The organism is Pseudobutyrivibrio sp. LB2011, assembly GCF_000701765.1.
Taxonomy (GTDB): Bacteria; Bacillota; Clostridia; order Lachnospirales; family Lachnospiraceae; genus Pseudobutyrivibrio; species Pseudobutyrivibrio ruminis.
Genome location: NZ_JNJS01000001.1, coordinates 230,687 through 346,029 on the forward strand (window position 1 = coordinate 230,687; position 115,343 = coordinate 346,029).

The 115,343-nt window shown below is 39.2% G+C and carries 94 protein-coding genes, 1 other RNA gene, 2 pseudogenes and 1 other annotated feature (2 of these 98 running past the window's edge); of the genes and pseudogenes, 87 read left to right on the forward strand and 10 right to left on the reverse strand.

What is annotated here, in order from left to right; all coding sequences use genetic code 11:
- Positions 1-485 carry the 5' portion of a shikimate dehydrogenase gene (locus tag T375_RS01010; RefSeq protein ID WP_044933910.1) on the reverse strand. The gene continues 391 nt to the left of window position 1, outside the view, so the window shows 485 of its 876 coding nt (coding positions 1-485); its start codon is at positions 483-485; the stop codon falls past the left edge of the window.
- 213 nt (positions 486-698) lie between these two features.
- On the opposite strand from T375_RS01010, the gene T375_RS01015 reads away from it, so the two are divergent.
- The 3 genes from T375_RS01015 (at position 699) to T375_RS01025 (ending at position 4,630) form a co-directional block, all read left to right on the forward strand.
- Positions 699-1,583, forward strand: a complete 885-nt coding sequence (locus T375_RS01015) for a LysR family transcriptional regulator (protein ID WP_044933912.1) — start codon at positions 699-701, stop codon at positions 1,581-1,583.
- Positions 1,584-1,719: 136 nt separating this feature from the next.
- Positions 1,720-3,720 (forward strand): oxidoreductase, encoded by a 2,001-nt coding sequence (locus T375_RS01020; protein ID WP_044933913.1) that lies wholly within the window; start codon positions 1,720-1,722, stop codon positions 3,718-3,720.
- Between the two features lie 124 nt (positions 3,721-3,844).
- A complete protein-coding gene (locus T375_RS01025) occupies positions 3,845-4,630 on the forward strand; it encodes a shikimate kinase (RefSeq protein ID WP_044933915.1) in 786 nt (261 codons plus the stop codon).
- 15 nt (positions 4,631-4,645) lie between these two features.
- Here the strand turns inward: T375_RS01025 and T375_RS01030 are convergent, their stop codons facing one another.
- Positions 4,646-5,455 (reverse strand): histidinol-phosphatase HisJ family protein, encoded by an 810-nt coding sequence (locus T375_RS01030; RefSeq protein ID WP_044933917.1) that lies wholly within the window; start codon positions 5,453-5,455, stop codon positions 4,646-4,648.
- A 225-nt stretch (positions 5,456-5,680) separates the two neighbouring features.
- Between T375_RS01030 and gap the strand changes: the two genes are divergently transcribed.
- From gap to gdhA, 15 genes are all read left to right on the forward strand, one after another.
- Positions 5,681-6,697, forward strand: coding sequence for a type I glyceraldehyde-3-phosphate dehydrogenase (gap, locus tag T375_RS01035; protein WP_015549339.1), 1,017 nt, complete (start codon positions 5,681-5,683; stop codon positions 6,695-6,697).
- An 81-nt stretch (positions 6,698-6,778) separates the two neighbouring features.
- The gene (locus T375_RS01040) at positions 6,779-8,002 is read left to right on the forward strand and encodes a phosphoglycerate kinase (protein ID WP_044933920.1); all 1,224 of its coding nucleotides are present in this window, start codon (positions 6,779-6,781) and stop codon (positions 8,000-8,002) included.
- Positions 8,003-8,019: 17 nt separating this feature from the next.
- A complete protein-coding gene (tpiA, locus tag T375_RS01045; RefSeq protein ID WP_044933922.1) occupies positions 8,020-8,766 on the forward strand; it encodes a triose-phosphate isomerase in 747 nt (248 codons plus the stop codon).
- Between the two features lie 166 nt (positions 8,767-8,932).
- Complete coding sequence (locus T375_RS01050; protein ID WP_044933924.1) at positions 8,933-10,162, forward strand: SEL1-like repeat protein; 1,230 nt, start codon at positions 8,933-8,935, stop codon at positions 10,160-10,162.
- Positions 10,149-11,528, forward strand: a complete 1,380-nt coding sequence (locus tag T375_RS01055) for a CapA family protein (RefSeq protein ID WP_049960230.1) — start codon at positions 10,149-10,151, stop codon at positions 11,526-11,528. Before T375_RS01050 ends, T375_RS01055 begins: the two co-directional genes overlap by 14 nt.
- 42 nt (positions 11,529-11,570) lie before the next feature.
- Positions 11,571-13,115: a 2,3-bisphosphoglycerate-independent phosphoglycerate mutase gene (gpmI, locus tag T375_RS01060; RefSeq protein WP_044933925.1), complete on the forward strand. Its 1,545-nt coding sequence runs from the start codon at positions 11,571-11,573 to the stop codon at positions 13,113-13,115.
- Between the two features lie 70 nt (positions 13,116-13,185).
- Positions 13,186-14,052: a phosphoribosylaminoimidazolesuccinocarboxamide synthase gene (locus T375_RS01065; protein ID WP_044933927.1), complete on the forward strand. Its 867-nt coding sequence runs from the start codon at positions 13,186-13,188 to the stop codon at positions 14,050-14,052.
- Between the two features lie 37 nt (positions 14,053-14,089).
- Entirely contained in the window at positions 14,090-15,535 is a 1,446-nt protein-coding gene (gene purF, locus T375_RS01070) for an amidophosphoribosyltransferase (protein ID WP_044933929.1), read from the forward strand.
- Between the two features lie 46 nt (positions 15,536-15,581).
- Positions 15,582-17,033 carry an adenylosuccinate lyase gene (gene purB, locus T375_RS01075; RefSeq protein WP_044933931.1) on the forward strand — a complete coding sequence of 484 codons (1,452 nt, stop codon included), beginning with the start codon at positions 15,582-15,584 and terminating at the stop codon, positions 17,031-17,033.
- A gap of 130 nt (positions 17,034-17,163) precedes the next feature.
- Positions 17,164-18,165, forward strand: coding sequence for an ABC transporter ATP-binding protein (locus T375_RS01080; RefSeq protein WP_044933933.1), 1,002 nt, complete (start codon positions 17,164-17,166; stop codon positions 18,163-18,165).
- Position 18,166: 1 nt separating this feature from the next.
- Positions 18,167-19,033 carry an ABC transporter permease gene (locus T375_RS01085; RefSeq protein ID WP_044933935.1) on the forward strand — a complete coding sequence of 289 codons (867 nt, stop codon included), beginning with the start codon at positions 18,167-18,169 and terminating at the stop codon, positions 19,031-19,033.
- Positions 19,033-20,499, forward strand: coding sequence for a GldG family protein (locus T375_RS01090; RefSeq protein WP_081821924.1), 1,467 nt, complete (start codon positions 19,033-19,035; stop codon positions 20,497-20,499). The genes T375_RS01085 and T375_RS01090 overlap by 1 nt, the downstream gene beginning before the upstream one ends.
- 13 nt (positions 20,500-20,512) lie before the next feature.
- The gene (locus T375_RS01095; protein ID WP_044933938.1) at positions 20,513-21,967 is read left to right on the forward strand and encodes a DUF4340 domain-containing protein; all 1,455 of its coding nucleotides are present in this window, start codon (positions 20,513-20,515) and stop codon (positions 21,965-21,967) included.
- 92 nt (positions 21,968-22,059) lie between these two features.
- Positions 22,060-23,160 (forward strand): AI-2E family transporter, encoded by a 1,101-nt coding sequence (locus T375_RS01100; RefSeq protein WP_197019831.1) that lies wholly within the window; start codon positions 22,060-22,062, stop codon positions 23,158-23,160.
- 122 nt (positions 23,161-23,282) lie between these two features.
- Positions 23,283-24,644, forward strand: coding sequence for an NADP-specific glutamate dehydrogenase (gene gdhA / locus T375_RS01105; RefSeq protein WP_044933939.1), 1,362 nt, complete (start codon positions 23,283-23,285; stop codon positions 24,642-24,644).
- 55 nt (positions 24,645-24,699) lie between these two features.
- On the opposite strand, the gene T375_RS01110 is transcribed toward gdhA, so the two are convergent.
- A complete protein-coding gene (locus T375_RS01110) occupies positions 24,700-26,073 on the reverse strand; it encodes a citrate/2-methylcitrate synthase (RefSeq protein ID WP_044933941.1) in 1,374 nt (457 codons plus the stop codon).
- A 314-nt stretch (positions 26,074-26,387) separates the two neighbouring features.
- Here T375_RS01110 and pckA point away from each other — a divergent pair, with 314 nt between their 5' ends.
- The 3 genes from pckA to T375_RS01130 all read left to right on the forward strand — a co-directional run bounded on the left by pckA (position 26,388) and on the right by T375_RS01130 (position 29,941).
- Positions 26,388-28,001, forward strand: coding sequence for a phosphoenolpyruvate carboxykinase (ATP) (gene pckA, locus T375_RS01115; RefSeq protein WP_044933943.1), 1,614 nt, complete (start codon positions 26,388-26,390; stop codon positions 27,999-28,001).
- 136 nt (positions 28,002-28,137) lie between these two features.
- Positions 28,138-28,320: non-coding RNA, 6S RNA (gene ssrS / locus T375_RS13395), on the forward strand.
- 766 nt (positions 28,321-29,086) lie between these two features.
- Positions 29,087-29,941 (forward strand): YihY/virulence factor BrkB family protein, encoded by an 855-nt coding sequence (locus T375_RS01130; protein ID WP_044933949.1) that lies wholly within the window; start codon positions 29,087-29,089, stop codon positions 29,939-29,941.
- A gap of 35 nt (positions 29,942-29,976) precedes the next feature.
- Here the strand turns inward: T375_RS01130 and T375_RS01135 are convergent, their stop codons facing one another.
- Positions 29,977-31,785: a methyl-accepting chemotaxis protein gene (locus tag T375_RS01135; RefSeq protein WP_044933950.1), complete on the reverse strand. Its 1,809-nt coding sequence runs from the start codon at positions 31,783-31,785 to the stop codon at positions 29,977-29,979.
- Positions 31,786-31,970: 185 nt separating this feature from the next.
- Between T375_RS01135 and queA the strand changes: the two genes are divergently transcribed.
- The 36 genes and pseudogenes from queA (at position 31,971) to T375_RS01315 (ending at position 73,719) form a co-directional block, all read left to right on the forward strand.
- Positions 31,971-33,008, forward strand: coding sequence for a tRNA preQ1(34) S-adenosylmethionine ribosyltransferase-isomerase QueA (gene queA, locus T375_RS01145; protein WP_044933954.1), 1,038 nt, complete (start codon positions 31,971-31,973; stop codon positions 33,006-33,008).
- Positions 33,009-33,104: 96 nt separating this feature from the next.
- Positions 33,105-34,160 (forward strand): phenylalanine--tRNA ligase subunit alpha, encoded by a 1,056-nt coding sequence (gene pheS, locus T375_RS01150; protein WP_049960231.1) that lies wholly within the window; start codon positions 33,105-33,107, stop codon positions 34,158-34,160.
- Between the two features lie 15 nt (positions 34,161-34,175).
- The gene (gene pheT / locus T375_RS01155; RefSeq protein ID WP_044933956.1) at positions 34,176-36,536 is read left to right on the forward strand and encodes a phenylalanine--tRNA ligase subunit beta; all 2,361 of its coding nucleotides are present in this window, start codon (positions 34,176-34,178) and stop codon (positions 36,534-36,536) included.
- Positions 36,537-36,566: 30 nt separating this feature from the next.
- Positions 36,567-36,914, forward strand: a complete 348-nt coding sequence (locus T375_RS01160) for a PilZ domain-containing protein (RefSeq protein WP_044933957.1) — start codon at positions 36,567-36,569, stop codon at positions 36,912-36,914.
- A 21-nt stretch (positions 36,915-36,935) separates the two neighbouring features.
- The gene (gene lgt, locus T375_RS01165; protein ID WP_044933959.1) at positions 36,936-37,817 is read left to right on the forward strand and encodes a prolipoprotein diacylglyceryl transferase; all 882 of its coding nucleotides are present in this window, start codon (positions 36,936-36,938) and stop codon (positions 37,815-37,817) included.
- A 244-nt stretch (positions 37,818-38,061) separates the two neighbouring features.
- Positions 38,062-38,493: a division/cell wall cluster transcriptional repressor MraZ gene (gene mraZ / locus T375_RS01170; RefSeq protein ID WP_044933961.1), complete on the forward strand. Its 432-nt coding sequence runs from the start codon at positions 38,062-38,064 to the stop codon at positions 38,491-38,493.
- Positions 38,494-38,500: 7 nt separating this feature from the next.
- The gene (gene rsmH / locus T375_RS01175) at positions 38,501-39,442 is read left to right on the forward strand and encodes a 16S rRNA (cytosine(1402)-N(4))-methyltransferase RsmH (protein ID WP_044933963.1); all 942 of its coding nucleotides are present in this window, start codon (positions 38,501-38,503) and stop codon (positions 39,440-39,442) included.
- Between the two features lie 64 nt (positions 39,443-39,506).
- Positions 39,507-40,004, forward strand: coding sequence for a hypothetical protein (locus tag T375_RS01180; protein ID WP_044933965.1), 498 nt, complete (start codon positions 39,507-39,509; stop codon positions 40,002-40,004).
- Between the two features lie 15 nt (positions 40,005-40,019).
- The gene (locus tag T375_RS01185; RefSeq protein ID WP_044933967.1) at positions 40,020-42,053 is read left to right on the forward strand and encodes a peptidoglycan D,D-transpeptidase FtsI family protein; all 2,034 of its coding nucleotides are present in this window, start codon (positions 40,020-40,022) and stop codon (positions 42,051-42,053) included.
- Between the two features lie 42 nt (positions 42,054-42,095).
- A complete protein-coding gene (gene mraY / locus T375_RS01190; protein WP_044933969.1) occupies positions 42,096-43,043 on the forward strand; it encodes a phospho-N-acetylmuramoyl-pentapeptide-transferase in 948 nt (315 codons plus the stop codon).
- An 18-nt stretch (positions 43,044-43,061) separates the two neighbouring features.
- A complete protein-coding gene (locus T375_RS01195) occupies positions 43,062-44,219 on the forward strand; it encodes an FtsW/RodA/SpoVE family cell cycle protein (RefSeq protein WP_044933971.1) in 1,158 nt (385 codons plus the stop codon).
- 136 nt (positions 44,220-44,355) lie between these two features.
- Positions 44,356-44,970: a cell division protein FtsQ/DivIB gene (locus tag T375_RS01200; RefSeq protein ID WP_155952391.1), complete on the forward strand. Its 615-nt coding sequence runs from the start codon at positions 44,356-44,358 to the stop codon at positions 44,968-44,970.
- A 139-nt stretch (positions 44,971-45,109) separates the two neighbouring features.
- Positions 45,110-46,345: a cell division protein FtsZ gene (gene ftsZ / locus T375_RS01205; protein WP_044934923.1), complete on the forward strand. Its 1,236-nt coding sequence runs from the start codon at positions 45,110-45,112 to the stop codon at positions 46,343-46,345.
- Positions 46,346-46,559: 214 nt separating this feature from the next.
- Positions 46,560-46,898, forward strand: a complete 339-nt coding sequence (locus T375_RS01210) for a PadR family transcriptional regulator (RefSeq protein ID WP_044933975.1) — start codon at positions 46,560-46,562, stop codon at positions 46,896-46,898.
- Between the two features lie 10 nt (positions 46,899-46,908).
- Positions 46,909-47,874 (forward strand): permease prefix domain 1-containing protein, encoded by a 966-nt coding sequence (locus T375_RS01215; protein ID WP_044933977.1) that lies wholly within the window; start codon positions 46,909-46,911, stop codon positions 47,872-47,874.
- A gap of 3 nt (positions 47,875-47,877) precedes the next feature.
- Positions 47,878-48,633 (forward strand): DUF4097 family beta strand repeat-containing protein, encoded by a 756-nt coding sequence (locus tag T375_RS01220; RefSeq protein WP_044933978.1) that lies wholly within the window; start codon positions 47,878-47,880, stop codon positions 48,631-48,633.
- A gap of 51 nt (positions 48,634-48,684) precedes the next feature.
- Positions 48,685-48,928: a binding site (T-box leader), on the forward strand.
- Between the two features lie 174 nt (positions 48,929-49,102).
- On the forward strand, positions 49,103-50,170 hold the full coding sequence (gene trpD, locus T375_RS01225) for an anthranilate phosphoribosyltransferase (RefSeq protein WP_044933980.1): 1,068 nt from the start codon (positions 49,103-49,105) through the stop codon (positions 50,168-50,170).
- Positions 50,136-50,930 (forward strand): indole-3-glycerol phosphate synthase TrpC, encoded by a 795-nt coding sequence (gene trpC / locus T375_RS01230; protein ID WP_044933982.1) that lies wholly within the window; start codon positions 50,136-50,138, stop codon positions 50,928-50,930. Before trpD ends, trpC begins: the two co-directional genes overlap by 35 nt.
- Positions 50,917-51,486: pseudogene (locus tag T375_RS13890) on the forward strand (phosphoribosylanthranilate isomerase); the annotation flags it as partial. The gene trpC and the pseudogene T375_RS13890, both read left to right, overlap by 14 nt.
- On the forward strand, positions 51,481-52,710 hold the full coding sequence (gene trpB, locus T375_RS01235) for a tryptophan synthase subunit beta (protein WP_044934926.1): 1,230 nt from the start codon (positions 51,481-51,483) through the stop codon (positions 52,708-52,710). The pseudogene T375_RS13890 and the gene trpB, both read left to right, overlap by 6 nt.
- Complete coding sequence (trpA, locus tag T375_RS01240) at positions 52,703-53,479, forward strand: tryptophan synthase subunit alpha (protein ID WP_044933984.1); 777 nt, start codon at positions 52,703-52,705, stop codon at positions 53,477-53,479. Before trpB ends, trpA begins: the two co-directional genes overlap by 8 nt.
- A complete protein-coding gene (gene trpE, locus T375_RS01245; protein WP_044933986.1) occupies positions 53,469-54,965 on the forward strand; it encodes an anthranilate synthase component I in 1,497 nt (498 codons plus the stop codon). The genes trpA and trpE overlap by 11 nt, the downstream gene beginning before the upstream one ends.
- Positions 54,962-55,525, forward strand: coding sequence for an anthranilate synthase component II (locus tag T375_RS01250; RefSeq protein ID WP_044933987.1), 564 nt, complete (start codon positions 54,962-54,964; stop codon positions 55,523-55,525). Before trpE ends, T375_RS01250 begins: the two co-directional genes overlap by 4 nt.
- A gap of 99 nt (positions 55,526-55,624) precedes the next feature.
- Positions 55,625-56,191 carry a biotin transporter BioY gene (locus T375_RS01255; protein ID WP_044933989.1) on the forward strand — a complete coding sequence of 189 codons (567 nt, stop codon included), beginning with the start codon at positions 55,625-55,627 and terminating at the stop codon, positions 56,189-56,191.
- Positions 56,192-56,382: 191 nt separating this feature from the next.
- Positions 56,383-57,183 (forward strand): transporter substrate-binding domain-containing protein, encoded by an 801-nt coding sequence (locus T375_RS01260; RefSeq protein WP_044933991.1) that lies wholly within the window; start codon positions 56,383-56,385, stop codon positions 57,181-57,183.
- A 72-nt stretch (positions 57,184-57,255) separates the two neighbouring features.
- Positions 57,256-57,927: an amino acid ABC transporter permease gene (locus T375_RS01265; protein ID WP_033153923.1), complete on the forward strand. Its 672-nt coding sequence runs from the start codon at positions 57,256-57,258 to the stop codon at positions 57,925-57,927.
- A complete protein-coding gene (locus T375_RS01270) occupies positions 57,917-58,657 on the forward strand; it encodes an amino acid ABC transporter ATP-binding protein (RefSeq protein ID WP_044933993.1) in 741 nt (246 codons plus the stop codon). The genes T375_RS01265 and T375_RS01270 overlap by 11 nt, the downstream gene beginning before the upstream one ends.
- 9 nt (positions 58,658-58,666) lie before the next feature.
- Positions 58,667-59,263, forward strand: coding sequence for a cytidylate kinase-like family protein (locus T375_RS01275; protein ID WP_044933995.1), 597 nt, complete (start codon positions 58,667-58,669; stop codon positions 59,261-59,263).
- Positions 59,260-60,258: an asparaginase gene (locus T375_RS01280; protein WP_044933997.1), complete on the forward strand. Its 999-nt coding sequence runs from the start codon at positions 59,260-59,262 to the stop codon at positions 60,256-60,258. The genes T375_RS01275 and T375_RS01280 overlap by 4 nt, the downstream gene beginning before the upstream one ends.
- Before the next feature lie 11 nt (positions 60,259-60,269).
- The gene (sdaAB, locus tag T375_RS01285; protein ID WP_044933999.1) at positions 60,270-60,929 is read left to right on the forward strand and encodes an L-serine ammonia-lyase, iron-sulfur-dependent subunit beta; all 660 of its coding nucleotides are present in this window, start codon (positions 60,270-60,272) and stop codon (positions 60,927-60,929) included.
- A 10-nt stretch (positions 60,930-60,939) separates the two neighbouring features.
- A complete protein-coding gene (gene sdaAA, locus T375_RS01290) occupies positions 60,940-61,806 on the forward strand; it encodes an L-serine ammonia-lyase, iron-sulfur-dependent, subunit alpha (RefSeq protein WP_044934001.1) in 867 nt (288 codons plus the stop codon).
- A 148-nt stretch (positions 61,807-61,954) separates the two neighbouring features.
- Positions 61,955-66,481: a glutamate synthase large subunit gene (gene gltB, locus T375_RS01295; RefSeq protein ID WP_044934003.1), complete on the forward strand. Its 4,527-nt coding sequence runs from the start codon at positions 61,955-61,957 to the stop codon at positions 66,479-66,481.
- A gap of 9 nt (positions 66,482-66,490) precedes the next feature.
- Positions 66,491-67,987 (forward strand): glutamate synthase subunit beta, encoded by a 1,497-nt coding sequence (locus tag T375_RS01300; protein WP_044934005.1) that lies wholly within the window; start codon positions 66,491-66,493, stop codon positions 67,985-67,987.
- 195 nt (positions 67,988-68,182) lie between these two features.
- A complete protein-coding gene (gene asnB / locus T375_RS01305) occupies positions 68,183-69,769 on the forward strand; it encodes an asparagine synthase B (protein ID WP_044934007.1) in 1,587 nt (528 codons plus the stop codon).
- A gap of 14 nt (positions 69,770-69,783) precedes the next feature.
- On the forward strand, positions 69,784-71,877 hold the full coding sequence (locus T375_RS01310) for a glutamine synthetase III family protein (protein WP_044934009.1): 2,094 nt from the start codon (positions 69,784-69,786) through the stop codon (positions 71,875-71,877).
- Between the two features lie 96 nt (positions 71,878-71,973).
- Positions 71,974-73,719, forward strand: a complete 1,746-nt coding sequence (locus tag T375_RS01315) for an ammonium transporter (protein WP_155952393.1) — start codon at positions 71,974-71,976, stop codon at positions 73,717-73,719.
- A 46-nt stretch (positions 73,720-73,765) separates the two neighbouring features.
- Here the strand turns inward: T375_RS01315 and T375_RS01320 are convergent, their stop codons facing one another.
- Positions 73,766-74,989 carry an argininosuccinate synthase gene (locus T375_RS01320; protein ID WP_044934013.1) on the reverse strand — a complete coding sequence of 408 codons (1,224 nt, stop codon included), beginning with the start codon at positions 74,987-74,989 and terminating at the stop codon, positions 73,766-73,768.
- A gap of 262 nt (positions 74,990-75,251) precedes the next feature.
- Between T375_RS01320 and argC the strand changes: the two genes are divergently transcribed.
- The 11 genes from argC to T375_RS01375 all read left to right on the forward strand — a co-directional run bounded on the left by argC (position 75,252) and on the right by T375_RS01375 (position 88,989).
- Positions 75,252-76,304 (forward strand): N-acetyl-gamma-glutamyl-phosphate reductase, encoded by a 1,053-nt coding sequence (argC, locus tag T375_RS01325; RefSeq protein WP_044934016.1) that lies wholly within the window; start codon positions 75,252-75,254, stop codon positions 76,302-76,304.
- A gap of 18 nt (positions 76,305-76,322) precedes the next feature.
- The gene (locus T375_RS01330; protein ID WP_242839250.1) at positions 76,323-76,823 is read left to right on the forward strand and encodes a GNAT family N-acetyltransferase; all 501 of its coding nucleotides are present in this window, start codon (positions 76,323-76,325) and stop codon (positions 76,821-76,823) included.
- Positions 76,824-76,835: 12 nt separating this feature from the next.
- The gene (argJ, locus tag T375_RS01335; protein WP_044934018.1) at positions 76,836-78,059 is read left to right on the forward strand and encodes a bifunctional glutamate N-acetyltransferase/amino-acid acetyltransferase ArgJ; all 1,224 of its coding nucleotides are present in this window, start codon (positions 76,836-76,838) and stop codon (positions 78,057-78,059) included.
- A gap of 21 nt (positions 78,060-78,080) precedes the next feature.
- Positions 78,081-78,977: an acetylglutamate kinase gene (argB, locus tag T375_RS01340; protein ID WP_033153932.1), complete on the forward strand. Its 897-nt coding sequence runs from the start codon at positions 78,081-78,083 to the stop codon at positions 78,975-78,977.
- Positions 78,970-80,169, forward strand: a complete 1,200-nt coding sequence (locus tag T375_RS01345) for an aspartate aminotransferase family protein (protein ID WP_044934020.1) — start codon at positions 78,970-78,972, stop codon at positions 80,167-80,169. The genes argB and T375_RS01345 overlap by 8 nt, the downstream gene beginning before the upstream one ends.
- A gap of 82 nt (positions 80,170-80,251) precedes the next feature.
- Complete coding sequence (locus tag T375_RS01350; RefSeq protein WP_044934022.1) at positions 80,252-82,039, forward strand: sensor histidine kinase; 1,788 nt, start codon at positions 80,252-80,254, stop codon at positions 82,037-82,039.
- 1 nt (position 82,040) lies between these two features.
- The gene (locus T375_RS01355; protein WP_044934024.1) at positions 82,041-83,627 is read left to right on the forward strand and encodes a response regulator; all 1,587 of its coding nucleotides are present in this window, start codon (positions 82,041-82,043) and stop codon (positions 83,625-83,627) included.
- A 111-nt stretch (positions 83,628-83,738) separates the two neighbouring features.
- Positions 83,739-85,043: an ABC transporter substrate-binding protein gene (locus T375_RS01360; protein ID WP_044934026.1), complete on the forward strand. Its 1,305-nt coding sequence runs from the start codon at positions 83,739-83,741 to the stop codon at positions 85,041-85,043.
- Between the two features lie 81 nt (positions 85,044-85,124).
- Entirely contained in the window at positions 85,125-86,015 is an 891-nt protein-coding gene (locus T375_RS01365; RefSeq protein WP_049960232.1) for a carbohydrate ABC transporter permease, read from the forward strand.
- Positions 86,015-86,878, forward strand: coding sequence for a carbohydrate ABC transporter permease (locus T375_RS01370; protein ID WP_044934028.1), 864 nt, complete (start codon positions 86,015-86,017; stop codon positions 86,876-86,878). The genes T375_RS01365 and T375_RS01370 overlap by 1 nt, the downstream gene beginning before the upstream one ends.
- 2 nt (positions 86,879-86,880) lie before the next feature.
- The gene (locus tag T375_RS01375) at positions 86,881-88,989 is read left to right on the forward strand and encodes a glycoside hydrolase family 36 protein (protein WP_044934030.1); all 2,109 of its coding nucleotides are present in this window, start codon (positions 86,881-86,883) and stop codon (positions 88,987-88,989) included.
- Position 88,990: 1 nt separating this feature from the next.
- Here T375_RS01375 and T375_RS13035 read toward each other — a convergent pair whose 3' ends face one another.
- Positions 88,991-89,503, reverse strand: a complete 513-nt coding sequence (locus T375_RS13035; protein WP_049960233.1) for a SprT-like domain-containing protein — start codon at positions 89,501-89,503, stop codon at positions 88,991-88,993.
- Positions 89,504-89,721: 218 nt separating this feature from the next.
- Between T375_RS13035 and T375_RS01385 the strand changes: the two are divergent.
- The 12 genes and pseudogenes from T375_RS01385 to holA form a co-directional block, all read left to right on the forward strand.
- Positions 89,722-90,279, forward strand: a pseudogene (locus T375_RS01385) (DNA/RNA non-specific endonuclease); the annotation flags it as partial.
- Positions 90,280-90,402: 123 nt separating this feature from the next.
- A complete protein-coding gene (locus T375_RS01390; RefSeq protein WP_044934033.1) occupies positions 90,403-90,975 on the forward strand; it encodes a ComEA family DNA-binding protein in 573 nt (190 codons plus the stop codon).
- A 21-nt stretch (positions 90,976-90,996) separates the two neighbouring features.
- Positions 90,997-91,695, forward strand: coding sequence for a response regulator transcription factor (locus T375_RS01395; RefSeq protein WP_033153935.1), 699 nt, complete (start codon positions 90,997-90,999; stop codon positions 91,693-91,695).
- A 12-nt stretch (positions 91,696-91,707) separates the two neighbouring features.
- On the forward strand, positions 91,708-93,144 hold the full coding sequence (locus T375_RS01400) for a sensor histidine kinase (RefSeq protein ID WP_044934035.1): 1,437 nt from the start codon (positions 91,708-91,710) through the stop codon (positions 93,142-93,144).
- Positions 93,144-94,133, forward strand: coding sequence for a GerMN domain-containing protein (locus T375_RS01405; RefSeq protein WP_049960234.1), 990 nt, complete (start codon positions 93,144-93,146; stop codon positions 94,131-94,133). The genes T375_RS01400 and T375_RS01405 overlap by 1 nt, the downstream gene beginning before the upstream one ends.
- Before the next feature lie 19 nt (positions 94,134-94,152).
- Entirely contained in the window at positions 94,153-96,477 is a 2,325-nt protein-coding gene (locus T375_RS01410) for a DNA internalization-related competence protein ComEC/Rec2 (protein ID WP_044934037.1), read from the forward strand.
- 291 nt (positions 96,478-96,768) lie between these two features.
- Positions 96,769-97,560 carry a hypothetical protein gene (locus T375_RS01415; protein ID WP_044934038.1) on the forward strand — a complete coding sequence of 264 codons (792 nt, stop codon included), beginning with the start codon at positions 96,769-96,771 and terminating at the stop codon, positions 97,558-97,560.
- 410 nt (positions 97,561-97,970) lie between these two features.
- Positions 97,971-98,441 (forward strand): NUDIX hydrolase, encoded by a 471-nt coding sequence (locus tag T375_RS01420; protein WP_044934041.1) that lies wholly within the window; start codon positions 97,971-97,973, stop codon positions 98,439-98,441.
- Between the two features lie 116 nt (positions 98,442-98,557).
- A complete protein-coding gene (locus T375_RS01425) occupies positions 98,558-98,833 on the forward strand; it encodes a hypothetical protein (protein WP_044934043.1) in 276 nt (91 codons plus the stop codon).
- Between the two features lie 362 nt (positions 98,834-99,195).
- Positions 99,196-100,965 (forward strand): threonine--tRNA ligase, encoded by a 1,770-nt coding sequence (gene thrS, locus T375_RS01430; RefSeq protein WP_044934045.1) that lies wholly within the window; start codon positions 99,196-99,198, stop codon positions 100,963-100,965.
- A 51-nt stretch (positions 100,966-101,016) separates the two neighbouring features.
- Entirely contained in the window at positions 101,017-101,928 is a 912-nt protein-coding gene (locus T375_RS01435; RefSeq protein WP_044934046.1) for a radical SAM protein, read from the forward strand.
- A gap of 68 nt (positions 101,929-101,996) precedes the next feature.
- A complete protein-coding gene (holA, locus tag T375_RS01440) occupies positions 101,997-102,977 on the forward strand; it encodes a DNA polymerase III subunit delta (RefSeq protein ID WP_044934048.1) in 981 nt (326 codons plus the stop codon).
- 38 nt (positions 102,978-103,015) lie between these two features.
- Here the strand turns inward: holA and T375_RS01445 are convergent, their stop codons facing one another.
- Positions 103,016-104,785, reverse strand: a complete 1,770-nt coding sequence (locus tag T375_RS01445) for a sensor domain-containing diguanylate cyclase (RefSeq protein WP_044934050.1) — start codon at positions 104,783-104,785, stop codon at positions 103,016-103,018.
- Between the two features lie 159 nt (positions 104,786-104,944).
- Here T375_RS01445 and T375_RS01450 point away from each other — a divergent pair, with 159 nt between their 5' ends.
- Positions 104,945-105,760, forward strand: coding sequence for a PilZ domain-containing protein (locus T375_RS01450; protein WP_044934052.1), 816 nt, complete (start codon positions 104,945-104,947; stop codon positions 105,758-105,760).
- 63 nt (positions 105,761-105,823) lie between these two features.
- On the opposite strand, the gene rpsT is transcribed toward T375_RS01450, so the two are convergent.
- The 3 genes from rpsT to lepA all read right to left on the reverse strand — a co-directional run bounded on the left by rpsT (position 105,824) and on the right by lepA (position 109,255).
- Positions 105,824-106,087 carry a 30S ribosomal protein S20 gene (gene rpsT / locus T375_RS01455; protein WP_044934054.1) on the reverse strand — a complete coding sequence of 88 codons (264 nt, stop codon included), beginning with the start codon at positions 106,085-106,087 and terminating at the stop codon, positions 105,824-105,826.
- 158 nt (positions 106,088-106,245) lie between these two features.
- Positions 106,246-107,448 carry a radical SAM family heme chaperone HemW gene (gene hemW, locus T375_RS01460; RefSeq protein ID WP_044934055.1) on the reverse strand — a complete coding sequence of 401 codons (1,203 nt, stop codon included), beginning with the start codon at positions 107,446-107,448 and terminating at the stop codon, positions 106,246-106,248.
- Position 107,449: 1 nt separating this feature from the next.
- The gene (gene lepA, locus T375_RS01465; RefSeq protein ID WP_044934057.1) at positions 107,450-109,255 is read right to left on the reverse strand and encodes a translation elongation factor 4; all 1,806 of its coding nucleotides are present in this window, start codon (positions 109,253-109,255) and stop codon (positions 107,450-107,452) included.
- Positions 109,256-109,503: 248 nt separating this feature from the next.
- Here lepA and hrcA point away from each other — a divergent pair, with 248 nt between their 5' ends.
- The 6 genes in view from hrcA to T375_RS01495 are tightly spaced (at most 58 nt apart) and all read left to right on the forward strand, a layout consistent with a single transcriptional unit that may run on beyond the window.
- Complete coding sequence (hrcA, locus tag T375_RS01470; protein WP_044934060.1) at positions 109,504-110,559, forward strand: heat-inducible transcriptional repressor HrcA; 1,056 nt, start codon at positions 109,504-109,506, stop codon at positions 110,557-110,559.
- A 45-nt stretch (positions 110,560-110,604) separates the two neighbouring features.
- Positions 110,605-111,210, forward strand: coding sequence for a nucleotide exchange factor GrpE (gene grpE / locus T375_RS01475; protein WP_044934935.1), 606 nt, complete (start codon positions 110,605-110,607; stop codon positions 111,208-111,210).
- Between the two features lie 22 nt (positions 111,211-111,232).
- Positions 111,233-113,125, forward strand: coding sequence for a molecular chaperone DnaK (dnaK, locus tag T375_RS01480; protein ID WP_044934063.1), 1,893 nt, complete (start codon positions 111,233-111,235; stop codon positions 113,123-113,125).
- A gap of 58 nt (positions 113,126-113,183) precedes the next feature.
- Positions 113,184-114,353, forward strand: coding sequence for a molecular chaperone DnaJ (dnaJ, locus tag T375_RS01485; protein WP_044934066.1), 1,170 nt, complete (start codon positions 113,184-113,186; stop codon positions 114,351-114,353).
- 10 nt (positions 114,354-114,363) lie between these two features.
- Positions 114,364-115,305, forward strand: a complete 942-nt coding sequence (locus T375_RS01490) for a DUF1848 domain-containing protein (RefSeq protein ID WP_044934068.1) — start codon at positions 114,364-114,366, stop codon at positions 115,303-115,305.
- 17 nt (positions 115,306-115,322) lie between these two features.
- Positions 115,323-115,343 carry the 5' end (the start) of a sulfite exporter TauE/SafE family protein gene (locus T375_RS01495; RefSeq protein WP_044934069.1) on the forward strand. It continues 705 nt past the right edge of the window, so the window shows 21 of its 726 coding nt (coding positions 1-21); the start codon lies at positions 115,323-115,325; the stop codon falls past the right edge of the window.

The following is a 115,343-nucleotide window of genomic DNA, read 5'->3' on the forward strand; positions in this document are numbered from 1 at the left end:
AAAGCATCCTTTACGTTGAAGATAGACATTTCTTTAACGCCATCAAGTGCAGCCTGAATCTGGATAGCAGTACCAGCACCGCCGCAACCAACGATTGTCATTTTCTTTCCGATAACATCGATATCGTAGTCCTTAAGTGACTGCATGTAACCGATACCGTCTGTGATGTGACCTGTAAGAACACCGTTCTCATTTACGATTGTGTTTACAGCTCCGCAAAGCTCAGCAGCAGGAGATAACTTATCAAGATACTTACCTACTACAGTCTTGTTAGGCATAGAAACGTTTGAGCCTACAAGCTTAAGTGCTCTGATACCTTTTACAGCATCCTCGAGTGTGCTATTATCTACCTCAAATGCGAGATAAGCATAATCGAGACCAAGATATGCAAATGCTTCATTGTGCATAGCTGGTGAGCTTGAGTGTCTGATTGGATAAGCCATAAGTCCGATAAGCTCTGTGTGTCCTGTAATTCTTTCTGCCATAATTTTAATTCCTCCATAAATTCTTTAAGATTTTGCATGCCCTTTGTTAAAATCTTAACAGTCTTTATACATATATTTTAATGTGTATTACTGTATAATTCCAATACTTCTATTGCATATTATTAATAGCTTTTAGCTATCAATTGTGGTAAAATTGATAATAAGTAATGAAAATACAACAATTATATTGTGCAAAACAGAGAGAGGAGAACTATGACTCTAAATCAAATGATGTATTTTTATGAGGCCGCTAGATTACAGCATTTCAATCAGGCTGCAGAAAAGCTTCATATATCAGAACCATCCCTTAGCCGCTCAATAAATGCCCTTGAATCAGAGCTGGGAGTAGTCTTATTTGAAAGAACTGGACGCAACGTAGTTTTGACCAAAACAGGAGATATTTTTTATGAGCACGTTGATAGAATTCTAAATGAAATCAATTTGGCTGATCGAAAAATGCATCAATTGACAGGTTCAGGAGGGCATATTGATTTAGCATATGTGGCTCCACTTGCTGGTTCGTTTATTCCGAATGTTTGTAGAGCTTTCCTATTAGAAGATAAAAATAGCGAAGTAACATTCAATTTCCATCAGGATATCACTTCTAAAAATATAGAAGGTTTAAAGTCAGGTAACTACGATATTATATTTGGTTCCTTTGTGAAGGATGAGCCAAATATCAAGTTTATTCCTATATTACAACAGGAACTGGTGGTTATTATTCCTAAGGGACATCCATTGGAAGAAAACGATACCTTAGATGCATCAATTTTTGAAAAATACCCTGTTTTGGGATACACACGCAAATCAGGCTTAGGTCGTTTGACCAGGGACTTCTTTTTGCAGAACAAGGTTGAGCCTAACTTTATCTGTGAATCACCTGATGAAAATGGTATAGCAGCTCTTGTTGCAGCCAACTTTGGAATTGCATTGGTTGCTGATGTAGACAGCATTCACAGAGATGACGTTATAATAAAGAAGCTTTCCACAGAATATAGTCTTTCACACACTGTTTATATGGCATACATGAAGGGGCGATATCAGATGCCTGCCGTAAAACGTATGATTGACTTCATATTGGTACATTCTATGCACTAATTAATTACAAAAAATGAATTGGATTTTGATATTAAAGCGGGATTATACTTTTCTTATAAAAAAGGAAAGCATGCCCGCTTTTCATCTTGACAGCTCTTATCACGTAAATTTTGTTTGTAAATAGGAGCATTCTATAATGAGAAATAAGTATCCACACATTTTTGAACCACTTACAATTCGTCGTATGACACTTAAGAATCGTATCATGATGACACCAATGGGAACTAACTACGGTGATCAGAATGGTGAGATGACATTTGTTCATATTGATTACTATGAGCAGAGAGCTAAGGGTGGTACAGGATTATTAATGGTTGAAAATGCTAGTGTCTTTTCACCACAGGGTTCTAATGGTACAACCCAGCTTCGAATTGATCATGACAATTTCATTCCACGTTTATATTACTTTACAGAGAGAATGCATAAGCATGGCGCTTGTGTAGGTATTCAGATTAACCACGCTGGTGCATCAGCTGTTTCTGCTCGTACAGGAGAGCAGCCAGTTTCTGCATCAGATATTCCATCAAAGGCAGGCGGAGAGATTCCACGTCCACTTGAGAAGGAAGAAATCTACAATATTGTAAAGAAGTATGGTGAGGCAGCAAAGCGTGCACAGACAGCCGGTTTTGACTGTGTTGAAATCCATGCTGGTCACTCATATCTTTTGAGCCAGTTCCTTTCACCTACAACTAACAAGCGTACAGATGAGTTTGGCGGATCACCAGAGAATCGCGCTAGATTTACAAAGCTTGTTGTAGAAGAAGTAAGAAAGCAGGTAGGACCATTTTTCCCAATTTTTGTCCGTATTAGTGCTGATGAGTTTGTTGAGGGAGGAAACACACTAGAGGACGCAATTGAGTATTTACAGTACTTCCAGGAAGAAGTAGACGTATTTGACGTTTCTGCTGGTCTTAATAGTTCTATTCAGTTCCAGATTGATGCAAACTATCTTCCAGATGGATGGCGTTCATACATGGCAAAGGCTGTTAAGGAAAAATATGGCAAGCCATGTGTAACAATGGGAAATATTCGTGATCCTAAGGTCGCTGAGGAAATTCTTGAAAGAGGAGATGCTGATATCATCGGTATGGGCCGTGGTCTTATTGCAGATCCTAACTGGGTAAATAAGGTAGAGTTCAACCGTGAGGATGAGCTTCGTAAGTGTATTTCATGTAACGTAGGTTGTGCAGGCCACAGAATTGGTCTTAACCTTCCAATTCGTTGTACAGTAAACCCAGCTGTTAACGCTAATGACGAATACTACAAGAGAAAGGTTAACAAGCCTTGCAACGTTGTAGTTATCGGTGGTGGTACAGCAGGTCTTGAAGCTGCTTGTACAGCTGCAGAGGTTGGATGTACAACATTCCTTCTTGAGAAGAAGGCAGAGCTTGGCGGTCTTTCTGTTCAGATTTCAAAGATTCCTGACAAGAAGAGACTTGCTGATTTCCCTAAGTACATGATTAACCGTGCTAGCAAATTAAGAAATCTCTTCATATTTAAGAACAACAATACTACAGTTGATCAGATTAAGAGCTTGAACCCTGATATCATCGTAAATGCTACAGGTTCAAACCCTACATTACCACCTATCAAGGGATTATTAGACCTTGTTGATAAGGATGATTCAAATGTAGCTACTGTTATTAAGATGATTGAGCGTCTTGACACATATCCAGAGGATATGAAGGGCAAGAAGGTTGCTGTTGTTGGTGGCGGTGCCGTAGGTCTTGATGTTATGGAGTACTTCACAGAAAAAGGTGCTGAAGTTACTATCATCGAGATGTTACCTATTATTGGTAACGGACTTGATCCAATCACAAAGTGCGATACAGCTGCAAAGATGGCTAAGTATAATGTTCGTCAGATGACAAATACAGCACTTCAGGAAGTATGCAACGACAAGTTTATCGTTAAGAATCCAGAAGGCGAAATCGAAAATATTGACTTTGATTTAGGATTCATCTGCCTTGGTATGCGCTCTAACACACCTATCATCGATGAGTTAAATACTGCATTTGAAGACACAAATGTTGAGATTTACAATATTGGTGATTCTAAGCGTGCTCGTCGTATTATCGAAGGTACAGAAGAGGGTCGTGATATTATCAAGGTTCTTGAGAGACATGATTTTCTTTAAGATTTAACTTCCTTGTTAATTTAATCTAAAATTTATTTATCAGACAGAAGGAAAAAGTTGTTTCTTTCTGTCTGATTTTTTAGTATGATACTATTCAAAACAAGGTATCAAAGGGGAATAAGACATGGAACAGCTCAAAATGTTAAGAGAGCATCTTGCTCAGAACGACGAAATTATTCTTAATGCACTGCTTATGAGAAATGCCATTGTTGAGGAAATTATGGCATACAAAGAAGAGAATGGTTTGCAGATTTTACAGCCAGAACAGGATGAAAAAAGAGACCGCTGGTTAGACAAGAGCTTGGAAGGGAAACGTCACGGCAAGGAAGTAAAGGACATTTATAGTTCGATAGTTAAAAATGCCAAGCGTATTCAAGCTAGACATTTGTTTAATTACAATATTGTACTAATCGGATTTATGGGAGCAGGTAAAACTACAATCTCTGATTATTTGAGCACATGCTTTGCCATGGAAGTGGTAGAGATGGATCAGGTTATTTCTGATAGAGAGGGCATGTCTATTTCTGATATTTTTGAGGTATATGGAGAAGAGCACTTCAGAAATGCCGAGACAAACCTATTGAAGGAAATGCAGTCAAAGCGTAATGTTGTAATTTCATGTGGTGGTGGTACACCAATGCGTGATGTAAACGTCCAGGAGATGAAGAAGAATGGACGTGTTGTTCTTTTAACCGCAAAGCCAGAGACAATACTTGAAAGAGTAAAGGATAGTCATGATAGACCTCTTATTGAAAATAATAAGAGCGTTGAATTTATTGAAGAATTAATGCTTAAAAGAAGAGAGAAATATGTTGCTGCAGCTGATATCATAATTGAAACTGATGGTAAGTCAGAGTTGGAAATTTGCGAGGAACTTGTTAATTCTCTTTTAAAATTAGATAACGATTAAGAAAAAGCCTGAGGCCTATCTCAATGGATAAGCTTCAGGCTTTCTGTTTTTAAATACATAATATTCATGGAAGCCACAATCATTTAATAAGTCAGGTAGCTTATCAAAATCTGCAGCAACATCCTCGGGAGTATGTGCGTCGGCACCTAGTGTAATCATTTTACCGCCCAATTCTTTGTATCTTTTGATAATAGATGGAGCGGGATTAGGAGCACCCATTCCTTTTCTGAATGCGGCAGTGTTTACCTCCAATGCCTTATCTAACTTTATAATTTGCTGAAGGATGGCATCAATGATTTCTGCATATGGTTGATGTGTGTTGTGCTTTGTCTCTGGGTTTCGTGCATATCTAAATGCGTAATCCAAATGACCAACTGTATCAAAATTCGTAAATGCGGTAATGTTCTCAAGAATAGATTCGTAATAGCGGTTTAGCAAAGCGCTTTCTGTATCACGTTCCCAAAAGCTGTCGAAGTATGGGTCCCATTTATCCACAAGGTGAGTACTTCCAATTATGAAGTCATATGGATGAGCATTAACAGCTTCATTGCATTTATCAACAACATGTGGCTGAATGCCAACCTCTAGTCCATTCAATATGGTGAATTTATCAGTTGATTCCTGCTTGGCAAGTTTGTGCAGGGTAGGATAGTAGTTCTCTAAATCTAAATCGAAGAATCCAAACTGCTTAGGATAGTCGATATCCAAATGGTCTGTGAAAGTAATACCTAGCAGGCCTTTTGCTTTTGCAGAGTTTATCATATCAATAGGAGACGCGTCGGAGTCTCCTGAAAAATTACAGTGCATGTGATTGTCCCAAAACATTGTTGTAGCCTCCTTTGTATAAGTAACTAAATATTAATTGATGATACTGGAAGGCGCAAGAAATATTGTTTGAAAATACAAATAATATAAGTACATTGAGAAAATTTTAACAATATTTCAATTTGGGGTTGAATTATAGATTGATGTTGTATAAAATAAAGTGCATACGGGGCTCTTTGAGAGCTTCAAAGAAAATTTTAAAAGAATCTTTAGGAGGATTTAAAAATGGCAGTAAGAGTAGCAATCAACGGTTTTGGCCGTATCGGACGTCTTGCATTCCGTCAGATGTTCGGAGCAGAAGGTTACGAAGTAGTAGCAATCAACGACTTAACTAGCCCAAAGATGTTAGCACATCTTTTAAAGTATGATTCATCACAGGGAAAGTATGAGCATGCAGATGAGGTTTCTTGCACAGATGATTCAATCATCGTTTGCGGTAAGGAAATCAAGATCTATGCATTCCCAGATGCAAACAATTGCCCATGGGGTGACCTTAAGGTTGACGTAGTTCTTGAGTGCTCAGGATTCTACACATCAAAGGAAAAGGCACAGGCTCATATCAATGCAGGTGCTAGAAAGGTTGTTATCTCTGCACCAGCAGGAAACGATCTTCCTACAATCGTTTACAATACAAACCATGAGACACTTAAGGCTTCTGATACAATCATTTCAGCAGCTTCATGTACAACAAACTGCTTAGCACCAATGGCTGACGCACTTAACAAGTACGCTCCAATCCAGTCTGGTATCATGGTAACAATCCACGCTTACACAGGTGATCAGATGACACTTGATGGCCCACAGAGAAAGGGTGATCTTCGTCGTTCACGTGCAGCAGCAGTTAACATCGTTCCTAACTCAACAGGTGCAGCAAAGGCTATCGGTCTTGTTATCCCAGAGCTTAACGGAAAGCTTATCGGATCTGCTCAGCGTGTTCCTACACCAACAGGTTCTACAACAATCCTTACAGCAGTTGTAAACAAGAAGGACGTTACAGTTGAGGGTATCAACGCAGCTATGAAGGCAGCAGCTAACGAGTCATTCGGTTACAACGAGGATGAAATCGTTTCTTCAGATATCGTAGGTATGAGATTTGGTTCTCTCTTCGATGCTACACAGACAATGGTTTCTAAGGTTTCTGATGATCAGTACGAGGTACAGGTTGTTTCTTGGTATGATAACGAGAACAGCTACACATCACAGATGGTTCGTACAATCAAGTACTTCTCAGAGTTAGCTTAATTCGTTTTTACGAAATACGACTTTTAAGGGTCCGGTCCTATTGGACCGAGCCCTTTTTTATTTTATATGGAGGATAAAATTATGGCATTAAATAAGAAGACAGTAGATGACATTAATGTTAAGGGTCGTCGAGTACTTGTTCGTTGCGATTTCAACGTACCTCTTAAGGCAGGCGAAATCACAGATGATACACGTATCAAGGCAGCTCTTCCTACAATCAACAAGCTTATTGCTGATGGTGGAAAGGTTATTCTTTGCTCACACCTTGGAAAGGTAAAGAATGGTCCTAACGAGGGCGAGTCACTTGCTCCAGTTGCAAAGCGTCTTTCAGAGAAGCTTGGTAAGGAAGTAACATTCGTTTCTGATTACAACGTAACAGGCGAAGCTGCTACAAAGGCAGTTGAGGCTATGAAGGAAGGGGATGTAGTTCTTCTTCAGAATACTCGTTTCCGTGGCGAGGAAGAGACAAAGAACGGTGAGGCATTCTCTAAGGAACTTGCTGATCTTGCAGATGATTATGTATGCGATGCTTTCGGTTCATCACACAGAGCTCACGCTTCTGTAGCTGGTGTTACAAAGTTCATCACAGCTAAGGGTGGTTCAAACGTAGTTGGATACCTTATGCAGAAGGAAATCGACTTCCTTGGCAACGCTGTTGAGAATCCTGTACGTCCATTCGTAGCAATTCTTGGTGGTGCAAAGGTAGCTGATAAGCTTAACGTTATCAACAACCTTCTTGAGAAGTGTGACACACTTATCATCGGTGGTGGTATGTCTTACACATTCCAGAAGGCTATGGGTTACGAAATCGGTAAGTCACTTTGCGACGATACAAAGCTTGATTACTGTAAGGAAATGCTTGAGAAGGCTAAGAGCATGGGTAAGGAAATTCTCCTTCCACTTGATGCTGTTACAATCGCAGGCTTCCCAGATCCAATCGACGCTCCAGTAGAGTGCGAGACATATGATACAGAGAACATGCCAGCTGACAGAGAGGGTTGCGATATCGGACCTAAGACAGTTGCTCTTTTCTCTGAGAAGGTTAAGACAGCTAAGACAGTTCTTTGGAACGGACCAATGGGTCTTTTCGAGAACCCAGCACTTGCTGTAGGTACAGAAGCAGTTGCTAAGGCACTTGCTGAGACAGATGCTACAACAATCATCGGTGGTGGTGATTCAGCTGCAGCTGTTAACCAGATGGGATTCGCTGACAAGATGAGCCACATCTCTACAGGTGGTGGAGCATCACTTGAGTTCCTTGAGGGTAAGGAGCTTCCAGGCGTTTACGCAGCAGATGACAAATAAGAAAAGAGGAAAATAAAATGGCAAGAAGAAGAATTATTGCCGGCAACTGGAAGATGAACATGACACCTTCTGAGGCTGTAAAGCTTGTTGCTGAGCTTAAGGATTTAGTAAAGAACGATGATGTAGACGTAGTATATTGCGTACCTGCAATCGATATCGTTCCTGTAGTAGAGGCTGTAAAGGGCACAAACGTAAACGTTGGTGCTGAGAACTTCTACATCGAGGATAAGGGTGCTTTCACAGGCGAAATTTCAGCTCCTATGCTTGTAGATGCTGGTGTTAAGTACGTTATCATGGGTCACTCTGAGAGACGTGACATCTTTGGTGAGAATGATATTCTTATCAACGCTAAGGTTAAGAAGGCATTTGCTGCTGGTCTTACACCAATCCTTTGCTGTGGTGAGTCACTTGCACTTCGCAAGGCTGGCACATACAAGGAGTGGATCGAGCGTCAGATTACTTGGGATCTTTCTGGCGTTACAGCTGACCAGGTAAAGAACCTTGTTATCGCTTACGAGCCAATCTGGGCTATCGGTACAGGTGAGACAGCTACAGCTGATCAGGCAGAAGAAGTTTGTGCATTCATTCGTGAGCTTATTGCTAAGCTTTATGATGATGCTACAGCAGAGGCTGTTCGTATTCAGTACGGCGGATCTATGAATGCTTCTAACGCAGCTGAGCTTCTTAGCAAGCCAAACATTGATGGTGGTCTTATCGGCGGTGCTTCACTTAAGCCAGACTTCGGTAAAATCGTTAATGCTTAATAAAATTGGGTTTTAGGAAAGACTTTGTTGAAATTGTCAATTATAAGTAGTAAAAACTCCTAAAGTTTTACATGCGCACCAGTTTCTGGTGCGCTATTTTTGTTTTAAATAAGTTCATTTTATGATATAATTTGCGCTGATGGACGTTTTGTCCTTGGAGGAATTTATGAAACGAAAATTTCGTTTATATTTTATGTTAGGCCTTTGCTCACTTTCACTTATTGCCTGTGGCAAGAAAGAGGAAGAGGAAGTAGAGGATACAGTAGATACTACTGAACAGGTCGCATTTGACGACGTTGAAGTTGAGGATTATACAGTTCTTTCATATAGTGAGCTTGAAGTTCTTGCATATGAGGACGACACTGACGCACAGGTTATGCTTGGTCGTATGCTAGAGTACGGCACAGAGGATGTTAAGCAGGATTTTGCTGAGGCGATTTCCTGGTATCAAATGGCATCTGATTCAGGAAATGTTGACGGTACATGTGCACTTGGTTATTTCTATTTAACAGGCACAGGTGTTGAGCAGGATTTAGAAAAAGCAGATGAGCTTTTTGATGCTGCCATTGAGGGTGGCTCAGATAATGCTTACGTTGGCAAAGCCAGAGTTATAATGGCATCGTTACCAGAAGCATTTTTCGCTGATGAATCTGATGAGGATATGGATATCACTGACACAGAAGAATCAGAAGAAGTAGAAATATCCACAGAAGACGAAGAAAAAGCAGAAGAAGCTTACGATTACATATACAAGGCACAGATTGCCGGAGATATAGATGGTACATACTATCTAGGTTATGCATATGAGCATGGTATTGGCATTGCTCAGGATTACAAAAAGGCTTTTGATTACTATTCAAGGGTTACCAAATCAGAAAGCACAGATTTAGCAGATCAATATGCTATCAATCTTGCGAATACAGCAGTTGGTCTTCTTTACGTAGAAGGCAATGGAGTAGAAGCAGATACAGAAAAGGCTATCGAGTATTTTACAGCTGCTTCTGACAACGGCTACGCTAAGGCTAGCTATTACCTAGGCCAGATTTATGAAAATGGCTTAGATGTAGATAGAGATTATGAAAAAGCGATGGAATATTATCTTATCGCAGCAGATGCAGACTACGCACCAGCACTTAACCAGATTGGTTACATGTATTACAATGGATTTGGTGTAGATGTAGATTTTGCATCGGCAGTTTATTACCAAAAGCTTGCAGCATTGCAGGGTTATGCAATTGCTCAGGTTAATTTAGGTTTTCTTTATGAAAACGGGTACGGGGTTGAGAGGAATTTGGAAACAGCTTTGTCGTATTATGAAATGGCGGCTGATTCGGGTTATGAAGGCGCTATGGAGGCTGTTGTCCGAGTAAAGGCACAGATTAATGAAGAAATGTAACTTTTGCATAGCGATAGTTACGGTTGTTATCTCTTTACTAACAGGATGCGGACACAAAACAATTGAGGTTGATACCGTAAATCTTGAAGCTAGCGAGCCGGAAATCATTGAAATTGCGGATTTAACGGACGCGTGGGATACGATTTTAAACAATAGTACAATTGAGTTTATAGGAGGTCATCCTATAGACGAGTCTTTTCTCGCGATGATTACATCTGAATATGGTGAGGATGTAATAGAGGAAATTGCAAGTTATGCAAATTTCCAAACGCCAGAAATTTGGTATCAACTTACTGGCAAGAGTATTCATGTACTTTGGTACGAGTACTGTATGGATACAGGCTTGCAGAGTTATTCCTATGACAAAACATACGTAATAGATAAGCCAGTCTATGGAGACATAGTTCTTGATTTTACCGGCGATTTGTCATTTGCAGAAGGAATAGCCACAACAGAGTTTATGGACAGCCAAATTAATGGAATAGAAGATTGCTTTTCGGCAGATTTGTTAGAAGAAATGCGAGAAGCTGATATTCTTCTTGTTAATAATGAGTTTGCCTATACAAACAGAGGGAATCCTCTTGCTGGAAAGGCATATACATTTAAAGCAGATCCAAGTCGAGTTGCTTTGCTCGAAGAGCTTGGAGTTGACGCAGTTAGTGTGGCCAACAATCATGTCTATGACTATGATGAAATTGGATTTTTAGATACATTAAATACCCTAAATTTACAAGGCATTCCTTATGTAGGGGCAGGAGTCAATCTTGAGGAAGCCAAAAAGCCGATATACTTTATTGTCGGTGGCAGAAAGATAGCCATTGTGGCAGCTACTCAAATAGAAAGAACTCTTAATTACACAAAGGAAGCTACAGGCGTTACGCCAGGTGTTATGAAATGCTTGCACCCGGAAGCTTTTTGTGAAACTATATCAGAGGCAAAAGCAAATGCAGATTTTGTTATTGTTTTTCCTCATTGGGGTACAGAAGGCACTGCCAATTATGGCGGTGATCAGATGGCACTTGCTCGAGCATTTGTTGAGGCTGGTGCAGATGTAATAATAGGAGGGCATACACATTGCCTTCAAACAATTGAGTATATGGATGATGTGCCTATCTACTACAGCTTGGGTAACTATTGGTTCTCTACAACCAGCAACATGCCAACATCATACGATACAGGATTAGCACAGATTCGTATAAAACAAGATGGAAGCGTAGATTCATACTTTATTCCATGTAATTTTAACGCAGGAGTTACAAGCCTGCTTGGTTCAGAAGATATGGCTTACAGCAATATCATAGATGGTCTGAATTCCTTATCATCATCAGCAAAGATTGATAAGGACGGACGTATTAGTAAAAAATAAATAGTTTTTTCTGGCGTTTGCCAGATATAAGGAGGATTTACTATGAGTAAGAAACCTGTAGTACTTATGGTTCTCGACGGATATGGTCTTAATGACAATCCAAAGGGAAATGCCATTGCAATGGCAAAGACACCTGTTATGGACAAACTTATGGCTGAATGTCCATTCGTAGCAGGTCAAGCATCTGGAATGTTTGTTGGACTTCCAGACGGACAGATGGGTAACTCAGAAGTTGGACATATGAACATCGGCGCAGGCCGCATTATTTACCAGGATTTAACACGTATTACAAAAGCTATCAATGATGGCGAGTTCTTCGAGAACAAGGTTTTACTTGAAGCTATCGACAATGCTAAAAAGACTGGCGGAGACATTCACCTTTGGGGTCTTCTTTCAGACGGTGGTGTACATAGCCACATCGAGCACCTTTACGGTATGCTTGAGATGTGCAAGAAGAACGGCCTTACAAATGTATTCGTTCACGCATTCCTTGATGGACGTGATACTCCACCTGCTTCTGGTAAGGATTTCTTAGCAGCACTTCAGTCAAAGATGGACGAAATCGGAGTTGGTAAGATTGCATCACTTTCTGGCCGTTACTACGCAATGGACCGTGATAACAACTGGGATCGTGTTGAGAAGGCTTACAATTCACTTGTTAAGGGTGAAGGAGTTCAGGCCACTTCAGTACCTGATGCTATGCAGGCATCTTACGATGATGGTGTAACTGATGAGTTCGTTCTTCCTACAGTTATCACAGATGCTGATGGAAAGCCTCTTTCAGTTGTTAAGAATGGCGATTCAGTTGTATTCTTTAACTTCCGTCCAGACCGTGCTCGTGAAATTACTAGAGCATTCTGTGATGACAAGTTCACAGGCTTCGATAGAGAGTTCTTAAATCTCTATTATGCTTGCTTCAAGGATTACGATGAGACAATCCCTAACAAGCACATTGCTTTCGAAAAGGAGAGCATTTCAAATACATTCGGTGAGTTCTTAGCTAACAATGGTTTAAAGCAGCTTAGACTTGCTGAGACAGAAAAATACGCACACGTTACATTCTTCTTCAACGGTGGTGTTGAGGAGCCTAACAAGGACGAGGAAAGAATCCTTGTAAACTCTCCAAAGGATGTAGCTACATATGACCTTAAGCCTGAAATGTCGGCACCAGAGGTTGGAGCAAAGCTTGTAGATGCTATTAAGTCTAACAAGTACGATGTTATCGTTATCAACTTTGCTAACCCAGACATGGTTGGTCATACTGGCGTCATAGAGGCAGCTGTTGCAGCTGTAGAGCGTGTTGACTCACTTGTAGGTGAAGCCGTAGAGGCAGTTAAGGAGATGGATGGAGCATTATTCATCTGTGCTGACCACGGTAATGCAGAAAAGATGATTGATTATGAGACAGGAGAGCCACACACAGCTCACACAACAAATCCTGTTCCATTTATCTTAGTTAACTACGATAGTGACTATACACTCCGCGAGGGCGGTGCTCTTTGTGATATCGCTCCTACACTTATCGAGATCATGGGTCTTGAGCAGCCAAAGGAGATGACTGGAAAGTCACTTTTAGTTAGAAAGTAGTCATTAGCCCCCTCAGGGGGGGGCGACATGATTATAAATAAAATAGAATAAAAAGAGAGAGGATTTGATTATGAAACCAATTAAAGAAGGAAAAGTAAGAGAAGTATACGATAATGGCGATAGCATTATTATGGTAGCAACAGATCGTATATCTGCATTCGATGTAATTCTCAAAAACAAAATTGTCAACAAGGGTGCAGTGCTTACACAGATGTCTAAGTTCTGGTTTGAACTTACAAAAGACATTGTTCCAAATCACATGCTTTCAACTGATGTAAAAGACATGCCAGAGTTCTTCCAGAACGATGAGTACAAGGGCAAGTCAATGATGTGCAAGAAGCTTACAATGCTTCCAATCGAGTGCATCGTACGTGGTTACATCACAGGCTCTGGATGGGCCAGCTACAAAGAGAACGGTACTGTTTGTGGCATTAAACTTCCAGAAGGGTTAAAGGAATCAGATAAACTTCCTGAACCTATCTATACTCCTTCTACTAAAGCTGAAATTGGTGATCATGATGAAAATATCTCTTTCGAGCGTTCCATTGAAGTTCTTGAAAAGGAATTCCCTGGTCATGGCTTAGAATACGCAACTGCACTTCGTGATAACACAATCGCTCTTTATAAGAAGTGTGCAGATTATTCACTTACTAAGGGCATTATTATTGCTGATACAAAGTTTGAGTTCGGTCTTGATGAGGATGGTAACATTGTTTTAGCAGATGAGATGCTTACTCCAGATAGCTCACGTTTCTGGCCACTTGAGGGTTATGAAGCAGGACATGGACAGCCATCATTTGATAAGCAGTTCGTACGTGATTGGCTTAAGGCTAATCCAGATTCAGATTACCTTCTTCCACAGGATGTTATCGATAAGACAATCGACAAATATCTTGAAGCTTACAAGCTATTAACTGGCAAAGCACTTGAAGTGTAAAATACCTTATAGCGTAGATTATGTATTAGGAGATTTTATGACAGATTTGAAAGTAAAGGACATGCCATGGGACGATTTGCACGAGGAGTGCGGCGTCTTTGCCATGTACGATTTTGACGGTGGAGATGTTGCCTCCTCGATTTATTATGGCCTTTTTGCCTTACAGCACAGAGGACAGGAGAGTTGTGGTATTGCAGTATCTGACACTAATGGTCCAAAACGCAATTTTGCCCTTCACAAAGATATGGGATTAGTAAATGAAGTATTCAATCAGGAAATACTTGAGGGCATGCACGGAGATATTGGTGTAGGACATACTCGTTATTCTACAGCAGGCTCTTCTACAAGAGAGAACGCACAACCACTTGTTTTATCTTATATAAAGGGTATTCTTGGAATGGCCCACAATGGTAACCTAATCAATGCAGAGGAGCTTAGAGATGAGCTTTCTATGACAGGTGCCATTTTCCAAACAACAATCGATTCAGAAACAATCGCATATCTTATTGCAAGAGAGCGTTTAAAAAGTGCAACAGTTGAGGAAGCAGTTGCGAGAGCTTGTGACAAAATCAAAGGAGCATATTCACTTGTTGTTATGTCACCTAGAAAGCTTATTGCTGCCCGTGATCCTCAGGGATTCAGACCACTTTGCATTGGAAAACGTGATAATGCATATGTAATTGCATCAGAGACATGTGCTCTTGATACAATCGGTGCTGAATACATCAGAGATGTAGAGCCAGGAGAAATCGTAACTATTTCACCTGAGTTTGGTATCAAATCTGATAAGAGCAGATGTATCGATAAGAGCAAGCATGGTAGATGCATTTTCGAATATATCTATTTTGCCAGACCAGATAGTATTATTGATGGGCAGTCTGTATATGATGCTCGTATCAGAGCTGGTCGATTCTTGGCACAGGATTCACCAGTTGAAGCTGACCTTGTAGTTGGTGTTCCAGAATCTGGAAATGCAGCGGCACAGGGATATTCATTAGAATCAGGTATTCCATACGGAACAGCATTTATCAAGAACAGCTATGTAGGACGTACTTTCATCAAGCCTAAGCAGGCAAGCAGACAGTCCTCGGTACAGGTAAAACTAAATGCACTTAAAGAAGTAGTTAAGGGTAAACGAATTATCATGATTGATGATTCAATTGTACGAGGTACTACATCAGATCGTATTGTAAAGATGCTTCGTGATGCTGGGGCTACAGAAGTACATGTTCGTATTTCGTCGCCACCATTTTTGTGGCCTTGCTACTTTGGTACTGATGTGCCATGTCGCGAGCAGCTTATTGCCTACAATCATTCAGTAGATGAAATAAAGGATATCATCGGAGCCGATTCACTTGCTTACCTTGATTTCAATCGTCTTCCACAGATGGTAGACGGCTTGGAAATTTGCCATGGTTGCTTCGATGGTACCTACCCTATGGAGCCACCAACTGAAGATATTCGTGGGGATTATGAAAAGTAACTTCCCGATTGATATTCGGATAGATTACACGATATAAGGAGAGAATATGAGTACAGATAGATATACAAGCCCACTTTCTGAGCGATATGCAAGCAAGGAGATGCAGTACATCTTTTCACAGGATAAGAAGTTTTCAACCTGGAGAAGACTTTGGATTGCCCTTGCAGAAACTGAGATGGAGTTAGGTCTTTCACAGGATGGAAAGCCAGTTATCACTCAGGATATGATTGATGAGATGAAGCAGCACATTGAGGATATCAACTATGATGTTGCAAAGGCTCGTGAGAAAGAAGTTAGACATGATGTAATGAGTCATGTATATGCATACGGACAGCAGTGTCCAAAGGCGGCAGGTATTATTCACCTTGGCGCTACAAGCTGCTATGTTGGTGACAACACAGATATCATTATTATGAGAGATGCTTTACAGCTTATTCGTACAAAGCTTGTGAATGTTATTGCTGAGCTTGCAGCATTCGCTGACAAGTATAAGGCACAGCCTACACTTGCATTTACACATTTTCAGCCTGCACAGCCAACAACAGTTGGTAAGCGTGCAACACTTTGGCTTAATGAGTTTGTAATGGATCTTGAGGATCTTGATTATGTACTTTCTACTCTTAAGCTTCTTGGCTCAAAGGGTACAACTGGTACACAGGCTAGTTTCCTTGAGCTTTTCAACGGAGACAACGAGACAATCGACAAGATTGATCCAATGATAGCTGAGAAGATGGGATTCAAGGCATGCTATCCAGTTTCAGGTCAGACATATTCTAGAAAGGTAGATACTAGAGTTTGCAATATCTTAGCAGGTATAGCAGCTTCTGCTCACAAGATGTCAAACGATATTCGTTTGCTTCAGCATCTTAAGGAAGTAGAGGAGCCATTTGAGAAGAGTCAGATTGGTTCTTCAGCTATGGCTTACAAGCGCAACCCAATGCGTTCAGAGCGTATTGCATCACTTTCTCGTTATGTTATGATTGATGCACTTAACCCAGCGATTACATCAGCTACTCAGTGGTTTGAGCGTACACTTGATGATTCAGCAAACAAGCGTCTGTCAATTGCTGAGGGCTTCCTTGCAACAGATGGTGTTCTTGATCTTTGCTTGAACGTAGTAGATGGTCTTGTTGTATATGACAAGGTTATTACAAAGCGCCTTATGTCTGAGCTTCCATTCATGGCTACAGAAAACATAATGATGGATGCGGTTAAGCTTGGTGGAAATAGACAGGAGCTTCACGAGAAGATTCGTACACTTTCTATGGAGGCAGGCAAGAACGTTAAGGTAGAGGGTAAGGACAATAACCTTCTTGAACTAATTGCTGCTGACGATGAATTCCCAATGGGACTTGAGGAGCTTGAGGCTACTATGGAGCCTGCAAGATACGTAGGACGTAGCCCACGTCAGGTTGAGGTTTACCTTCGTGATGTTATCAATCCTATTCTTGAGGCTAACAAAGAAGTACTTGGTGTAAAAGCTGAGATTAACGTATAAACGATATGATTATTAGAGCTCACAGAAATGTGGGCTCTTTTTTTTCACTTACATTTCACATAGATGTCAGATAGACGTAATATTCATGTTCTACAGTACTATAGACTAAAAATAAAGGAGAATATGCGAAATGATAACTGTAGAACATCTATCGAAACGCTATGGTGATGTACTTGCCGTAGATGATTTGTCATTTACCATCGAAGATGGTCATATTTATGGTTTCCTTGGACCAAACGGTGCAGGTAAATCTACTACACTAAATATTATAACTGGCTGTCTCGCTGCAACCAGTGGTGATATAAAAATTGACGGACATGATATTTATGAGGAGGAGAAGGAGGCAAAAAAGCTTATCGGCTATCTTCCTGAAATTCCACCTCTTTATGTAGAACAGACTCCAAGAGAATATCTAAAGTTTGTAGCAGAGGCAAAGGGGATTACTAAGGCAGATTTGGAGTCAGAAATAGACAGAGTAATACAAGAAACTCATATCGAAGAGATGCAAAACAGACTTATAAAGCATCTATCTAAAGGATATAGACAAAGAGTCGGTATAGCCCAGGCACTCCTTGGAAATCCTTCTGTAATTATTCTAGATGAGCCAACTGTTGGCCTTGATCCAATGCAGATTATTGAGATAAGGGACCTTATATCAGAGCTGGGAAAGAAGCATACAGTTATTCTAAGTTCGCATATTCTTTCTGAGATACAGGCAATATGTGAGAAGGTACTTATTATCTACAAGGGAAAGCTTGTTGTATTTGACGACATAGCAAATCTCGGTAAGTCATTATCATCAGAAAACGAGATTGAGATTATGACAGAAGCTACAGAAGAAAAGGTATCAGAGGTGATTAATCACATTGATGCTATCTCTAGCTTTGAGTATGTTGAGGATTTTGAAAAGTATCATTGTTACAAACTTTCTACAGCAATGGAGAATCCATACGAGGTATGTGAGCTTGTATTTAGAGCTTTTGTTGCCAATTCAGTTCCTCTTGTAAAGCTTAATCCAGTTCAGACATCACTTGAGGACATCTTTATTGAACTGACTTCTTCTGAACAGGAGAGTGAGTTAGAAGAGATGGATTCGGAATACGAAGAATATGAAGAAGAGGAGGAAGAGTAAGATGGTGGCAGTATTAAAGCACGAATTGTCATTGTATTATCACAGCCTTACAGGCTATGTTTTTGGCGCCTTCCTACTTGCCTTTACAGGAATAGGAGCCCTTATATACAACATCAATGCATCGGTAGCAAATTTTGAGTATGTATTAAGTTTTATTCAAATTGTATTTATCATCATTGTTCCAATACTTACTATGAGGATAATAGCAGATGAGAAGAAGCAGAAAACAGACCAGCTTCTATATTCATTGCCTATTAGCACAACAGAAATTGTGGCAGGTAAGTTTATGGCACTTCTTGTAGTTTTTGTAGTGCCTATGATTTTTATCTGCGCCTATCCATTAATTTTTTCTATGTATGGAGAGGTATATTTGCCAACAAGCTACGGCACAATATTTGCTTTTATATTCTTAGGCCTTGCCCTTATCAGCATAGGAATGTTTATATCGTCTTTGACAGAGTCCCAGGGAATGGCTGCAGGTATCTGTGTTGTTGTTATGCTCTTTAATTATTACTGCACAACACTTGCTGATGCAGTATCATCATCTGCTGTTGGTTCCGTATTTACGATAGTAGTAATAATGATAATCCTCGGACTAATAATCAGATATATGACAAAGTCCGATGTGATGGGATATGGTTTCTCATTTATAACATGCTTAGTTGCAATCATTCTTTTCTTTGCAAAGCCAGAGTTACTTGAGGACCTGCTTCCTAAGGTAATGAATCAAATCTCATTATTTGAAAGATTTACTATGTTTTACAATGGCGTGTTCGATTTGACTGCAATAGTTTATTACATAAGTATCATAGCCTTCTTCTTGTTCTTATGTGTGCAATCATTAGAGAAGAGGAGGTATAACGGATAATGAAGATTAAGAAACCTGATTTTAAAAAGTTTATAGATAAAAATAAACAGCAATTAAATACTAAGTCTGCCAAAATCGGTGGTTACAGTTTTGTTATTTCCGTTATAGTTCTTGCTATTGTAATTGCTATAAATGTGTTTATGTCATTACTACCAGCCACAGTTACTCAGTTTGATATATCAGCCGCACAGCTATATTCCCTTACATCTTCAAGTAAGGCGGTAGTTGGTAATTTGGAGGACGACGTTACTATCTACTGGATATGTCAGTCTGGCCAGGAGTCGACAGTTATAGAAAAGCTTTTGGATGTTTATGATTCCCTTTCAGATAAGCTGACAGTAGAAAAGAAAGACCCAGATACTTATCCAACATTTGCGTCTAACTATACATCAGAAACTGTTACAAATAACTCTTTGATTGTAGTTTCAGGAGATAAGAGTAGATATATAAGCTATGAATCAATGTATGAGGTAGACAGTAGCTCTTACTACACAACAGGTTCTGTTTCACAGTCATTTGACGGTGAAAGCTTGATTACAACAGCAATTGATTATGTTGTATCTGATGAGCTTCCACAGGTATATGTCCTTACAGGACACGGCGAGGCCGATATGTCTACAACAATGGAATCTGCTCTTGAAAGTGGCAATATGGAGACAACAGAGTTCTCATTACTTAATGAGGATGAAATACCAGAGGATGCTGATGTAATCTTAATCAACTCCCCTTCAAGCGATTTATCTGAAGAAGAGGTAACAATCCTTGAGGAATATATTGATAATGGTGGTCATATTGTAGTGCTTTCTGGTACACAGCAGGAGAGTGAGCTTACAAACTTTGAGACCTTGTTAGCTTATGTAGGTGTATCTATGACAGATGGTATTGTCATCGATACAAACAGAGATAACTATGCATTTGATTATCCATATTTCCTTCTTCCAACAATTGAGTCTTCTGATATTACAGATGCGCTCATAGAGGAGAACAGCAATGTTATTATGCCAATTGCAGCAGGATTAACTATTGAGAACACAGCAGGTGCATATACAGTAACATCACTTCTTGATACATCTTCTTCAGCTTATTCAAAGGCTGCAGGTTACGACATCAGCACATATGAGAAGGAAGATGGAGATGTTGATGGACCATTCTCACTTGCAATTGCAGCAGAAAACAGCAATGATGGTTCACTTGTATGGATTGCTTCTGACTACTTGTTAGAGGACCAGTACAACTCTTATTCATCAGGTGCAAATGAGGACTTCTTCATGAACGCTATGTCATGGAAGATGACTGATACAGAATCACTTTCTATCAGATCAAAGTCACTTGATTACAACTATTTGACAATCAGTGCTTCAGCAGCAACACTTCTTAAGGTAATTATGATTGGTGTATTACCAGTAGGATATTTACTTTATGGAATTGATGAAGTTGTAAGACGAAGAAAGGTTAGCCTGGAATAGGGAGGATTATCAAATGAAAAGAGGAAAAACACTGCTGATTCTATGCGCCATTCTTGTTATTGCAATTGTGGCCATCATAGTTGAAAAGGCAGTAAAGCAACATATCGACACCGTAAATACGATTGATGAAGAAGTATTTACAATTAATGAGGATGATCTGACACAGGTAGCGATAGAGTACAACGATGACAGTGTGACACTTGTTCAAAATGATTCTCAGTGGCAGATTTCAGATGATACAGATTTTCCTGTAGACCAGGATTACGTAGCTGATATGCTTTCTTATTTTGAATCGGTACATGCAAGCTTTATTATTGATGATGTAGAGAATTACGCTCAGTATGGACTTGATAGTCCTGAGGCTACTATCACATTTACTACAGCAGATGGAGATAGCGTTATCACATTCGGTGATTTCTCTACAATCGATGAAAAGAGATATATCTGCGTTGATAAAAAGAGCGTATATCTGATAGATGATGATATCCTTCAATATGTATCTGCTAGTCAGGACGATTTCCTTGATAGAGATGAAATCAACGACTACTCACAGATAACATCAGTTGTTGTATCAGGTGATGGTGAAGCAAATGTTGTATATGACCCTGATGGCGATTACACATATACAGATGATTATGATTTCTATTATGTTGATGGAAAGACCTATAGTCCTGTATCAGAGTCAAAGGTGACATCATTTGTAGAGAAGCTTTCATCTATGGATTTAACAGAGTATGAAACTTACAAGGCAACTGAGGATGACTTGGCAGAATATGGACTTGATAATCCAACACTTACAGTAACAATCACTGGTGAGATTCCTGCAGATGATTCTGAGGAAGATTCTGATGATGCAGCAGTAGAGTCACAGACTCAGACAATTTATTTTGCAAAGGCAGATGATGCTGATACAGCATATCTTTACTTTGATGGTTCAACTATCGTATATGCCATAACAGCTGACGATTATGATGATATAGCAGATGTTAGCTATTCAACACTTCGTCCATCAGAAGTTGTTTCTATCGATTGGACAAATGTAGCACAGCTCTCAGTAGATATTGATGATGAAGCCTACATTGTAAATGTTGAGTATGACGAGGACGATGGAAATACTTATACAGTTGATGATGAGACAGTAGATTTTGTTACAGCAACATCTCTTATCGATAGTTTATCTTTGACAGAAGTTGGAGATGATTACAGTAAGGGAACAGAAGAGTTGGCATTTGCTATCACTCTTAACGATGAAGATGCTACTGTGGTCAATGTGGTTCTTTATCAGTATGATGGTGATTCATGTGTGGTTGCTGTGGATGGCAAGACTGTTGGTCTTTGCAGCAGGACATCAATGTCTTCACTTCGTGAGGAAATCACAAGCTCTATTTTAAATAAGGGCAAGGAAGTGGAAGAGACAGAAGAGGATTCTACAACAGATGATGAATTAACAACAGATTATAATTATTAAAATTATGTAAAGAAAATGGTTTTCAGATGATTCTGGAAACCATTTTTTGTATACTGATTTTAAAAGTTATAGTTTACATAAGGAGGAAGTATATGCTGAAAAAGTTCTGGTCATCACTGGATAAGAAGTATGCAAAGATATGCTTATATGCAAGTGTAACTGTTATAGTAACACTGATTGTGGTATGTCTTTTGTACTGGACAACAGGCTTTTGGTCTAGGTTATGGACCATATTTACGGCAGTGTTAAAGCCTTTGGTTGTGGGTGGAATAATAAGCTTTCTGCTTTCACCAATTGTGGATAGAATCGAAGGATTATTTAGCAGAAGAAAAAGCCACAAGTGGGATAGACCGCTGGCTATTCTACTAAGCTTTATCATTGTACTTGCTGTTATTGCGTTTATTTTGGTGATTCTTATTCTTACCATTTACAAGAACATTTCAGCTATTAACTTTGAATCTCTCTTATCAATAGCAGATTTAGTTCAGAGTGATGTACAAAGCTTGATATCAACCATAGAGGAGCAGCTTAAAAATATAGGCATTTCTATGAATCAGCTTGGTGGATATGTGACAGGCTTTTTAAGTGGCGTGAAAAATGTAATTACAACCTTGTTCTTTGGTTGCATTTTCTCTGTTTATTTCATGATTGATGGGGCGAGAATCAATAGATACTGGAAGAGAGCATTTAGAATTATCACAAGCAAAAAAGAAGAAGAGCGCTTCGAAAGATTTTGGAGTGATGCAGATAGAATCTTTTCAGGATATCTTAGAGGCCAGTTTATTGATGCATTGTTGGTTTCAGTAATCACTGGAGTTGTATTTTTAATCCTTGGTATTCCAGACGCATTATTAATAGCGATACTGGTGGGCATTGGAAATCTTATTCCTTATGTGGGACCAATTGTGGGGTATGCATCTCTTTTATTGATATGCGTGCCACAACAGGCATTTACAGAGCTAATTTCGGGAATAATAGCACTTGTTGTAATTATGATTATAGATGGCAATGTGATTAATCCTCGCCTGCTTAGCTCCAATATTAAAATCCATCCGCTGCTTGTGGTTGCCGCATTAATAGGTGGAAGTGCTTTGGGAGGATTTGTTGGAATGCTTGTTGCAGTACCAGTTGCAGCACTTTTAAAACTAGAATTTGACCGGTTTTTAGCTGACAAAGAAAAAGACTCCATTTAAGTAGAAATTTATAAAAACTTTATTGCATTAAAGTGCTGAATGCAGTAAAATCTTTTCTAGATTGTGTCGGGTGGCAAGAGTCGGCATTTTCTGAACGACATATTCTGAAAGGAGATTTTGTAATGAATTTTAAGAGTAGTTATTTACAGCGTGTCTATGACGGACTTGAGTCTAGAAACGCAGAGCAGAAGGAATTCCTTCAGGCAGTTAGCGAGGTTTTAGAGTCTTTAGAGCCAGTTGTAGCTGCAAATCCAAAGCTTGAGGAGCTTGGCGTTATTGAGCGTATCGTTGAGCCAGAGCGTATTATCCAGTTCAGAGTATCTTGGGTTGATGATCAGGGCAAGGTTCAGGTAAACCGTGGATACAGAGTTCAGTTTAATTCAGCCATCGGACCATACAAGGGAGGTCTTAGACTTCACCCTTCAGTAAACTTATCAGTTATTAAGTTCTTAGGCTTCGAGCAGATTTTCAAGAACTCACTTACAACACTTCCAATCGGTGGTGGTAAAGGTGGTTCTGACTTCGATCCTAAGGGCAAGTCAGATATGGAAATCATGAGATTCTGTCAGTCATTCATGACAGAGCTTGCAAAGCACATCGGTGCTGATACAGACGTTCCAGCTGGTGATATCGGTGTAGGTGCTCGTGAAATCGGTTATATGTATGGTCAGTACAAGAGACTTCGTAACGAGTTCACAGGTGTTCTTACAGGTAAGGGCCTTTCTTACGGCGGTTCACTTGCTCGTACACAGGCAACAGGTTACGGTGTATGCTACTTCACACAGGAGATGCTTAAGTCTACAAAGGGTGAGTCATTCGAGGGCAAGACAGTAGCTGTTTCAGGTGCTGGTAACGTTGCTATCTACGCTATCGAAAAGGCATATCAGCTTGGCGCTAAGCCAGTTACATGTTCAGATTCTACAGGTTGGATTTATGATCCAGAGGGAATCGACCTTGACCTTCTTAAGGAAATCAAGGAAGTTAAGAGAGCACGTCTTTCTGAGTACGCTGCAGCTAGACCATCAGCTGAGTACCACGAGAAGAAGAACGGCGAGCACGGTGTATGGCAGTACAAGGTAGACATCGCTCTTCCATGTGCTACACAGAACGAGCTTAACGAAGAAGATGCAAAGATGCTTATCGCTAACGGCGTTACAGCAGTTTCAGAAGGTGCTAACATGCCTTCAACTCCAGAAGCTGTTGCAGCATTCCAGGCAGCTGGTGTTCTCTTTGGACCAGCTAAGGCTGCAAACGCAGGTGGTGTTGCTACATCAGCTCTTGAGATGTCACAGAACTCTGAGAGACTTCACTGGACATTCGAAGAAGTTGATTCTAAGCTTAAGGGAATCATGGAAGGAATCTTCCACGCATGTGATGATGCTTCTAAGAAGTACGGCATGGAAGGCAACTTCGTTGCTGGCGCAAACATCGCAGGCTTCGAAAAGGTTGCAGATGCTATGATGGCACAGGGTATCGCCTACTAAAATATAACTTAAATCAAAACTAAAATGGCTAGCCTCGTAAGAGGCTAGCCATTTTTTAATCTACTTTGCGATCTTCGATTGGAATGTATTTTTTGTGTGGGCATACTGTCATGTATGCAGGACGCATGATTTTGCCCTTGTGGCAAACTTCTTCCATGCGGTGAGCACTCCAACCAGCGATACGAGCAATGGCGAAAATAGGAGTGAAGAGCTCTCCTGGAATGCCAAGCATCTGATAAACGAAGCCTGAGTAGAAATCCACGTTTGGTGAAACACCTTTGTAAATCTTGCGCTCCTCGGCGATTATCTTTGGAGCAAGACGAGCGACTGTTTCGTAGAGGTTGTATTCCTTTTCCATGCCTTTTTCAACGGCAAGCTTTTCTACGAAAGAGTGGAAGGTGATGGCACGAGGATCAGATACTGAGTAAATAGCATGACCCATACCATAGATAAGACCGGCGTTGTCAAAGGCTTCACCGTGAAGTAAGGCACGCAAGTATGTGCTAACTTCTTCTTCGTCTTCCCAATTATTAAGATGAGCTTTCATATCTTCAAACATGCGGACAACTTTGATGTTGGCACCACCATGCTTTGGTCCCTTAAGAGAACCTAATGCAGCTGCAATAGCAGCGTATGTGTCTGTACCAGATGATGATACCAAGTGAGTGGTGAATGTAGAGTTGTTACCACCACCGTGCTCCATATGAAGAATAAGAGCAACATCAAGAAGTTTTGCCTCAAGTGGAGTGAACTTGCTATCAGGTCTCAGACAATGAAGAATATTCTCTGCAGTAGAGTATTCTGGCTTTGGCTGATGAATGATTAATGATGCGTCGTTGTAGTAATAGTCGTAGGCAGCATAGCTGTATACTGATAACAATGGGAAGCTGGCAATTAACTGCAAACATTGTCTAAGAACGTTTGGTTCAGATGTATCGTCTGCCTTCTCATCATTTGAATATAAAGCAAGTACTGATCTTGCAAGTGAGTTCATCATATCTTTAGATGGGCTCTTCATAATCATATCTCTAACGAAGTTTGGTGGAAGAGAGCGATAGCTTGCAAGAAGAGCTTTGAATTCTTCTAATTGTTCTTTGGTTGGGAGAGTGCCAAACAATAATAGGTATGTGCACTCTTCGAATCCGAAGTGCTGCTCTAATGGAAGATTTTTAACTAAATCTTGAACATTGTAGCCTCTATAAAAAAGCTGACCATCACAAGGAACTTCTTTTCCGTCTACAAATTTCTTTGAGTTAACCTCAGATATTTCTGTAATACCTACAAGTACACCTTTACCATTAAGATCACGAAGACCTCTTTTGACATCGTAGGTCGTATATAAATCAGGATCTATATATGAGGATTTTTTCGAAAGCTCCGCAAGCTTTTCAAGCTCTGGAGTAATCTCGCTGAAATTATCAATTGCCATAAACATTTTCCTCCTTGTTTTTATCGGGTTCAGTTTCACACTTTAGTTTACTAAACTGTCTTTTATAACTCAAGGTTTATTGTGACATTTTTTTCAACAAGATTTCAAGAAAATATGGGCATATTTAAGAAAAAATTAATACATGGCAATCTGCTAAAAAATATCTCAGAAAATTGTATAGATTTGAAAACAATTTTTGCTCAAAAAGATTGACTTTATTTTAACGAAAATTTAAAATGATAATCAGCGAAAATTAGTTTTTATCCCAATAAAGGGAGGCTAATTAAATAAATTAGAAAAGTGAGGTAAGACAGATGGCTAATGTTGATTTGACAAAGTATGGTATCACAGGGGCAACAGAAGTTGTTTATAACCCTTCATACGAGCAGTTGTTTGAAGACGAGACAAAATCAGATCTTACAGGCTATGAAGTAGGTAAGGTTACAGAGCTTGGCGCTGTAAATGTTATGACAGGTATTTATACAGGTCGTTCACCTAAAGACAAATTTATCGTAATGGATGAGACATCAAAGGATACAGTATGGTGGACAACTCCAGAATATCCTAACGACAACCACCCAGCTTCAGAGGAAGCATGGAAGGCATGTAAGGAACTTGCAGTTAAGGAACTTTCTAATAAGAAACTCTACGTTGTAGATGGTTTCTGCGGAGCTAACAAGGACACACGTCTTGCAGTTAGATTTATTATGGAAGTTGCTTGGCAGGCACACTTTGTAAAGAACATGTTCATCCGTCCTACAGAGGAAGAGCTTGCAAACTTTGAGCCAGATTTCATCGTTTACAATGCATCAAAGGCTAAGGTTGAGAACTTCAAGGAGCTTGGACTTAACTCTGAGACAGCAGTTCTTTTCAACGTAACAAGCAAAGAGCAGGTTATTCTTAATACATGGTATGGTGGAGAGATGAAGAAGGGTCTCTTCTCTATGCAGAACTACTTCCTTCCACTTAAGGGCATGGCTTCAATGCACTGCTCAGCTAACACAGATATGGATGGAAAGCACACAGCTATTTTCTTTGGTCTTTCTGGTACAGGTAAGACTACACTTTCTACAGATCCAAAGCGTCTCCTTATTGGTGATGATGAGCACGGTTGGGATGACAACGGTGTATTCAACCTTGAGGGTGGATGCTATGCAAAGGTTATCGGACTTGACAAAGAGTCTGAGCCAGATATCTACAACGCAATCAAGAGAAATGCTCTTCTTGAGAACGTTACAGTTGCTGATGATGGCAAGATTGATTTTGATGACAAGAGCGTTACAGAGAACACTCGTGTATCTTACCCAATCGAGTTCATCGACAAGATTGCACAGAAGGTAAACAAGGTTTCTTCTGGTCCAGATGCTGACAATGTTATCTTCCTTTCAGCAGATGCATTCGGAGTACTTCCTCCAGTATCTATTCTTACACCAGAGCAGACTAAGTATTACTTCCTTTCAGGATTTACAGCTAAGCTTGCTGGTACAGAGCGTGGTATCACAGAGCCAACACCTACATTCTCAGCTTGCTTCGGACAGGCATTCCTTGAGTTACATCCTACAAAGTACGCTGAGGAGCTTGTTAAGAAGATGGAGAAGTCTGGTGCAAAGGCTTACCTTGTTAATACAGGTTGGAACGGAACAGGCAAGAGAATCTCTATCAAAGATACAAGAGGTATCATCGATGCAATCCTTTCTGGCGATGTTCTTAAGGCACCTACAAAGAAGATTCCATTCTTTGATTTCGAGGTACCAACAGAGCTTCCAGGAGTTGATTCAGCAATCCTTGATCCTAGAGATACATATGCAAATGCTTCTGAGTGGGAAGAGAAGGCTAAGGACTTAGCTGCACGTTTCCAGAAGAACTTCAAGAAGTATGAGACAAACGAAGCTGGTAAGGCACTTGTTTCTGCAGGTCCACAGTTATAGAATATAATCTATATTTAACAAACAAAGGTCCAGAGTTAAAAAACACTCTGGACCTGTTTTTGTGAAAAATCAGTTCTTTATTTTATCACAAATCTGTTGTAATATAATTGCAGGTAGTAAATATACCGACTTTATTTCTAACCTGGGATGTACGATTTAACTTATCCTTTTTGAACCTACATTTACTTTAAACGGAATGCCTATATTTCTAATTGGCTGTCAGGCCTTCATTGCGCAGAGGAAGACAAAAGATTAGTTGCGGCGACCCACCTAGCTAGAGCTAGGAGTCAATTGATAGGCCCGGCACTCTGGGTTAGATTGTTTAGAATTTAAAACACCTTGTGTATCACAAGGTGTTTTTTATTTTGTATTTAAGCTACTCCCTGTCATCAATGAGATTGAATGCAGCTCCCTGACCCCTCGCAGCCGTAGCCCCCTGGCTCCCCCTGGGACATCGCATGAATATTATGTTTTTCTAAGGCGCAAGATTCGCATACTATAATCGCAGGTGTCTTTTGCAGGTCTGTACATTTTCTGAATCTGTATTTCTATGGACGGACACACAATTCTTGGTTAAGATATGGATTTTCCAAAACTATGGATACCTTTGGGCGATTTTGGAATGAGTTTAGTAGAACAGAAAGAGATATTTGATATGGATAAGCAGCTGCCGCTAGGACGGCGGCAGCAGTGGTCACTTGAAACAGGACGTTGAATGTGCCACGGTGATTATCCATACAAATATCTCTTTTTAAGTTCTACTTAGCGAATGTAATATGAGCCCAAGGTACCATAGCTTTGGAAATCCATATTATTATTTTTTTTAGTGTCCGTCCTAGCTTATACAGATTCAGAAAAAATTCATCCCGCAACAAGACACCTGCAGTATGCTCACCTTTTGCGCCAAGAAAAACTATAATATTCGCGAAATCGTCCCAGGGGGGGAGCCAGGGGGCCACGGCCTGCGAGGGGGTCAGGGAGCTGGAGTCATTGTGTGGAAATGACAGGGAGTAGTTTAAATACATATTAAACTCTTTTAAAAGGAGCGCGGGTTTGGTAAAATTTGGGATTAAGAGGAGATTTTTATGTGGACATTTTTAGGTTATGGAAAAACATATTTAGATAAATGCGGAAGGGATAATATCGGTGCCTATGCGGCGCAGACGGCGTATTTTATGATTATGTCGGCTATTCCTTTTATGATGCTTTTGGTATGGATTGCAGGTTATGTGCCTTCGATAAATGAGTACATGAATGAGCTTATTTTTGATGTGCTTCCAGAAACATTTCTGCCATATATGGAAAGGGTTATCAGGCTTGTTACACAGGCGTCAGTTGGTGCTATTTCTATTTCTGCGGTGATGGCAATCTGGTCATCAGGAAAAGCCTTTCAGAATCTTATGGTAGGCCTTAATCAGGTGAACAAAATAGAAGAGACTAGAAATTGGTTCGGAAGAAGATTAAGAGCTATTTTTTATACTCTTGTTTTGTTGTTTGTTATTGTTGTAATCATGCTTATGCTTGTATTTACACAAAAGCTTCAGTACTATGCTAAAAACTATTATGGTTTCCTTGCATATGTAGTTGGTATTCGTCCGTTATTCAGAGGGATATTTGTATTTATCTTTTTGGTTATCGTATTTACGTTTTTATTTACTGTGTTACCAAATAAAAACCTTACTTTCTTTAGTCAGCTGCCAGGAGGTATCATTTGTGCCGCTAGTTGGTATGTATTCAGTATGTTGCTTGCTATATGGGTTAAGATATTTAATAACTTCTCTATGTATGGCGCCTTTGCAACTATGATGATGTTTATGTTTTGGCTGTATTTTTGTATGTATTTCATGCTGATGGCGGCGGAAGCAAATGTATTTTTTAAAGAAGCATTTGGACTGGCGTGGGATAATTTTAAAAGAAAAATAAAAGAAGGATCTTTATAAAAGAAGGACAGTGATTAATCACTGTCCCTTTCTTTTTATTCGTCCATTTGGAATTGATTTACAATGTTTGTTAAAGCGTCGATAGCCTGCTTTGTGTCGCCGACCTTGTCGTTTACATCCACTGTACCATTTACAATATTAGTTGTTTTCTCTGCAATATCGTATACGCCGTTTGCAGATTCGTTTACAGTAGCATTGATGTGCTCGATTGTTTCTGATATGTGAGCAATAGAACCTGTAAGCTGTTCAACGCCTTCACTGATTGAGCTCATGCTAGAGTGGAATACTTCTGCGTCAGCGTAGTACTGTTCGGATACCTTACTGAATCCTTCGTAATCAACCAATACGTTTTCCTCAAGGAAAGTGGTGGTTTCTTCGAGGCAGTTTGACATGTCTGCTACAGCATTATTTACAGCAGATACAATGTTATCGATGTTTGACACAGCATCGCTGGTTTGATTTGCAAGATTTCCGATTTCTGTAGCTACAACAGAGAAACCGCGTCCTGCATCACCGGCACGGGCAGCTTCAATGGAAGCGTTAAGTGCTAGAAGAGAAGTCTGAGACGAAATCTGCATGATTGTGCTTGTAAGCTCGTTTATCTTTTCTACAGCCTTTGCATTTTCCATAGCTGTGTTAGTTTGCTGTCTAACATTGTTGTAAGTTTCTTTTGTCTTGTTTGAAGCTTGAATTGTGGAAGCTTGTAACTGCTGGGCTCTAGACATAATATCCTGAGAAAGGTTAGCGCCGTACTGAGCCATAGAATCAATGCTTGCAGCTTCATCTTTAATAGTAATTACATTCTGATTAATTTCATCTGTAGCAGCAGAAGTTTCTTCCATAGATGCTGCGATTTCCTGTGTAGTAGCAGAGTTGTCGGAGCACATTGTGTTAACATTATTGGCTGTTGATGTGAGTCCGTCTACATTATCGTTGATGCGACTTTCTGTATCAGTGATGTTTACAACCATATCTCTAAGGGAATTGCGCATAAGGCTAACTGAACGGGTGATTTCACCTATTTCGTCCTTTCGTTTCATAAGCACATCGGCATTACCTGTCTTTCTGAAATCAAGATGGGCTGTATGGTCGATAATGTCAGTAATAGTTGCAAGTGGGCTAAGCATTGTTCTAATAAGGATAAAGAACAATACTGCAGACGCAATAATTACAATAATAAGTAGTAATGACATAGCAGAAATAAGCTTGTTAACTGGAGCCATAATTAAATCATAGTCACCAGTTACAACAACAATATTTCCTGCGGCAGTAAAAGCGTAGCCTGCATAATGTTTAGTTCCTTCATAATTATATTTGAGAGAACCACTTCCAATTTCTTCTGTTGTCTCACCGGCCTGAATTCGCGCTACTAAATCATCGATTGCTGTGTTATCTACTGGATTACCAATCTTATCTAAGGTTGGGTGGTATAGCATTAAGCCTTCATTGGATACATAGTAAGCATAGGAACCATCTACGCCGGTGATGGTGACTGTACCTAATGCCACATCAAGAGTATCGAACATAGATTGCTTCTTTTCAGTAGGGTAAGATTTTAGCTGAGAAATAAGATATTTTTCAACTACGATACCATTTAAATCGCTATAACCTTCAATAGTAGTGTTGTGAGCTGTAGTTTCCATTGTAGTGTTAATTGCAATGGCTGCCACCTCTGCAAGGTTTTGTGTGTAGTTATCGTAGGTATTTGTTAGAGTAGACCTTGAGTTGTTAAGAGTGAGGATTCCAATCACGCTCAAAATAACCGTAAGAGCAGTGATAATAGTTAGAACCATTTTAAAAACCATTGAATGAACAAAGGAAAACCTTTTTGTTGACTTTTTCATTTTACATTCCTCCTAAAAACAGTAAACAATTCGGAATTATAGCACAAAACAAAATAGAAATAAATTATATTGTGCAAAACATAACGCTTTTTGTAATAGAATTTTTTTATAATAGATTTTTGCTTATAAGGTGTATTTATGCTATTATCTATTGGAAAAATAAGATTTAGTTTTAAGGATTTATCATGAAAGTAAAGGATTTTGATTACGATCTTCCTGAGGAGCTTATCGCTCAGGATCCACTTGAAAAAAGAAGTAATTCAAGGCTTATGGTCTTGGATAAAAATACTGGAGAAACATTTCATCGTCATTTCTATGACATCAAAGATTATTTAAAGCCAGGTGATTGCCTGGTTATCAATAACACAAAAGTTATCCCAGCAAGATTATATGGTGCCAGAGTTGGTTCTGGCGGAAAAGTTGAGATTCTCCTTTTGAAGCGCATTAGCGACAATCAGTGGGAGTGTCTTGTAAAGCCAGGCAAAAAGGCTCGTCCAGGAATGGAAATTTCATTTGGCGATGGCCTTTTGATGGGTAAGATTATCGATATCGTTGATGAGGGTAATCGTATTATTGAGTTTTCATATGAGGGAATATTTGAGGAGATTCTCGATAAATTAGGAGAGATGCCACTTCCACCATACATTACTCACAAGCTTCAGGACAGGGACAGATATCAGACTGTCTATGCTAAGTACGATGGCTCGGCAGCTGCTCCTACAGCAGGCCTTCATTTTACACCAGAGCTTCTTGATGAAGTGAGAGCTATGGGGGTTAAGATTGCTGAGGTTACTCTTCATGTAGGTCTCGGTACATTCCGTCCTGTAAAAGAGGAGGAAGTTCTTGAGCATCATATGCACTCTGAGTACTATGAGCTCAATCAGGAAGCCTGCGATATTATTAATGAAACAAAGGCTAACGGAGGCAGAATTATTTCTGTTGGAACAACAAGTACACGTACCCTTGAGTCTGCAGCTGAGGCAGGAAAGCCTCTTACACCAAAGAGCGGTTGGACTCAGATTTTCATTTATCCTGGATACGAGTTTAAGGTAATAGATGGACTTATCACTAATTTCCATCTTCCACAGTCGACACTTATCATGCTTGTTTCGGCTTTAGCAGGCAGAGAGCATGTGCTTAAAGCATACGAAGAAGCAGTTCAGGAAAAATACAGATTTTTCTCTTTTGGAGATGCAATGTTAATTACAGATTTATCTAAATAATTAAGCGCATTTTCCTTGAATTCAAGAGAAATAAAAGCTAAAATTTTGATTTAGTAGTATTGGCCACAGGCCAAAATTTAGTTTACGGAGGAAGCCATGATAGATATCATATCTGAATTGAGCACAAAGTTTGAAGAAGAGCTTCAGAATATCAAAAATTCTGAAGAACTTGAAAATATACGTGTTTCATACTTAGGTAAAAAAGGTAGTGTTACAGCTGCAATGAAGGAAATGGGCAAGCTTTCTGCTGAAGAAAAGAAAGAGTTTGGCCAGAAGATTAACGTATTAAAAAATACTGTTGCTGACAAGATTGCTGAAAAGAAAGAAGAAATCGCAGCACTTGAGCTCCAAAAGGAAATTGACAAGGTTCCTGAGTTTGATATTTCACTTCCAGAGCATTTTGAACAGGGAAGTTATCATCCAATCACACTTGTACAGCGTCAGTGCGAAACTATCTTTAAGTCTATGGGCTTTACTGTTGAGGATTATAGCGAGGTAGTTACTGATTATGAGTGTTTCGAATCTGTAAATATTCCAAAGTATCACCCAGCTCGTGATATGCAAGATACATATTATCTTGAAAATGGACAGCTTCTTAAGTCTCAGACAACAGCTGCACAGAACGCTATCTATAAAAAGTATCGTAAGCAGCTTATCGAGGATGGCACACCTATCAAGGCTATCTTCCCAGGACGTTGCTTTAGAAACGAGGCTACAGATGCTTGCCATGAAAACACATTCTTCCAGATGGAAGGTGTTATGGTTGGAAAGGATATCTCTATTTCAAACCTTATTTACTTCATGAAGACAATGCTTTCAGAAGTATTTAGACGTGATATAAAGGTTCGCCTTCGTCCAGGATTCTTCCCATTTGTGGAGCCTGGTTTCGAGCTTGATATCAACTGCCTTAACTGTGGCGGTAAGGGCTGCCCATCATGCAAGCACTCTGGATGGCTTGAGCTTTGCCCATGTGGTATGGTTCATCCAAAGGTTCTTGAAGAGGGCGGTATCGATCCTGACAAGTACACTGGCTTTGCCTTTGGACTTGGTCTTACAAGACTTGCAATGATGAAATACGGAATTAAAGACATTCGTGATCTGAACAGCGGAAATCTTTCAAGCTTAGCTCAGTTCACTGATGATGAGCAGTAAGGGAGGACTATAACCATGTTTATTTCAATGAATTGGATCTCTGATTTCGTTGACCTTGAAGGTCTCGACAAGATGGAGCTTATTTCAAAGTTCTCTCTTGCAACAGCAGAGGTTGAAAATGATATTTTCCATAAAGGCGAGGATTTATCTGGAGTTGTTGTTGCTGAAATCAAATCAGTAGAGGAGCATCCAGAGTCTAAGAAGCTCCACCTTCTTAAGGTTGATGCTGGCGATGGCAAGCTTACAGATGTTGTTTGCGGTGCACCTAATGTACGCGTTGGTATGAAGACAGCTTTTGCTAAGGTGGGAGCACAGATTGGCGACATCACAATCGCTCCAAGACCACTTGCTGGTTATGATTCATTCGGAATGTGCTGTTCTGAAAAGGAAATTGGCATTTCTGATAACAATGACGGTATCATGGATATTCTTGATGATGCTCCAAACGGAACAGATATCAAGGATTTATATGAAATCGATGATATTATTTTTGAGGTTGATAACAAGTCACTTACAAACCGTCCTGACCTTTGGGGTCACTACGGAATTGCAAGAGAGTTTGCTACAATTGCAAAGCGTCCTCTCAAGGAGCTTCCTACACTTGACCTTAGCAAATATGACAATCTTGAAAAGATTGATTTAAAAATCGAAGATGAGCTCTGCCAGAGATATTCATCATTAAAGGTAGAGAATATTAATACAAATGTTGCTCCTGTTAACATGCGAATCAGACTTTTCTACTGTGGCATGAGAGCAATCAACCTTCTTGCAGACCTTACAAACTACATCATGCTTGAAATGGGACAGCCTATGCACGCATTTGATTCACGTAAGGTTGAAAAGATTCGTATCAAGAGATTTGATAAGCCTTTCACTTTCACAACTCTTGATGGTATCGAAAGAAATATCGACGAGAACACTCTTATGATTTGCAACGACAACACACCTGTTGCTATTGCTGGTATCATGGGTGGTCTTGATTCTGAAATTGTTGAAGATACAACTACACTTACTCTTGAGTCAGCTACATTCAATGCTGCTTCTATTAGAAAGAGTGCAGTTCGTCTTTCTCACAGAACAGATGCTTCAGCTCGTTATGAAAAGAGCCTTGATCCAGAAATGACTACAGTTGCAATCGCTCGTTTCATGAAGCTTCTTTCTGATATTGATGATGGCGTAAAGGTTGTATCCGCACTTACAGACGAATATGCATTCCATTATCCACAGGTTTCCCTTGATTTTGACAAGGATTTTGTGGATAAGTACACAGGAATTGAGATTAGTGATGAGCATATTGTGGATACACTTACATCTCTTGGATTTGGTATTACACAGAATGGTGCAAACTTCCATGTTGAGGTTCCTTCATATCGTGCTACAAAGGACATTAGCCTTAAGGCAGATATTATCGAAGAAATCACACGTATCTACGGCTATGATAACTTTGAACTTTCTACAACAAATGCGCCTCTTTACCCAGTACGCATGGCAGAGGACAAAAATGTAGAAGATAGAATTAAGGATATCCTTGTTAAGAGATTCCAGCTTCACGAGGTTCATTCATATGTATGGCAGTATGCTGATGAGTACAAGAAGCTTGGTATGGAAGTAGAGGAGAACATTAAGCTTGCTAACTCTACAAACCCTAATATCGAAACACTTCGTCGCTCAATCATTCCTACACAGCTTTGCCAGGTAAACTACAATACTGGTTATGCTGCTGACTTTGGTATTTTCGAGGTTGGTCGTGTAGTTGAAGGCTTAAAAGAGGATGGCCTTTGTGATGAGCACAAGAAGCTTTGCATTACATTATTCTCAAAGACAAAGTCACTTGAGACACTTTACTTTGAGCTTCGCGATATGATTGCTGAGACAATTGCTGATGTTAGACATAAGTCTCTTACATACAAGAAGCTTGAGGCTACTCATTCATATGAGCATCCAAAGAATCTTTATAGCTTAGTTCTTGATGATGTAGTAATTGGTGAGATGGGTGTTGCTCATCCACTTGTTTCAAAGAAAATTGATAAGAAGGCTGCTATCGTATTTGCGGAAATCGATGTTGAAGCACTTGCAGATATCAAGCAGGAGAACATTTCATATGTTGAGCCTTCAAAATATCCTTCAATTGAAGTAGATTTATCATTTGTAGCAGAGAAATTTTCTGAGATAAATGATACAATAAAAGAGAGCGCACAGAGTATATTGAAAAAGGTAGGAGTTGCCGATGTATATTCTGATAGCACTGGAAAGTCGATTACAGTTAGACTTCTCTTTGGTGATGATGAGAGAACTCTTACACATGATGAAGTACAGAAGGTAGTCGATGATATCATTGAAAAGCTTAAGAACAAAGGCATTAATCTTAAGATGTAATCTACAAAATAAGATTGGGAGGTCAGGAGCATGGAAGAGAAGAGAAGAAATAAGCGCTTGGATATTGATGTAAAGGTCGAAATCGAACGTATCGATGAGGCTAACATTACCACCGTTAAATACATGGAGGTAGAAGTTACCAATATCTCAAAGACTGGTTTAGCTTTTAGAGTAAAGGATGTTGAATTTGAAGAAGGAGCATGCTTTGATGCTAGAATTCAGATTTGGACAAAAGAAACAATCGACACAGTTTTCAAGGTTGTTCGTGTAAACAAGCTTGAAGATGGTATGTATGAGTATGGATGTATCTTTGTTGGAATGACAGATACTGATGCACTCAAGATTGAAATCTATCAGTTATTTAGCAACGCAGAGTAATTATTAACAGGGAGAATTGCTGTGAATACAAGTATTATTTTCCCTAATTTGCATATTACATTAGATAATGTTGGAAAAGGATTCTATATTGGATCCTTTTTCATTGCTTTTTACGGAGTTATTATCGCAATTGGTATGCTGGTTGGGGTAGGTTTTATTTTAAAAGAGGCAAAACGAGTAGGATTTGATGAAGATTCATTTCTAGATATTTGCATTATCACTATTATAGTGGGCATTATCGGTGCTCGTATTTATTATGTTATATTTGCCTGGGATTACTACAAGGACAATCCTATTAGTGCACTCAATATCAGGCAGGGCGGTCTTGCAATCTATGGTGGTGTGCTTGCTGGTATACTGTGTGTGTATATCCTTTCAAAAAGAAAGAAGCTTGATTTCCTCAAGGTAATGGATGTGGCTATCTTTGGCGTAATCATCGGTCAGATATTTGGCAGATGGGGCAACTTCTTTAATAGAGAAGTATTTGGACAGTATACAGATGGCTTGTTTGCAATGTTACTTCCTATTGATGCAATTCGTTCGCAGAGCGATGTGACTGCTGAAATGCTTGCTAATCTGGTGCAGATTGATGGTGTTACTTATATAAGTGTTCATCCAACATTCTTGTATGAGTCATTGTGGAATCTTGCCTTATTAATCTTTTTACTGTTTACTAGAAAAAAGAAAACATTTAATGGTTATGTATTCTTTACATACCTTATAGTATATGGTGCTGGCCGATTCTGGATAGAAGGAGTTAGAACAGACCAGCTTAAGCTCTGGGGAACAAATCTTGCAGTATCTCAGCTTATAGCTGCTGTATGTATTGTTCTTGGTAGTGGATTGTTTTTTTACTATAAAAAGAATCATCCACTTTCCACCCCACAGGAGATAAAATCATAAGAAATTGTATTTTTTTAAAGACATTGGAACTTCCAATGTCTTTTTTTATGCCTTTTTTTATCAAAAATTGCACTTTTTGTGGTCTGGCCCTCCACCTTATACCACATATAGAAAATGCCGAAAAACATTGATTTTTCACGGTTTTTGGGTTGCGCAATAAGGGGAAATGGTATAAAATGTATTTAAAAGTGGAGGAAAGTGGAAGAAAAGTGTCACAAAGTGGTGGAAAGGAGGAACGGCTTTCATGTTCATGGGTGAATACAGTCACAATATAGACGCGAAGAACCGTCTTATTATGCCTGCAAAGTTTCGTGAACAGTTGGGAGAGCACTTCGTAGCCACTAAGGGACTTGATGGATGCTTGTTCGTTTATCCTATGAGCGAATGGAAGACCATCGAAGAAAAATTTAGAGAGATTCCACTTACCACCAAAGATGCTAGAAAGTTCTCTCGTTTCTTCTTTGCAGGAGCGGCAGAATGCGATATCGACAAACAGGGAAGAGTACTTATTCCTGGTAACCTTAAGGAATACGCAGGAATTGATAAGGAAGTTGTTTCTGTTGGTGTCTTGAACCGAATTGAAATCTGGTCTAAGGAGAGATGGTCAGATGAAGGCACTTACGATGATATGGATGAGATAGCAGAACACATGGCTGAGCTTGGCCTTGGAATTTAGGAGTCAAATGGAATTTAATCATTATTCAGTTCTCTTAAATGAGACAATTGATAATTTGAATATTAAACCTGACGGAATCTACGTTGACGGAACACTGGGAGGCGGCGGTCATTCTTATGAAATAGCAAAACGCCTCACCACTGGTCATCTTTATGGATTTGATCAGGATACAGACGCTCTTAAAGCAGCTGGTGAAAGACTTAAAGAGTTTGGTGACAAAGTCACCAGAATTCACAGCAACTATGAATTCATGAAAGAAAAGCTTTTAGAGCAGGGCGTTACAAAAGTAGACGGAATCATGCTTGACCTTGGAGTATCAAGCTTCCAGCTTGATGAAGCAGACAGAGGATTCACCTACAGAGTTGACGATGCACCACTTGATATGAGAATGGACAAGGATAATCCTATGACGGCAGCTGATATAGTTAATACTTATTCAGCTGAGGATTTGACCAGAGTCCTGTTTACATATGGCGAGGAAAAGTTTTCCAAGCAAATTGTTAAAAACATTATTAAACAGCGAGAAATCGCACCAATACTTACAGCCGGACAGTTAAATAAAATAATAGCTGAAAGTATTCCGAAGAAAGCTCAGGTAGGTCAGGGTCATCCTTCTAAAAGAACCTACCAGGCACTTCGAATTGAGCTCAACAGAGAGCTTACTGTTTTAGAAGACCACATCGATGACATGATCGATTTGCTTAATCCAGATGGAAGGTTATGCATCATCACTTTCCATTCGCTGGAAGATAGAATCACGAAAGTGGCATTTAAAAGAAATGAAGACCCATGCACATGTCCAAAGGATTTTCCTGTATGTGTATGTGGTAAGAAATCAAAGGGTAAGGTGGTTACGAGAAAGCCAATCTTACCTAGTGAGAAGGAGCTGGAAGAAAATTCCAGATCAAAGAGCGCAAAGCTCAGGGTTTTTGAGAGAAAAGATAGCTAATCGGATAAGACAAAAGTAATGGGGAATAATGCTAGTTTTAATTGCGAGAATGAGGAGTTAGAGAATGCAACAGTTACAGACATATTATTACAACCAGGGAAATGCAGTACGCAAGGAAGTTGATCCTTATGCACAGCCATATCGTCCAGTTCGTGTTTTACCTACAAGAGAGCAGCGCGAGCGTGAGAAGCGCGAGGATGCTATTCGTCGCCAGAAGATTACAGACAGAAAACGCGCAGCAGCCCTTAGAAAGAACAGATTATTAACTGGTTATATGATTGTAGCAGTTATGTTAACATGCGTTATGCTTGTTGGATATGTAGCATTACAGACAAACGTTACTACTAGAATGAGCAGAATCGCAGATTTAGAGAACGAGCTTTCCACATTAAACGCTGACAACAGCGCAGCAGAGAGCAGAATTGCAACAACTACCAATCTTTCAGATATTAAGGATAAAGCCATAAATGACCTTGGTATGGTGTATGCAACTAGCAGCCAAATAGTGTATTATAGTGTAGATGGTTCGGACTACATGAGTCAGTACCAGGATATTCCATAAGAATAGAGATACAAAATGGCTGAGAATAAAAGACGAAGAGTAAAACCGAATAATAAGATTTTAAAAAGAATGCAACGCAAGCTCTGGGTAGTATTTGGAATTGTTTGTATTCTTTTTGTCGTTCTGATAGGCAGAGTAATGTACATTCAGCACACTAGTGGTGATAAATATGAAAAAATCGTTCTTGCTCAGCAGGATTACGATAGTACAACTATTCCTTTTCAGCGAGGCAATATCATTGATGCAAGAGGAACAGTTCTTGCTACCAGCGTAGATGTTTACAATGTAATTTTGGATTGTAAGGTTCTTAATGCAAATGAGGATGCTATCAGTACTACAATCAGTGCTATTACAGAATGCTTTGATGAAATAGATGCTGATACAATCAAAACACAGCTTACAGACAACCCATCATCTCAGTACTATATCCTTGCAAAGAAGGTTTCATATGAAGAGATGGCAGCTTTCGAAGAGCTTAAAACAACAGAATCATACAAGGGTAAGGTTTATGGTATCTGGTTTGAAAAGGAATATGTCAGACAGTATCCATATGGTAGCTTAGCTGCAGCAACAATTGGATATGCCAGCAGTGGTAATGTTGGTGTTATCGGTCTTGAAAATAAATACTCCAGTGTCCTTAATGGAGTTAATGGTCGTACTTATGGCTATTTAAATTCTGATAGCAATCTTGAACAGACCACAATAGATGCTACAAATGGTAATAACATTGTTCTTTCTTTGGATGTAAACATTCAGACAATAGTTGAAAAGGCTGTTGAGGATTGGAACAATGAAACAATGACTGCTTACAATGCTGAGCATCCTGATGAGCCAGAGTCATTTGGATCACTACACACAGCAGTGCTTGTTATGAATCCAAACAATGGCGAGATTCTTGCCATGGCTCAGTATCCTACATTCGATTTGAACAATCCTAGAGATTTAACAGGATACTATTCAGACGAAGATTTGGAAGTGATGACTACAGATGAAAAGATGGATGCGTTGAACCAAATCTGGCAGAATTTCTGTATCACATACACATACGAGCCAGGTTCTACTTTCAAGCCTTTCACTGTTGCAATGGGCCTTGAGACTGGAGTTCTTACAGGCGATGAGACATACTACTGCGATGGTGGAGAGATGATTACAGGTTATCCAAATCTGGTTAAGTGCGTTGCCTATAGAAAAGGTGGCCATGGAACACAGACTATTGCAGAAGCACTTTCAAATTCTTGCAACGATGCCTTGATGCAGATGGTTAGAGTTATTGGACCAGAGACTTTTGCTGACTATCAGTCAATTTTTGGCTTTGGTCAAAAGACTGGTATTGACCTTACAGGAGAGGCTAGTACAGCAGGTCTTATCTATAGCGAAGAGGATTTGAATTCAGCTATCAACCTTGCAACAAATTCGTTCGGTCAGAACTTTAATACTACAATGGTGCAGTTGGCAAGTGGCTTTAGTTCACTTATCAATGGTGGATATCTCTATGAGCCTCACCTTGTTACAAAGATTACCGACCCAAACGGTAATACAGTAGAAGAGGTTGAACCTACTATTTTAAAGAGAACTATTTCAGAGGAGACTGGTGATCTTCTTAAAAGCTACCTTGAATACGTTGTTTCTGATGGTACAGGAAAGACTGCTGGTGTTGATGGTTATCGCATTGGTGGTAAGACAGGTACTGCCGAGAAACTTCCTCGTGGAAATCACAAGTATTTAGTTTCATTTATTGGTTTTGCACCTGTTGATAATCCACAGGTTGTAGTATATGTAATTGTTGATGAACCTGGTGTAGGTGCTGTTGGTGATAATCAGGCCCACAGTAGTTTCGCTCAGCAGATTTGTCATAATATATTTGAACAGATTCTCCCATACATGGGAATCGAATCTTCTTTGACAGAGGAAGAGGAGGCTGCAGCTGCAGCTAGTCTTACTGAAGCTGCTCAGGCTACAGAAGACGAAGGTGGAACAGAGGATACACCGGAAGGCTCAGAATCTACAGCAGATCCTGCAGAGACTCCTGAAGTCGAAGAGGAACAATAGAGAATTTTTAGAGAATTAAAGTTAGAGAATTGGAGTTTTATTATGTTAGAAGTTTTTTTACCAATGTTGGTATCTTTTGTTATTGTGCTTATTTTAGGACCAATATGCATACCTGTTTTAAGACGCCTTAAGATGGGAAATACAGAAAGAGAGTATATCAAAGAGCACAAGGTAAAAAATGGAACACCTTCTATGGGTGGAATTATGATTCTTATTGCATTTGCAATTGTAGGTCTTTACTATGCACCAAAGGCACCTCACATTTATCCAGTGGTATTGTTGACATTAGGGTTTGGTGTTTTAGGTTTTGTTGATGACTTATTAAAAGCTCTCAAGAAAAGCTCAGATGGCTTAAAGGCTTGGCAGAAGATGCTTGGTCAAATCGGTCTTACAACTTGCTTCGCTGTATATATGGTTAAGTTTTCAGATGTTTCACTTGAACTTAGAATTCCAGTAACAGGAGCATTTGTTGATATCAGTTGGGTTGCTATCGCGCTTTTATATCTTGCAGTTCTTGGTACAGTAAACGGTGCTAACTTTACAGATGGTATGGATGGTCTTGCTACATCTGTAACTCTTGCAATTGCAGCATTCTTTGGAATTGCTTCAGTACAGCTTTATTCAGATATCACACCAGCAATAGCTGCCATGATTGGTGCATTGTTTGGTTTCTTAATGTTTAACGTTCACCCAGCAAAAATCTTTATGGGAGATACAGGTTCTTTGGCACTTGGCGCCTTTGTTGCAAGTTGCGCTTATATGCTTCAGATGCCTATTTTCATTATTATTGTTGCTATTATCTATTTAGTAGAAGTTTTATCTGTAATTCTTCAGGTAGGTTATTTCAAGCTTACTCATGGTAAAAGAATATTTAGAATGGCTCCAATTCATCATCACTATGAATTAGGTGGCTGGTCTGAAGTAAAGGTAGTTGCTGTATTTACTACCGTTACTATTTTCTTGTGCGTGCTTGCATACTACATGGTCTAAAGGGATGGGGAAGAGTTTATGGTAAGAGATCAAGAGCTGGTTGCTTCCAGAAAAGAAGCAAAGCGGCGTAAGAAAATTAAAAAGCTATTAAACTTTGACTATACGCTTTTACTAATCATAATATTCATCCTTGCATTAGGACTAGTTATGCTTTACAGCACATCAGCGTATGCTGCATCTTTGAAAAGAGGAGATTCGGCATATTATCTTAAGCGTCAGATGTTTGCCTCAGGCTTAGGATTTGTAGGTATGTTTTTTTCTACAAAGATAGACTACCGTAGATGGTCTCATTTTGTTTGGCCATTTTATATTGGTTCAATGGTTCTTTGCGTCATGGTTATCTTCGTAGGTACAACAATCAATGGTCAGGCACGTTGGCTTAGCATTGGTGGTATTTCAGTTCAGCCTTCAGAGATTGCAAAGGTTGCAGTTATTTTGCTGCTGGCCAATGTAATAGACAGAGCACCGAAAGCTCAAAGAACATTTGAAGGTTCCATCAAGACTATGTGTCTTGTCCTTCCAATTTTCGCAGTAGTTGCTTATAACAACCTTTCTACAGCTATTATCATTATGGGTATTTCTTTCATAATGGTATTTATTGCATCTCCAAAGTTTTGGTATTTTGTGGGGGCAGCTGCAGGAGGAGTTTTACTCATTATTTTATATATTTCATTAGCAAGTTATCGTTCTGATCGTGTTGCCACATGGCTTCATCCAGAGGATTATGTCACAGGATCTGGTTTCCAGACACTTCAGGGACTTTATGCTATTGGTAGTGGCGGTCTTTTTGGAAAGGGCTTAGGAGAGAGTATGCAAAAGTACATTGTTCCAGAGGCCCAAAACGATATGATTTTTTCTATCATTTGCGAAGAGCTAGGTGTATTTGGAGCAGTTTGTATTATTCTTCTTTATATTTTGCTCCTGTACAGACTTTTATATATAGCCAATCATTCAAAGGATATGTTTGGTTCTTATATTTGTATTGGTATTATGAGTCATATTGCTCTTCAGGTTATTTTAAACCTTGCCGTTGTTACAAATTCAATACCTAACACAGGTGTTATTTTGCCGCTTATTAGTTATGGTGGTACATCTGTAGCCATACTTTTAACGGAACTGGGCTTGGCGCTTAGCGTATCAAAGAATATGGAATTCGAAGGTGATGAAGATGTCTAGACGCCGTAAAAGAAGAAAAAGCCATATTTTGGCTATTATTGAGATTATATTTTCATTGATATTACTCTTAGTTATACTTGGCATTTTAGCCTATTTCTTATGTCCTTTAACGGATGTATCAGTAGAAGGCACTGATTTGTACACTTCAGATCAGGTTTCAGAATATATTTTAGATGACAAGTATTCGACTAATACGATATATGCATTTTTGAAAAACAAGCTGTTTCCAAAGGGGGATGCTGAGTTTATTGAGTCATTTGATGTAAAGATAACAGGAATGCATAGCATTACAATTGTTTGTAATGAAAAGCCAATTCTAGGCTACATTAGTCAAGAAGATGGCAAATACATATATTTCAATTATGATGGTTCCATTACTGAAATCAGCGAGAGCTATATTGACCGAGGATATATGCAGGTCGAAGGAGTTACTTGTGAGGAACCAGAAGTAGGAATGACACTCCCTATCGGTGATGATCAAATAGGATATCTTACATCGCTGATAAAGATTCTTCAAAAAAATGATATTATGCCTAATGTGGTTTCATATGATGAAAATAGCCATATTACGCTTAAATATGACACATACAATATTTCACTGGGAAGTAGCGTTTACCTGGAAGAGAAGATAGACCGCGCATTAAAGATTCTTCCACAAATCGAAGGTTTGCAAGGTACACTACATCTTGAGAATTACTCAACCCAAAACACAGATATTGTATTCGAAAAAGATATTGAGGTGGTCGAATAAAATGCAATTTTTGGTAAAAAACAGTTGCGAAATAAGGTGAAAAACTATAATATGTTATTAGTGTACAAGTATAGTATGCTTTTTTGGTATTAGAGATTTTCGACCTCCCTTCGAGGTTTAATAAAAGGAGGATATGGTTTTGATTAACATTACGACTGACGAGACAGGGGCTCCTGTCAGAATCATTGTTGTTGGTGTCGGCGGAGCTGGCAACAATGCAGTAAAGCGTATGGTTGAAGAGGGTATTGGGGGAGTTGAGTTCATTGGAATCAACACTGATAAGCAGGCACTTGATTTATGTAAAGCGCCTACTCTTTTAGCTATAGGTGAGAAGACTACAGGTGGAAAGGGTGCTGGTGCTAACCCAGAGGTTGGCATGCGTTCTGCAGAGGAGAGTGCAGAGGATATTTCTGCAGCTATCAAGGGCGCAGATATGGTATTCGTTACTTGTGGTATGGGTGGCGGCACTGGTACAGGTGCAGCTCCAGTTGTTGCGAAAATTGCAAAGGAGCAGGGTATCCTTACTGTAGGTATCGTTACAAAGCCTTTCCAGTTTGAAGGAAAGCCACGTATGAACAATGCCTTAAATGGTATTGAGAGATTAAAGGAAAATGTTGATACACTTATCGTAATTCCTAACCAGAAGCTTGTTGAAATCACAAACAAGAGCATGGGAATCGGTGAGAGCTTCCGTATTGCAGATCAGGTACTTCACCAGTCTGTACAGGGTATCACAGATCTTATCACAAAGAATTCGCTTATTAACCTTGACTTCGCTGATGTTCAGACAGTTATGAAGGACAAGGGTCTTGCACATATTGGTATCGGTTCAGCTAAGGGTGACGAAAAAGCTCTTGAGGCTGTTAAGCAGGCTGTTGCTTCACCTCTTCTTGAGACAAGCATTCAGGGTGCTACTGATGTCATCGTCAACATCTGTGGTGATGTTGGACTTAACGACACATCAGAGGCTACATCTTATGTTCAGGATATGACTGGTGCTGATGCTAACATCATCCTCGGTGTTACAGAAGATGACACAATGGACGATGAAGTTACAGTTACAGTTATCGCTACTGGACTTGGCGAGCCAAACACAGCTACAACAGGCGCATTCCGCAGCTCAACAGGTATGGTTTATGGCTCACAGCCTAGACAGTCAAGCGCTGACTTACTTGCAGGCATGAGAGGATCAGCTGCTCCAGCTAGCCAGTCAGGTGTTACAAATACACCTCCTGTAGTTAACAGACCTGTTACACCTACACCTGTTGCTACAACTCCAATTCAGCGTCCAACAGCTCCAACTGTACCAACAGAGAGCACTGTACCTGAATTAAACATCAAAATGCCAGACTTCATGAACTCAATCAAAAAATAATAATCAAACCTTACAGGCACTGCATTACGCAGTGCCTTTTTTATTGCCCGGCCACATAATGCAGGAGGCTTTGATAACAATTTGCTATGGAGGGATGTAAATTTTTTGTGAAAGGGGTTGACTTACTTCGACAGTCGTAGTATATTTACTACATCAAACGTACTACGACAGACGTAGTACGGCAGACATAGTACGATAGACGTAGGAGGATTATATGGGTGAAATAAGTAGTGATGTAATTAGAGGCTACAATGACACCATGATACTTTCCATTCTTATGAAGGAGCCTTCTTATGGTTATGAGATTTCTAAGCAGATAAAGAGTATTTCGGAAGAGAAATATGTTATTAAAGAAACTACTCTGTATTCGGCTTTTACCAGAATGGAAAAGAATGGTTTTATCGAATCATTTGTGGCTGATCCAGATCCTGAAGGGAATGGAAAGAAAAGAACCTATTACAGAATCACAGATATGGGGAAGCAGTATTACATTGATAAATGTGATGAGTGGGAGCTTACAAAAGAAGTAGTTGAAAAATTTATTTCAAAATAGGAGAGAAGATATGGAAACAATTAAGAGCTATTTAGATGCAATGTTTAGTAGTATGCCAAACACTCCTGAGGTTAAAAAAGCAAAGGCTGAGCTTTTTTCAATGATGGAGGATAAGTATAACGAGCTTATTGCAGAGGGTGTTAATGAGAATACTGCTGTTGGTACAGTTATTTCTGAATTTGGCAATCTTGATGAGTTGGCTGAGGATTTAGGGCTTACTAAAGAGGTTGAGGAAGTTCACGAAAGAGAGCAGCAGCCTAAGAGATTTGTATCAATGGATGAGGCACTTGAGTTCATTAGATGTGAGAAAAAGAGAGCTCTTCTAGTAGCTACAGGCGTTTTACTTTGCATCACATGTGTATGCTGGCCAATAGTTACAGATGCTGTTTGGGGCTTTATGAATATCGACAATTATGGCGCAGCTATGATGTTTGTATGGATAGCAGTTGGTGTAGGATTGTTCATTTATAGTAGTTTTGTTAGTTCTGATTTCAGTTTTCTTAGAAAAGAGCCATGCCAGATGGATATGGCTACAACAGATATGATTAAAGAAAAGAAAGCTGAGTTTAAGCCTATTACAGCTGCTGCAATAACACTTGGATGTGCTTTGTGCATATGCGCTGTTGTGCCAATTATGATTTTCGATATCGATATATTTGCAACTTTTATATTTATCATGGTTGGCATAGGTGTATGGTTGTTTGTATATTCTGGAATTATTAATAGTAGCTTTGATACTTTGTTAGATGCTGGCAATGTTGTTCGCAAAGACATAAAGTCAAATGGAAATGAGGAAGATGTAGAATATGTAAGCAAAGGTGCAAAGATTCTCATGGAATCTTATTGGTCAATAGTTACATGCCTATATCTTATTATCAGTTTCACAACCTTTAATTGGGGTTCTACATGGATAATTTGGGTTATAGCAGCTATTGCTCATAAAGTATTTAAGATTGCACTTGTAAAGGAGGATTAAGAAATGACTACAAAGAAATTTCAGTTAATAATATGGATTGTTACTCTGATTATTGTTGTTGGCTCTTGCATTATTCGATTTGCTCCTTTTTCAAGTGGTCGTAGTGAAGAGTCAGAATATGATTTTTCTAAATACAGTGTAGCAACTGTAAAAGTGGATGCAGATGCCGCAGATTTATATATTGAATATGGTGATGAGTTTAAGGTAAATACAAACTATCAAAAGAATGTTGAACCAAAGGTTACATTGGAAGATGAATGTTTAACAATCGAGCAGAAATATTCTGTTAACGTAAGAAATCTGAAAGATTGCTACATCAAAATTACTTTACCTAAGGGTACAGTGATTGACACAGCTGATATTACTGCTAGCGCAGGAGATATTGATATTAATGGTGTTAACTTTGATACTTTGAAGATTGATGCAGATGCTGGGGATATCGATATCAATGAGGTAACTGCAAATGACTTTGTTATAGAGGCAGATGCAGGCGACATAGATGTTAGTAAATCTGTTTTTGAAACAGTAAAGGTAACCACAGACGCAGGGGCTGTTGAAATGGATGATGTTACTGCAACAAGTGGCACATTTGATGCTGATATGGGAAGCATTGATATTGACGGAAATTTTGAAAAGATTACAGCTAGCTGTGAGATGGGAGACATTGATATTAATGTTCCTGATGCAAACAAAGTAGATTTTGATTTAGATTGTGAGCTTGGTAGTATCAAAGTAAATGGATCTAGATGGAAAAATTAGTTGTTGACAACAGAATTACGGAATGGTAGTATTACTTCAACACAATAAAGTAATAAACCGATGAGGGAGAGGAGTACCTCTTTGTGATTCATAGGAGAGAGCCGCGATGGTGGGATGCGGTATGATAGCAATTTGGGAATGGACTCCTGAGGGCGTGAGGAAATGACTTTGGTCAGAGTATTGCACGACGTAAGGCATACGTTAGTTGCCAGGGATATGATGGTATCCTGTTAAGCGCATAGGATTATCCTATGAATTCAAGGTGGCACCGCGGAAAAGAATTTTCGTCCTTGATGGAAACTATTAATGGTTTCTGTCAGGGACTTTTTTATTGCCCAAATGCCAGTTACGATTACAAGCCTTGGTATTACTCCGTCGCGAGATTGGCTCCTTGAGTAACACCAAGAGCTTGTTATCTACTGGCACTTTTGGAAAAAAAGTCCATGACAGAAGGGAAGGAGATTACGAGATGATTAAGGAAGCAATCGAGAAAATTGTAAACAAGGGGGACCTTACATACGAGGAAGCCTACACTGTAATGAATGAGATTATGAATGGCGAAAGCTCACCTACACAGAACGCGGCTTTTTTGGCTGCACTTTCTACAAAAAGTGCAAGAGCTGAGACAACAGATGAAATTGCTGGTTGTGCTGCTGCTATGAGAGAGCATGCTACAAAGGTTGAAACAGGAATGGAAGTATTTGAAATCGTTGGAACAGGTGGAGATAACGCCCATAGCTTTAACATTTCAACAACATCAGCACTAGTGGCAGCGGCCGGTGGAATGAAGGTAGCAAAGCATGGAAACAGAGCGGCCTCTTCACTATGTGGTACAGCTGATTGCCTGGAAGCACTTGGAGTAAACATTAGCCAGGACCCAGAAAAATGTGTAGAGCTTCTTAAGGAAGTGGGGATGTGCTTCTTCTTTGCGCAGAAGTATCACACATCAATGAAATACGTAGGGGCAATTAGAAAAGAGCTTGGATTTAGAACAGTATTTAATATCCTGGGACCTCTTACAAATCCGGCTGTTCCTATAATGCAGTTGCTTGGTGTTTACGACGAATATTTAGTTGAGCCACTTGCGCAGGTACTTATCAACCTTGGGGTTAAGCGTGGCATGGTAGTTTATGGCCTGGATAAGCTAGATGAGATTTCTTTAAGCAGTCAAACAAAGATTTGTGAGATTAGAGATGGATGGTATAAAACTTACATCATTGAGCCAGAGGATTTTGGATTTGAAAAATGCGCTAAAGAAGATTTGAAGGGTGGTACTCCAGAAGAAAATGCAAAGATTACAAGGGACATTTTAAATGGAGTAAAGGGACATAAAAGAAATGCAGTTCTTCTTAATGCAGGAGCAGCTCTTTACATCGGTGGAAAAGCTGAAAGTTTTAAAGCTGGAGTAGAGCTTGCAGGAGAAATAATTGATTCCGGAAAAGCACTTGAGACATTGGAGAAATTCATACTATTAAGCAACAAGATTTCAGAGGACAATAGCGATGAACATACTGGAGCAGTTAGCGGAGCATGCTAGGTTTCGTGTTGAAGAAAATAAAAAGAATAAGTCACTTGAAGAAATAAAAGCAGAAGCATTAACTCTTCCAAAGGGAGCTTTTGAATTTGAAAAAGCATTGGCAAAGCCGGGGATAAGCTTTATCTGTGAATGCAAAAAAGCTTCTCCATCAAAAGGAATCATAGCCGAGAAATTCGACTATTTGGATATAGCCAGGGCATATGAAGAAGCAGGAGCTGATTGCATATCTGTTTTGACTGAACCAAAGTGGTTTTTGGGAAGTGACAAGTATCTAGAGGATATCGCAAATGCGGTTTCAATTCCGATTATAAGAAAAGATTTCACTGTAGATGAGTACATGATATACGAGGCAAAGGTATTAGGCGCTAGCGCTGTACTTCTAATCTGTAGCATCCTGACAGAAGAGCAAATTAGAGAATACATTCGTATATGCGATAGTCTTGGAATCAGTGCTTTGGTGGAGGCCCATGATGATGCGGAAGTAAAGATGGCAGCAAAGGCAGGGGCTAGAATAATAGGTGTAAATAACAGAAATCTTAGGGATTTTTCAGTAGATACGGGAAATAGCAGGAGATTAAAAGCACTTGTAGATGACAAGGTGATATTTGTATCAGAGAGTGGAATTAAAACAGCAGAGGATATATCTCAGCTGAAAGAAGCAGGTGTTGATGCAGTTTTAATTGGTGAAACACTTATGAAAGCAACTGACAAGAAGGAAAAGCTTAAAGAATTAAGAGGTGATGAAGATGACAACTATTAAACTATGTGGTCTTACAAGAGAAGAAGATATCATAAAGGCAAATGAGCTTAAGCCTGAGTACGTTGGATTTGTTTTTTGTGAGAAAAGCAAAAGAAACGTTAGTCGTAAGCAGGCAAAAAAGCTAAAGAGTATGTTAAATCCTGAAATAAAAGCTGTAGGTGTATTTGTTGATGCACCAGAGCAGGAAGTTGAAAGCTTATTTGAAGAAAACATTATTGATGTGGCCCAGCTTCACGGAAATGAGGATGAAGATTACATTAAATCACTTATGGATAACAATATTCCTGTTATCAAAACTTTCAAGGTTACATCTGCAGAGGAGCTTATAAAGGCAGAAAAGTCCAGCGCAGACATGATTATGTTTGATGCAGGAAATGGAGAGGGTAATCGTATCAAGGATTTAAATCTTCTCACCTATATAGATAGACCTTTTATTCTTGCAGGCGGATTAAACCAGGAGAACGTTGCTGAAGCCATTGATACTGTAAAGCCATATGGTGTTGACGTTAGCTCTGGTATTGAGACTGATCATCTTAAAGATGGATACAAGATGGATCAATTCGTAAAAGCGGTAAGAGAGGATGTGGTTCCAGCAAAGAGCAAAGGTAGATTTGGTGTTCACGGTGGCCAGTATATTCCAGAGACTCTCATGAATGCAGTTATGGAGCTGGAGGAAGCTTACAATCACTACAAGGATGATCCAGAGTTTAATAGAGAGTTGAAGGAGCTTCTTGATGAGTATGCGGGAAGACCAAGCCTTTTATACTACGCAAAGAAGATGACTGAAGACCTGGGCGGAGCAAAAATCTATCTTAAGCGTGAGGATTTAAATCATACTGGAAGCCACAAAATTAACAATGTATTGGGACAGGCTCTTCTTGCTAAAAAGATGGGCAAGACAAGACTCATTGCAGAAACAGGAGCTGGACAGCATGGTGTGGCAACCGCCACAGCTGCGGCACTTCTTGGAATGGAGTGCGTTGTATTTATGGGCAAGGAAGATACAGAGCGTCAGGCACTTAATGTATATAGAATGAGACTTCTTGGAGCAGAAGTTATCCCTGTAACAAGCGGTACTGCCACATTGAAGGATGCAGTTTCAGAGGCCATGAGAGAATGGACAACACGTATTGATGATACTCATTATTGCCTTGGTTCAGTAATGGGACCTCATCCATTTCCTACAATTGTTAGAGATTTCCAGGCAGTTATTTCCAGGGAAAGCAGAGCTCAGATTCTTGAGAAAGAAGGAAGACTTCCAGATGCTGTCATTGCTTGCGTAGGTGGTGGAAGCAATGCCATTGGAAGCTTTTATCACTATATCAATGACAAGGATGTGGAGCTGATAGGCTGTGAGGCAGCAGGTAGAGGAATAGATACATTTGAAACTGCAGCAACTGTAAATACTGGAAAGGTTGGTATTTTCCATGGAATGAAATCATATTTCTGCCAGGACGAATATGGTCAGATAGCTCCTGTATATTCTATTTCTGCAGGCCTTGATTATCCTGGTGTTGGTCCAGAGCATGCTTATCTGCACGACATTGGACGCGCAAAATATGTGCCAGTCACTGATGACGAAGCTGTTGATGCTTTTGAGTACATTGCGAAGACAGAGGGAATAATTGCAGCTATCGAGTCAAGTCACGCTATCGCATATGCGAAGAAGCTTGCTCCAACAATGAGAAAAGACCAGATTATTATAGTTACTGTTTCAGGTAGAGGAGATAAGGATTGTGCAGCAATTGCACGTTACAGAGGGGAGGATATCCATGAGTAAGATTTCAGAAGCATTCAAGAATAAAAAGGCATTCATTCCATTCATTACATGTGGAGATCCTGATTTAGAGACAACTAAAGAAATAATCAAGGAGCTAGAGATAAACGGCGCAGACTTGATTGAACTTGGAATCCCTTTTTCTGATCCAACTGCTGAAGGTCCCGTAATACAGGGTGCAAATATTAGATCTTTGAAGAATAAAATCACAACAGATGATGTATTTGAAATGGTTAGAGAGGTCAGAAAGGAAGTGAAGATTCCACTTTGCTTTATGACTTATGCAAATGTTGTATTTTCTTATGGCTCAGACAGATTTTTTGGCAAGTGCCAGGAGGTTGGAATTGATGGTATCATCCTTCCGGATGTTCCTTTTGAAGAGAAGGAAGAGTTTGAAGGAGTGGCATCTGAATATGGCGTAGACTTTATATCTATGGTTGCACCTACTTCTGAGGACAGAATTGATATGATTACAAAAGAAGCAAAGGGATTTATCTATATTGTTTCCAGCCTTGGGGTGACAGGTACAAGAAGCAAGCTTAATGAAGGCATCAAAACAGTAGTTGATAGAGTTAGAAAAAACACAGATGTACCTTGTGCGGTAGGATTTGGTATATCAACTCCAGAACAGGCTGCCAAGATGGCTGATATATCGGATGGAGCCATTGTTGGTTCTGCAATTGTTAGAGTTGTAGAGGAGTACGGTAAAGAGGCTCCAAAACATGTGGGAGAGTTTGTTAAGTCAATGAAGGAGGCATATCATGCATCCTAGTTTAGAGCAGGTTAAAAAACTTGTGAAAAGTGGTGATTACAGAAGGATTCCTGTAATGATAGAAATGCTTTCCGATAGTTTCACGCCAATAGAAATGGTACGAATACTGAAAGCTGCCAGTCATCAGTGTTATTTATTGGAGAGTGCAAGTCAGACAGAAACCTGGGGAAGATATTCGTTTCTTGGATTCAATCCTAACTTTGAGGTGACCTGCCAAGACGGACATCTATTAATAAAGGAAAATAAGGGTGGCAGTAAAGTCCTAATTCAGGAGAAAACAGTAGCACATCCAGGTGAAACACTACGTGAAATTATAAAGAAATACAAGAGCCCTGTGTTATCAGGTTTTCCAACCTTTACAGGTGGATTAGTAGGTTATTTTTCATATGATTACATCAAATATGCTGAGCCAAAGCTAAAGCTTGAAAATCATGGAGAAGACGATTTTAAAGATATGGATTTGATGCTTTTTAACGATGTAATTGTATTTGATAATTTCAAGCAGAAAATCTATTTGATTACTGGCGTAATGCTGGATGAATCGGATGATTTGGAAAGCTTATATAATGAAGCTAAAACTCGACTGGAAAAGATAAAAAGCCTATTGCAGAGTGGAAAGAAAGAACAATTTCAGCCTCTTTCGCTTATAACGGATATCAAGCCTAAATTCACTAATAAAGAGTACAGTGAGATGGTAAAAAAGGCAAAGAATTACATAAAAGAAGGGGATATTTTCCAGGTTGTTTTATCCAATCCCCTTACAGCAAAAGCAGAGGGAAGTCTGTTTGACACATACCGTCTTTTAAGAGCCAGCAATCCATCTCCATACATGTTTTATTTTTCAAGTGATGATATCGAAATTGCTGGTGCATCGCCTGAGACACTGGTCAAGGTAGAACAAAAGCAGGTGAGCACATTTCCTCTTGCTGGAACAAGACCAAGAGGAAAAAATCAGGCAGAGGACATAGTTCTTGAGAAAGAGCTTTTGGCAGATGATAAGGAACGTGCAGAACATAATATGCTTGTTGATTTAGGTAGAAATGACATTGGAAAAATAAGCAGTATTGGTTCTGTAAATGTGGAAAAATATATGGAAATAGAAAGGTATTCCCATGTAATGCATATAGGTTCCACAGTTGTTGGACACTTGGCAGATGATAAGGATGCTATTGATGCAGTGGACGCAATTCTACCAGCAGGCACATTGTCAGGTGCGCCAAAGTTTAGAGCCTGCCAGATAATCGAAGAGCTAGAACAGAGCAAACGTGGCATATACGGAGGCGCCCTTGGCTATATAGATTTCTCGGGAAATTTGGATGTGTGTATAGCAATAAGACTTGTATATAAAAAGAACGATAAAATTTGTATTCGTTCAGGAGCAGGCATTGTCTATGATTCAGTTCCAGAAAACGAAGCAATTGAATGTATCAATAAGGCAAAGGCTGTAGTAAATGCTGTTAGCCTGGCCGAGGGAGGTTTGGCATGATTTTACTAATAGATAATTATGATAGTTTTTCATACAATCTTTTTCAGCTGGTAGGGGAAATTGAGCCAGATATTAAGGTTAGCCGAAATGATGAAATTCGTATTTCCGATATTGAAAAACTAAATCCTAGCCATATTATTATTTCACCGGGACCAGGTAAGCCTAGTGAAGCCGGAATTTGCGAGGAGATTGTCACCCATTTTGCAGGAAAGATACCAATTCTGGGGGTGTGTTTGGGACATCAAGCTATCTGCGAAGCCTTTGGCGCAAATGTTACCTATGCAAAAGAATTAATGCATGGTAAACAATCAAAGGTTCAGGTTGACAATAGCTGCAAGTTATTTAAGGGGCTTCCAGATACAGTGGATGTTGCCAGATATCACTCGTTAGCTGCAGATAAAGACTCTTTACCAGAGATGCTTAAAGCCGTTGCAATCACTAAAGATGGGGAGATTATGGCTGTTGCTCATAAGGAATATGAAGTATATGGACTACAGTTTCATCCAGAATCAATTTTGACTTCTAATGGAAAAAAAATGATTGAAAACTTCATTGCTTAATGCAGATTGTCACCCTTAATAATATATATGGTTGACAATGAGCTAGTGTTTTGATATTGTTATTCAGGTGAAAAAATTAAAGTATTACAGGGAGGCAATATGGATAACACAAGCACATTAACAACAAAAGAATCAGCATTTAAAACACTTGATATTGCATATATTGCTCTTGGAGCAGCACTTATTGCAGTATGCTCATGGATTAGCATTCCTACAACAGTGCCATTTACTCTACAGACATTTGCAGTATTTGCTATGCTTTCCCTTCTTGGGGGCAAGAGAGGAACACTCTCAGTATTGGTCTACATTTTAATCGGAGCAGTAGGTGCTCCAGTATTTGCTGGTTTTTCGGGGGGAATTGGTGTAGTTCTTGGTTCAACAGGTGGCTATATTATTGGTTTCTTGCTTACAGGTCTTGTATACATTGTGGCTACTAAGCTCTTCAAGAAGACACTAGTAGTTGAAATCGTAGCACTTGTCATTGGACTTGCAGCTTGCTATGCACTTGGAACAGTATGGTTCATGGTTGTTTACTCTAGGGATGCTGGTGCAATTGGGGCAATGACAGCACTTTCATGGTGTGTTTTCCCATTCATCATTCCTGATTTAGTAAAGCTTGGACTTGCGCTTGTACTTGCAAGAAGAGTTAGACCAGTAATTAAATAAGTTATGAAATAAATTTGGGTTGAAATCCTTTCTAAAAAAAGGTATATTATTGCGTAACGAAGACAAAGGCGTCTGCTATAGGTTTAGCAGGCGCTTTTTCTAAAATTAGCAATAGTAGTGCATTAAAGCTACAAAAATGCTAAAATAATTTCTGTGTTTATTAACACAGTTTTCAGGAAGGAGATTTTGAAATGAAGAAAAAGTCACTAGCATTATTAATGGCATTTGCAACAATGTTTGCAATGGTTGGATGTGGAAACGCATCAGAACAGGGCGCAACTGAACAAGGTGCAGATGCTGCTACTAGTTCAGATAAGAAATGGGTTATCGCTACAGATACTTCATTCAAGCCATTTGAGTACACAGATGACAATGGGGATTTCGTAGGTATTGATGTAGATATCCTTGCAGCTATCGCTGAGGATCAGGGATTCGATTACGAGCTTAAGTCTCTTGGATGGGATGCTTCAATTGCAGCATGCCAGGCAGGACAGGCTGATGGAATGATTGCAGGTGCTTCTATTACAGATGAAAGAAAAGCATCTGGATGGGTTTTCTCTGATGGATATTATGATGCAAATCAGTCTATGGCTGTAGAGGCATCATCTGATATTGCAGGTTTTGAAGATTTAAAGGGACAGTCAGTTGCAGTTAAGACAGGTACAATGAGTGCTTCTTATGCTGAGAGCCTTTCAAGTGAGTATGGCTTCACTGTTACATACTTTGAGGATTCTCCTACAATGTATCAGGCAGTTGTAGGTGGTCAGGTTGCAGCTTGCTTCGATGACACTCCAATTATGGCTTCAAATATTAAAGATACTGGTATCTCAATGAAGATTCTTGAGAACACTGGTAACGATCCTGCTGAATACGGATTTGCAATTTTCAACTCAGACAACCAGGAGCTTATTGATATGTTTAATGCAGGTCTTGCAAATATCAAGGCAAATGGCACATACGATGAAATCATTGCAAAGTACTTAGGCGAATAGTATTAGATTAAAGGGGCAGGGGTTTACCTGCCCTTATTATTTATAAAACCAGTTAGAAAGGGTTTATTATTTATGTTAACTATTATTTCAGTTTATGGTCCTATGCTTCTAATTGCTATGGGCAGAACATTGCTTCTTGCATTACTAGGCTTATTCTTTGCCTGCATTATCGGTATGCTTTTCGGTATTATGGGTGTAGTTAAGAACAGAGTAAGCAATGTAATCTCACAGATTTTCGTTGATGTAATCAGAGGAGTTCCGATGATTGTATTAGCCTTCTTTGTATATTTTGGTATTCCTTACTTATTTAATACCATCATTGGAGGTTTCTCTGTTAGTTTGACAGCTCTTCAGGCAGGTACAATCTGTCTTGCTTTAAACTGTGGTGCTTATATGGCAGAAATTATTAGAGCAGGTATTCAGTCTGTTGATAAAGGTCAGATGGAAGCTGCAAGATCTCTGGGTCTTACATATGGTCAGGCTATGCGCAAAGTCGTATTACCTCAGGCTATCAAGACTATGATTCCTACATTCATCAACCAGTTCATTATTACACTTAAGGATACATCAATTCTTTCAGTTATCGGTTTCCCAGAACTTGTTAACACAGCAAAGAACGTACAGGCAAACACATTCATGTCATTCCAGACATGGGCTATTGTTGGTGTTATGTATCTTATAGTTATTACAATCCTTTCACGTAGTGCAAAGGTTCTTGAAAGGAGATTAAACGTTGGCAGATAAAGAAATTAAAATCAGTGTTAAAAATCTTAAGAAGTGCTATGGCGACTTAGAGGTATTAAAGGATATCTCTACAGATGTTACTAAGGGCGAGGTTGTTTGTGTAATCGGTCCTTCAGGATCTGGTAAGTCTACATTCTTACGTTGCTTAAATAGACTTGAGACTGTTACTGCAGGCTCAATTGTTGTTGACGGAAACAACATCACAGATAAACATATCAATATCAATAAAGTTAGAGAAAACATTGGAATGGTATTCCAGCATTTCAACCTTTTCAACAACTTAAACATACTTGATAACCTTACACTTGCACCTGTTCAGCTTAAGAAGTGTTCTAAGACTGAGGCAGAGGAGCGCGCTAAAAAGATGCTTGCAAAGGTTGGTCTTGAAGATAAGGCTTCAAGCTTCCCTAGTCAGCTTTCAGGTGGACAGAAGCAGCGTGTTGCTATCGCTCGTGCACTTTGCATGGAGCCAGATATTATGCTTTTCGATGAGCCAACATCAGCTCTTGATCCAGAAATGGTAGGAGAGGTTCTTCAGGTTATGAAGGATTTGGCTGCAGATGGTATGACAATGGTTATTGTTACTCACGAAATGGGATTTGCTAGAGAAGTAGCAGATAGAGTAATATTTATGGATGGTGGCTACATCATCGAGGAAGGCACACCTTCAGAGGTATTGCTTAATCCAAAGGAAGCTAGAACCATCGATTTCTTAAATAAAGTATTATAAGAGGGGCGTATGAAAAACATAATTACAATCAGCCGTCAGTTTGGTGCTGGAGGCGGTACAATCGGTAAAGAGGTAGCTGAGCGTTTAGGCTACTATTACTGTGATAAGGATATGATTATCAGAGCAGCAATCGAATCAGGTAATCTTAGTCCTGAAGAAGTTAGATACTTTGATGAGAAGGTACCAAGAGAGTTTGGCTTGGGACAGAGTCTATTTGACTTCTACAATAAGCCACTTGATGAGCGTCTTTACAATGCTCAAAAGGAAGCAATCAGAAAGGTTGCTGAAAAAGGCAATTGTGTAATAGTCGGCAGAAATGCCAACATCATTCTTAAGGAATTTGATCATTCTCTTCATGTATTCGTTTCAGGTACAGAGCACTTCCGTGTTAAGCGAATGATGGAGAAAATGCCAGGCACCACAGAGGAAAAGGTTCGTGAGGAGCTTCACAATGTGGACAAGGCAAGAAAGAAATACTGCAAGCACTACACTGGAACAGAATTCGGCAATGCCCAGTTCTACGATTTGTGCTTAAAGAGCTCAACACTTGGGCTTGAAAAATGCGTTGATATCATTTGTGATACAGCGAAGGAGATAAATCATTGAGTAGGAACATACTTATTATTAATACTGGCGGAACATTGTCTTCAGTTATGAAGGAAAGTGGTTTGGCACCTGGGCTGTCTACTCAGGATATGAAGCGTGAATTGCATGTGGTGTCAGGTGATATTAATTTTGAAATAGAAGATTTTATGGCTGTTGATAGTGCCAATATTTTCCCAGAGGATTGGAGCAAGCTTGCTGAGCATATTGGTGGTATACGTAATGACTATGATGGCATTGTTGTAATCCACGGAACAGATACACTTGCATATACATCATCTATGCTTTCTTTTATGCTTCAAAACATAAATATTCCGGTTGTAATTACTGGCTCACAGCTTTCTATTACAAATCCAATTGCAGATGCTATGGAAAACCTACGATGCGCCATTCATATGGCAGCAAGTGGCAGAGCAGGAGTGTTTGTTGCATTCAATCGCAAGGTAATGCTTGGATGTCGTGCTTCTAAGGTTCGTTCACTTAGCTTTGATGCTTTTGAAAGCATCAATTATCCAAATGTAGCTGAAATCAGCTCACTTGGTATGAATATTGATGATAGTACAATCCCTGTTAGAAATGGTGTGTTCCACCTGGAAAACAATTATTCTACAGAAGTTTGTATGCTTAAAATGTTCCCTGGCATTCATAGAAGCCTTGTTGAATCAATTGCGGCGCAAGGATATAAGGGACTTTACATTGAGGCATTTGGAATTGGTGGCATGCCATTTTTAAAGCATGATTTTATCAGCACAATCGAGAAGGTTATTGCTGATGGTATGACTGTTGTAGTTGGTACTCAGTGCAGATACGAAGGCTCAAAGATGGATGTTTACGAGACTGGTAAGAGAGCTCTCGAAAGCGGAGTACTCCAGGCTCAGGATATGACAAGTGAAGCGGCCCTTACAAAGCTCATGTGGATTCTTGGAAAGACCAGTAATCCATCTGAAATAAAGGATTATTTTTCTTTAAATATTGCCGGTGAGCTTAAAAATTATTAGGAGATTTTTTAATGAATCTATTTGATATTATTGGACCGGTTATGGTAGGTCCTTCCAGCTCTCACACAGCAGGAGCAGCCAAAATTGGAAATGTTTGTAATAAGCTTATGGCAGAAAAAATCGAAAGTGCGGAGATTTATCTGCACGGTTCTTTTGCCGAAACAGGCAAAGGTCACGGTACTGACAAGGCTATCGTAGGTGGTTTACTAGGAATGGCCTGTGACGATGAGCGTTTGCCAGATAGCTTTACAGTGGCACAGGAGCTGGGCTTTAAATATACAATACAGGCAGCTGACTTGGGAGATGTTCATCCAAACACAGCAAAGGTTATTATGCATGGCGTTTCAGGTCACAGCCTAGAAGTAGTTGCATCATCTATCGGTGGTGGACGTATTCAGGTAGTTATGCTTGATGGAGTGAAGGCCAACTTCTCCGGAGAAAGCCCTACACTTATAGTTCATAATGTTGATAAGCCAGGATACATTACTGAGGTTACAAGACTTCTTGGCATAGAACATATTAATATTGCCACTATGCAGCTCTATCGTAAAAAGCGTGGTGGAGAAGCTGTTATGGTAATTGAGTGTGATGAATGTGTACCAGATAGCACAATCAAAGAATTAGAAAAACTAGAAGGTATTATGAAGGTTTCATATTACTGTCCAGAGTAGAGGATTATAGATGTTTGATTCAGTAGAAGAGATTTGTAAATTAGAAGAGAATAGCGGAGTTCCTTTCTGGAAGATAGTTCAGCAGGACGATTGCAAGGAACGCGCAGTTTCAGAGGAAGAATCCTTTGAAAATATGAAGCGCATGTACACAGCAATGAAGGAGTCTGCTCTTAATTACGACAAGACAGTTAAAAGTAACAGTGGCTTAGTAGGCGGTGAGGCAGGTCTTCTTAGAGAATACCTTGACAGTGGAAATGCTTTAGTTGGCGATTTTGCAGGACATGTCATGGAATTGGCTCTTCGTGTTGCTGAGGGCAATGCCTGTATGAAACGAATTGTTGCTGCACCTACAGCCGGTTCATGTGGAGTTGTTCCAGCAGTATTTATAGCAGCCCAGGAGAAATTAGGACTTACTGATGAAAAGATGACAGAGGCTCTTTTTGTAGCAGCAGGAGTTGGTGAGGTAATAGCAGCCAGAGCATCACTTGCCGGTGCTGAAGGTGGCTGTCAGGCGGAAATCGGAGCAGCCAGCTCAATGGCAGCAGCAGGACTTGTATATCTTCAGGGAGGTAATGGCAGAAAGAGTGCAAACGCAGCTGCACTTGCTCTTAAAAATCTTCTGGGACTAGCTTGCGATCCTGTTGCAGGCTTGGTAGAGGTTCCTTGTGTAAAGCGTAATGTTTGTGGAGCCATGAATGCCGTTACATCAGCAGAGCTTACAATGGCTGGTATTGAAAGTCGAATTCCTGCAGATGAAGTGTTTGATGCTATGAGTGCTGTAGGTAAAGATATGAATCCTAATATAAAGGAAACTGGTAAAGGTGGAGTCGCTGGAACAGTAACTGGACAGAAAATTAAGGATGCTTTAGCACATTAAATTAAAAAAGTGCTTGCATTATCTTTTAATTAGTTGTATATTTTTTCTCAAGACAAAGGCGTCTAAAGAAATTCCCTTATGGGGAGTCTCTTTAGATGCCTTTTCTTTTTTTGTTTATTAAAACTACTATGTGGAAGGAGTAGCTAACATGGGTAATCAAATGCAAGGTCTTTATGACCCATCTTTTGAGCATGACAACTGTGGTATAGGTGCAGTTGTATCTATTAAGGGAATCAAGACCCATCAGACTGTGTCAGATGCATTAAAGATTGTAGAAAACTTGGAGCATCGAGCTGGCAAGGATGCATCAGGTGAGACTGGCGATGGTGTTGGAATCCTACTTCAGATATCTCATAAATTTTTCAAGAAGGTTTGTGAAAAAGAAAAGATTGCAATCGGCAATGAGCGAGAATATGGAATTGGTATGTTTTTCTTCCCTCAGGATGAGTTGAAGAGAAAACAGGCAATGAAGATGTTTGAAATCAGTGTCGAGAAGGAAGGACTTGAATTCTTAGGATGGCGTAAAGTTCCTACTATATCTGAAATATTAGGAAAGATGGCCTTAGACTGCATGCCATATATCTGCCAGGCATTTATTAAAAAGCCTGCAGACTGCGAAAAAGGATTGGATTTCGATAGAAGACTGTATGTGGCAAGACGTGTATTTGAACAGACAGCAGAGGATACTTATGTAGCATCTCTTTCTAGTAGAACTATTGTATATAAGGGAATGTTTCTAGTTAATCAGCTCAGACTGTTTTTCGAAGATCTTGAGGATCCAGATTACGAGTCTGCAATTGCAACAGTACATTCTCGTTTCTCTACTAATACAAATCCATCTTGGGAGAGAGCGCATCCAAATAGATTTATAGTTCATAATGGTGAGATTAATACTATCAAGGGTAACGCAGATAAAATGCTTTCCCGTGAGGAGACAATGGTTTCTCAGGTGCTTGAGCCAGAAATGTCAAAGATTACACCAGTTTGTAATCAGGCAGGATCCGACTCCGCAATGCTTGATAATGCGTTAGAGTTTTTGGTAATGAATGGCATGCCACTTCCTCTTGCGGTAATGATTACTATTCCTGAGCCTTGGTATAAAAATAAGGCTATGGACCAGGCAAGACGAGATTTCTATCAGTACTATTCAACAATGATGGAGCCATGGGATGGCCCAGCGTCTATCCTGTTTTCTGATGGCGATATTATGGGTGCTGTCCTTGATAGAAATGGTCTTCGCCCAAGCCGCTATTATATTACAAACGACGATTATCTAATTCTTTCTTCAGAAGTAGGTGTACTTCCTGTTGAGGAGGAGAGAATAGTTAAGAAGGATAGACTTCGTCCAGGAAAAATGCTTCTTGTTGATACTGTAGCAGGTAAGCTTATTGATGATGCAAAGCTAAAGGAGAAATATGCTAACAGCCAGCCTTATGGTCAGTGGCTCGATGCAAATCTTGCTCATTTAGCTGATATCAAGATTCCAAACGAGCCTGTTCCAAAGCATTCACAGGAAGAGCGTGACAGACTTCAAAAGGCTTTTGGATATGGATATGGTGAGGTGAAGGAATCAATCCTTCCAATGGCCCTTAATGGTGTGGAAAGCACAGCTGCTATGGGTATTGATACTCCGCTTGCAGTTCTTTCAAATCATCATCAGCCATTATTTAACTACTTCAAGCAGCTTTTTGCCCAGGTAACAAATCCACCAATCGATTCAATCCGTGAGGAGATTGTTACAGCAACAACTGTATACATCGGTACAGCTGGCAATGTATTGGAGGAAAAGGAAGAAAACTGCAATATGTTGCAGATTAACAACCCTATTCTTACAGTGACAGATTTGATGAAGATTAAATCTATGAAGGTGCCAGGACTTAAGGCAGAAACTGTACCTATCACATATTATAAAAATACATCATTGGCTAAGGCTATTGAGCACCTGTATGTAGAGGTAGATAGAGTAAATAGAGAGGGTGCAAATATTATCATCCTATCTGATAGAGGTGTGGATGAGAATCATGTTGCAATACCATCACTTCTTGCAGTAGCAGCAGTACAGCATCACTTGGTACAGACCAAAAAGAGAACAAGCCTTTCACTTATTCTCGAGTCGGGCGAGCCAAGAGAGGTGCATCATTTTGCAACGTTGCTTGGTTACGGTGCATCTGCAATCAATCCATACCTTGCTCAGGAAACAATCGAAGAACTCGTGGAGAAAGGTCAGTTGCAGAAGGATGTACATGCAGCCATTGATTCATACAACGAGGCTATTATTACAGGCATCATTAAGATTGCATCAAAGATGGGTATTTCCACAGTACAGTCATATCAAGGTGCAAAGATATTTGAGGCAATAGGAATAAGCTCCGATGTAATCGATAAGTATTTCACTGGCACAATTAGCCGTATTGGTGGAATCACTATTGAGGATATTCAGGCTGATGTGGAAAGACAGCATTCTATGGCATTTGATCCACTTGGATTGTCTGTAGATAAGACACTTGATTCGAAGGGGGTACATAAGATGAGAGCGGGAGCAGAGGAACACTTATATAATCCTGCTACCATTCATTTACTTCAGCTTGCCACAAGAACAGGTGACTATAACACATTCAAAGAGTATACAGCTTTAATTAACGATGAAGATGCAGTTCGAAATCTTCGTGGCCTTATAGACTTTAAATACCCTAAGAAGGGAATCAGCATCGATGAAGTTGAGTCAGTAGATTCAATTGTAAAGAGATTTAAAACTGGTGCTATGAGTTACGGTTCGATTTCTAAGGAAGCCCATGAGACAATGGCTATCGCCATGAATATGCTTCACGGAAAATCAAATTCCGGTGAAGGTGGTGAAGAGGAAGCCAGATATGAGGTTGGTCCTGATGGTCTTAACCGTTGCTCTGCAATTAAGCAGGTTGCATCAGGTCGATTTGGTGTTACAAGCAAATATCTGGTATCTGCAAAGGAAATACAGATTAAAATGGCTCAGGGTGCAAAGCCAGGTGAAGGTGGACACTTACCTGGAAAGAAGGTATATCCATGGATAGCAAAGACTCGTCTTTCTACACCGGGTGTAGCTCTTATTTCGCCACCACCTCATCACGATATTTATTCAATCGAAGATTTGGCTGAGCTCATATATGATTTAAAGAATGCCAACAAGGATGCACGTATATCAGTAAAGCTTGTATCAGAGGCAGGAGTAGGTACAATTGCCAGCGGTGTTGCCAAGGCAGGTGCTCAGGTTATCCTTATCTCTGGATACGATGGTGGTACAGGTGCAGCTCCTAAGTCATCTATTCATAATGCAGGACTTCCATGGGAATTAGGCTTGGCTGAAGCACATCAGACACTTGCTCAGAACGGATTACGTAATAAGGTTGTTATCGAGACAGATGGTAAGCTTATGAGCGGCCGTGACGTTGCTATTGCCTGTGCACTTGGTGCGGAGGAGTTTGGATTTGCAACAGCACCACTTGTAACTATGGGATGTGTAATGATGAGAGTATGTAATTTGGATACTTGTCCTGTTGGTGTTGCAACTCAGAACCCAGAGCTTAGAAAGAGATTTACAGGTAAGCCAGAATACGTAGTTAACTTTATGCGCTTTATAGCTCAGGAGCTTCGTGAATATATGGCAGAGCTTGGATGCAAAACTGTAGATGAGCTTTGTGGTAGATATGACTTGCTTACTCTTAAGAATGTGGCTGGAAGTGGACGTAGAGAAAAGGTAGATTTATCTGCTGTAATCTCTAATCCAAATCCTTATGAGAAGATTGAATATGATAAAAAGAATGTATTCAACTTTGAGCTAGAAAAGACACTTGATGAAAAGGTTCTTCTTAAAAAGCTAAAGAGTGCTATAGCCTCTGGTAAGAAGGGGGAGGTAAGTCTTGAGGTTTCAAATGTGGACCGTTCATTTGGTACATTGTTTGGAGCAGAGATTACCAGAAACCATGGAGAAAATCTGGAGGAAGATACCTATGTAATTAACTGCCAGGGTGCAGGTGGACAGTCATTTGGTGCATTTATACCTAAGGGACTTACACTTAACTTGGAGGGAGATTCTAACGACTATTTCGGTAAGGGATTATCAGGCGGAAAGCTTGTTGTATATCCATCTGCTAAGGCGACCTATAAGCAGGATGAGAACATCATCATAGGTAATGTGGCTTTGTATGGTGCAACCAGTGGTAAAGCCTTTATCAACGGTGTAGCAGGCGAGCGTTTCGCAGTACGTAATTCAGGCGCCACAGCAGTTGTAGAAGGCTGTGGAGATCATGGATGCGAATATATGACAGGTGGACGAGTTGTAGTACTTGGTGAGACTGGCAAGAACTTTGCAGCAGGTATGTCTGGTGGTATTGCATATGTGCTTGATGAAGACGCATCTTTATACAAGAGACTAAACAAATCTATGGTTTCACTGGAGACAGTTACTGACAAATACGATGTATTAGAGCTTAAGGAGATTATTGCTGAGCACGTGGCTGCTACTGGCTCCGCAAAGGGCAAGGAAATTTACGACAACTTTAGCGAGTATCTACCTAAGTTCAAGCGTATTGTACCTTTTGATTACAAAAAGATGATGCAGACAATTGTGCAAATGGAGGAAAAGGGATTATCTTCTGAGCAGGCACAAATTGAAGCATTTAATTTATTAAACAAGTAGGAGGGAACCATGGGAAAGCCAACTGGATTTTTAGAGTATGAGCGAGTAGAGGCTGAAGCGGTTAGCCCTCTTGCCAGAATAAAGAATTTTAATGAGTTTCATGAGCCTCTTTCAAAAGAGGAGCAGAGAAGACAAGGTGGAAGATGCATGGATTGTGGTGTACCATTCTGCCAGTCAGGTATGACAATTAAGGGGATGACTTCTGGTTGTCCTCTGAACAACCTTATTCCTGAGTGGAATGAGCTTGTATATCAGGGAAATTATGAGATGGCCTATAAGAGGCTTCACAAGACTAGCAATTTCCCTGAGTTTACATGCAGGGTATGTCCTGCACTTTGTGAGAAAGCATGTACCTGCGGACTAAATGGGGATGCTGTATCTACAAGAGAAAACGAGAAGGCCATTATTGAGTATGCCTATGCCAATGGATTGGCAGATGCAAAGCCTGTAGAGGTTCGCACAGGTAAATCTGTTGCAGTAATTGGCTCAGGCCCTTCTGGACTTGCAGTGGCAGATCAATTAAACAGACGCGGTCACAATGTAACTGTGTACGAGCGCAATGACAATGTTGGTGGATTACTTCGCTACGGTATTCCTAACATGAAACTCGAAAAGCAGATTATTGACCGCAAAATCAAAATCATGGAGGAGGAAGGTGTAAGCTTTGTAGTTAATGCCAATGTAGGTGTTGATGTTAAGGCGGCCGATTTGACAAAGAAGTACGATGCGGTAGTTCTTTGCTGCGGTTCATCTAATCCACGTGATATTCAGGCTACAGGTAGAAAAGAGACTAAGGGTATCTATTTTGCTGTGGATTTCCTTACATCTACTACTAAGTGCCTCTGGGCAAATGATATGAAGCTTGTAGAGGGACAGTATATTTCTGCCAAAGGCAAGGATGTTATCATCATCGGTGGTGGAGACACAGGTAACGATTGTGTTGGTACTGCAATTCGTCATGGATGTAAGTCTGTAACACAGCTTGAAATGATGCCAAAGGCACCAGATGTGAGAGCTGAATCAAATCCATGGCCTCAGTGGCCTCTTGTATGTAAAACTGACTATGGTCAGGAGGAGGCTATTGCCAAGTTTGGTCATGATCCTAGAATCTACACTACAACTGTCAAGGAATTCAAGACAGATAAGAATGGTGATTTGAAGTCTGTTGTTTTAGTTTCACTTGAGTCTAAAACTGACAAGAAAACAGGACGCAGAATGATGGTGCCAGTGGAAGGTACTGAGAAAGAAGTGCCTTGCCAGCTTTGTCTGATTGCAGCAGGATTTCTTGGAGCGCAGAAATATGTGGCAGACGCTTTCAAGGTGGAGCTGGATGGACGTACTAATGTTGCATCCGTAAATACGAATTCATTCGCTACAAATGTGCCTAAGGTATTTACTGCAGGTGATATGCACACAGGTCAGTCTTTGGTTGTAAAGGCTATTAGACAGGGCCGCGATTGTGCTCGAGAAGTAGATGAGTTCTTGATGGGTTATACAAATCTATAATTTTTGGTTTGAAAAATTTAATCCAAAATTTATTTTAAAAAATATAAAAAATGTTATTGACAAACATTTATCAAAAGAATATTATTCTAAACAAATAAAAATCAATGGAACAATAATACGACAAAGGCGTCGTAGATTTAGTTTGAAAAGCTAAATCTGCGACGCCTTTTCTTGTTCCTATGGGAAGGTGATTTTATGTGTTCGATTATGGCTTTAAGTAAATGCCATGTGGAGATGAAAGACTTCGAAGCGGCATTTGCAAAAACAGTTTCAAGAGGGCCAGACATGCAACGAGTTATAACCGTGAATGATTCGGTGCTGGGCTTTCAAAGATTATCAATTATGGGTTTGACGGAAGCAGGAATGCAACCCTTTGAGCTTGATGGCGATTATGTAATATGCAACGGAGAGTTGTATGGATTCAAAACAGAGCGAGAGAGTTTGAAAGCAGAGGGATACAAATTCTTAAGCGACAGTGATTGCGAAATCATTTTACCAATGTATCGTAAATACGGAACAAAGATGTTCGAAAAGCTTGATGCAGAATTTGCAATGGTTATTTACGACAAGGAAATAGATGATTTGGTAGCAGCAAGAGATCCAATCGGAATTAGACCTTTGTTTTACGGATACGATAGTGAAGGTTCAATAATGTTTGCATCAGAAGCAAAGAACTTGGTTGGTCTTACAGAAGAGGTTAAGCCATTTCCACCAGGACATTATTATTACAAGGGTGTGTTTACATGCTATAGAGATTTGGCAAAGCGACAGACATACAGATTGGACGGTGTGGAAGAGGTTGCAGCTAATATCAAAGCAAAGCTTGTGGCAGGAGTTGAAAAACGACTTGATGCAGATGCTCCAGTAGGATTTCTTCTTTCTGGTGGACTTGATTCATCACTTGTTTGTGCAATCGCTCAGAAGATGATGGATAAGCCAATTAAAACATTTGCAATCGGCATGAACGAGGATGCAATCGATTTAAAGTATGCAAAGGAAGTTGCAGATTACATTGGTTCAGAACATCACGAAATCATAATCAATAAAGACATCGTAATTGAGTCTTTGGAGGAAGTTGTTGCAGCACTTGGTACATACGACATAACAACAATCCGAGCCAGCATGGGAATGTATTTAATCTGCAAGGGAATCAAGAAACAGTTCCCAGAGATAAGAGTTCTTCTTACTGGTGAGATATCAGATGAAATCTTCGGTTATAAATACACAGATTTTGCTCCAAATGCAGAAGAGTTTCAGAAGGAAGCAGAAAAGAGACTTAGAGAGCTTTACATGTACGATGTACTGAGGGCTGACAGATGTATTTCAGTTCATTCAATGGAGGCAAGAGTTCCATTTGGTGATTTAGATTTTGTGGACTACGTAATGAGTGTAAATCCTGAAATCAAGATGAATAAATACAATAAAGGCAAGTATTTATTGAGACATGCATTTGAGGAGGGCGATTACTTACCACATGACATATTGTTCAGAGAGAAAGCAGCGTTCTCAGATGCAGTTGGACATTCAATGGTAGATTACCTGAAGGAATATGCTAATAGCTTATACAGTGATGAGGATGTAAAGAATGCGTATCGCAAATACGAATTTGCAACACCTTTTACAAAGGAATCACTTTTGTATAGAGATTTATTTGAGAAGTACTATCCAGGCCAGGCACAGATGGTTGTAGACTTTTGGATGCCAAACAAGGCTTGGGAGGGATGCGATGTTGATGATCCATCCGCACGCGTACTTGCAAACTACGGCGCTAGCGGAGTATAAGAGGAGGATAAGAAATGAGCAAGGTTACAGAGATTTTCGGAAGCAAAGTTTTTAATGACGAGACTATGAAGGAACGTCTTCCTAAGGATGCATATAAGGCTCTTAAGAAGACCATTGAAGAGGGACGTCCTCTTGACAGAGAGCTTGCAAATGTAATTGCACATGCTATGAAAGAATGGGCAATTGAACTTGGAGCTACACATTTCACACATTGGTTCCAGCCAATGACAGGTGTTACAGCTGAAAAGCATGATTCATTTATTCAGCCTGAAGAAGGTGGCAAGGTTATCATGACTTTCTCAGGTAAAGAATTAATCAAAGGTGAGCCTGATGCATCTTCATTTCCATCAGGTGGTTTAAGAGCTACATTTGAAGCAAGAGGATATACAGCATGGGATCCAACAAGCTATGTATTTATCAAGGATGATACTCTTTGTATTCCAACAGCCTTTTGTTCATACTCAGGTGAAGCACTTGATAAAAAGACTCCATTACTTCGTTCAATGGAAGCACTTGATAAATCAGCAGTTAGAGCACTTAAGCTTTTTGGTCACGATGATGTAAAGAGAGTTATTACAACAGTTGGACCAGAGCAGGAATACTTTTTAATTGATACAGAAATGTATAACAAGCGTCCAGATTTGATTTATACAGGACGTACATTATTTGGAGCTAAGCCTCCAAAGGGACAGGAACTTGAGGATCACTATTTTGGAACTATTAAGCCAAGAGTTTCTGCCTACATGAAAGAGTTAGACGAGGAGTTGTGGAAACTAGGTGTACTTGCAAAGACAAAGCATAATGAAGTTGCGCCAGCTCAGCATGAGCTTGCACCAGTGTACTCAACCACTAATATAGCAACAGATCATAACCAGCTTACAATGGAGATGATGAAGGTTGTAGCTGGACGTCACGGAATGACTTGCTTACTTCATGAAAAGCCTTTTGCAGGTGTAAATGGTTCGGGCAAGCACAACAACTGGTCTATATCAACCGATACCGGAGTAAACCTGTTAGAACCAGGTGCTACTCCTTCCCAGAACACTCAGTTCTTGTTGTTCTTAACAGCAGTAATTAAGGCTGTAGACGAGTATCAGGAATTACTCCGAGTATCGGTTGCTTCTGCTGGAAATGATCATAGACTTGGAGCAAATGAGGCACCACCAGCAATCATTTCAATGTTCCTTGGAGATGAGCTTGAAGCTATTGTTGAGTCAATCATCGATGGAACTGATTATGAAGACATTAAAAAGAAGAAGATGTCAATTGGTGCAGCTGTTATTCCTAGCATTTCACAGGATACAACAGATAGAAACAGAACATCACCATTTGCCTTTACAGGTAATAAGTTTGAGTTTAGATCACTTGGTTCTGCAGCATCTATTTCAGGTCCAAACGTTGTATTAAATACAATTGTTGCAGAAGAACTTGATAAGTTCTCAGAAGAGCTTGAAAAGGCAGCTGATTTCGATAAGGCACTTGCAGAGCTCCTTAAGAGAGAGCTTACAGCCCACAAGAGAATCATCTTTAATGGCAATGGTTATTCTGATGAGTGGGTAAAGGAAGCAGAAAGAAGAGGACTTAAGAACCTCAAGTCTACAGTAGATGCGCTTCCAGCATTCGTAGATAAGAAAGCGATTGATGTATTTACAAAGCATAACGTATTTACGGAGCAGGAGCTTTATAGCCGTTATGATATCCAGCTTGAGAATTACTATAAGGTAATTGATATCGAAGCCCTTACAATGGATGCTATGGTTAAGAAAGACATTATGGCAGCTGCTAGTGATTATCAGTTTACACTTGCAGAAACTCTTAACGCAAAGGCAGCTACAGGACTTCCAGTTGATTCTTCAGTGGAAAAGAAGAGATTGGAGCAGGCAGCTAAGTTAACAACATCAATGGATGAAAGACTTGAGAAGCTTGAAGCAGACATTGATAAGGCAAAAGAATTAACTGAGACATATGATTTGGCTAAGTTCCATCATGATGTAATCTTTGCAGATATGAATGAGCTTAGAGAAGTGGTTGATGAGCTTGAAACAGTAGTACCAAGTGATATCTGGCCATACCCAACATACGGAGAAATCCTTTATAGCGTAAAATAAACGCAATTAGAAGGTAGCACAAAGGCGTGCAGTATTTGAAAAAATACTGCGCGCCTTTTTATATAAATAATAATAAACCCCAAGGAGGAAAATATTATGGAAGCTTATTCAAGCATGTTATTTGGAGTCTGGTTCCTTATAGGAGCTGCCCTTGTATTTTGGATGCAAGCGGGATTTGCAATGGTAGAGGCTGGTTTTACCAGAGCAAAAAATACAGGAAACATCATTATGAAAAACTTGATGGATTTCTGTATTGGTACAGTAATGTTTATTGTTTTAGGATTTGGTCTTATGTTTGGAGAGGATTGTCTCTTTGGATTAGTAGGTAGACCAACACTTGGCATATTTACAGACTACGCAAACTTCGATTGGAGTAATTTTGTATTCAACCTTGTGTTCTGTGCTACAACAGCAACAATCGTAAGTGGTGCTATGGCTGAAAGAACAAAGTTTATCAGCTACTGTGTATATTCTGGAATTATTTCACTTGTAATTTATCCAATTGAGGCTCATTGGATTTGGGGTGGTGGCTGGCTTTCTCAGATTGGCTTCCATGATTTCGCAGGTTCATGTGCAATACACATGGTAGGTGGTATCTGCGCCCTTATTGGTGCAAAAATCCTTGGACCTAGAATTGGTAAATTTACACGTGACAGCAAAGGCAAGATTAAGAAGGTAAATGCATTCCCAGGACACAACATTGCACTTGGTGCACTTGGTGTATTTATCCTTTGGCTTGGTTGGTATGGTTTCAACGGAGCAGCTGCAACATCACTTGAGCAGCTCGCATCAATCTTTGTAACTACAACAATTGCACCAGCCGTTGCAACAGTAACAACAATGGCTTATACATGGATTAAATATGGCAAGCCAGATGTATCTATGTCATTAAATGCTTCTTTAGCTGGTCTTGTAGCTATCACAGCCCCATGCGACGTAACAGATGCACTTGGTGCAATCATAATCGGTATTGTTTCTGGATTTTTAGTAGTTTTCGGTGTGTGGCTTTTAGACAACAAGCTTCGTGTTGATGATCCAGTTGGAGCAGTTGCAGTCCACATGATGAATGGTATTTGGGGAACAATCGCAGTTGGACTTTTCGCAACAACATCAGCACCACAAAGCGAATTAGCTGGTCTTTTTTATGGGGGAGGATTTAAGTTATTAGGCATACAGTTACTTGGCGTATTAACAGTAGGCGCTTGGGCAGCAGTAACAATCACTATCGCATTTTCGGTAATCAAAGCTACAATCGGTCTTCGTGCATCAGCAGAAGAGGAAATCGTAGGCTTAGACAGAACAGAGCATGGTTTACCATCTGCATACTCTGGATTCAACATGCTTGAAGACGACTTTGATACTGATGAGCTTGACGATGAGACAGCTAACCTCATCACAGAAACACTTGAAGCAGCAGGACTTGCTTCACTTGATGAGGCAGTAGAAGTAGAGTACGCTCCATCACAAATCACTTCAGCTGGCAAGCCTAGAATGACTAAGATTGAAATTCTTTGCAAGGAGCGTAACCTTGAAAAGCTTAAGAACTCACTTATGAAACTTGGAATTACAGGAATGACTGTATCTCACGTTATGGGATGTGGTGTCCAGAAAGGCGCACCAGAGTACTACAGAGGCGTAGCCCTTGAGCCAGCCCTTCTACCTAAAATCCGTGTAGACGTAGTAGTTTGCAAAGTACCTGTACAGCAGGTAATCGACACCGCCAAGAAGGTCCTTTACACTGGCCACATCGGCGACGGCAAAATATTCGTCTACGACGTGGAGCAGGTAGTTAAGATCCGCACCGGCGAAGAAGACTTTGCGGCTCTCCAAGACGTGGAGTAAAACAGCTACCCCAGGCCCCGTTGGGGTGGCCTGGGGTACCTATGTTTTACTTAGTCTTTTGGTTTTCGGCAAGCTTCATGGCGCGGACCTTGAGTGGGAGGCCCCAAAGTGTGATGAAGCCTTCGGCGTCGTGGTGATCGTAAAGGTCGCCAGTTGTGAAGGATGCAAGTGACTCTGAGTAGAGTGAGTATGGTGAAGTTGTGCCGGCCTTGATGATGTTGCCTTTGTAGAGCTTGAACTTAACTTCGCCTGTTACGTATTCTTGTGTAGACTTTACGAATGCCTGGATGGCGTCGCAAAGTGGTGTGAACCATTTTCCTTCGTAGCAAACCTGTGCAAGCTTGGCACCCATTTCTTTTTTCATTTCCATTGTCGCGCGGTCGAGACAAAGCTCTTCAAGCTGAGCGTGTGCCTCCATGAGGATAGTGCCGCCTGGTGTCTCGTAAACGCCACGAGACTTCATACCTACAACACGGTTTTCTACTATATCTACAATACCAACCCCGTTTCTACCACCAATTTCATTTAATTCCTTGATGATATCTGATACCTTCATTTTCTTTCCATTAACTGATGTTGGAACACCCTTTTCGAAAGTCATTGTGACATATTCAGGCTTGTCTGGAGCCTTCTCAGGTGGAGTAGTGAGCATGAGTAAGTGCTCGTAGTTTGGTTCCTGAGATGGATCTTCAAGCTCAAGGCCTTCGTGGCTGATGTGCCAGAGGTTTCTGTCACGGCTGTATGATTGATCTGTAGAGAACGGAAGATTAATTCCATGAGCTTTACAGTAGTCGATTTCATCCTGACGAGACTGAAGCTTCCACTTATCACTTCTCCATGGAGCAATTACTTTGATGTCTGGTGCAAGGGCTTTGATTCCAAGCTCGAAACGAATCTGATCGTTTCCTTTTCCTGTAGCACCATGGCAGATAGCAACAGCTCCTTCTTTTCTGGCAATTTCAACAAGCTTTGCAGCAATACCTGGACGAGCCATAGCAGTTCCAAGTAAGTATTTGTTTTCGTAAATAGCGCCTGCCTGTACACAAGGTACGATGTAGTTGTCGCAGAAATCGTCAACAATATCTTCTATATATAATTTAGAAGCGCCAGATGCTTTTGCTCTTTCTGAAAGGCCATCCAATTCCTCGCCCTGTCCGCAATCGATACAGCAGCAGATTACTTCGTATCCATAGTTTTCCTTAAGCCATGGAATGATAGCTGTGGTATCTAGACCACCTGAATATGCAAGTACAACTTTTTCCTGTGCCATAATGTATATCTCCTTTTGAATTTATTGTTCTATAGTCTGAAAATACTGTACTACAATAAAGTGATAAATTCAAGGGTTAATTATACATGAAAATAGCATAAAAATAAATTTAGTTAATTTTAACGTTGAAATACCGAAATATTTAATGTATATTTATGCAATATTAATTCATATTTTTACGCTACAACACTTTACTTCGTAAAAGTAAAGTTATACAATGAATGCAGTTGTACAAAAATAACAGAGAAGGAAATGCATAATTATGATTAAAGTAGGTATTATCGGTGCTACAGGATATGCTGGAGCAGAAATAGTAAGAATTCTATATAGTCATCCAGAGGCTGAAATAGTATGGTATGGCTCACGTTCATATGTGGATGAGAGATTTGCTTCTATATATAAGAACATGTTCACCTTGGTAGATGATAAATGCTTGGATGATAATATTCTTGAGCTTTCAAAGCAAGTAGATGTTATTTTTACAGCAACCCCTCAGGGATATTTAGCAGGTGTTCTTACAGAAGAAATTCTTAGCAATTGTAAAGTAATCGATTTATCTGCTGATTATCGTATTAAGGATGTTGCTACATATGAAAAGTGGTATGGCATTGAGCACAAGAGTCCTCAGTTTATTGAGGAAGCAGTGTATGGTCTTTGTGAAATCAATAGAGATAAGGAAGTAGGAGCAAGACTTATTGCAAATCCTGGTTGCTACACAACATGCTCGATACTTACAGCTTATCCACTTGTTAAGGCAGGACTGATTGATCCATCTACTTTGATTGTTGATGCAAAGTCAGGAACCAGTGGTGCAGGACGTGGAGCAAAGCTTCCTAATCTTTATTGCGAAGTAAATGAAAGCATTAAGGCATATGGAGTTACATCTCATCGCCACACACCTGAAATTGAAGAGCAGCTTGGATATGCATGCGGCCAGGAGATTATGATTAATTTCACTCCACATCTGGTTCCTATGAATAGAGGCATTCTTGCTACAGAGTATGCAACACTTGTTAAAAAGGATGGAAAGCTTCCTACAAAAGAGCAGGTAATGAAGGCCTACCACGACATGTACGATGATGAGTTCTTTGTGAGAGTTCTTGAGTATGGTGAGTGTCCTGAAACAAAGTGGGTTGAAGGAAGTAATTTTGTAGATGTTAGCTGCAAGATTGATGAAAGAACAGGCCGAATCGTTATGATGGGTGCTCTTGATAATCTTGTTAAGGGCGCTGCAGGACAGGCTGTTCAGAACATGAATATTATTTTTGGTTTAGATGAGAAGATGGGACTTGATTTTGCACCAATGTTCCCATAGGTAATAGGGGTAGTAAGTATGGTTGTACAGGAAAATTTTAAGATTTCTATGGATTTAGGTGTATATACAGAGTATCAAATTCGCACCATGGAAGAGTCTGATTATGAAGAGGTTTATGAACTTTGGACAACAATTCATGGATTTGCAATGCGAAGCCTTGATGATTCAAAAGAGGGAATCTTAAAGTTCATTAAGAGAAATCCAAACACATCTGTAGTTGCAGTTGTAGATGGCAAAATAGTTGGTTCTATTCTTGCTGGACATGATGGTCGTCATGGAAGCTTTTATCATGTTTGTGTTCATGAGGATTATCGCAAACACGGTATAGGTAAAGCTATGGTTACATCGGCAATGGTTCGTCTGAAAAACGAAGGAATCAATAAGGTTCAGTTGGTTGCCTTTTCTGGAAATGAAATTGGAAATCATTTCTGGCATGCAGAGGGATGGAGAGAGCGTGAAGATTACAACACATACGATTTTGTTTTAAATGACGAGAATATAATCAAATTTAATAGTTAAGGAGTACATGTAATGAAGGTTATAGATGGTGGCATAACAGCGGCACAAGGTTTTGAGGCAGCAAGCACAGCAGCAGGGATTAAATATCAGGGACGTACTGACATGGCAATGGTTTATTCGAAGGTGCCATGTGTATCTGCTGGAACATTCACAACTAATGTGGTAAAGGCGGCATGTGTTCAGTGGGATATGAAGATTGTAAAATCTGACAAGCCAGTTCAGGCAGTTGTTATAAATTCAGGTATTGCAAATGCCTGTACAGGTCAGGAAGGCTTTAATGCATGTGAAGCTACGGCAAGAGGTGTTCAGGAGGTTCTTGGTGTACCTTACGATACTGTAGCAGTGGCATCTACTGGTGTAATCGGAATGCAGCTTCCTGTTGATAAGCTTGTGGCTGGTGTAAAAGCTATGGCACCAAAGCTTGATGGAAGTGTAAATGCAGGAACAGAAGCATCAAAAGCAATCATGACTACTGATACTGTAAATAAGGAGATTGCAGTTTCATTTGAGATAGATGGTGTAGAAGTAAAGCTTGGTGGAATGAGCAAAGGCTCAGGAATGATTCATCCTAATATGTGTACAATGCTTGCTTTCCTTGGCACAGATCTTGATATTGAAAAGGCGCTTCTGCAGGAAGCAGTCAGCGATGTGGTTGCAGATAGCTTTAACATGATTACAGTTGATGGAGATACATCCACAAATGACACACTTATCTGCATGGCAAATGGTTTAGCTGGCAACAAGAAAATTACATCTAAAGATGAAAGCTATGAAGCTTTTAAAGAAGCCCTTTCTTATGTTTGTACTAGTCTTGCTAAAACAATGGCTGCTGATGGAGAGGGTGCAAGCAAGCTTTTCGAGGCTACTATCGTAAATGCCAAGTCGAAAGAAGATGCAAAGACATTGGCACGTGCAATAGTTGGTTCAAATCTTTCAAAAGCTGCAATCTTTGGATGTGATGCAAACTTTGGTCGTTTCCTTTGTGCAATGGGATATTCTGGAGCAGATTTTGATCAGAATGATGTGGAGCTTTTCTTCAAAAGTGCAAATGGAGAGTTAAAGGTTTTTGATAAGGGAACACCTATTGTATTCGATGAGGAAGAGGCCCTTAAAATCATGAAGGCTGATGCTGTTACAGTATTTGTAGATATGCATGAAGGTGATGCAGAGGCTACAGCATGGGGCTGTGATTTGACCTATGATTACGTAAAGATTAATGCAGATTATCGCTCATAATAAAACTGGGAGGAAAACACAATGGACAAGAGCATGTTAGCGGTTATGGACAAGGCGGAGGTTTTAATAGAGGCGTTGCCATATATTCAGCGTTTTAATCGTAAGATTATTGTTGTTAAATATGGTGGAAGCGCCATGATTGATGAGGAGCTTAAAAAGCAGGTTATCCAGGATGTGACTTTGCTTAAGCTTGTTGGTTTCAAGCCAATCATCGTACATGGTGGTGGCAAGGAAATCAGCCGTTGGGTTGAGAAGACAGGAATGGAGCCTGAATTTATTAACGGACTTCGTAAAACAGATGAAGCCACAATGGAAATTGCAGAAATGGTTTTAAACAAGGTTAATAAATCTCTTGTTCAGAATGTCCAGTCTCTTGGTGTTAATGCAGTTGGCGTATCTGGAAAAGATGGCGGACTATTAAAGGTTCAAAAGAAGCTTTCCGATGGCCAGGATATTGGCTTTGTAGGAGAAATTACAGAGGTTAATCCAAAGATTATTATGGATTTGCTTGAAAATGATTTCCTTCCAATCGTTTGCCCTATTGGAATGGATGAGAACTTTGTTACATATAATATTAATGCAGATGATGCTGCATGTGCTATCGCAAAAGCGGTAAACGCAGAGAAGCTTGCATTTCTTACAGATATCGAGGGAGTTTATAAGGATAAAGATGATCCAGATTCACTTATTTCCGAGCTTACAGTTGAGGAAGCAAAGGATTTAATTGGGGACGGATACATTGGTGGCGGAATGCTTCCAAAGCTTAACAATTGCATAGAAGCCATCGAACAGGGAGTTAGCCGTGTGCATATTTTGGATGGAAGAATAGCTCATTGCCTTCTTCTTGAAATCTTTACTAACAAGGGAATTGGAACAGCAATTATCGGAGATAAGGACACGAGGTACTACAATGAATAAAAAGGAATATATAGAGGCAGCGGATAACTGTTTATTACACGTATATAATAGATTTCCAGTTATATTTGACTATGGAAAAGGTGTGTATTTATATGATGAGTTAGACGAGAAATATTTGGATTTCGCATCTGGAATAGGGGTTATGGCTTTTGGATATGGTAATGAGGATTATGAGGCTGCACTTACAACTCAATTAAAACGTATTACTCATACATCAAACCTTTATTATCATGTACCTATGATAGAGGCAGCCCAAAAACTGACAAAGGCATCTGGAATGGACAAAGTATTTTTTACTAATTCAGGTGCAGAAGCAATAGAAGGTGCACTTAAGACTGCAAAGAAATACGCATATACGAAGAAAGGCCCAGGGGATTATGAAATCATTGCCATGGAGAATTCATTCCACGGTAGAACAGTTGGTTCACTTTCAGTAACTGGAACTGACCACTATAGAGAGCCTTTTTACCCTTTGATGGCTGGAGTTAAATTTGCAACATTTAATGACTTCGGTAGTGTCCTTGCAAATCTTAGTGATAAGACATGCGCCATTATAATGGAGACTGTTCAGGGAGAGGGCGGTCTATATCCAGCGGAGGAGACTTTCTTGAAGAAAGTGCGTGAGCTATGCGACGAGGAAGATATTCTTTTGATTCTCGATGAAGTCCAGTGCGGTATGGGACGAACAGGAAGCATGTATGCGTTCCAACAGTATGGTATTAAGCCTGATGTTCTCACCACTGCAAAGGCACTTGGTAACGGTGTTCCAATTGGAGCATTTGCCGTTACAGACAAGGTGGCCCAGAGCTCTCTGGAGCCGGGAGATCATGGCACAACCTATGGTGGCAATCCACTTTGTACTGCAGCAGTTTCTCAAGTGTTTGATATGTTTGAGGATTATAAACTTATCGACCATGTAAAGGAGATTACACCTTATTTGGAGCAGGTTCTTGATAATCTTGTTAATAAATACGATTTTATTACAGAACGAAGAGGTATGGGCTTGATGCAGGGACTTGTGCTTACAATTCCGGTAAAAGAGGTTGTAAGTAAAGCATTGTTAGAGCAGCATTTGGTTGTACTTTCAGCAGGTGCTGATGTACTACGTTTGCTTCCACCACTTGTGATAAATGAACAGGACATCGATTTGTTCAAAGAGAAGATTGAAAAAGTATTTGAGCAATTTGTGTAAACAGAAGGCATCGTTTTCAGATATAATGAAAGCGGTGCTTTTTATGTTATACTAAGGCTACGGAGAAGGGGGAATTGTGGGGATGAAACTAAAGCTTCGTACAAAAATTCTTATTATGTGCCTATGTTGTACATATGGTGCTCTATTGATTCAAACAATTCTGTTTGCGAATGCATCAGAATCCCTTATTTATAAACAAGCTGAAATGGAAAGTTACAATTCGCTGCAGAATATGCAAAATGAATTGTATACCTATTTTTTTGGAATCGAGTCTGACATTATAGATATTTATAATGACAAGGAATTCTTACGAGATATCAGCCAAGATAAGGATATAAACACTCTTAGAGAAGTGTATTATTCTCGTGCAAAAGAGCTTGTTACTAGTACTTCACTTTTGGAAAAAGGCACGCTAGCTCTATATCTGTATACAGATGATAATGAAACAGTTAGTGTGTATCGTAAATTTTCTACTCCTCGTCATAATTATCCCAAAGATATTTATGTTAATGAAGAACAGTATAATTCAGCCAAGGTAAAGGAATATGTTGGTTCTGATGATAATCAGATGCTCATTTCTGGATATTATAATCAGGCGCTTAATAGAAATATCATAAGGTTTGTAGTTAAGATTCATAATATCAATAAGCTAGAAGAGCAAGTGGGATATGTTGTGTGCGATATAGATACAAAAGCTATTGATAAGATAATGAGAAAATATGTAATTAGCGATAACACCTACGTCTGGATCCAGCCTTTCAGTGATTTGGTGCTGTATGTTATGGATAATCCGGCAGGTGTTAATCAAGACATATTCGAAGCTGTTAGTAGCAAGGTTGAAGCTTCAGAAGTGGCAGAGCCGGATAGTCTTGTTGAAGGCAGCAATGTTTTGTTTTCTGTAAGTCAGAAGAAGTATAACTTAACAGCTTATACAATAATGCCTAAGAGCTTATTACAACAAAACCAGGTAATTTTAAGAAGAAATATGCTTTTAATAGTATTGGTGTTATCTGGTGTTTTAATTGTTTTATTCTTATACGTAACCAAAACATTAGCGAAGCCATTAGAAAAGCTAACGAGTACGGTTTCGCAAATTAGCGATGGTGACACTAAACTAAGGGTAAATTATACAGGGCCAGATGAAATTGGACAGCTTGGTAGTGAGTTTAATCACATGCTTGATGAAATTGAAAATCTAATTGGTAAAGAGTATGAGAATAAACTATTACTAAACAAAGCAGAGTATAAGGCGTTGCAGGCACAAATCAATCCGCATTTTCTTTATAACACACTAGATACAATGAGCAGCATTGCCAGCATTCAAAATTGCGAAATCGTTAGCAGACTAAGCCAATCTTTATCAGGAATATTTAGATATAGTTTGGATATGAGGCATCCATATTCGACAGTTGCACAGGAAATAAATCATTTGAAAAACTATATCTTTGTTATGGATGTAAGAATGGGAAATGTGGTTGAGTATAGGTTTGATATTGCTGAAGAGGTGTTACAAGATACAATTCCAAGAATATCTCTTCAACCGTTGGTAGAAAATGCTATTAATCATGGTATTAAAAATAAGCATGGCGATAAGATAATCAGTATTAGAGCTTTTATTAAGGATGAAAACCTAATTATAGAGGTTGAGGATAATGGTACTGGTTTTGATGCGACCGAAATGAATAAACGGCTTAAAGAAAATGATATGGTGCTTGTAGAAGAGGGAAACTCTATTGGAATATACAATATTAATGCCAGATTAAAAATGTTATATGGTGAAGAATATGGATTAAAAGTCTATAGCGAGCTTGATGAGGGGACTTTGGTTAAATTGCAAATTCCTAGAAAGAAAATAGATGAGGTATTTTAAAATGGCTAAATCTTATAATCTACTAGTTGCAGATGACGAGTATTGGATTAGGGAAAAATTTAGAACAATAATTGATTGGTCATACTATAATATTACGTTTTTGAATCCAGCATGTGATGGTGAGGAAGTTTTAGAAAGAGTTAAAACAGAGGAATGTAATATTCTTATTACCGACGTAAATATGCCATATATAAATGGTGTTGAGCTTATTAAGCTCATAAAAGAAAAATACCCACAAATAGTGGTATTTGTTGTTAGTGGTTATGATGACTTTGTATATGTTAAGGATTCACTTGTTGCAGGTGCTATTAATTATCTACTAAAACCTATTAGTAAAATAGATTTAGTATCAGCTGTTTCGAAAGCGCTAGAGATACTTGCAAATGAAGAACAAAACCGAATGCAAATACTGAAAGCTTCATCTGCCCTCAAGGATAGAGAATTAAGTGCATTAATAAAAAAAGAGCCTGTCATGTTTGCTCCATCTATTATCACCAGTAGTTCAGTGGAGACTTCTGGATGCAGTATTATGCTTGTAAAAATACACCAGTTGCATGACCTTATAGAGGAAAATTTTAATGATATTAATTTGCTTTCATATAAGGTGAAAAGCTATTTATCAGAGATTCTAAAGGATGAAAATCTTCTCGTTTTTAATTATATCTATAGGCACAATGAATTTATAATTGTCAGCGAAGCGGGTATCGATGATTTGAGACGAATGGCAGCTTGCATAATAAGCAATTTGGAACAGAAGGCAAATAGTACGATTACAGTTGCAGTTAGTGAGCATAGTTACAGTATTGATACATTAAAGGATGCATATTTGCAAGCTGTATCTGTAATGATGACTAGAGGCTTTAATAAAGAAAGTTGTATACTCTTTGCTTCAAAAGAAAAAGAAGCAATACATAAGCAAATGCGTAGCATTATTAATGGTGATAAGGAAAATCAAATAAAATACTTGCTACAGAGCAAGGATTTAAATGGACTTAAGAAATTACTATTTGAGGAAATAGGGGTTTCATCTATAGAAGAGAAGGGATGGAACTTTCTAGAAGTAAAGCAGGTTGTTAGAAAGCTTTGTAATATAATTCTTGAATACTCGATAGTAAATACTTCTAGCGAGGATGTGGATACATATTATGAGCTATCTGACTATATTGAATCCTGTGTAGAAAAACTCGATACTCAAATACTAAGTGTGGCTATGCAGTCTTTATTGGATGAGGTTATTGGCGTCCAATCAGAGCTATATGTTGGTTCAATTAAAGACACGGTAAAAAAGGCAGTAAAGTATATAGACGAATACTATGCAGAAGATATAACTCTTGGAGGACTTGCAAGTAAATTTAATGTTGAAAGCACGTATTTTTCTAAAGTGTTTAAACAGGAAACAGGAACTAACCTTGTCCAATACATTGCTAATAAACGTATAGAAAAGGCTATGGAATTTTTACGAGATTCAAATATTAAGAATAATGAGGCTGCTTTTTTAGTAGGCTATGACGATTATACTTACTTTAATCGAGTATTTAAGAAAATTGTTGGAAAGAGTCCAAGAGAATATAGAAAGCAATTTGAATAATTTCAAAATAATCCAATTTTTTATTTCAAATTATTCCTAACAGAGAACTTACGTTAGGATTTAGAATTACATCATCAGTAATCGATAACACATAGAAAAGGAGAAGGAATTATGAAAAGAAAACTGATGAGTATGCTTATGGCATCAACAATGGTGGCTAGTTTATTTGTTGGTTGTGGTAGTCAGGGGGCTGAGACATCGACTACAAGTGGTTCGGGGGACACCGCTGTAGCCTCTGATGAGCCGGTAACATTGACTGTTCTTGCAGGACAGTCAACCACTGATGCAGGTATTGAGGATATGATCGATGAGGCATTAGCTGAGAAGTATCCAAATATTACATTAGAGTGGGAATGTGTTGGTTGGGATGGAGAGTTTCACCCAAAAATGCAGCAGTATATGCAGACTGGTATTCCAGATATCATTATTGGAAAAGGTCAAGATGTAGCTACATATTCTAGTTTAGGTCTTCTTGGAGAGATTGATAGTAAGTATACAGACCGTGTTCTTGATGCAGCAAATGAGAATGTTACATTTGATGGAAAAACTTATGGATTAGTTTATAACGCATTGTATCAGGGAGTTTATTACAATAGACAGATGTTTAAGGATAATGGCTGGGAGATTCCAAAGACTCAGGAAGATCTTCAGGCGATTATAGATGATTGTAACGCCAAAGGTATTACACCATTTGCATCGCATATGGTTGATACATGGTCAATTGGTAACGTTACAATGCAGTTCATGATGAATGATGTATTTAATAATAATCCTACTTGGGGCGATGATTTTAGAGCAGGTAAAACTTCATTCTCAGAGGATACGGCAGCACAGACATGTTACCAGTATAATAAGTTAATCTATGACAATACTTTCCCAGAAACATTTTCACTTGAGCAGACAGATTGCGATGCAAAGATGGTTCTTGGTGAAGCAGCTATGAAGGTGTCAGGTTCATGGTCAATCCAAAACTTCCTTGATATTGATGAGAACTTTGACTTTGGTATTTTCCCATTCCCTAATCAAACAGGTGATTCAAAGCTTATCTTTGAGCCAAACATTGCAATTATGACAAGTGCTACTACAGAACATCAGGATGCTGTTAACTGTGTTCTGGATTTACTTACAAGTGATGAGGAGCTTGCTGTTGAGATTTATGACTATACAAAGACAGCTTCAATGCTAGAAGGAGTAACTCCTACATTTACAAATCCTAGCCAAGCGGATATTGATAAATATGCAGCTGAGGGCATGGTAGTTGATGTAAACCTTGGAAACAACCAGCTTGTATGGGGCGGTTTCCAGGAGGAGAATGCAGCAGATATTGCAGCATGGTTGTTAGGAGACGAATCATTTGAAGACTGCTTGGCAGCTTCTGATTCAAGAGTTGATGTTAGTTCAAGTTCAGCTGAATAGTTTGAGTTTATGGCTGCTGCCTTTGCAGCAGCCATTTTTGTAGCTATTTTTATCGATGATTACTAGTTTGGAGAGTGTAATATGAAAAAAAATAAAACTAATGGATTGCAAAAGAGGTTGGAAAGACAATACTTTTTTTTAGTAATACCAGGATTTGTGATTTTCTCTGTCGGTATTATTATTCCTACAATCCTTGCGTTTAGATATTCCTTAACAAGTTGGAATGGTCTTACGGTAGATAAACCTTTTGTAGGATTAGAAAACTATATAAATCTATTTCATGATACTAATTTTTTGCAGTCATGGTGGTTTACAATAAAATTTACTATCGGAAATACGATTATTCAAAATGTATTTGCTTTATTATTTGCGGTGGCATTGGATTCTGGAATCAAGGCACAAAAAATATATCGCACCGTGTTTTTTATACCTTGTCTTATCAGTTCGGTTATTGTTGGTTTTATTTGGTTGAAGATGTATTCCAATGTTCTTCCAGAGATTAATGAATTATTAGGCACAAATATTAATTTCTTGTTATTTGGTAGCGGTGAGACAGTATTATCCGGACTTTTAATAGCTAATAACTGGCAGTGGATAGGATATTGGATGTTGATTTATCTTGCTGGACTTCAGTCTATTCCAGCTGAATTATATGAGGCTGCAAAAGTAGATGGCGCCGGTTCCATATCAAGATTTTTTAATATTACTATTCCTATGTTGGCTCCATCCATTACTATATGTGTAGTAGGTATTACTACAGGTTCACTTAAGGTATATGACTTATTGGTTTCTTCTACTGGTGGAGGACCTGGACGTTCATCTACATCAGTAATATTACAAATATATAATACAGCAATAGGTTCAAGACAGTTTGGTTATGGTTCAGCTATGTCAGTAACTTTAGTATTTGCATTATTATTGGTGGCCTTAATTCAGGTTAAGACACTTAAGTCAAGGGAGGTGCAGCAATAATGAAAAAAATAAAAGATCCATCAGAAAAAACATGTATCCCTTATACAAAAAGTACACTTATTACTCAAATACTAATGACTATAGTTGCAGCAGTGTTTATTCTTCCTATATTTGTTGTATTTAATTATTCGTTTAAGACAAAGAAAGAATTGTATTTAACAAATGCACTAACATTACCTTCAAGTATTCAATTTGAGAACTATAAGAAGGCATTTGAGAAGCTTAATTTAGCGACTACATTTACTAACACTTTTTTGTATACAGCAATAGCAGTATTGGTTTTAGCTATATTATGTAGTGCTACTGCATGGGCTATTGCTAGAAGTAAAGGGAAGTTTTTTAAATTCTGTTATATATATTTTATTATTGGAATACTAATTCCTTTTCAAGCTTTATTTTTGCCAATATACATTATTGGGGCAAATTTGAATTTAACGAATACAAGATTTGGTATTATTTTTATGTATATAGCAACAGCTATTTCTTTTGGTGTATTCTTAATGACTAGTTTTATGTCCACGGTACCAATAGAGCTGGAAGAAGCAGCTAGAATTGATGGTTGTTCAGTTATTAGAACGTATTTTACAGTTGTATTGCCTCTTTTAAAACCGGCTATGGCTACATTAATAATCATGCAAGCTTTTCAAATCTGGAATGATTATATGTTAGCTAGTTTGTATGTTATCAAGAAAGAACTTAAAACACTTACGGTTGTTATACAGTCATTATTTTCAGCCCAGGCTAGTGATTACACGACTGCAATGGCGGCAATTGTAATATCCGTTATGCCGATTGCTATATTGTTTTTAAGCTTACAAAAATACTTTATAAAAGGAATGACCGTTGGGGCGGTGAAAGGATAATCATGCAGAAAACTTTAAACTCTTATGTTTTAGGGGACATGAAGGCAACATATCTTATTGATGAAAATACAGCTAATGTAGAACTTGTTTTACTGCCAGCTGGAATCGAATATAAGGACATTGACTCCCAAAAAGAAAAACCATATATTGATTCTCTGGTTCAAATTAAGATTATGGGGGATACATATAATGGCGGCTACGCTCCTGGTGTTACTATGCGTCAAAGTCCATCAGTAACTGGATTTGAATATAAAGAGCAAAGCGTAAAAATTGTAGATGATACAACGGAGATAAAAACTCTGTTGGAAGATGAAAGAGGGTACTTATTATGTCATCATCTTAAATATATAGAGGGTGAAAAGGTTATTAGAACATATTCTAGTTTTAAGAATAATAGTGACAAAGAAGTATCCTTGGAATCAATCTCAAGTTTTTCATTGGGAAAGATTTCTCCATTGATGGAGAAAGATGGCGCAGATACTTTAAAGCTTCATAGGATTCGTAGTGTGTGGAGTATGGAAGGAAGAAAGGAGACACTTTCTCTCGAAGATCTTCAACTGGAGCCCTCTTGGGGAGGACATGCTGTTAGATGCGAAAGATTCGGGTCTATCGGATCATTGCCAGTAAATAAATATTTCCCAATCATGGTGCTAGAAGATTCAAAAAATCATATCTTTTGGGGTGCTCAACTTATGCACAATGCTTCATGGCAAATGGAGGTTTATAGAAGAGGTGATTACGTTCAAATTTCAGGCGGTATAGCAGACCGTGAGTATGGACATTGGTCTAAAAAAATAAGGCCGCAAGAAGAGTTTTATACTCCTGAAGCAATTATTTCTGTATGTCAGGATGATGAGGAAGAAGTATATAGACGTCTTACTTCGTCATTAAACAGTGTGGTGAATGAAGGACCAAAGTCAGAACAGAGCTTGCCTGTGATGTTTAATGAATATTGCACCACGTGGGGAAATCCAAGTCATGAGAATATATGTGAGATAGTTAATGCAATTAAAGACAAGGGCTTCGAGTACTTTGTAATTGATTGCGGTTGGTATAAACAAGAGGGGATTCCATGGGATGTGTCTATGGGAGATTATGACGTATCAAAGGAACTCTTTAAGGATGGCTTAGATAAGACTGTTCAGGTTATTAAAGATGCTGGAATGAAGCCGGGCATATGGTTCGAAATAGACAATGTTGGAGAAAAATCAAAAGCCTATAATGATACAGAACATTTGCTAAAGCGGGACGGATATCCATTAACAACAACCATGAGAAGATTTTGGGATTTGCGTCAGGAATATGTGCAGGAATACCTAAGAGAAAAAGTAATTGGTACATTAAAACAGTATGGATTTGAATACATGAAAATGGATTGCAATGATACTGTTGGAATCGGATGTGATGGGGCTGAATCCTTGGGAGAAGGTCTTCGCCAAAATCAAGAGTACTCTATTAAGTTCATCCAAAAAGTAAAAGAAGAAATACCTGGAATAATATTAGAAAACTGTGCTTCTGGCGGACATAAACTTGAACCATTGATGATGTCGCTTTGTAGCATGGCCTCATTTTCAGATGCCCATGAGTGCTCGGAAATTCCTATTATTGCGGCAAATCTTCACAGAGTGATTCTACCAAGACAAAGCCAAATCTGGGCAGTTATAAGACAGGAAGATTCATTGAAGCGAATAGCCTATTCTATCGCAAATACGTTTTTGGGAAGAATGTGCCTATCAGGTGACGTGTGTTCATTGGACGAATCACAGTGGAATGTGATAGATGAAGGTATTTCCTTTTATAAGAAAATCTCTCCAATAATCAAAGATGGAAAGACATATTTTTATGGAAATAAGATAAGCAGCTATCGACATCCAAAAGGCTGGCAGGCAATTTTTAGAGAAAGTATAGATGAAAATAAAGCTTATATTGTAATCCATGGTTTCAATCAAGCCAAAGGGGTACAAGTACAGATAAATCTTAATTGTGATTATCATTTAGTAAATTATTACTCATATCAGGAGGAGCAAATTTCTCTAAAAAATGGTGCATTAGAATATAGGATTCCTGATGATATGTATGCTATATGTATATATCTGGAGAAGGATAGATAAATTATCCTACAGTTTTTCTAGACCAGGCTGTTGCGCCGCATCTGGCACAGCCATAGTATCTGTAATATCTAGTGAATTTAGAGTCTCGCTTGCGGTAGATTGTGGCACCACAGTTGCCGCAGGTGAAGACATATTTTATATTCATTTCTTTACTTTCGTAGTTTTCAATGCCTTTCTCACTGCCTTCAGTAACGCGTTTTATGTTGTATCCATACACTTGGTTTACAACCTCTGCATAATATTTCCATTTTCCAGTATGACGCATACAGCCTTTGCAGGTATGAAGTAATTCATGAATTATAGTTTCCTTGCAGGCAGTTTCGGATATTCTATCATCTTCTAAAAGCCTGGCAGCTATTTCAATTGAGTAGCTACCATCTGGGTTTAATTTACAAAGTCCCCAACGAGTTTTGGCTCTAGTGTTAATTTTCCAAGAAGAAATATTTCCTAATTTAATTCCCAGGTGAGTAACTTCATCTATGCACTTTTCTTTTAATGTTTCAAAATCCTTCAACGTATATACCCTTTGAGTTAAATTTCAAGTCTGATAATGGAATTGTATCATATGTTATGATTAGATATAAGACAAGACAACAAGGAGCGACAAGAATGAAAAAGAAAAAACTATATATGTTTTTGATTGTATCAGTGTTATGCATAGCAGATTATTTGTACTATGGAACTAGCAATGCAGGTAATGATACAAATGATAAAGTTCAACTTGATGAAGATTATACTGATAATCCTTATACAGTTGTAAACGACAATGTCCCATATTTTTCAGAGGAGGATTTGACTCGTACTGATGCTTTTGAAACATATAGTGAACTGGATTCTTTAGGCAGATGCGGAGTGGCATATGCAAATATTTGTCAGGAACTTATGCCTACAGAAGAGAGAGGCGAAATAGGAAGTGTAAAACCTAGTGGATGGCATACTGTAAACTACCATGAATATGTGGATGGAAATTACCTATATAATAGATGCCATCTCATTGGATATCAGCTAAGTGGAGAAAATGCTAATGAGAAGAATCTTATTACTGGAACTAGATATCTAAATGTGGAGGGGATGCTTCCTTTTGAAAATGAGGTGGCTGAATATGTAGAAGAGACAGGTAATCATGTTTTGTATAGAGTCACGCCTGTATTTGAAGACGATAACTTGGTGGCTTCCGGTGTTCAGATGGAAGCCTACTCAGTGGAAGACCAGGGAGCCGGTGTCATGTTTAACGTATATTGTTACAATTTGCAACCGGGGATAACAATCGATTATGCTACAGGTGATAGTCAAATTATGTCAAAAATATTTTAATATTTCGATATTTTGTAAAACTATTGTAATATATGGAAAAATTAGCTACAATAAGCAGGACGATATTGGAGTCTCCTACAGAGAATTATAGGAGATTACATGAAGAGATTTTTATTTATTGCTTGTTGTAGCATTTTTTTATTTACAGGATGCAGTCAAGCATCATATTTTCAATCAACGGAGCTTGTGGATTCCACAGAAGAGACACCTAAAGAGGACGAGATGGTTGAGGAATTATTGCCGGAAACTATTTTTGTTCAGGTTGCAGGTGCTGTTGAAAATCCAGATGTATATGAATTACCAGTTGGCTCCAGAGTCTATGCAGCAATAGAAGCTGCAGGAGGTCTGTTAGATTCAGCAGATGATAGCGACATCAATCAGGCATCAGTGCTTGAGGACGGACAGAAGCTATACGTATATACGGTAGAAGAATCCGAAGCGTTAAAGCAAGAGATGATTGCTTCGTCACAGCAGGACGACGGACTTGTCAATATTAATACAGCCAGCGCCGCTGAGCTTCAGTCATTGCCTGGAATAGGGGAGGCTAAAGCAAAACAGATAGTATCCTACAGAGAGGCTAACGGAGATTTTTCTTCGGTAGAGGATATTAAAAATGTTTCAGGAATTGGCGATGGTATTTTCAACCAAATTAATTCACTTATCAAAATATAAAGAACAGTATAGAGGATTGTTATGGCTAAAAAAGTTTTAGTAGTTGATGATGAAAAACTAATCGTAAAGGGAATTAGATTTTCACTTGAGCAGGATGGCATGGAAGTGGATTGTGCATATGATGGACAGGAGGCTCTTGATTTAGCTTCAGCCAATTCATACGATATGATTCTTCTTGATGTTATGCTTCCAAAGCTTGATGGATTTGAGGTATGCCAAAGCATTAGAGAGTTTTCTAATGTTCCTATTGTTATGCTTACTGCTAAGGGTGACGATATGGATAAGATTCTTGGCCTCGAATATGGTGCAGATGACTACATTACTAAGCCTTTTAACATCCTTGAAGTAAAAGCACGTATCAAAGCCATTATGAGAAGAGCAGCTTTGGGACAGCCTGTTGCTACTGATCATAAAGCTGAGGAAAATATCGTAGAAAATGGCGATTTAGTTTTAGATAAGAGTAATCGCCGTCTTACAATTCTTGGTGTTGAGTATAATCTTACTTCAAAAGAATTTGACATGCTTCTTTTGCTTGTCACAAATCCTAAGAAAGTATTTTCAAGAGAGGATTTGCTCCATACTATCTGGGGAGAGGACTATCCTGGTGATGAAAGAACAGTAGATGTTCATGTTAGACGTCTTAGAGAAAAGATAGAGCCAAATCCAAAGGAGCCAAAATACGTTCGCACAAAATGGGGCGTTGGCTATTATTATATGTAAAGTGGGTTGTTAATGAAAAAGTTATTTAGTCACGGTTATTTTCGCAGTATAGGTTTTAAAATAGCATTTATTATCATTTGCGTAGGCATCATTCCATTTGTGGTTTGCGTGCCTATTTCTATGCGTGCATATGAATCAGTTTCAATCAGAACTGATGCCACAAATCTTATGGCACAGGCCATTTCCTACAATAATCAAATAGTAACAAGTGGTTATCTTACAGGTGATGAGAATTCACTTCTTGACACCCAGCTTAAGGCTGTAGCGGAGAGTTACAATGGTCGAATTCTTGTGGTGAACTCTACCTTAAAGATAGTGAGAGATTCCTTTTCTGCAGATGTGGGAAAGACTGTTATTTGGGAAAATATCATTTATTCAATGCAGGGACAGTCATTGTATTACTATGATAAGTTGACCAATTATCTTATAGTTACAGTTCCTCTCACCAGCTCAGAGGGGGAGACTGTAGGTGTTTTGGTTATTAACAAATCAATGGATTATATCCTTACAAATGAAGATACTTTCCTTTCTTACATGTTGATAGGTGAGATTATTATCGTTTCATTGACTCTCATTGTGGCGGTATTTTCTCATATTCATTTTACAAAGCCTATAAAGCGAATGTCTAAGTCGTTGGATGCTATTGTTCGTGAATATACAAGTGAGATGCCGGAGGAAGATTCATTCACAGAGCTACAGGATATTTCTTCTAAGTTCAACGAAGTAATTGGTAAACTACATTCCATAGATGAGTCTCGTCAGGAGTTTGTTTCAAACGTATCCCATGAGCTTAAGACACCACTTACATCTATGAAGGTTTTGGCGGATTCTTTAAATGGATCAGAAGATGTACCTATAGAAATGTACAAGGAATTCATGCTTGATATTGGTGATGAAATCGACAGAGAAACCAAGATTATCAATGATCTTCTCAGTCTTGTTAGAATGGATAAGAGTGGTGCGCAGCTTAATGTTACAGCTGTAAATATCAACGAGCTTATTGAGCATATCTTAAAGAGACTTAAGCCTATTGCAGAGAAGTCTGATATTGAGGTTGTATATGAATCCTTCAGACCAGTTGTTGCTGAAGTTGATGAAGTTAAGTTTACACTGGTAGTTACAAATCTTGTTGAAAACGCTATTAAATATAATAACGAAGGTGGATGGGTTCATATTTCTTTGAACTCGGATCATCAATTCTTCTATATCAAGGTAGAAGACAATGGTCTTGGAATCCCTGAGGATTCAGTGGAACATATTTTTGAAAGATTTTATCGTGCAGACAAATCTCATTCTAGAGAAATTGGTGGAACAGGTCTTGGTTTGGCAATTACCAAGAGCGCCATTGCTATGCACAATGGTGAAATTAAGGTCCGTTCAAAGCTTAATGAAGGATCTACATTTGATGTGCGAATTCCTCTCAACTACATTGAAAAGGAGGTGCACTAATGAAAAGACTACTTAGCTTAATTCTTACAATTACATTAGCACTCTCTATGGTTTCATGTGGTTCAAAGAATGAAGAGTCGGACTATCAGATCTATTACTTGAAATCTGACAAAGCTGGAATCGTTCCAACTGCTTATACATTCCAGTCTGATGACACTGCAGAAATGGTGGAAGAGGCTATCAACGAGTTGGCTGAATCGCCAGATGACATAGACTACATCAATACAATCCCATCAGAGGTTGAAGCTAAAAGCTGGGAGATTAATGATGGAAACCTTAGTCTTTATTTAGTTGGCGGTTATGATTCGTTAGATACTTATACAGAGATACTTGTTAGAGCAGCTATCGTAAAAACGTTAGTGCAAATCGATGGTGTAGAATCTGTTTCTATCTACGTAAATGATGCGCCACTTGCTGATTCAAATGGCGATAGCATTGGTGCAATGACTGCAGATACTTTCATCGAGGATTTTGGTCAGGAGACAGACTCGCTTCTTTCTACAAATCTTACATTATATTTTGCCAGTGCAGATGGTATGTCTACAGTGGCAGAAACGAGAGAAGTGTACTACAGTCGTAATGTTACAATTGAGCGACTTGTCATAGAACAATTACTGAAGGGGCCTGATTCCGATGAGCTTCTTTCAGCAATTCCACCAGGAACAAAATTAAACTCAATTTCTGTTTCAGAAAATGGAGTGTGTATAGTAAACTTTGACGCTGCTATTGAGTCTACAGTAACAGGTGTCACTGAAAATGTTACTGTGTACTCAATTGTAAACTCATTGACAGAACTGGATAATATCAAGCAAGTGCAAATCCTTGTTAATGGAGATACCCCTCACATCTCAAATGTTGATGTAGATTTATCTTCATCAATTTCTCGTAATGAGGATATTATCAATGAGCTTGCTGATCAAGAGGAAGAGGACGAAGAACTATATCTAGAAGATGATAGTGATTTCGACTATACAGAAACAGAAGAATAATTCTTAACAAGGAGGACATATGTTACGAGGTCGAAGACTTTGTAAGATTTCCTTGTTGATAATAATAACGATTGCTTTTAGTGTACATGGCCCCTGGGATTTCCTGGGGGTCTATACAAAAGCTAATGCAGCTGATTGTATGCCAGAAGGCATCCAGGTGCAGGCTGTTGGCAGGGTTTATCATAAGGAAATCAAAAACGACAGTGTACTCTATTATGTAAGAAATGCCACCGTGGACTCTGAAATAGGTAGGCTTTCAAATACATCTTTTATTTTCAAATTTAATTCAGATGAAATCCCAAATTATTGCAAACTAAATATTGAAGGTAAGGTTAGTCATTTTATGACTTCTAGAAATGATGGCGCTTTTGATATGAACAATTATTATCAATCAATGGGGCTGTATTTTGAGCTGTCTAATCCTGAAGTTTTAGGATACAGCTGTGGCTTATTATCAGGAAAAGATATTTTATATAAGCTTAGCCAAGCGCTTGACGGTGTTTATCACTGGGCGCTACCAGGTGAAGAAGCTGGCTTTTTATCTAGCATTGCTATTGGTAATAAAGGTGATTTATTAGGAGACCTAAGAGAGCTATTTCAAATGGTAGGAGTGGCTCACGTGCTTGCTGTTTCGGGGCTTCATGTATCAGTGGTGTGCATGTCATTCTATAAACTTCTGAGACGACGAGGAAAAAGCTTTATTTGTGCTGGAATCCTTGCTGGAATAGTGGCTGTTTTTTACGGATTATTTACAGGGGGAAGTATATCTTCAGTGAGAGCGATTTGCATGTTTCTGATATTTCTTTTGGCGGACATTTTAGGAGAGGCATATGATTCTTTGACAGCGCTGGCTGTTGTGGCGGATTTTCTACTCCTGGGAAATCCATTGCTTATCAGAAATGGAAGTTTTATTTTTTCCTTTGGAGCAATTCTTGGTATTTGGTATGTAGCGCTACCTTTAAGTGGGATATATGGAAAGTATTGTAACGAAAGAAAGAAGCTTATGAAATCAGATGACGGCTTTGGAAAAGCGATTAAAAAGCCAATCCATAGAGTTATCGTTGAATATTTCGTATCTAGCTTTATTTTTTCTATTGGTATATACGGGGTCATGCTTCCCATTGTCACTCAAATGTATCATGAAACTCCGGTTTATTCTTCAATGCTTAATTTATTAATCTTGCCGCTTATGCCGGTGCTGCTTGGGCTAGGTTTGCTTGGTGGATTTCTTGGACTAATCTATTTACCACTGGGAAAGCTTATTCTGATGCCATGTCATTTTGTTATTTACATTTTTGAGATGATAGCGTCAATGTTTTCAAAACTACCAAATGCTAATGCAATTGTTGGGCACCGTGGAATTATAAGAATTGTCATTTATTATGGATTAATATTTGCGGCATGGCGTCTTTCTGAATTGTTTAATAGCCATATTGATGCTGAGCTAATTAATCCAAGAACCAGAATATCGTATATACGGAGTAAAATGCTTGTTACAATGGGCCTTTTCATAGTTGTGATTTGCACGTGGTTCATCCCTTCTAAACAATCATTTGAGGTAGATATTTTAGATGTAGGACAAGGGGATGGCATATATATTTCCTCTCAGGATGGTGTGAGATTTTTCATAGATGGAGGAAGCACCAGCTCCGATGCTGTTGGAAAATATACGTTGCTTCCTTTTCTTAAATATAAAGGAGCCAGCCATATTGATTATTGGTTTCTGTCTCATATGGACATGGATCACGTATCCGGTGTATTAGAACTACTTGAGTCTGGGTATAGAATCGATAATATTGTGCTTTCAGCAGAGATACCTAGCGACGATACTTTGAGCCAGTTACTGGAATTATGTAAAGCTAATGGCACCAATGTTCTATACATGAACCAGGGAGATAAGTGTGGCAGTAGACATCTCTCATTTACTTGCATCTATCCCTTTGATGGATTGGTCAGCGATGACATTAATGCACTGTCATTGGCACTGTTGATGGAGTATGACAAGGATGGTGACGGAACTGTTGATTACTCAGGATTCTTTGGAGGAGATTTAGGTGCTGAGCAAGAGATAGCTATTGCCCAGTCGGGAAATGTGGGACATGTTGACCTACTGAAAGTTAGTCACCATGGCAGCCGATTCAGCTCTGATTCAGATTTTTTGTCCCTTCTGTCACCTGATGTTGCTGTTATCAGTTGCGCCAAGGTAAATCGTTACGGCCACCCAGCTGCCGAAGCCGTCGAACGCATTGAGGCCGCGGCGGGAAGCATTTATTACACCATGGACTCAGGCCGCGTGAGAGCGAGGGCAGGGGGAGTTGATGTGTTTATACAGGAATCGCAGTGATATTAGATAGTTGGCTACTGTAAGATAGCATGGAAATCTGATTGTGCAGTAGTGATTTGAGGGATTACTACTGCAGAATATAAGAATCGGGCAATAGCGCAGTAGGGAGGACGACTGAGCCTACAGCAAGAAATTATGAATGATGAATTGAGCAGTAGATTGTTGAAGTCCCTATACAGCATGTCGGATAGAAATGAGAAAAATGCTGTAGTAATCATTATGAGGACTACTGCGAGAGGAGCAAAATGATGAGTGATGCAGTATTAAGTATACTATTAAGAAAGGTTATATATGAAAATAGATGAATTAAAGAAGGAATTACAAAGAATAAGAGAACAAAAAGATTATGTGAAGAAGCAATTGAAAGAATATGCCGACGTCAGTGGATATTCTCTAGTGGTCAGAAAATCAAATAAATGGTTTCAATATTACTATCGAACAAATGAAGGCAGCGTAGAATACATACCTGCGACAAATAGAATACTGGCAACTAGACTTGCGCAGAAAGATTATTACATCAAACTGTTAAAAGAAATAGAATGCCAAGAAAAGGTAATTTGGAGTTTCGTGAACAAGTATAGTGACAGCTTTATAGGGGAATTACTAAAAGGATTATCGGATGGAAGAAAGCAGTTGATAGAGCCAATAGTAATGCCAGATGAAGAGTTTATCATGTTATGGCATGAAAAATATATAGGAAACGAAAATTCTATAGAAATAAGCATGCCATATGCTACTAATAGAGGAGAACGTGTTAGGTCAAAGTCAGAAAAAATATTGGCGGATCTGTTTAATAGTTATGGTTTGGTTTATTGTTATGAACCTCATATAGTTCTTTATAATGGACAGAAATGTTATCCTGATTTTGCTATTTTAAACATTAGAGAAAGAAAGACATATTATTGGGAACACTTTGGACTAGCATCAGACGATAATTATTCTGAGAAGAATCTTGAAAAGCTTGCTAAATATGAAAAATCTGGGATTATATTGGGGGAGAATCTCATAATATCGACAGAGTCAAGTGGCGTTAGTCTGGACATTTATTTGATTGAGAAAAAAATAAAAGATTATCTTTTGTAATAATACTGCATGATAGAAATAATGTTTTCAGTGCAGTAGTGATGTGCCAATGCAATACTGCATGTTTGACAGGAAAAATGATTAAGCAGTACTTTGTATCGGAGAAGCTACTGCAAAATTTGATGATTAGCAGTTTGAGCAGTAGTAATTATGAACAAGTCTACTGCATAGATAAAGCTATCAGCATTAGAGCAGTAGTCAATATAAATGAGACTACTGCATGATTAAAACTATTAGCATCTGAGCAGTAATCATCATATATACGATTACTGCATAGTTAAAAACAATATCATAAGTGCAGTAGAGACTACCGTGGAAACGAAATGAATTAGGATTGATGTGAAACTAGTAGAAGAAAAAATCAAAAGATATATAATGTAAAGTGACTTTGATATTAGAATAGGAATAATATGACACTTACAACTTTATGCTATTTAATAAAATATAATAAATATTTGATGCTTCATCGCACCAAGAAGGAGCATGACATCAATGCTGGAAAATATATTGGTGTTGGTGGACATGTGGAAGAGGGGGAGTCTCCTACTGATTGCATTAAGCGAGAGGTAATGGAAGAGACTGGATTGACACTAAATTCTGTAAAAATGCGAGGCTACATCACATTCGTTATGGGAGATGAGACTGAGCATGCTATACTTTTCACCAGCGATGATTTCTCTGGGAATTTGGCAGAATCTTGTAGCGAAGGTGAGCTGACTTGGGTTGATATTGATAAAGTGATGGACCTAAATCTTTGGGAGGGGGATAAGGCTTTTCTGAAGATTCTTATGAACCAAGACCAAGAGAGGAAGTGTGAGTTCTTCTCGATTAAATTGGTGTATGACAGTCATGATAATCTTATTCAAACTATATATGAATAATAGTATATTTAATTTATTAATTGATTCCTTGATGCATAACATTAATTTAAATTCCACATGAATCTTATTAGCTATATGATAGCAGTATTAATAATTTTGAAGGACATAAAATAAATATGACAAAACTAGAAGAATTACACAGCAAAATGGTACAGGTACATGACAAAGCTCAGAGTTTATTTGAGATGGATAATGTACCATCAATGCTAAAAAATGAATATAGAAACAAGGTGTCACAGTATGACAACATGTTTGATTCTATAGAAACTATGAAGGGACTTACATCAAAAGAGGATACGCTAGAGAATCTCATAAATCAGCAGGTAGAAATTCTAAACGTAAGAATCAAATGGGAGCTTGACTGGGCAAAAAGAGTTATAGAGCGACTTTAATGAATATAAGATAACCAAACTGTTTTATTGATTTAACAGTATTTTTGTGGTAGGATAAGACACGAAAAGCGATGACAGAAACAGTAGTATTTGTGAAAGCTAAGAGAGAGGACGCCTAGGCTGGAAGCGTCTAGTGGAAGCATTTATGAACACCATTCTCGAGCTGAGCGTAGAAGCCATTTGGTGAAGCGCCTCCGGGTAGTTCCGTTAAAGACAAAATGAGTGAAACACTAAGGTGGAACCGTGTATTAAAATGAATGATGCACCCTTAGGATTGCTAGAAGTAGCTTTCCTATGGGTGTTTTTTATTTTACACCCTTGGTAATGTACAGATTTCATTACATTTTAAAAGGAGAAAAGCAATGGTTAATTTCAAAGAAGATGAGGCATTAAACACTCTCAATCACTCATGTGCTCATATGATGGCACAGGCTGTAAAGCATCTTTATCCAAACGCTAAGTTTTGGGTTGGTCCAGTTGTAGAGGAAGGATTCTACTATGATATGGATCTTGGCGATGTTATGCTTACAGATGAGGATATCGCAAAAATCGAAAAAGAAATGAAGAAGGTCGCTAAGACAGGAGCTAAGATTTATCGTCGTGAGATTTCTAAGGCTGAGGCATTAGAGGAGTTCAAGGACGATCCTTACAAGGTAGACCTTATCAATAATATGGATGAGGATTCAACAGTAATTTCTTGCTACGATCAGGGAGATTTCACTGATCTTTGCCGTGGACCTCACGTTGACAATGTAAAGCTTTGCCGTTACTTCAAGCTTATCAAGCACTCTGGTGCATATTGGAAGGGCGATGCTGAGAATCAGGTACTTAACCGTGTATATGGTGTTTGCTTCCCAACACAGGAGCAGCTTGATGAGCACCTTGCACTTCTTGAGGAAGCAAAAGAGCGTGATCACAGAAAGATTGGCAAGGATATGCAGCTTTTCATGGCTGACGATTTAATTGGTCGTGGACTTCCAATGTACCTTCCAAATGGTTACACAATCTGGACAGAGCTTGAGAATTACATCCGTAATAAAGAGCGTAAGCTTGGTTACCTTCACGTTATGACACCATGTGTTGGTACAGTTCAGCTTTACCAGACATCTGGTCACTGGGATCACTACAAGGAGAACATGTTCCCAGCTATGGAAGTTGAGGGAGAGAGCTTTGTTCTTCGTCCAATGAACTGCCCACACCACATGAGAATCTTCGCTAACCGTCCACACTCATACAAGGAGCTTCCAATTCGTATCGCTGAAATCGCTCACGATTTCCGTTTCGAGTCTTCAGGAACACTTAAGGGTATTGAGAGAGGACGTCACTTCTGCCAGAACGATTCACATATCTTCTGTACACAGGAGCAGATTAAGGACGAGGTTAAGAGCGTTTGTGATCTTATCTTCAGTACATACGAAGATTTCGGTATCACAGATTACAGATGTGTCCTTTCACTTCGTGATCCAGCTGATACAAAGAAATATCACCAGGATGATGAGATGTGGAACACAGCAGAGCAGGCTCTTCGTGAGACTCTTACAGAAATCGGTATTGAGTTCACAGAGGAAATCGGAGAGGCAGCATTCTACGGACCAAAGCTTGATGTTAACGTTAAGCCAGCTATTGGTAACGAGATTACACTTTCTACATGCCAGCTTGACTTCTGCTTACCAGCTAAGTTTGACCTTACATACACAGATGCAGAGTCTAACAAGCAGACACCTGTAGTTATCCATAGAGCTATCCTTGGTTCACTTGATAGATTTATGGCTTACATTCTTGAGGAGACAAAGGGAAATCTTCCACTTTGGCTTGCACCTACACAGGTTAAGGTGCTTCCTGTAAAGAATGATGATGAAGAGCTTAATGCATACGCACAGAAGCTTGTTGATGCACTCAATGATGCAGATGTTCGTGTTGAGTTTGATACTCGTTCAGAGAAGCTTGGATACAAGATGCGTGAAGCACAGATCCAGAAGGTTCCTTATCTTGCTGTACTTGGTAAGAATGAGGAAGCTGAAGGAACAGTTTCATACAGACTTCACGGCGAGCAGGGTACTACAACAGTTTCATTTGATGAGTTTGTAGAGCTTATTGTTAATGAAATCAAGACAAAGGGTCGCAATAAATAATTAAAAGATATAGTGCCTGGTATTTATTATGCCAGGCACTTTTTGTTTATTATGGAAATTATGAATGAATGTAGGCTTTGTCCTAGAGATTGCAAAGTTAATAGAGTAAATTCAAGAGGGATATGTCAGGTATCTGATAAGCTTAAGATAGCCAGAATCGCCTTGCATTATTGGGAGGAACCATGTATTTCAGGGGAAAGCGGCAGCGGAGCTGTGTTTTTTTCAGGATGTAATCTTCACTGCGTGTTTTGTCAGAATGAAGAGATAAGCCATGGAAAGGTTGGCAAGGAAATATCTGTAGAAGAGTTGGCACGCCAGTTTGTTAAGCTCCAAAAACAAGGTGCAAACAATATAAATCTTGTAACAGGTACCCACTATATCCCACAGATTGTTCAAGCGGTGAAGCTGGCTAAAGCTGGATTGGAAGATGGTAGTCGTCTTGAGATACCTGTAATTTACAATACCAGTGGTTATGAGAAGGTGGAATCATTAAAGCTTCTAAAAGGAATAGTGGATGTATATCTGCCAGATTTTAAATATATGGATGAAGCGTTGGCTGGAAAATATTCGCATGCATCAGATTATCCTGAGGTAGTAAAAGCGGCTATTGATGAGATGGTTTGCCAGTGTCCGACTGTGGAGTTTGATGAGCAGGGGTTTGTTAAATCCGGCGTCATAGTTAGACAGCTTTTATTACCTGGCCATGTAAATGACGCCAAAGCAATTATTAAATATTTGTTTGATAACTATCAGGATAGTATTTTTATCAGCATGATGAGCCAGTATACACCGATGCCTCATATAGCTTCAAAATACCCTGAATTAAACAGAAGAGTTACTAAACGTGAATACGATACCCTTGTTAATTACGCTTTGGATTTGGGCATAGAAAACGCCTTTATACAGGATAGAAAAGTTGCGAAGGAGAGCTTTATTCCAGAGTTTTCTAACGAATGGGATTAGTTTATAGAATATTATTTCTTTTTAATATTCACTAGTAGTTAATCTGGATTTAGGCTATACTTTTACCTATGAGACGTATAGATGAAGATATTAGTTCAGGACAATTTCAAAATATATATTTGCTTTATGGCGAGGAAGACTATTTAAAGCTTCAGTACAAGAACAAGCTCTTGAAGGCACTTGTAAATGAGGGTGATAATATGAACTTCACCAAATACGAGGACAATGGCATCAACGTAGGCCAGGTAATTGACCAGGCTGAGACAATGCCATTTTTTGCTGAGCACAGAGTTATACTCATTGAGAATAGCGGGTTTGGCAAAAAGATGCCTGAAGATTTAGGAAACTATTTATCAAACATCCCTGATTTTACCATCTTTATATTTGTAGAGCCTTCTGCAGATAAAAGAGGAAAGCTATATAAGGCAGCAAAAGCTGCAGGTCGAGACATAGAGATGAATATGCCTAATGAAAGTGTTTTGGCTAAATGGGTTGGTGGTCAGCTAAACGCTGCTGGCAAGCAGATGAAAAGAGATGCCTGGTCTCAGTTTTTGAACATGACTCACGACTCAATGGATAATATGGCTACAGAGCTTGATAAGCTTGTTTCTTATGTAGGGGACAGGAATCAGATAACTTTGGAGGACGTCAATGCTATTTGTATTGCCCGAGTAGAGACAAAGATTTTCGATATGCTAAATGCTATTTCTGCCAAGGATTTGAAAAAGACATTGGATTTGTATCAGGATATGCTTTCTGCGAAGGAGCCTCCTATGCGAATTCTGACTATGATAGTTCGCCAGTTCAGACAGATGAAGGTTATCAAGGAGTTGTCGGCATATGGCAACAATGCAGGAACGATAGCAAGCAAAGTTGGAATGCCAGATTTTGCTGTGAAGCGTACAATGCAGTTGGCTAACAATTTTTCTGCAAAGGAAATTACTAATCTATTAAATGATGCAGCTGATTTTGAGGAGCAGTTTAAGACTGGTCGCTTGGATGAAAAGCTGGCTGTAGAACTTATTATTATGAAATATGCAGGTAAATAAAAATGGCCCTGTCCCTATGTGTGGGACAGGGCTTTATTTTATTTTACGCATGTCTTGTTTTTTCCTGTTTCCTTGGCTTCGTATAAGGCAGCATCAGCTCGTTTAAATACTGATTCAGCAGTGTCGCCCATAACGAAAGCAGTGAGGCCAAGACTTATAGTAGGAGAGTCTATTCCATCAAATTTGATGCTGGAGACTCGTTTTCTGGCTTCTTCAATATTGGATAGAACATCATCTAGCTTTAATGTAGGGGCGATAAACATGAATTCTTCGCCGCCCCAGCGTCCGATAATTCCACTAGGAAGTTTTTCGACTTCATTATCCAGCTGCTTAGCCAGTTCTACCAGTACCTTATCACCCATTACATGGCCGTAGGTGTCGTTTATTTCTTTGAAATTATCAATATCCGCAATACCGATAATCATATCAAAGCCGTTTTTATTCGCTCTATCAATAGCGTTTGAAACAAGCTTGTTGAGCATTCTGCGATTATATAATCCTGTTAGTTCGTCAGTATCTGCAATCTCTTGTAGCTTTTCGTTGGCCTCCTGAAGCTCAGCAGCTGTGACGTTAATAAAGTTGGCCAAACGACGTACCATAGAAACCTGACTGTGCATTTTTTGCTCTTCTGGTATAGGCAGAGCTTTGTCACCATTAAATGATGGCTGAGCAATGGCCTTTTCACCTTCACGCATTCCGATTGCTATTAATGTGACGTGATGCTCGATGATGTGGTTCCCCATGCGCATAATCTCACCACTAGAGTAGAATCCAGAGGTTGGAGAGATGGCTGCAAATGGAGCTGTTTCCTTGTTTATAAGGTATTTCCAATAGAGGCGTCGTACACCACAGCTGTACAAGAATATTGCCTGTGGTGCGAAGGCCTTTACTTTTTTTATAAGAGCAATTACGTCTTCCTTGATTACATCAGGGTCTCCGTAGGAAAGATTGATTGGAGTTCCAGGGTCGATATCAGCTGCAAGAATAATAGAGTTATCTTCGTGATTACATGAAAATGGTAATCGTAATACTTCATTGCCATGCTGATGAGACATTATTGGGAATTCTAGTATGTTTGAAAAGAAGTTTTCATCAGCCTGGATATCCAAATACTTGCTATATACTTTGCCGGCAGGGGTATTATTGATTTCAAATAGCTGCTTGCCCTTTATTTTGGTAACTTTTAATTCCTTACCTAATGCTTTCCAACCTATTGCATGGTGCACATCGATATGAAAATCTGGACCGGAATAGGTTATCACAAGGACACCATTAGGAGAGATGTCATTCTCATCTATTACACAGGTATTTTCATCAGATATTGTGACGGCGGCACTTCCTCCGCCGAATACGAAAATATCCTTATGACACTTTTCTACATTATTTAAAATAATATGACTGTTAATTGATTTGAGTGTTATGAGCAATTCTGCTGCTACGATATTTTCCGTTGAATCTATAAAATCTGATATGCTTTTCCCTACAATGTCTTCATTTCCTGGAATGCAATTGAATAATTTGACCTGAGTTGATGTGCTTTCAAAAACTGAAACAGAAATAACCATTCCTTCATCAACTAGATGGCCATCGCAAATGCCTCCATTTGTACTTGTTCCACCAATAGACGCAGTTGGAAAAGCATCAAGAATCTCAGATTTAACAATGTCTATTTCTGATTTGTCGATACCGTTTGTATATATATGGAATAGAATAGATGAATATGAATCATTGTCGATGTCTTTGTGTAAAGAATCGAGTGCATTTTCTAGATGAGATATATTCTCTAGTTCAAAATTGTATTGTTTCAAATTATTGCCCTCATTGGATTTACATACTCCCTCTTTAAATATACATAATACTGTACGATAAATCATGCAAATTTTGTGAAGTATTTGTTACGAAAGAAACCATATATTGCCGGTAATTCTATAGTAGTCAGGAACTTTTTTCTTTGCTAAAATTAAAGTATGAATAAAGAAAAAACAATTACGAAATTACATATTTCAGAGGTGACAGAAAAGGCGCGCATCTCAGTGCAAGCAACTCTTGAGAATAAAAAACTGGAGTTGCCTACGGAGTATGCCGTGTTGAACGAAAAGGAGCAAGAAGAGTTTACTACTAAGTTTGGTAATAAAGGTATCCCGATAGAGAACATTATTCAGATGTGGCAAAACTCAGTTAGAGAAGTTGATTTTACAGGAAGCGTTTCAAAACTTGATTTGATAGTAGTGAATGATCAAGGTGTTTTTATTTGGGAAAATATTAAAATATATAAATTTACATTTTCATCAGGTCGTGCAATCCACGTTGTATTACCATTATTAGAAGAGGGAAATAAATATAATCGACGTCGTGGAGTGCGCATCAATATTGATAAGGTAATGGACGTTGAGCAGGACGATATAATGTATTCGGTTATCGTTCGAGATTTATCATATTGCGGTGTGGGCTTTGTGGAGCCTTTAGGTTCTCAAATTGACCCGAATCGAGAGTTCATACTGCATCTTCTTGAGGATACAGATGATGGAGAGAGAGAAGTAGGAAAGTTTTTTGGAAGGATTATCAATCAAAAGGAAGATGAGAATGGTGGCGTTTTTAGTGGATGCACTATTTCATCAGACCATGCAGCTTTTCTACAAAGATATATTGCAACAAAGCAAATAGAGGCTATTAGAGGAAAGAGCAATCAGTCAGGTATAAAACGTATTAAAACAGGAGAGTTCTGGAAAGAAGATATAGCAGAAGAGATTAATAAATCTGAAGAAGATAACATTGAGGAATAAAAAAATAACACAAAAAAAGCATCGGCTGACGGGACCGATGCTTTTTATTATTTCGTATTTAAATTAAGCAAGTGTGTTTACAAGCTTTGAAAGACGAGATACCTTACGGCTAACTGTGTTGTCGTGGTAAACGCCCTTAGAACCAGCCATCTCGATAACCTTGATAGCAGCCTTAAGCTCAGCCTCTGCAACAGCCTTATCTCCAGACTCTACAGCAGCCTCAACACGCTTAACGTATGTCTTAACCTCTGATCTGATTGCCTTATTACGCTCTGTTCTGATAGCTGTTACCTGAACACGCTTCTTAGCAGACTTAATATTTGCCATGTGTTGCTACACCTCCAATTTGTATAATTATAAAATGTTCAAATTAAATACGTTGTAGCCGGACACGGACAGTTCAACGCATACTCAAATATAATAGTTAATGAATCCCAAGTTGTCAATAGTTTGAGAATATTTTTATTGAAATAATGTAAATAATTCTACTTATCTAATAAAAACTGGGCAAGAACCTGATTACTTACATCTATTCCTATATCGGTAAGGAACAAACGACCTTCTTTTGCGTCCATAAATCCCTGGTTCCTAAGGGCAGTAATGATTGGACCATATATTGCTTCGATATCAATTCCGAACATATTAAAGAAGTCAGAACGATTGACACCATCGATTTTTCTAAGACCAAGGAACATGAATTCTTCCATGGCCTCTTTTTTGGAAAGGGTTTCTTCATTGTCATAGAAAGGAGAGGAAAGCTCAGTAGATATTTCCTTGCCTTCAGCGATTTGCTCGGCAATTTCGCAGTATTTGTATATGTCACGAATGTTGTCTGCACGTCTGTTTTGATACAGGGTAGCAGCGCCAAGGCCAAGTCCTAAATAAGGAACACGGTCCCAATAGCCAATATTGTGGCGACAAACTTTTCCACCGCGGGCATAATTGGAGATTTCGTAACGTTTATAACCTTTCTTTTCAAGATAGTCCATTGTGTATTTATACAAATGATAAGACTCTTCGTCGGTAGGTAAATCCTCGGTTTCCATGCCTGCATGCTGCTTAACAGCATCAAACTTATATTTATCGTAGAATGGAGTGCCTTCCTCGATAATCAAAGAGTAAGCAGAGATATGTTCTGGTCGAAGCATAGTGACTGCGTTTAGGGTGCGTTCGAGTTTTTCCACTGTCTGGTGTGGCAATCCTGTCATGATATCCACATTTACATTATCAAAACCTGCCTTTCGAACTAAATCAAATGTGTGAAGGAAACGATTGTAGTCGTGGATTCGTCCAAGCTCCTTTAATTCATCGTCATTTGCTGACTGTAAGCCGATGGATAGTCTGTTGATTCCGACGCTACGGTATACATTGAGCTTTTCAGCGGATAATGTTCCCGGGTTACACTCAACAGATATCTCGGCCAATGGATTGACTCTAAAGGACGATTTGATGGTGGTAATAATTGAATCCATCAAATCCTCAGAAAGCCAAGATGGGGTGCCACCGCCAACATAAATAGTAGCTACTTCAACACCGTGGACCTGGCTTGCCATATATTTTATTTCAGTGCACAAAGCAGCGACATAACGCCGCTGCATTTTTTCATCAAACACTCCTGAAAGGAAGTCGCAATATAAACATTTTTTTACACAGAATGGTATATGAATATATAGTTCGATAGGAGTCATTTTAATCCTCGTCCAATTTAAGAACACTCATGAAGGCTTCCTGCGGAATTTCTACATTGCCAACCTGACGCATTCGTTTTTTACCTTCCTTTTGCTTTTCAAGAAGCTTTTTCTTACGTGAAATATCACCACCGTAGCATTTTGCTAAAACGTCCTTACGCATAGCCTTAACAGTTTCCCTGGCAATAACCTTTGAACCAACTGCAGCCTGGATAGGAATTTCGAAAAGGTGACGTGGAATCTCTTCTTTAAGCTTTTCGCACATTTTACGTCCACGCTCGTAAGCAGTACCAGAGAAGACGATGAATGAAAGTGCATCAACTTCTTCTTTATTAATAAGGATATCAAGCTTAACCAAGTCAGACTTCATGTATCCCTTCATTTCATAGTCAAATGAAGCGTATCCTCTAGAACGACTCTTTAGAGCATCAAAGAAATCATAGATAATTTCATTGAGTGGAAGAGTGTACTTGATAAGTGCTCTGGTTTCTTCCATGTATTCCATTGAAATATACTGGCCACGACGCTCCTGACAAAGGTCCATAATTGCACCAATGTATTCGCTGGTAACCATGATTTCAGCCTCAACGATTGGCTCTTCCATGTATTCAATCTCACTAGGATCAGGGAGATTACTTGGGTTTGTAAGCTCTATCATTGTGCCATCTGTTTTGTAAACTCTGTAAACTACGCCTGGAGCAGTAGTAACAAGGTCTAGATTATATTCTCGCTCGAGACGCTCCTGGATGATTTCCAAATGAAGAAGTCCAAGAAAACCACAACGGAATCCAAAACCAAGTGCAACTGATGTCTCTGGCTCGAACTGCAAAGCTGCATCATTAAGCTGAAGCTTTTCAAGTGCATCACGAAGATCTGGATACTTAGCGCCATCTGCAGGATAAAGACCACAGTAAACCATAGGATTAACTTTTTTGTATCCTGGAAGTGGCTCGGAAGCAGGAGCATCAGCGTGAGTGATTGTATCACCAACACGAGTGTCGCGAACGTTTTTGATGGATGCAGTCATATAACCTACCATTCCAGCTGGGAGTTCATCGCAAGGAATGAACTGACCGGCACCGAAGTAGCCTACTTCTACAACATCAAATTCTGCACCAGTAGCCATCATTTTGACGCTGTCGCCAACCTTTAATGTGCCTTCTTTTACTCGACAAAATACGATAACGCCCTTGTAAGGGTCATAGAGTGAATCGAAAATCAGTGCCTGAAGAGGTGCGTTAACATCCCCTGATGGTGGTGGCAATTGATTAACTATTGCTTCTAGAACGTCATGTATATTAAGACCAGTCTTGGCAGAAATCTGTGGAGCATCCTGTGCCTCAAGACCAATGACATCTTCAATTTCTTCGATTACTCGTTCAGGATCTGCAGATGGCAAATCGATTTTGTTGATGACAGGAATAACATCAAGGTCATGATCTAATGCAAGATAAACATTTGCAAGAGTCTGAGCCTCGATACCCTGTGCAGCATCAACAACGAGAATGGCACCATCGCAAGCTGCAAGTGAACGAGAAACTTCGTAATTAAAATCCACGTGACCTGGGGTATCGATAAGATTGAAGATGTATTCATTTCCATCGTCAGCCTTATATATAATACGAACAGCCTGAGACTTAATAGTGATACCACGTTCGCGCTCAAGGTCCATATTATCAAGGACCTGGGCTTGCATTTCACGCTCAGTAAGAGTGCCAGTCATCTGTATGATACGATCGGCAAGGGTTGATTTGCCGTGATCGATATGTGCAACAATGCAAAAATTTCTGATTTTACTTTGATCCATAAAACACCTCTATATTAATGTAATTATTTTTGCAAAAAACGATGATATTTACAAAAATGATTGCCCTCATATATTACCAAAGCTTAGGAAAAATAACAATTATATAACATTAATAAAGAAAGTATAAAAAATATCTTAAGGCGGTTGACAAAAGGGGACCCTAGGTGTAAATTAACATCAGAAAATGATTAGCACTCCAATCAGATGAGTGCTAACAACATAAAACTGAGTGGGAGTGAGGTGAATGTATGGCTGATATCGAACTAGATGAGAGAAAAGTTAAAATCTTAAATGCAATCATTAAGAATTACCTTGAAACTGGTGAGCCAGTTGGTTCAAGAACAATATCAAAATACACTGATTTGAATCTTAGTTCAGCTACCATCCGAAACGAGATGTCAGATCTTGAGGATTTAGGCTATATAGTTCAGCCACATACATCGGCAGGTCGTATTCCTTCAGATAAAGGTTACAGATTCTATGTTAACAATCTAATAGCTGAGAAGGACAAAGAAGTTGCTGACATGCAGGAATGGATGATTGAGAAGACAGAAAAGATGGAAAGCCTTCTCAAGAATGTAGCAAAAACACTTGCAAACAATACCCAGTATGCCACATTAGTTTCAGCTCCTTCAGTTGTTTCAAATAGATTAAAGTTTGTTCAGCTTTCAGCTGTTGATGAACACCAGGTACTTTCAGTAGTTGTCATGGATGGCAACATCGTTAAGAACAAAATCATCAATGTGGATAAGCCACTTGATAATGAAACAATGTTAAAGCTTAACATGCTTCTTAACACAAATCTTAACGGCCTGACAGTTGACCAGATTAATCTGGCAGTTATATCCAGATTAAAGGAGCAGGCAGGTATCCATGATGAGATTGTAGAGCAGGTACTCGATACCGTAGCAGAGACAATCACTGAAGGCGATGATTTGCAGGTTTATACTTCAGGTGCTACCAATATCTTCAAGTATCCAGAGCTTGCAGATTCAAAGAAGGCTTCTGAATTATTAGATACATTCGAAGAAAAACAATCACTTATAGAGCTTCTTAATGATAGCTCAAGTGAAAATGAGAGCACAGGAATTCAGGTATATATCGGAGACGAATCTCCAATATCAACTATGAAGGATTGTTCGATTGTTACAGCAACATACGAGCTTGGCGATGGAGTCAAAGGTACAATTGGTATCGTTGGTCCAAAGCGTATGGACTACGAAAATGTTGTTGACAATATAAAAAGTCTTAAAGGTCAGCTAGATAAATTACTGAAACAGGAAGCTGACAGAAATAAAGGATAAAAGAAATTAAGGAGATGTAAATTCGTGGCAGAGAATAAAGAAAAAATGGAAGAGTTCTCTACTGAAGAAGCAGTTAAAGAAGCTATGGAAAATGCGGAAGCGATGGCTGAAGAAGCCGAAGCTGAAGTGACAGAAGCTTCTGAGGAAAACACTTCAGAAGAATCTTCAAAAGAGGAAAAGGATGGCAAGAAGCCATTCAAGAAAAAAGAAAAGAAAAAAGATAAGCGTGATGAGCAGATAGAGCAGCTTACTGATAGAGTTACTCGTCAGATGGCAGAATTCGAAAACTTCCGTCGTCGTACAGAGCAGGAAAAGGCTCAGATGTTTGGAAATGGCGCAAAGGCCATCATTGAAAAGGTTCTTCCTGTAGTTGATAACTTCGAAAGAGGTCTTGCTACAGTTGAGGAGGGAGCAGATCCATTTGCTGATGGAATGCTCATGATATACAAGCAGTTACTTACAACTCTCGAGGAAGCAGGTGTTAAGCCTATCGAGGCTGTAGGAAAGGAATTCAATCCTGATTTCCACAATGCAGTAATGCATGTTGAGGATGAGGAAGTTGGCGAGAACATCGTCGTAGAAGAATTCCAAAAGGGCTACATGTACAACGATTCAGTAGTTCGTCATTCAATGGTTAAGGTTGCAAATTAAGTAATTTAGGAGGATATAAATCATGGGAAAGATTATTGGTATCGATTTAGGAACAACTAACAGCTGTGTTGCTGTTATGGAAGGTGGAAAGCCTACCGTTATCGCAAATACAGAAGGTGCTAGAACAACACCATCTATCGTAGCATTTACAAAGACAGGTGAGAGACTTGTTGGTGAGCCAGCAAAGCGTCAGGCTGTTACAAATGCAGAAAAGACAATCTCTTCAATTAAGAGAGATATGGGTACAGACAATGGTCGTATCATCGACGACAAGAAGTACAGCCCACAGCAGATTTCAGCTATGATTCTTCAGAAGCTTAAGAGTGATGCTGAGAACTACCTTGGTGAGACAGTTTCAGAGGCAGTTATCACAGTTCCAGCTTACTTCAACGATGCTCAGCGTCAGGCTACAAAGGATGCTGGTAAGATTGCAGGTCTTGATGTAAAGCGTATCATCAACGAGCCTACAGCAGCTGCACTTGCTTATGGTCTTGATAACGAGCAGGAGCAGAAGATTATGGTATACGATCTTGGTGGTGGTACATTTGATGTATCTATCATTGAAATCGGTGATGGCGTTATCGAAGTTCTTGCTACAGCTGGTAACAACAGACTTGGTGGTGATGATTTCGATCAGAAGATTACAGATTGGATGCTTGCAGAGTTTAAGGCAGCTGAGGGTGTAGATCTTTCAACAGATAAGATGGCACTTCAGAGACTTAAGGAAGCAGCTGAGAAGGCTAAGAAAGAGCTTTCATCTGCTACAACTACAAACATCAACCTTCCATTCATCACAGCTACAGCAGAAGGTCCAAAGCACTTTGATATGAACCTTACACGTGCTAAGTTTGATGAATTAACACATGATTTAGTAGAAGCTACAGCAGGTCCTGTTAACCAGGCGCTTAAGGATGCTGGTCTTAACGCTTCAGACCTTTCAAAGGTACTTCTTGTTGGTGGTTCTACAAGAATCCCAGCAGTTCAGGATAAGGTAAAGGCTCTTACAGGTCACGAGCCAAGCAAGACTCTTAACCCAGATGAGTGCGTAGCTATCGGTGCTTCAATCCAGGGTGGTAAGCTCGCTGGTGATGCCGGTGCAGGCGATATCCTTCTTCTTGATGTAACACCACTTTCACTTTCAATCGAGACAATGGGTGGTATTGCTACAAGACTTATTGAGAGAAACACAACTATCCCTACAAAGAAGAGCCAGATCTTCTCTACAGCAGCTGATAACCAGACAGCAGTTGATATCAACGTTGTACAGGGTGAGCGTCAGTTCGCTAAGGATAACAAGTCACTTGGACAGTTCAGACTTGATGGTATCCCACCAGCAATGAGAGGTGTACCACAGATCGAGGTTACATTCGATATTGATGCAAACGGTATTGTAAACGTATCTGCTAAGGATCTTGGAACAGGCAAGGAGCAGCACATCACAATTACAGCTGGTTCTAACATGTCTGATGAGGATATCGATAAGGCAGTTAAAGAGGCTCAGGAGTATGAGGCTCAGGATAAGAAGCGTAAGGAAGCTGTTGATACAAGAAACGATGTTGAGAGCTTTGTATTCCAGACAAAGAAGGCTCTTGATGAAGTAGGTGACAAGATTGATGCAGCTGACAAGGCAGCAGTTGAGGCTGATATCGAAGCAGCTCAGAAGCTTCTTGATCAGTACCAGACTCCAGAGGAGATGAGTGATTCACAGATTGGTGAGCTTAAGGCAGCTCAGGAGAAGCTTACAGAGTCAGCTCAGAAGGTATTTGCAAAGATGTATGAGCAGTCACAGGCAGCTCAGGGAGCAGCTGGTGCAGGCCCAGATATGAGCCAGTTCACAGGCGCAGGCGCTGGTGCAGGTGCACAGTCAGGTCCAGCAAACGACGATGTTGTTGATGCTGATTTCAAGGAAGTTTAAATAATAAATAATAGCTCCCCTTCGGGGGAGCTTATAGTGTAATAAAGGATTGATAAAAATGGCAGAACAAAAACGTGATTACTATGAGGTGCTCGGAGTTTCTAAGACAGCCTCAGATAGTGAGATCAAAAGTGCATATAGAAAGCTTGCTAAGAAATATCACCCTGATATGAATCCAGGTGATGCAGAAGCTGAGAAGAAATTCAAAGAAGCTTCTGAAGCATATGCTGTTCTTTCTGATGCAGACAAGAGACGTCAGTATGATCAGTTTGGTCACGCAGCATTCGAAAACGGCGGTGGCGGAGCTGGTGGCTTTGATTTCTCTGGTATGGACTTCGGCGATATCTTTGGCGACATCTTTGGAAGCTTCTTTGGAGGCGGCGGTGGCCGTGCTTCAAATGGTCCAATGCGTGGTGCAAACCTTAGAGCAGCAGTGCATATCACTTTTGAAGAAGCAGCTTTCGGTTGTGAGAAAGAGCTTGAAATCGTTCTTAAGGACGAATGTGCAGCTTGTCATGGCACAGGCGCAAAGCCTGGTACAAGCAAGCGTACATGTACAAAGTGTGGTGGTAAGGGACGTGTAATGATGTCTCAGCAATCACTCTTTGGTATGGTTCAGAATGTTACAACATGTCCTGATTGTCAGGGAACAGGTGAGGTTATTGATACTCCATGTCCTGATTGTAATGGTACTGGATATGTTGCTCGCAAGAAGAAGATTTCTGTTTCTATTCCAGCTGGTATCGACAACGGACAGAGCGTTCGTATTCGTGAGAAGGGTGAGCCTGGTAGAAATGGTGGCCCAAGAGGTGATTTACTTGTAGAAGTAATCGTTAAAAATCATCCTATTTTCCAGCGTAGAGATATGGATGTATACTCATCAGCTCCTATTTCATTTGCGCAGGCTACTCTTGGTGGAGAGGTTATCATTGATACTCTCGACGGTAAGGTATCATACGAGGTTAAGCCTGGTACACAGACTGATACAACAATCAGACTTCGTGGAAAGGGTATTCCTTCACTTAGAAATAAGAATGTTCGTGGTGACCAATATGTTACACTTGTTGTACAGGTTCCTACAGGACTTTCTAAGGAAGCTAAGGAAGCACTTCGCAAGTTCGATGAGCTTACAGGCAACACAACAGTTGGCGGTCCAAAGTCAGTAAAGGCTGAGAAAAAGAAGAAGGGCTTTGCAGATAAAATAAAGGACGCTATCGACGATCTATAAAGGATAATAAATGATTATTAATACAGGGCAGCGCACTGACATACCTGCATTCTTTCCGGAATGGTTTGCCAATCGCTTGAAAGAAGGCTATGTATGTGTGCGCAATCCTTACAATCAAAGTTCAGTAAATAAATATATTTTAAACCCACAGGTGGTGGATGCTATTGGCTTTTGCACAAAGAATCCAGCACCTTTTTTTTCGTATTTGGATTTAGTAAAAGACTATGGTCAGTATTGGTATGTGACAATCACACCCTATGGCAAGGATATTGAGCCAGGTGTTCCAGATAAAAAAGAGGTAATGGAGTCCTTTAAATTCCTCTCTAAAACTGTGGGGATTAATCGTATTGGCTGGCGATACGATCCAATCTTTGTAAATGAAAAATATACAGTCGATTTTCATATTGAAGCCTTCACAAAGATGGCAGAAAATCTTAAAGGATACACCAATCATGTGGTAATCAGCTTTATTGATATTTATGAAAAGGTAAAGAAGAACTTTCCTGACGCAATGGCTGTATCTGCAGAGGATAAGATACGTTTGGGACAGGAGATTATTCGTATCGCAAAGGACAACAATATGGTTGTAAAGCCATGCGCCGAAGGAGATTTCCTTGCTAAATACGGAGCTGATTGCAGTGGGTGTATGACGGTAGACATGTATGAAAAGGCCATTTCGGCTCATTTGAATGTGCCTAAATCAAATGTTAAGCCTGCCAGAGCAACTTGTGCTTGTTACCTTGGTGCGGACATAGGAGCATATGATACTTGCAGACATTTTTGCAAATACTGTTATGCAAATAATGACTTAAGTCAGGTAAGAATAAATGAAAAACTCCACGATGTGAATTCTCCATTTTTAATTGGAGGATTTCGAGAAGGAGATATAATCCATGAGGCTAATCAAAAGTCTTGGATTGATAATCAGATGAGCATTTTTGATTTAATATAGATTAGGTGGTTATTTAAATGTTTTTATGGATTTTAGCA

Excerpts from the sequence above, each read along its gene's own strand:
- asnB (WP_044934007.1), top strand. The coding sequence starts at position 68,183 with ATGTGTTCGATTATGGCTTTAAGTAAATGCCATGTGGAGATGAAAGAC.
- hrcA (WP_044934060.1), top strand. The coding sequence starts at position 109,504 with ATGGCTGATATCGAACTAGATGAGAGAAAAGTTAAAATCTTAAATGCA.
- T375_RS01215 (WP_044933977.1), top strand. The coding sequence starts at position 46,909 with ATGGAAACAATTAAGAGCTATTTAGATGCAATGTTTAGTAGTATGCCA.
- T375_RS01080 (WP_044933933.1), top strand. The coding sequence starts at position 17,164 with ATGATAACTGTAGAACATCTATCGAAACGCTATGGTGATGTACTTGCC.
- T375_RS01435 (WP_044934046.1), top strand. The coding sequence starts at position 101,017 with ATGGAAATTATGAATGAATGTAGGCTTTGTCCTAGAGATTGCAAAGTT.
- grpE (WP_044934935.1), top strand. The coding sequence starts at position 110,605 with ATGGAAGAGTTCTCTACTGAAGAAGCAGTTAAAGAAGCTATGGAAAAT.
- T375_RS01400 (WP_044934035.1), top strand. The coding sequence starts at position 91,708 with ATGAAAAAGTTATTTAGTCACGGTTATTTTCGCAGTATAGGTTTTAAA.
- T375_RS01020 (WP_044933913.1), top strand. The coding sequence starts at position 1,720 with ATGAGAAATAAGTATCCACACATTTTTGAACCACTTACAATTCGTCGT.
- pheS (WP_049960231.1), top strand. The coding sequence starts at position 33,105 with ATGATAGATATCATATCTGAATTGAGCACAAAGTTTGAAGAAGAGCTT.
- T375_RS01265 (WP_033153923.1), top strand. The coding sequence starts at position 57,256 with ATGTTAACTATTATTTCAGTTTATGGTCCTATGCTTCTAATTGCTATG.
- T375_RS01405 (WP_049960234.1), top strand. The coding sequence starts at position 93,144 with ATGAAAAGACTACTTAGCTTAATTCTTACAATTACATTAGCACTCTCT.
- T375_RS01100 (WP_197019831.1), top strand. The coding sequence starts at position 22,060 with ATGCTGAAAAAGTTCTGGTCATCACTGGATAAGAAGTATGCAAAGATA.
- argC (WP_044934016.1), top strand. The coding sequence starts at position 75,252 with ATGATTAAAGTAGGTATTATCGGTGCTACAGGATATGCTGGAGCAGAA.
- T375_RS01360 (WP_044934026.1), top strand. The coding sequence starts at position 83,739 with ATGAAAAGAAAACTGATGAGTATGCTTATGGCATCAACAATGGTGGCT.
- T375_RS01195 (WP_044933971.1), top strand. The coding sequence starts at position 43,062 with ATGGTAAGAGATCAAGAGCTGGTTGCTTCCAGAAAAGAAGCAAAGCGG.
- T375_RS01315 (WP_155952393.1), top strand. The coding sequence starts at position 71,974 with ATGGAAGCTTATTCAAGCATGTTATTTGGAGTCTGGTTCCTTATAGGA.
- T375_RS01390 (WP_044934033.1), top strand. The coding sequence starts at position 90,403 with ATGAAGAGATTTTTATTTATTGCTTGTTGTAGCATTTTTTTATTTACA.
- T375_RS01395 (WP_033153935.1), top strand. The coding sequence starts at position 90,997 with ATGGCTAAAAAAGTTTTAGTAGTTGATGATGAAAAACTAATCGTAAAG.
- T375_RS01350 (WP_044934022.1), top strand. The coding sequence starts at position 80,252 with ATGAAACTAAAGCTTCGTACAAAAATTCTTATTATGTGCCTATGTTGT.
- gltB (WP_044934003.1), top strand. The coding sequence starts at position 61,955 with ATGGGTAATCAAATGCAAGGTCTTTATGACCCATCTTTTGAGCATGAC.
- sdaAB (WP_044933999.1), top strand. The coding sequence starts at position 60,270 with ATGAATCTATTTGATATTATTGGACCGGTTATGGTAGGTCCTTCCAGC.
- mraY (WP_044933969.1), top strand. The coding sequence starts at position 42,096 with ATGTTAGAAGTTTTTTTACCAATGTTGGTATCTTTTGTTATTGTGCTT.
- trpA (WP_044933984.1), top strand. The coding sequence starts at position 52,703 with ATGAGTAAGATTTCAGAAGCATTCAAGAATAAAAAGGCATTCATTCCA.
- T375_RS01255 (WP_044933989.1), top strand. The coding sequence starts at position 55,625 with ATGGATAACACAAGCACATTAACAACAAAAGAATCAGCATTTAAAACA.
- T375_RS01345 (WP_044934020.1), top strand. The coding sequence starts at position 78,970 with ATGAATAAAAAGGAATATATAGAGGCAGCGGATAACTGTTTATTACAC.
- T375_RS01040 (WP_044933920.1), top strand. The coding sequence starts at position 6,779 with ATGGCATTAAATAAGAAGACAGTAGATGACATTAATGTTAAGGGTCGT.
- T375_RS01275 (WP_044933995.1), top strand. The coding sequence starts at position 58,667 with ATGAAAAACATAATTACAATCAGCCGTCAGTTTGGTGCTGGAGGCGGT.
- purF (WP_044933929.1), top strand. The coding sequence starts at position 14,090 with ATGACAGATTTGAAAGTAAAGGACATGCCATGGGACGATTTGCACGAG.
- T375_RS01370 (WP_044934028.1), top strand. The coding sequence starts at position 86,015 with ATGAAAAAAATAAAAGATCCATCAGAAAAAACATGTATCCCTTATACA.
- T375_RS01135 (WP_044933950.1), bottom strand. The coding sequence starts at position 31,785 with ATGAAAAAGTCAACAAAAAGGTTTTCCTTTGTTCATTCAATGGTTTTT.
- T375_RS01425 (WP_044934043.1), top strand. The coding sequence starts at position 98,558 with ATGACAAAACTAGAAGAATTACACAGCAAAATGGTACAGGTACATGAC.
- T375_RS01130 (WP_044933949.1), top strand. The coding sequence starts at position 29,087 with ATGTGGACATTTTTAGGTTATGGAAAAACATATTTAGATAAATGCGGA.
- hemW (WP_044934055.1), bottom strand. The coding sequence starts at position 107,448 with ATGACTCCTATCGAACTATATATTCATATACCATTCTGTGTAAAAAAA.
- T375_RS01090 (WP_081821924.1), top strand. The coding sequence starts at position 19,033 with ATGAAGATTAAGAAACCTGATTTTAAAAAGTTTATAGATAAAAATAAA.
- trpE (WP_044933986.1), top strand. The coding sequence starts at position 53,469 with ATGCATCCTAGTTTAGAGCAGGTTAAAAAACTTGTGAAAAGTGGTGAT.
- T375_RS01185 (WP_044933967.1), top strand. The coding sequence starts at position 40,020 with ATGGCTGAGAATAAAAGACGAAGAGTAAAACCGAATAATAAGATTTTA.
- T375_RS01320 (WP_044934013.1), bottom strand. The coding sequence starts at position 74,989 with ATGGCACAGGAAAAAGTTGTACTTGCATATTCAGGTGGTCTAGATACC.
- T375_RS01065 (WP_044933927.1), top strand. The coding sequence starts at position 13,186 with ATGAAACCAATTAAAGAAGGAAAAGTAAGAGAAGTATACGATAATGGC.
- argB (WP_033153932.1), top strand. The coding sequence starts at position 78,081 with ATGGACAAGAGCATGTTAGCGGTTATGGACAAGGCGGAGGTTTTAATA.
- T375_RS01095 (WP_044933938.1), top strand. The coding sequence starts at position 20,513 with ATGAAAAGAGGAAAAACACTGCTGATTCTATGCGCCATTCTTGTTATT.
- dnaJ (WP_044934066.1), top strand. The coding sequence starts at position 113,184 with ATGGCAGAACAAAAACGTGATTACTATGAGGTGCTCGGAGTTTCTAAG.
- T375_RS01050 (WP_044933924.1), top strand. The coding sequence starts at position 8,933 with ATGAAACGAAAATTTCGTTTATATTTTATGTTAGGCCTTTGCTCACTT.
- T375_RS01420 (WP_044934041.1), top strand. The coding sequence starts at position 97,971 with ATGACACTTACAACTTTATGCTATTTAATAAAATATAATAAATATTTG.
- T375_RS01260 (WP_044933991.1), top strand. The coding sequence starts at position 56,383 with ATGAAGAAAAAGTCACTAGCATTATTAATGGCATTTGCAACAATGTTT.
- T375_RS01180 (WP_044933965.1), top strand. The coding sequence starts at position 39,507 with ATGCAACAGTTACAGACATATTATTACAACCAGGGAAATGCAGTACGC.
- sdaAA (WP_044934001.1), top strand. The coding sequence starts at position 60,940 with ATGTTTGATTCAGTAGAAGAGATTTGTAAATTAGAAGAGAATAGCGGA.
- T375_RS01250 (WP_044933987.1), top strand. The coding sequence starts at position 54,962 with ATGATTTTACTAATAGATAATTATGATAGTTTTTCATACAATCTTTTT.
- T375_RS01490 (WP_044934068.1), top strand. The coding sequence starts at position 114,364 with ATGATTATTAATACAGGGCAGCGCACTGACATACCTGCATTCTTTCCG.
- queA (WP_044933954.1), top strand. The coding sequence starts at position 31,971 with ATGAAAGTAAAGGATTTTGATTACGATCTTCCTGAGGAGCTTATCGCT.
- T375_RS01210 (WP_044933975.1), top strand. The coding sequence starts at position 46,560 with ATGGGTGAAATAAGTAGTGATGTAATTAGAGGCTACAATGACACCATG.
- trpB (WP_044934926.1), top strand. The coding sequence starts at position 51,481 with ATGGATCAATTCGTAAAAGCGGTAAGAGAGGATGTGGTTCCAGCAAAG.
- T375_RS01015 (WP_044933912.1), top strand. The coding sequence starts at position 699 with ATGACTCTAAATCAAATGATGTATTTTTATGAGGCCGCTAGATTACAG.
- gap (WP_015549339.1), top strand. The coding sequence starts at position 5,681 with ATGGCAGTAAGAGTAGCAATCAACGGTTTTGGCCGTATCGGACGTCTT.
- dnaK (WP_044934063.1), top strand. The coding sequence starts at position 111,233 with ATGGGAAAGATTATTGGTATCGATTTAGGAACAACTAACAGCTGTGTT.
- T375_RS01110 (WP_044933941.1), bottom strand. The coding sequence starts at position 26,073 with ATGGCAATTGATAATTTCAGCGAGATTACTCCAGAGCTTGAAAAGCTT.
- trpC (WP_044933982.1), top strand. The coding sequence starts at position 50,136 with ATGAACATACTGGAGCAGTTAGCGGAGCATGCTAGGTTTCGTGTTGAA.
- T375_RS01220 (WP_044933978.1), top strand. The coding sequence starts at position 47,878 with ATGACTACAAAGAAATTTCAGTTAATAATATGGATTGTTACTCTGATT.
- T375_RS01375 (WP_044934030.1), top strand. The coding sequence starts at position 86,881 with ATGCAGAAAACTTTAAACTCTTATGTTTTAGGGGACATGAAGGCAACA.
- lepA (WP_044934057.1), bottom strand. The coding sequence starts at position 109,255 with ATGGATCAAAGTAAAATCAGAAATTTTTGCATTGTTGCACATATCGAT.
- gpmI (WP_044933925.1), top strand. The coding sequence starts at position 11,571 with ATGAGTAAGAAACCTGTAGTACTTATGGTTCTCGACGGATATGGTCTT.
- T375_RS01025 (WP_044933915.1), top strand. The coding sequence starts at position 3,845 with ATGGAACAGCTCAAAATGTTAAGAGAGCATCTTGCTCAGAACGACGAA.
- mraZ (WP_044933961.1), top strand. The coding sequence starts at position 38,062 with ATGTTCATGGGTGAATACAGTCACAATATAGACGCGAAGAACCGTCTT.
- T375_RS01450 (WP_044934052.1), top strand. The coding sequence starts at position 104,945 with ATGAATAAAGAAAAAACAATTACGAAATTACATATTTCAGAGGTGACA.
- tpiA (WP_044933922.1), top strand. The coding sequence starts at position 8,020 with ATGGCAAGAAGAAGAATTATTGCCGGCAACTGGAAGATGAACATGACA.
- gdhA (WP_044933939.1), top strand. The coding sequence starts at position 23,283 with ATGAATTTTAAGAGTAGTTATTTACAGCGTGTCTATGACGGACTTGAG.
- holA (WP_044934048.1), top strand. The coding sequence starts at position 101,997 with ATGAGACGTATAGATGAAGATATTAGTTCAGGACAATTTCAAAATATA.
- T375_RS01030 (WP_044933917.1), bottom strand. The coding sequence starts at position 5,455 with ATGTTTTGGGACAATCACATGCACTGTAATTTTTCAGGAGACTCCGAC.
- T375_RS01310 (WP_044934009.1), top strand. The coding sequence starts at position 69,784 with ATGAGCAAGGTTACAGAGATTTTCGGAAGCAAAGTTTTTAATGACGAG.
- rsmH (WP_044933963.1), top strand. The coding sequence starts at position 38,501 with ATGGAATTTAATCATTATTCAGTTCTCTTAAATGAGACAATTGATAAT.
- T375_RS01365 (WP_049960232.1), top strand. The coding sequence starts at position 85,125 with ATGAAAAAAAATAAAACTAATGGATTGCAAAAGAGGTTGGAAAGACAA.
- pheT (WP_044933956.1), top strand. The coding sequence starts at position 34,176 with ATGTTTATTTCAATGAATTGGATCTCTGATTTCGTTGACCTTGAAGGT.
- T375_RS01055 (WP_049960230.1), top strand. The coding sequence starts at position 10,149 with ATGAAGAAATGTAACTTTTGCATAGCGATAGTTACGGTTGTTATCTCT.
- purB (WP_044933931.1), top strand. The coding sequence starts at position 15,582 with ATGAGTACAGATAGATATACAAGCCCACTTTCTGAGCGATATGCAAGC.
- trpD (WP_044933980.1), top strand. The coding sequence starts at position 49,103 with ATGATTAAGGAAGCAATCGAGAAAATTGTAAACAAGGGGGACCTTACA.
- rpsT (WP_044934054.1), bottom strand. The coding sequence starts at position 106,087 with ATGGCAAATATTAAGTCTGCTAAGAAGCGTGTTCAGGTAACAGCTATC.
- T375_RS01355 (WP_044934024.1), top strand. The coding sequence starts at position 82,041 with ATGGCTAAATCTTATAATCTACTAGTTGCAGATGACGAGTATTGGATT.
- T375_RS01300 (WP_044934005.1), top strand. The coding sequence starts at position 66,491 with ATGGGAAAGCCAACTGGATTTTTAGAGTATGAGCGAGTAGAGGCTGAA.
- T375_RS01410 (WP_044934037.1), top strand. The coding sequence starts at position 94,153 with ATGTTACGAGGTCGAAGACTTTGTAAGATTTCCTTGTTGATAATAATA.
- T375_RS01160 (WP_044933957.1), top strand. The coding sequence starts at position 36,567 with ATGGAAGAGAAGAGAAGAAATAAGCGCTTGGATATTGATGTAAAGGTC.
- T375_RS01085 (WP_044933935.1), top strand. The coding sequence starts at position 18,167 with ATGGTGGCAGTATTAAAGCACGAATTGTCATTGTATTATCACAGCCTT.
- T375_RS01415 (WP_044934038.1), top strand. The coding sequence starts at position 96,769 with ATGAAAATAGATGAATTAAAGAAGGAATTACAAAGAATAAGAGAACAA.
- T375_RS01330 (WP_242839250.1), top strand. The coding sequence starts at position 76,323 with ATGGTTGTACAGGAAAATTTTAAGATTTCTATGGATTTAGGTGTATAT.
- pckA (WP_044933943.1), top strand. The coding sequence starts at position 26,388 with ATGGCTAATGTTGATTTGACAAAGTATGGTATCACAGGGGCAACAGAA.
- argJ (WP_044934018.1), top strand. The coding sequence starts at position 76,836 with ATGAAGGTTATAGATGGTGGCATAACAGCGGCACAAGGTTTTGAGGCA.
- thrS (WP_044934045.1), top strand. The coding sequence starts at position 99,196 with ATGGTTAATTTCAAAGAAGATGAGGCATTAAACACTCTCAATCACTCA.